This is a genomic window from Tunturiibacter psychrotolerans, from assembly GCF_051013365.1.
Taxonomy (GTDB): domain Bacteria; phylum Acidobacteriota; class Terriglobia; order Terriglobales; family Acidobacteriaceae; genus Edaphobacter; species Edaphobacter psychrotolerans_A.
Genome location: NZ_CP132941.1, coordinates 807401 through 922743, shown reverse-complemented (window position 1 = coordinate 922743; position 115343 = coordinate 807401). Strand labels below are relative to the sequence as shown.

Here is a 115343-nt window from a genome sequence, read left to right as displayed (position 1 = left end):
CGGCTTCAAAGGCGAGGGCAAGATCCTGGATGTGTTTTTCCGGCGCCGTGCCAGTGCTGATGAGGGTGAGATGGGAGGCGACCCAGGCGAGATAGAGGGGCGTGAGCGCTCCGAGAAGGTGACCGCGGTTGATGGTGCGCAGGCGGTAGGCGAGGACGAAGTCGTAGACGATGCGAGCCCAGAGGTTGTCGGGCATGCGGAAGTTCTCGGGCTGCATGACGGAGAGCTTTTTGAGGCCGAGGAGCGAGTTGGGCGGCAGGACGAGGGACCAGATCTCGTGGAGGTTGGAGTAGGCGAGGCGGAAGGCTTCGAGCATGGGTGCGGTGTCGGGCGGCTCGGAGACTGTGACGGTTTGGGGAAGGCTGGGTGCTGGCTGGGTGCCGCGGGCGCGCTGCCAGAAGGAGGCTTTGGCGTCGATGTCGGAGAAGAAGGAGCCGGTGATGAGGGCGAGCAGGCTGTTGAGATCTCGGGTGCTGGGTTGCGGGATGGTGCGTGGGGTGATCTCCACCTCGGCGATGGTGAAGTTGGCGGATCCGGCTTCGGCGAGAGGCCAGAGGAAGGAGTCATCCTGCGAGGTGGCGGTGAAACGCTGTGCCGTGGCGGCGAGACGTCCGGCCATGCGGAGGGAGAGGCCGAGGTCGATGGCAAGAGGAAAGCGGGGGCGCGTGCCGAAGAGGGCGCGGGTGACGGGGTAGAGGATTGCGGAGTTGACGAGGCCTTCGCGGGGGCCAAGATCGTAGTGGGCGACGGAGAGGTCGGAGGTGAGGGCGGATTTCGCGAGGGCACGGATGGCTTCGGGGTGAAGGGACTGACACTCGGCGCCGAGGAGGAGGCAGGTGGCGGCCTTGTTTTCCTGCGCGAGTTTGTAGGTGTTGAGGTAGTCGGCGGCGGTGAGGACCCAGGGGGTGGCGGAGACTGCAGTCGGTGTGTAGGGGATGAGGCGGAGAGGACTGCCGGAGGAGAGCTGAGGGGCGGCGTCCGGTGTGGCGACCAGGACGGTGTCGTTGGGAAACGCGAGGGCGAGGTTGGCGAGCGTGGCATCGAAGGCTTCCTGCGGGAGGGAGCCCAGGCTGATGAGCAGGCTGCTGGTCGCGTTTGGCGCGTTCACTGCGTTCGAACTAGGGTCGATATTTGTCTGGGCGGAGGCCATCGTGCGATCTGGACTTTCTCGGTTCGGTTAGCGGCGGCTCAGATTCAGGCTTCTCTGGTTTCGGGATGCTCAGTGCAGATGCGTGCTGCCGTGAGTGTACTGCCGATTTTCAGGGGATGCGAGCGGACGGGACCTGACTTCAGGAAAATCGGGTGGCTTCGTTGTCAAACGGCGATATTTTTGTGGCATGTTTTCTGCGTGTCCCTAAGTTCGTGGTTTTGCGCATCCTATATCTCAACTGCTCCATAGACAGATGCGTTATGTGGCGTATGTGGTTGCTGGCGTTGTAAATACCTGTGGAAGCCGGAGGCGTTTGTGGCAGAGCCGAAGAAGAAAGAGACTGGGCCGTTGCAGGGTTCTTTACATGGATCCAAGATTGAAGACTACTGCATGATTGGGGACTGCGAGACGGCTGCACTGGTGTCGAAAGAGGGATCGATCGACTGGCTGTGCTGGCCCACGTTTTCCTCGGCTGCGTGTTTCGCAGCGCTGCTGGGCACGCGGGATCATGGTTTTTGGAAGATTGCGCCGAAGGGCAAGGTGAAGGCGATCCGCCGGAAGTATGTGGGGCATACGTTGATTGTGGAGACGACGTTTGAGACACGAGAGGGAGAGGTCTGCCTGATTGACTTTATGCCGCCGCGTGAGAAGCACTCGCACGTCGTGAGGATGGTGCGTGGCATTCGCGGGCGGGTGGCGATGCAGATGGATCTTGCGATTCGGTTTGATTATGGACGGACGACTCCGTGGGTTACGGGCACCGACGATGGGATCCGCGCGATCGCGGGTATGGACATGATTACGTTGAGGACGAAGGCGAAGTTGCGTGGAGAAGGGATGACCACGCGAAGTGACTTTACGGTGCGTAAAGGCCAGACGATGACCTTTACGCTGACGGGTTCGTCGTCTCTTGAGAAGGCTCCGCCTGAGCTCTCGGTAGAAAAGGCGTATGCGGAGACGGAGAGGTTCTGGACTAAGTGGAGCAAGAGGAACGCGTATACGGGACCCTATGTGGAGGCGGTGGAACGTTCTCTGATCACGCTGAAGGCGATGACGTATAAGCCGTCGGGAGGAATTGTGGCGGCGGTGACGACGTCGCTGCCGGAGAAGATTGGCGGGCCGCGGAACTGGGACTATCGCTATTGCTGGCTGCGGGATACTGCTTTTACTTTGCTGATTCTGATGCAGGCCAACTATATGGAAGAGGCGGTGGAGTGGCGCAAGTGGTTGCTGCGCGCGATTGCAGGGGCTCCCGATCAGGTGCAGACGATCTATGGAATTTGCGGTGAGCGGCAGTTGGTGGAGTGGGAAGCAGATTGGCTGCCAGGTTATGAAGGTTCGAGACCGGTTCGGATCGGGAACGCTGCGGTGGATCAGTTTCAACTGGATGTGTTTGGCGAGGTGTCGTCGGCGCTGTCGCGAATTCCGCAGGCCGAGGACGAGATTCGTGTTTCGGCGAGTTCGATGCAGGCTTCGTTGACCGATCATCTGTGCAAGATGTGGGAGTATCCGGATGAAGGGATATGGGAGACGCGCGGTGGGGCGCAGCATTTTACCCACTCGAAGGTGATGGCGTGGGTGGCGCTCGACCGGGCGATTCGGCACCATGAGCAGTTTGACGGGAAGGGAGATGTGAAGCGATGGAGAAAGAATCGCGAGATGTTGCACAGGGAGATTTGCAGGAAGGGATTCGATAAAAAGCTGAATAGTTTTGTTCAGTCGTATGGGTCGAAGCAACTGGATGCTTCGTGCCTGCGGATTGGACTGGTGGGATTTTTGCCGATGGACGATCCGCGGATTATTGGTACGGTGGAGGCGATCGAGAAGCGGCTGATGAAGAATGGCTTCGTCGAACGCTACGATACGAAGAAGAGTAAGGACGGGCTGCCTGGGACTGAGGGAGCGTTTCTGGCGTGCAGCTTCTGGCTGGTTACGAATCTGTGGTTGATTGGCCGGAAGGAAGATGCGAAGGCGATGTTTGAGCGGCTGCTTGCGCTGCGCAATGATGTTGGTTTGTTGTCGGAGGAGTACGATCCAATTGGACGGCGAATGGTGGGGAATTTTCCTCAGGCGTTATCGCATATTGCATTGATTCACTCGGCGTTTGCGATGTCGGGTTTGTGGACGCCGATGGGGAACGCGAAGGCTGAGGCTGGGCGGCGGCGTAAGACTTAGGCGAACCAACCGTGAGGTACGTACGCGCTCGCGCTTCTATCGTGACTCAGGTCAACATTTGCGAGCGTTTTGCTGACGCCCCGAATGCAACCTACGAGAGTCTTCGCGTCTCTAAGAATAGACCTGGACTTTTTATGTTGGTATCGATGTAAGACCTCCTGCCTTGTTTCCTGAACGCTATTTCTGAACGGTTGATGAATGCTACGAATTCCAGGTTCTACTTATAGACTGCAACTTCATAAAGACTTTACCTTCGACGATGCGGTGCGGATCGCCGACTATTTGCATGAGCTCGGCATCTCGCATGTTTATTGCTCTCCGTATCTGCAGGCAGCGCCGGGAAGCATGCATGGTTATGACGTGGTCAACCATCAGAAGGTGAACGAGGAGTTGGGTGGTGCGGAGGCGCACAACCGGTTTTGCAAAAAGCTGGGGGAAGCCGGCCTGGGGCAGGTGCTGGACATCGTGCCGAACCATATGTCGCTGGGCAAGGAGAACCAGTTCTGGTGGGATGTGCTCGAGAATGGGACGTCGAGCCGGTATGCTTCGTTCTTCGATATCGATTGGCAGCCGCAGGAGGAGCGCCTACGGGATAAGGTGCTGGTGCCGATCCTTGGGGATCAGTATGGGCGGGTGTTGCAGGCGGGCGGGATCAAGGTGGTGCGGCGCGGCGTCAAGTTTCAGGTGGAGTGTTCGGAGCAGTCGCTGCCGGTGTCGCCTCCGTCGCTGCCGGTGATTTTGGGTAAGGCGGCGGAGTATGCGAAGTCGGATACGATGAGTTTTCTGGCGGCTTCGTTTGGTCGCTTGCCGGCGCCAGAGTATGTGGATCGGCGGACGATTCTGGCACGTAATCGCGATAAAGTTGTGCTCTTCGATCTGCTGCAGCGGCTGTGCGCGGAGGAGCCGGAGATTTTAGGGGCGATGGACCGGTCAATGGCGGAGTTGAATGAGAATCTGGATGCGCTGGATGATTTCTTGAATCAGCAGAATTATCGCTTGGCGTATTGGAAGACTGCGGATCAACAGTTGAGCTATCGCCGGTTCTTTGATGTGAATACGTTGATTGGGCTGCGCGTGGAGCGGGAGTATGTGTTTGAAGAGACGCATGCGCTGCTGCTGGATTGGTTGAAGCGCGGGGTTCTGGATGGGTTGCGGGTGGATCATCCGGATGGGTTGCGTGATCCGATGGAGTACTTCAAACGACTGCGGGAGCGCGCTCCGGATGCGTGGGTGATTGGGGAAAAAATTCTTGAGCCGGGCGAGTTTCTGCGTGAGAGCTGGCCGATTCAGGGGACCAGCGGGTACGACTTTCTGAATGTTGCAGCAGGCGTGCTGGTGGCGCCTGAGGGCTTGATGGAGTTGACCTCGATCTACAGCGGTTTTACGGAGCAGCCTACGGACTTTCACGAGATTGCCCATGAGAAGAAGATCAGTGTGTCGCAGGAGGCGCTGGGCAGCGATGTGAATCGGTTGACGTCGATCTTTGTGGAGATATGCGAGGCGAATCGCGACCGACGCGACTACACGAGAGCGGAGGTGAGGCGCGCGATTCGTGAGTTGGCAGCGTGCTTTTCGATCTATCGGACGTATGTGGTGCCGGAGCGCGAGGAGATTACCGGGGAAGATCGCGAGTACATTTCGCAGGCGACAGAGTGCGCGAAGGAGAATCGCCAGGATATCGATGCAGGGCTCTTTGATTTTTTGCGCGATGTGCTGACGATGGCGTTTAAGGGGAAGCTGGAGAGTGAGTTTCTGATGCGCTTTCAGCAGTTCACCGGGCCGGTGATGGCGAAGGGTGTGGAGGATACGGCGTTTTACTGCTTCAACCGGCTGACGGGGATGAATGAGGTGGGCAGCGATCCGGGGCGCAATGGGTTGAGCATTGAGGAGTTTCATTCGTACTGCAGGAAGATGCAGGAGACGCATCCTCTGACGATGACGACGCTGTCGACGCACGATACCAAGCGCAGCGATGATGTGAGGGCGCGGTTGGCGGTGCTGTCGGAGATTCCGGGAAAGTTTGGTGAGGCGATACGGCGCTGGTCGCGAATGAATAATGCATTTCGGGCAAGAAAGCCCTCGGTGGAACCGCTACCGGATCGCAATACGGAGTACTTCTATTACCAGACTTTGATTGGCGCATGGCCGCTGCCGATGGATCGTGCGAAGGCCTACATGACGAAGGCGATGCGTGAGGCGAAGCAGCAGACGACGTGGGTGGCGAACAATAAGGAGTTTGAAGACGCGCTGAATCTGTTTATTGAATTTACGTATAGCTATGCGCCGTTTCAGCGGGAGCTGCAGCAGTTTGTTGAGAAGATTCTGGAGGCGGGGCGTGTGAATTCGCTGGCGCAGACACTGCTGAAATACACTGCGCCGGGTGTACCGGATCTTTACCAGGGGACGGAGTTGTGGGATCTGAGCCTGGTCGATCCCGACAACAGGCGGCCTGTGGACTATGCGCTTCGGCAGCGGTTGCTGGAGGAGTTGAAGCTGATGACTGGGGACGATGCGCCGGCGAAGGTGTTGGCCAAGGCCGATGAAGGGTTGCCGAAGATGTGGACGATTCATAAGGCGCTTCAACTGAGACGAGAGAGGCCGGCATCGTTTGGTGCGGAGGCAGACTACGTTCCGTTGATGGTGGATGGAGCGAAGCACGATCACGTGATTGCGTATCTGAGAGGTGAGGATGTTGTGACGGTGGTGCCGCGGCTGACGCTGAAGTTGGGTGGAGCGTGGAAGGATACATCGGTAACGCTTCCGGAAGGGCGATGGAGAAATCGTATGACGGGAGCGAACATTGAAGGTGGTGAGGTCGCGGTGAAGGATTTGCTCAAGGATTTTCCGGTGGCGCTTCTGGCGCGCGAGGACGTGGGGGAGAAGGCTGATGCAAGAGTTTAAAGTTTGGGCGCCGAGTGCTCAGAAGATTGGTGTGAAGATTGGCGATGCGACGTATCCGATGAGCGGGCCGGATGAGCATGGATGGTGGACGGCTTCAGTGGAGCAGGCGGGACCGGGAACGGACTATGGATTCGTGTTGGGGGATGATCCGAAGGCGTGGCCCGATCCGAGGTCGGAGTGGCAGCCTGATGGAGTGCACGGACTGTCGCGTTTGTATGACCAGACGACGTTTGCGTGGAGCGATCGCGGCTGGGATGCGATGGCGCTTGCGCGCGCTGTGATTTATGAACTGCACGTTGGAACGTTTACACCGCAGGGGACGTTCGATTCGGCGATTGAGCGGCTGGAGTATCTGGTCGAGCTTGGCATCACGCATGTGGAACTGATGCCGGTGGCTGCGTTTCCAGGTGGCTACGGATGGGGATATGACGGGGCCTCGTTGTTTGCGGTGACAGAACAGTATGGCGGGTCGGATGGATTGAAGCGGCTGGTGGATGCTTGCCATGTGCGTGGGCTCGCTGTGCTGCTGGACGTGGTTTATAACCACTTTGGACCTGTGGGGAACTACTCCGGCAAATACGGGCCGTACATCACGGAGAGGCATCACACTCCGTGGGGCGGCGCCATCAACTTTGAAGGCGAAGGAAGCGATGAGGTGCGGCGGTTCTTCTGCGACAACGCGTTGATGTGGATGAGGGACTATCACATCGATGGTCTGCGGCTGGATGCGGTGCATGAGTATATCGACCGGTCGGCGGTGCATTTTATGGAGCAGCTGTCTTCCGAGGTGAAGACGTTGTCGAAGGAGTTGGGAAGGCGGCTGGTGCTGATCGCCGAAAGCGATCTGAATGATCCCAGAGTTGTTATGCCTGCGAAAGACGGCGGCTATGGCATGGATGCGCAGTGGAGCGACGATTTTCATCATGCGCTGTTTACGGTGCTTTCGTCGGAGGGAGAAGGGAAGGGGTACTACTCGGATTTCGGCACGTTCGAGAAGCTCGCGAAGGCGTTGACGAAGAACTTTGCGCAGGATGGCAGCTATTCGAAGTATCGAAGACGCTCGCATGGGCGGCCGGCCGATGATCTGTCGCCGCATCATTTTCTTGGGTACATTCAGAATCACGACCAGGTAGGAAATCGAGCGGTTGGCGACAGGGTGGATCAGACTGTGGGGATAGACCTTGCGAAGGTGGCGGCCGCGCTTGTGTTTACGGCGCCGTTTATCCCGATGATCTTTCAGGGGGAGGAGTTCGCGGCTTCGACACCGTTTCTATACTTCGCGGACCATGAAGATCCGGAGATGGCGAAGGCGGTAAAAAATGGCAGGCGGAGCGAGTTTGCTGCGTTTGGGTGGGACCCGGAGGAGATTCCTGATCCGGAAGATGTTGAGACGTTTCGGCGTTCGAAGCTGAAATGGGATGAGATTTACGAGGGACGCCATGAAGAGATGCTGGACTGGTATCGCAGGCTGATTGAATTGCGGCGTGGGTCTGTGTCGTTGAACGATGGATCGCCGGGGCACGTGAAGGTCAGGTTCGATGAGCGGGGGCGGTTGCTTGTGATGGAGCGCGGGGCGATGGCGGTGATGTGCAACTTTGGGTCGCAGTTGGCGGAGCTTGCTCATCCACGTGATCTTCCTTTGCTGTTTGCTTCGCGGCCAGGAGTCGAGATCATAGAGGGCTCGGTCATTTTGCCTGCGGAGAGTGTGGCGATTTTATCGGGGGAGCAAAGCCGTCTGGGCTCTTAGCTTTTTTGATGAGTTCGGCGGCGCGAGGGTAACCCGTCGGGCCCATTTTGATTCTCTCGGAACTTAAGCAGTGGGCGCAGGAGTGTAAAGCGTTTAGCATGGGGCGGTGGGGTTGAATCGGTTTGCTCGAGATTCATCCTTCTTCAAGGCAAAGCTTCTCGTTCCCAGGGAAACTTTTGCGTTGCTGGCTCGTCTTCCTTAGTGAATGGCGACTTGGATGAGTAAATTCCAAGCGACCGACGAGAACGTGACGTATTCCGCTAGAGGAAGTGAGCATGTTTAAGATCACTCAGTTTTTTGGGGCGGCGGTATTGGGTGCCGTGATTTCCCCGATGGTGGCATTGTTTGCCTGTTGCGGTGTCTCGGTGGCGCAGACTTCAACGGCTTCCGCACCTGCCGCTGCACGTCAGATCGGCACCGTGAAGGCGGTGGCGGGAGGTAGTCTGACTCTGACGACCGATGCGGGGCAGGAGGTTGTTGTCAGCGTGGCGGATGGCGCGCGGGTTCTGCAACTGGCTCCGGGGGGTACCGATTTAAAGACGGCACGGGCGATTGGTCTGGCGGATATCGCGGTAGGGGATCGTGTGCTGGTGAGTGGTAAGGCGGGTGATGGCGCGGGGTTTACGGCGTCGCGCGTGATTCTGATGAAGTCTTCGGATATTGCGCAGAAGCACGAAGCGGAGCAGGGAGACTGGCAGAAGCGCGGGACTGGCGGCATCGTGAACTCAGTGGATGCTGGCAGCGGCGCGATTACGGTGTCGGTCGGCGCGAAGAAGCTGGTTGTGAATACGTCGAGTACGACGAAATTTCGGCGATATGCGGGCGACTCGGTGAAGTTTGAAGATGCGAAGCCGGGAACGCTGGCGCAGATACAGGTGGGAGATCAACTGCGGGTGAGGGGCGCGAAGTCTGACGATGGATCGTCGATTCAGGCCGAGGAGATTGTCAGTGGGTCGTTTAAAAATGTGGCGGGGCTGATCTCGTCGATTGACGCGGCCAAGGGGACGGTGACGCTGAAGGATCTGGCTACGAAGAAGACGGTGACGGTTGTGATTACTGATAACTCGAATCTGAAGGCGCTGCCGCCGCAGGCTGCGGCGAGATTTGCGGCGCGGGCGAAGGGCGGGGCCTCGGGCGCGGGTGGCGAGTCACACGCTGCGGGCCAGCCCGGTGGTTCGTCTGCGGAAGGAACAGGTGGTTCAGGTCAGTCTGCTCGTGCGGATCTGTCTCAACTGGTGAGCCGGCTGCCGAACCAGACGGTTGCCGATCTGAAGACGGGAGATGCGGTGATGATCGTCGCGTCGCAGCCGGATTCGACCAGCAGCATGATTACCTGTGTGACGCTGCTGTCTGGAGTGGAGCCAATTCTTGCAGCGACGCCCAGTGGGGGGCCAGCGTTGACGCTGTCTCCGTGGAGCCTTGGTGGAGGTGACTCCGGCGCGCAGTAGCCGGAGTCCGTGGTGGAACAATAAAAGTTTGAGGAGCAGTAATGTCATTTCGTGCGGTTCTGAAGGTCGTTGTGTTTTTTCTCATCGCGTTGTTCCCGGTGATTGCGCGGGCGCAGCAGGTGGGCGCTACGGTGCATGGAACGGTGGCGGATCCCGAAAGTGCTGTGATTCCTGGGGCGACGGTGACACTTACTCCTGCCTCCGGGAAGGCGTTGATTACACAGTCGCAAAGCGATGGAACTTATACGCTGCATGGGGTTGCTGCGGGGACCTACTCGGTGACTGTGACGATGAAGGGGTTTGCGTCGTTCGTGAAGCTGGGGGTCAAGGTCGCGGCGGGACAGAATCTGGCACTGGATGCGAAGATGGCGATCGAGGAGGAGAAGCAGGAGGTCAACGTCAACTCGCAGGGTGCGCAGGTGAGCGTAGATTCTGACAGCAATGCGAGCAGTACGGTGATTAAGGGGAAGGATCTGGATGCGCTGTCGGACGATCCAGATGAGCTGTCTTCGGAGCTGACTGCGCTGGCGGGGCCTGCTGCGGGGCCGAATGGAGGTCAGATTTATGTGGATGGTTTTACCGGCGGACAGTTGCCGCCGAAGTCTTCCATTCGCGAGATTCGCATCAATCAAAATCCATTTTCGGCGCAGTATGACAAGCTGGGCTATGGGCGAGTTGAGGTTTTTACGAAGCCGGGTACGGATAAGTATCACGGCAACCTGAGTGTGCAGGGCGGGGATAATGTGTTCAATACGTCGAACCCGTTTTTGGGGGCCTCGAATACACAGCCGCCGTATTACACGACCTTCATTCTGGGGAGCGTGAGCGGGCCGATCAATCGGTTCGCGTCGTTTACGGTGGGTGGATCGCATCGGACGATTCAGGACAACAATATCGTCAATCCGAGCGGCTTTTATGCGGCTTCGGCAGATTCGACGACGCCTTGCGCGCCTGGAGTTTCGACGATCTCGTCCTGCTCGTATTTTTCTTCTTATCCGGAGGCGGCGCGTGCGGTGTCGCATCCGCAGACGCGGAGTGATGTGGCTCCGCGTGTTGATCTTGCGCTGGGAGATAAGAACACGTTGACGGTGCGCTACCAGTATTACGTCAATGGACAAAACAATAACGGCATCGGGAACACGAATCTGCCGACGTCCGGTTACAACACGGAGGCGACAGAGAATACGGTTCAGATCAGCGATACGCAGATCCTGAGCCCGCGCGTGATCAATGAGACGCGATTCGAATATCAACGGGACTACTCGACGCAGGATCCATTGAGCACCGATCCGACGCTATCTGTGCAGGGAATCTTTACGTCTGGTGGATCGAGCCTGGGGACGCAGCAGAGTACCAGCACCCATCTTGAGTTTCAGAACTACAGTTCGATTGCGACAACGAAAAACTTCATTCGGTTTGGCGGACGGGTGAGGACGACGGATGAATCTCTGTCGTCGAATGCTGGATCGAACGGGACGTTTACTTACTCGTACCTTCTTGATCCCTGTACGGATCCGAATCCGAGCATCAAGAGGCCGAGCAATTGCGCTGCCGGTGTGACGACGCCGTGCGCTGCGGTGAACGCGAGCATCTCGTCATACCAGTGCGGGTTGCCAGGGCAGTATGCGGTGACGGCGATCAACAAGTTAGAGGTGGATGGTCGCGTGACCGATGTTGGGTTGTATGCGGAGGATGACTGGAAGCCGAAGGGAAACCTCACGATTACTTATGGTCTTCGTCTGGAGGCGCAGAATGTTATAAGTAGCGCGCGTGACTTTGCGCCGCGTCTGTCGTTTGCCTATGGGATTCCACGGGGCGGCGGCAAGTCGCCCACGACGGTGCTGCGAGGTGGATTCGGAATCTTTTACGATCGGTTTACGCTGGCGAACTATCTGACGACGTTGCAGGAGAATGGCTTCAATCAGATCACCTCGACGGTTCTTAATCCGGGGAGTGTTTGCACGCCGGATAGTCCGAGCAGCTGCGGGAGTCCGACGTCGAACAAGATTACGACTTACGGACTCGGCGATGGGATACGCAGCTCGTACACGATGCAGGAGGCGGTTGGGTTCGATCAGCAGCTTGGGCGTGCGGCCACGATGTCGGTGAACTACCTTTATGCGCGGGGCGATCATCAGTATCTGAGCAGGAACTTCATTGTTGCCAATGGCTTTGATCAACAGTTTCAATCTGGTGGGGTCTATAAGGAAAATCAACTGCTGATTAATGGGAGTGCGCGGTTGAAGAAGCTCACGTTGTTTGGGTTTTATTCGTTGAACCTCGCGGATGCCAATACGTCGGGAGCGTCTTTCTTTCCGACCAGCAACACGGACACGAAGGTGGACTACGGGAGAGCGTCGTTTGCGCATGCAAGCTTCGCGGTTGTCGGCGGCAGCTGGCAGCTTCCTTATGGGTTCTCCGCGAGCCCGTTCGTGATTGCGCAGTCGGGGACGCCTTATAACCTCACGACCGGGCAAGACCCTTTCAATACGTCGATCTATAACCAACGGCCTTTCTTTGAGAATGGGGATAGCGGGAACTGCAGACTTGCGTCTGATTTCAGCTCTACGCAGACTGGCAGTCTGACGCCGGTGCCGATCAACTACTGCGATGGACCTACCAACTTCACGTTCAATCTTCGTGCTTCGCGTGTATTTGGATTTGGAGAGCGGTCTGGAGGGGCTGCGAGCTCTACGCAGGGGAGCGGCTCGGGGCGTAACAACGGCCCGGGCGGCGGGGGCCCCGGCGCTGGAGGTCTTCGGGCTGGAGGGCCGGGCGGTGTTCGGGGGGGATTTGGTCCTCAGGGAGCCAGCTCAGGACATAAGTATACTTTCACGCTCGGAGCGCAGGCATTCAACCTGTTCAACGTCGTTCCTTTTGGAACGCCTACGAGCGTTTTGAGTTCGCCACGATTTGGACAGTTCACCACGCTGGCGGCGGGACCGTTCAGCTCTGCAACTGCTGTGCGCCGGATTACACTGCAGGCTTCGTTCAACTTCTAACGTCCTGCAGAGACGTCCTGCCGGACGGGCCCACTGCGCGTTGGGGCGGTCACTTCGTGACTTATATACCTTGGTAATGAGGGAAGGGCGCTGGTCCTCGCGTTGGTCGGTGGGAGGACCAGTGCTTTTGGCTTGCTACGGTTTGAAGTTCTTCTTCAGCGTCTGCCAGCAGGTGTAGTACTCGTGTTGGCGAGCGGCGGTGTCCATCGCGAACTTTGTGGGGCGGCAGACGAAGCGGGTTTCGAACATGAAGGCGAGTGTTCCTTCGAGTTTGACTGGCTTGAGTTCGGCTTTGCTGGCGCGGTCGAAGGTTTCTGCGTCGGGGCCGTGGCCGCTCATGCAGTTGTGCAGGCTGGCTCCGCCGGGAACGAAGCCCTCGGCCTTGGCGTCGTACTCACCTTTGACGAGCCCCATGAACTCGTTCATGAAGTTGCGATGGAACCAGGGTGGACGGAAGGTGTGCTCGGCGACGAGCCAGCGTGGGGGGAAGATGGCGAAGTCGACGTTGGCGGTGCCGGGGATCTCGCTCGGTGAGGTGAGAACGGTGTAAATGGAAGGGTCGGGGTGGTCGAAGCTGACGGAGTTGATGCAGTTGAAGCGCGCGAGGTCGTACTTGCAGGGTGCGTAGTTGCCGTGCCAGGCGACGACGTCGAGCGGGGAGTGATCGAAGTCGGTGGCCCAGAGATTGCCCTGGAACTTTGCGACGACCTGGAAGGTTCCGTTGTCGCGATCGTCGTAGGCGGCGTGGGGTGTGTGGAAGTCGCGACTGTTGGCGAGGCCGTTGGCGCCGATTGCACCGAGTTCGGGAAGGCGAAATTGTGCGCCGTAGTTTTCGAGGAGATAGCCACGGGCCTGTTGGTCGAGGAGCTCGACGCGGAACTTGATGCCGCGGGGGACGATGGCGATTTCGCCGGGATTGATGTCAAGGATACCGAGTTCGGTGTGGAGCGTGAGGCGGCCGAGTTGAGGGACGAAGAGGAGCTCGCCGTCGGCGGAGTAGAAGAAGCGGTCGGTCATGCTTTTGGTCGCGGCGTAGATGTGGATGGCGACGCCGGAGTGCATGGTGAGGTCGCCGTTGCCGGCAAGGGTGGTGAGGCCGTCGATGAAGTCGATTGGGGTGGTGGGGAGGGGGAGGGGATCCCAGCGTAGTTGGCTTGGGGTCGTCTCGACTTCGTTGAAGGGGGTGGAGCGGACCATGGCGTTTGCGATGCGCTCGTAGGGTTTGTGCATGACGGAGGGGCGGATGCGGTAGGTCCAGGTGCGGCGATTGAGCAGGCGAGGCGCGGTGAAGGGGCTGCCGCTGAGTTGCTCCGTGTAAAGGCCGAGTGGGGCTTTTTGTGGGCTGTTCTGACCGACTGGGAGGGCACCGGGATGTGCCTCGGTGGCGAACTCATTGCCGAAGCCGCTGAAGTACTTGAGTTGGGGCATGATGATCCTCTTGGTAGAAAATATCTCGGGTCGATGTTTAGTTCGCGACGAGCGAAGAAGGCTTCTTGACGACACAGAAGCTTAGCCGAAAACAGGCGTCTCGTGTTGAGAGAGCTACCGGGTGAGGGAGGGGTCGGCGGTGTCGACCAGGTAGGGTTTGCTGACGGGTTCGTTGGTGGCGGTCGCTGCGGAGATGACGACAGTTTTTGCGTTGAGGAACTCGCGCATGCCTGCGGCGGAGAGCTCGCGGCCATAGCCGGAGCGTTTGATGCCGCCGAAGGGGAGGCGTGGGTCGCTGGCGACGATTGCGTTAAGGAAGACGCCGCCGCACTGCAGCTCGGAGATGAAGCGCTGTTGTTCGGCGGGCTCGCGTGTCCAGACAGAGGCGCTGAGGCCGAAGGGTGTGTCGTTGGCGATCTCGATGGCTTCGTTGACGTCCTTCGCGCGGAAGAGCATGGCGACGGGGCCGAAGAGCTCCTCTCGATAGACGGCAGAGGTGCGTGGAACGTCGGTGAGGACGGTGGGTTCGAAGTAATTTCCGGTGCCGAGCATGCGTTGGCCTCCGGTGAGGATGCGTGCGCCGGCCTGTGTGGCAGCGTTCACCTGGGCTTCGAGAAGTTCGAGGGCGTGGACGGTCGCGAGAGGACCGATGTCGGTGTCGTCCTTCATGGGATCGCCGACGCGCATGGCTTCCATGCCTGCGACGAAGCGGGACTCGAAGACGTCGTAGATCTCGTCGGCGACGATGAAGCGTTTGGCTGCGATGCAGGATTGTCCGCTGTTGACGCACCGGGCGCGGACGGCGATTTCGACGGCTATGTCGAGATCGGCAGAGGGCATGACGATGAAGGGATCGCTGCCGCCGAGTTCGAGGACAGATTTTTTGATGAGCCAGCCGGCCTGAGCGCCGATGGCTCGACCGGCGGTCTCGCTGCCTGTGACGGTGACGGCGGCGATGCGCTCGTCACCGAGGACTATTTCGACCTGATGAATTTCGAGAAGGAGGCTCTGGAAGGCTCCGCGTGGGAAGCCCGCTCGACGCACGAGGGATTCGATGGCTAGAGCACACTGAGGGACATTTCCGGCATGTTTGAGGAGAGCGACGTTGCCGGCCATCAATGCGGGAGCGAGGAAGCGGAAGACCTGCCAGAAGGGGAAGTTCCACGGCATGACGGCCAGGACGACGCCAATTGGATCCCAACGCACGTAGCTGTAGTTGTCGTCGGTGGGGATGGACTCGGGCGCGAGGATGCGGGCGGCGTGCTCGGCGTAGTAGCGGCAGACGCCGGCGCATTTGAGGATTTCGAAGTGCGCGGCCTCGATGGGCTTGCCCATCTCCTGGGTGATAAGTGTGGAGAGTTCGTCGACCTCGTGTTCGAGAAGGAACGCGAGTTTGCGCATCCACAGCGAGCGATGCTCGAGCGGCACCTGGGAGTAGGTGGGAAACGATTCGGCGGCGAGAGCGATCTTCTGGCGCGCGGTTTCGTCGGTGAGGGGGTCGAAGCTGCGTAACAGCTTTCCTGTGGCGGGATTGATCGATTCGATGGCCATGCCGATTGCAGAGTTACTCCGACGCTAGTTTAGCAAGGGCGGAGGCAAGTACCTGTACCCCGAGAGTGGTATCCGATGGGGAGGCGTATTCGTCCGGTTTGTGGCTTACGCCGTTGCGGCACGGGATGAAGATCATGCCGATGGGTGCGATGCGGGACATGAAGAGGGAGTCGTGATAGGCGCGGCTTACCATTTTTTTGTAAGGGATTTTTTGGTCGGCGCAGGTCTCTTCGAGGACTTTGACGATGTGGTGCGAGGATTGTGCTGGGGCGTCGGCGTTGACTAGCTCTTCGGTGATTGTGACTTTGCGGCGCTGGCGCAGCTCTTCGCAGTCTCGGCGAACAGCTTGCATGACGGATTCGCGGCGGGTGGGATCGGTGTCGCGGATGTCGAGTTGCAGGACGACGTGGCTGGGGACGCTGTTGACCGCGCCGGGATGGACATCGCAAGTGCCGATGGTGGCGACGGTGTCGATCGCGCCGGTGGCGAGCGCATTTTTTTCGACAGAGAGGATGAGTTCGGCGGCGGCACAGAGAGCGTCTTTGCGGTCGGGCATCAGGAGCGCTCCGGCGTGACCGCCGAAGCCAGTGATGGTGAAGCGATAGCCAGCGGGTGCTGCGATGCTGGTGACGATGCCGATAGGGATGCCTTCGCGTTCGAGGAGAGGGCCCTGTTCGATGTGGAGTTCGAGCCAGGCGTGGTAGTGGTTCGATGGGAGTTGCACTGAGGCGAGTGAGCCGGAGAATCCTGCGGCGGTTCGGACAGCGGCTAGTGTCGCTTCATCTTTGTCCTGCATGGCGTCGGCTCGGCTGGGGTCGAGGGTTCCGGAGATGAGTCGGCTGCCGAGACAGCCAATGCCGAAGCGGGTGGGCTCCTCGGAGGTGAACATGACGAGCTCGATGGAGCGACGGGGACGTAGGCCGCTGCGTTTGAGCGCTCGCATGGCTTCGAGGCCGCCGAGAACTCCGACGGTGCCGTCGTACATGCCGGCGTGAGGGATGGCATCGGTGTGTGATCCGGTGGCGACGGCGGGTAAGCTGGGTTCAGTGCCTGTCCAGCGGATGAAGACGTTGCCTACTGCGTCGTCGCGGACGTCGAAGCCTTCGGCGGTGGCTAATTTTTTTAGCCAGGCGCGGGCGCGGAGGTCGTCGGCGGAGAAGACGATGCGGGTGACGGCGGTGCCGTTGCTGACGGGCTCGGCGTCGGTGAAGGTGGCGAGGGTTTGGAGTTCGCTTAGGAGCCGCGTCTGATCTATTTGGATCTGGTGTGTCAAAACTTTTCGCCTCGGGTTGCGTGGAGTTCGTTGCGAATCTGCCGCGGAGTTCAGGCCAGTGGGTGACGGTTCCAATCTTTATAAATGAGATATTTCGCGGGACGCTTTCCGATGGCGCCGAACCACTGCGGACAGTAGGGTCCCATCCAGATGAAGTCGCCTGCGGTGACCGGGTACCAGCTGTCGCCGAGGCGGTAGATGCCGCCGCCTTCGAGCATCAGCAGGCCGTGCTCCATGATGTGGACCTCGACCATGCTGAGCGCTGCGCCGGGTCGGTAGGTCATCGTGTTGACGGCGAAGTCGAAGGATGGCGAGCCGGGAAGCAGGCTGCGAACCTGAAGGTCGGGGTCGTCGTTGAGCGGGACCGAGAGTGTTTTGTCTTCGTGGCCTATGAAGGTTTCTGGTGCGGGCGCAGAGGAGGTTGTTTCGTAGGGCTTTTCGATGACGACGAGTCGGGTGGGCTGCCGTGCGGTGAGGGTGTGTGCGGCGTCTTCTGGGATGTAAGCAAATCCGCCGGGAATCAGCGTTTGGAAGCTGGTGTCGGTTGCCAGATCGGCTGCGCCTTCGAGCGCATAGATGAAACGCTGGTTGGAGGTTGGTCCGAGCTTGCCGCCGGGCTCGAGCTCTGCGGTGTACTGGGTGAAGGCTGCGCCGCCTGCGGGTGAGATGTGAACGACGGCGGTGGCGCGCTCCATGCCTGGCAGCACGGTGCGGACGAAGGTGTCCGGCGTGTGGAGAAGATGATCGCGCTGATTGGTGCTGCGAGTGTGTCCCAGTTTATGCATGGTCGTCCTTGGTTTTATCATCACTCAACTGTGCGAGGAACTCCATGGCGGTTGCGAGGGCGGCGTCTACGTCCTGTGGAAGGACGGCTTCGTCGGGATGGTGGCTGAGGCCTCCGGGGCTGCGGAGAAAGAGCATGGCGGAGGGAATGGAGGGTGCGAGAATCATCGCGTCGTGGCCGGCGCCACTGGTCATTCTGCGGTTGGAAAAGCCAAGTTTTGAGGCAGCGTTGTGCAGTCGGGTTGTCAGATGCGGATCGAGCGGGACAGCGGGCTGATCCATCTCGATATGAGTTGTGACTTTCACCCCGCGTACGCCGGCGAATGAGCTTGCACTCTCGACCAGGGCAGACGCGGCAGTGTGGCGCGCCTCGTCCTGAGCGTGGCGCACGTCGAGCGACGTCTTCACTCTTCCGGCGATTACATTTCCAGCGCCAGGTGAAGCTTCCAGCTTGCCGACGGTTGCGACGAGGCCCTCGTGGGAGACCGCGTATTCTTCGACGGCGACGATCCATCTGGCGGCTGCGGCCATCGCGTCGTGTCGCAGATGCATGGGCGTAGTTCCAGCGTGGTTGGCTTGGCCGTCAAAGATGAACTGCACTCGGGTCTGTCCGACAAGGGCTTCGACTACTCCTAGTGGGGCATCTTCGCTCTCGAGTACGGGGCCTTGTTCGATATGAAACTCGAGGTATGCGAAGGCGTCTTCGCATAAAACTGCGGCGGGAAGACGCTCAGGATCGAGGCCGTAGTGCGTGATTGCGTTGGTGAGGCTGACACCATCTTGATCTTTACGTCGCAGTGTTTCTTCGTCCAGTTTTCCTACAACTGCGAGGCTGCCGAGGAATGGCTTGCTGAAGCGGACGCCTTCTTCTTCTGAAAAGCCGATGACTTCGATCGAGAACGGAAGTCGGTGTCCTTGCAACTCCTCGACAACGGCGATACCAAGGACGACGCCGAGGATACCGTCGAAGGCTCCTGCGTTAGGGACTGTGTCCAGATGCGATCCGATGATGATGCGTGGTGCATCGGAATGGGGCGATTGCAATAGTCCACGGATGTTGCCGATTGCATCAACTCGAACCGTCATGCCGGCTGCCTCCATCCACTGGCGAAGCAACGTATGGACAGAGTGCATTGGAGGGGTTAGGAAACGGCGTGTGATCTCGCCTGGGACTTCGGTGCAAGTTGCGATCTCCCGGCAGCGGGAGATGATCCGGGTTGCGCGATCTATATTTGTTACTGACATAGATACTTATTTTTATAGTTCAGGATCTGCGGCGGACGCGCGCTTCGATGTATCCGTGAGGTTCGTCGGTAGGGACGAAGATCTCGTTGGGATTGTCCTGGCCGAAGCGTGAGAGGTCGACGAGGAGGCAGTGTTTGTTGGGCATGGTGATTTCGATCTCGTCGATTTCGGGTACGTCTTCTAGCGCGCTTGCGGCCATCGCGTAGAGGGTTTGCTGCACGGACTTGCTGTCGTGATTGGCGAAGGTGCGGAGCATTGTCTCTCGAATTTTTGTGCGGACGGTTTCGAAGTCGAGGTCAGTGGAGGTGTATTGCCACTCGGCGCGGACTGCGGTTCCGAAGAGGCGATCTTTGGTCTCGGGCAGAGTGGTGAGCGAATCCTTGATGTAGCCTTCGAAGCTGGAGTGAGCGGTCTTGAGCAGGACGAGATTGTCGAGGCCAGAGAGGATGTGAAAGCTTTCGCCCTGGGCGCGGTCTACGCTGGTTGTTTGAAGTTCATTACTGCCGCGCATGAAGGCGCTGGGATGGGGTTTGGCGTCGACCGTCAGGTGTTTCCACATGGTGGTTTCGATGCGGACCGAAGCGGATGAGGCCTGCGGATTGCGCCCTAACAGGAAGTCAGTGAGCTCTTTGGCGTAGTCCTCCATCGAGGTTGCTTTGGAGGCACGGGCAAGGGAGTAGACGGTGTTCTTCATCGTGTCAGTCGGCAGGATTTTGCTGTTGTCGCCGTCGAGATGGGCAGAGTCGAAGTCGCCCTTGAGCAGCACCTGAACGGTCCACTCGCGCAAGTCGTGGCCATTAGGATGACGGGTCACCTTCATCAGGCGGACGCGGGATTTTCCGTAACGATTTTCGGCCAGCTCGATCATCGGGTCAGCTTCCTCGGTAGGTGGTGTAGCCGTTCGCAGTCAGGAGTAGAGGGATGTGATAGTGCTGCTCGCCTTCGGATACGGTGAAGACAATTTCTACGTACGGATAAAGCCCCTCCAGCTGATGTTGTTTGTAGTAGGCAAGGGTTTCAAAGCGGACTCGATAGATACCTGGTCGCAGGACGTCGGTTTCGGGTAGAAGATGTTTGCAGCGACCGTCTGCGTCGGTGGTCGCTTCGTTGAGTGTGGACCACTCTTCGTTCGTTATGCGAGCGAGCGTGATTGGAACGCCCGCGGCTGGCCTGCCCAGCGATGTGTCGAGAATGTGCGTGGAGATGCCCATGATTACTCTGACTCCAGCCAGCGGTGAAGGCGAAGCTGTGTGATCTCGCGTTGTTGTTCGGCTGCTTCACGAAGTTCGGTTGCATTGTCGTTTTGCATGCGCGCCTCCAGGATGGTGAGGATCTCTGCTGAAGTTTTTCCTGAAGCGCACACAATGAAGATTCGGCCGAATCGTTCTTCGTAGTGGCGGTTTGCGTCTTCGAGAGCTAGTTTAGCGGCTTCATCTTGCGTGAGCGCTGCGCGCTGCTCCTGTGCCGACCAAAGCAAAGACTGTCCGGTTGCGTGAGCCTGAGCTTGATTTTGGCCGATGCGAGGATGGCTGTCGAAAGCTTCTCGCCAGGCCTCTTCAGGGAGATTAAGCCAGATGGACGAGGATTTTGCGATCAGCGACTCTTCGTCTTCGATCGGACGCGCGGAGGCGAGCGCAGTCGCCCATGCCTGCGAGCCGCAGCAGGGAAGAGCTTCGCGGGCAGCGGTGGCGAGATCGAGTGAGTTCCATCGGGCCAGGACTTTGTTCATGCGTGTCTGCCTACTATAACTTGACTTCTCGGCCTGAGGGTGTCGGAGCAAAGATGCCGTCACGGTATACCGGTTCTCCGCGCAGGTAGGTGGCTTTAACAGCGCCGCGCAGAGTTGCGTCCATGTACGGTGAGACGGGGTGACGGTAGTGAAGTTTGCCGGGAGTGACGGTGAACTCTGTTTCTGTGTCGAAGATGATGAAGTTTGCGTCGCGGCCTGATTGGAGAGAGCCTGCTCGGTGGGCGAGACCGGCGAGTGCGGCTGGTGCGCTGCTCATCCAGCGGGTGATGTCTTCAAGCGTGTCGCCGCGATGAGAGGAGTCAGTGTGGATGATGGAGAGTGCGAGAGAGAGGCTGGGGATGCCGCCCCAGGCTTGATCGAAGCGGCCAGTCTCGATGCGCTTCATCTCGGGCGGGCAGGGGGAGTGGTCGGTGACGATCATATCGATGATGCCCTCGTGCAGGCCGCGCCAGAGGCCTCGCTGATTTTCTTTGCTGCGGATTGGTGGGGCGCACTTCAATAGAGTTGCGCCGTCGGGGATCTCTTCGGCGGCGAAGTGCAGGTAGTGAGGGCAGGTCTCGACGGTGACGGGAAGGCCTTCGTGGCGTGCAGCTTTTAGTTCGGAGAGAGCGAGCGCGGTGGAGAGGTGAACGATGTGCAGGCGAAAGCTGTACTGGCGGCAGAGACGAATCATGAGGCGGATGGCCTGGAGTTCGGCTTCGTCAGGGCGAGACGCGAGGTAGGTCTCGTATCGTCGCCAGTCTGCGTTGGCTAGTGACTGGGTCGCCGCGTCGATAGGGTCGGCGAGTTCGGCATGGACAAGTAGGGGAAGGCCAGACTGTGCGATGGATGGTAGGGCGGCTTCCAACTGCTGTTGGTCGATCATGGTGAAGCCATCACAGCCTGGGTAGATGAGAAAACATTTGAAGCCGAGAACACCGGCGTCGGCCAGTGGAAGGATGTGTTGCTGATTATCTGCGACAGCTCCTCCCCATGCGGCCCAATCGATGAAACACTCGCCCTTTGCGGCTTCGCGTTTCTGCTCGAGCGCGGCGACCGTTGTGGTTTCAGGAAGACAGTTGAGCGGCATGTCGATCAGGGTGGTGTAGCCGCCGGCCGCGGCAGCGCGAGTTGCGGTGTTGAACCCCTCCCATTCGGTGCGGCCGGGCTGATTGATGTGGACGTGTGTGTCGACGAGTCCTGGAAGCAGGGCGTCGTTGCCGCAGTCGTGAACAATGGCGTCCGAGGGGACCTCTGAGTTGCGACAGATGGCGCGTATCGCTCCACCTTCTACGAGGAGCGCGCCCGGTTGCGTGCCCTGAGGAGTGACGATGCGTTTTGAGAGAAAGGCATGTGCCATAATTTGATATTCCGTCACTTCCGCCGCATAAATTGTGACCTAAGGATACCGAGCCGAATGCAGGGCAACCCAATCTTCATGCAGAAAGCGATTGCGCTGGCGACGGAGAATGTCCGGTCCGGTCGCGGAGGGCCGTTCGGCGCGGTGATTGTGCGGGGCGGTGAGATTATTGCGACTGGCGCAAATCTCGTTACCGCGACCAATGATCCGACGGCGCATGGCGAGATTGTAGCAATCCGAAACGCGTGTGCGGCGCTTGAGAGCTTTCAGCTCATAGGTTGCCATATCTACACCAGCTGCGAGCCTTGTCCAATGTGCCTTGCCGCAATCTACTGGGCGCGATGTGAGGCGATCTTTTATGGCAGTTGCGCAGCCGATGCTGCAGCGGCCGGATTTGACGACGCTTTTCTTTATGAAGAGATGAAGCTGCCGCTCGACCAGCGCAAGATTCCGGCGGTGAGACTGCTGCCTGAGGAGGCGATTTCGAGCTTTGAGGCCTGGCGTGAGCACGCCGGCAGAATCGATTACTAAGACATGGCGATAAAGCAAACGAAGAGAACTGCGGTCAAAAAAAATAAAGCGGATTCTGTTGTGAGGGTTGCGCTGCTGGGATTCGGCACGGTCGGAGGGGCGGTGGCGCGGGTGCTTGCCGCGTCGAGGATTCAGGGCGTCGAGCTGACGCATATCTTCAACCGCAATGTGGATCGGAAGCGTAGCTCGGCAGCCGCGAAGGCCGTACCGGCTTCGGTGGTGTGGACCGATAGCATCGATGTGATTCTGCGGTCGAATGTTGATGTTGTTGTTGAATTGATGGGCGGCCTGAATCCGGTGGAAGGGTGGTTGCGCAAAGCTCTCGCTGCGGGTAAGTCGGTGGTTACGGCGAATAAGCAGCTTATCGCTTACCGAGGGACCGGCCTGGCGAAGCTCGCAGAGAAGCACAACGTTCATCTGCTGCATGGAGCGGCGGTTGCGGGTGGTGTGCCGGTAATTCCTGGGATGTTGCAGGGGTTGTGTGGCGATCAGGTGACGCGGCTTAGCGGCATCGTCAATGGCACGTGCAACTACATTCTTAGCCGCATGGAAGCTGGAGCGGATTACGCGACCGTTTTGGCCGATGCACAGCAGCTTGGCTACGCGGAGGTTGATCCGGCGGCCGATGTGGATGGGTATGATGCGCGGGCGAAGCTTTGCATCTTGTCGCGCATTGCGATGCACGCTGAACTGGACCCTGATGCGGTGGCGATGCAGACGATTTCGGCGATTGAGGCGATCGATTTTTCCTATGCGAAGGAGTTGAACTGCACGATTCGCCAGGTCTCGCGCGCGGAGCTGGATGGGAAGCTCGTGCATGCGCGGGTAGCGCCGATGCTGGTGCCGCTGGCTTCGCCTATGGCGTGGTCGCATGGGACGCAGAATATGGTTGTCGTGAGTGGGAGATTCGGCGGAGATGTTGTTTTCTCGGGGCATGGTGCTGGCGGGGAGCCAACGGCGGTCGCGGTGGTGTCCGATCTGTTGGCCGTGGCTCAGGGATGTAAGAGCGTGGAGCTGCCATTGCGAAGGCGCGAGGTGACAGGTGATTTTTTTGCACCGCACTATCTGCGATTTGTCGTTGATGACAAGCCGGGAATTGTCTCTGCGATCTCCGGTGCGCTTTCGAAAGTTGGCGCGAATATTGATTCGCTGCTGCAACGGCGCGGGTATCCGAAGCATCGTTTGCCGTTCGTGGTGACGACTGAGCCGTGCCTGAGCTCGACCATTGAGCGTGCATTGGCTTCAGTAGCTCGTATGGATTGCATGTTGGAGAAGCCGTTGTGCCTGCAGATGCTTGAGGTGGAAGACAAGGCGGAATAAAAAAGCGGCGCAGGGTGAGTGCGCCGCTTCTTCGCGTTGCTGGTTTGAGTTAGTACTTCGGCAGGGAAGGATCGATCTTGTCGGCCCAGGCGAGGATGCCGCCGGTGAGATTCGATACGTTTGTGAAGCCGGCTTGTTTGAGAGCCAGCGCGGCTTTTTGGCTGCGAGCGCCGGACTTGCAATGGACGACGATCTCACGGTCCTTTTTGTCGGCCAGCTCAGCGGTGCGAAGAGCAATCTCTCCGACTGGGATGAGTGGCGCGCCGAGATTTACGATCTTGTACTCGTGCGGCTCGCGAACGTCGAGGACGAAGACGTCTTCCTTGGCGTCGAGTTTGCGTTTGAGTTCCTGGACCGAGATCTGTGGGATGCCGTCGACGACAGGAAGATCGCTGACAGCTTTGTCGCGGGCGACTTCGAGTGGGCCGACTTCGCTTGGCGGGGTGATGCCGCAGAACTGGTCGTAGTCGATGAGTTCGGTCACGGTCGGGTTGGGGCCGCAGACGGGGCACTCGGGATTTTTACGGAGCTTCAGGGTACGAAAGCTCATGCCGAGAGCGTCGACCAGGAGCAACCGGCCGATGAGGGGTTCGCCGATTCCGAGGATCAGCTTGATGGTCTCGGTCGCCTGAATAACTCCGACGAGGCCGGGGAGGATGCCGAGCACGCCGCCTTCGGCGCAGGAGGGAACCAGGCCCGGCGGTGGCGGTTCGGGGTAGAGGCAGCGGTAGCAGGGGCCTTCTTTTGTTCCGAAGACGCTGGCCTGGCCTTCGAAGCGGAAGATCGAGCCATAGGCGTTGGGTTTGTTCAGCAGTACGCAGGCGTCGTTGACGAGGTAGCGGGTCTGAAAGTTGTCGGTACCGTCCGCGATGACGTCGTAGTCTTTCAGAATCTCGAGCGCGTTGGCGCTGGTGAGCATGGTGTTGTGTTTGATGACTTTGACCGTGGGATTCAGGCCTTTGAGCATGATCTCGGCGGAGTCGACCTTGAGCTTGCCGACGGTCGCGGTGGAGTGGATGATCTGGCGTTGCAGGTTGCTTGCGTCGACGGTGTCGAAGTCGACGAGGCCGATGGTGCCGACGCCTGCGGCTGCGAGATAAAGCGCCAGGGGCGCGCCCAGGCCGCCGGTACCGACACAGAGCACCTTCGCGGCTTTTAGCTTCTGCTGGCCTTCCATTCCTACTTCGGGGAGGATCAGGTGCCGGGAGTAGCGGGCGATCTCGTCATTGGAGAGCTTGGGGAGTTCTACGGTCTCTTCGATTGCTGTTGGCATTTTCTTTTCCTCTGCCTCACTTGGAAGGCGTCAAAATCTTCACTTTATAAAACCGCCTTTGACGGTTACAAATAGGAAAATTTTAGAGTCGACAGTTCGTTCCGCCGGCGATGGAGGGAATGATAGTGAGCTCGTCAGAATCATTTGCAGCGGTCTCTTCCTTATTGGGAAGATAGCGGATGTCGTCGTCGTTCAGATAGACGTTCACGAATGAACGGAGCTTGCCTTCGGGGGTAAACAGGTGCGGCTTGAGTTCGGGGTATTGGACGGTGAGCTGCTGAAACACGCCGCTGACGGTGGTTCCCGTGACGCTGACGGTCTCAAGTCCGCCGGTGTAGGCGCGCAGCGGGGTGGGGATGTGAATGTTCATGCCTGACCTTTCTGGGTTTGCGTCGCCGCTTCGGCGACGTTAGGGGCGATATCGATTTGGATTGGTTCGTCCTCGAATGTTTTATCTTCTTCCGTTGTGCCTCTTAGCAGGAAGGAGTTCGTCAGCGCAGCCTTGCCCTGTTCGACGCTGGTGATGATGTAGGAGCAGCCCAGCCAGTGGGCTTCGGCGAAGTCGGTCTTCGACCACTGGGCCGGATGGTCCGGATGAGAGTGGTAGAAGCCGACGATGTCCAGGCCGAGACCGCGTGCCTGCCGCTGGATCTTGACGAGCTCCTGCGGGGCGATGTTGTAGCGGTTGTGGGCGGAGTCGGTGCGGGTGTTGCCGGCGCGAACGATCTGCTGGACGTGATTGACCGCAGCGGTGTCGTTTCCCTCGCCGGCGATGTTCTTGCCGAGCAGGACGCCGCAGCACTCGTTCGGGTAGGTCTCTTCGCCGTGCGTGCGCAGGGCCTCGTAGTCAGCGTAATGGATGCGAAGCATCTGAGTTACTCCTCCTGCCAGAAGCGTTCGCTCATGTATTTTTCTGCCGAATCGCAAAGGATGGTGACGATGACTGCCTCGCGGCCGGCGCGGACCTCTTCTTCGCCGATCTGGAGAGAGGCTGCGACGGCTGCTGCGGCGGAGATTCCAACGAGCAGGCCCTGGTTGCGGGCTAGATTTTTTACCATGCTGTACGCGGTCTCGGTCGGCATGTCGATGTTGGCGTCGGCGAGGGATGGATCGTAGATGCGTGGAACGATAGCTGTTGCCATGTGCTTGAGGCCTTCGAGGCCGTTGAAGGGCGAGTCCGGCTGCATGGAGATGCATCGGATCGATGGTTTCAATTCCTTCAGGCGGCGCGTTGTGCCCATGAAAGTACCGCTGGTGCCGAGGCCTGCGACGAAATGCGTGATCTGGCCTTCGGTCTGCTCCCAGATTTCGTTTGCGGTGGTGCGGTAGTGTGCCTTCCAGTTCTCGTCATTGGAGTACTGGTCGGCGTAAAAATATTTATCTGGCTCTGCCGCGGCGAGTTCGCGAGCTTTACGGATAGCTCCGTCGGAGCCATTGGCAGGGTCGGTCCACAGGACTTCTGCTCCGTATGCGGCGAGATAGCGCTTGCGCTCGGGGGAGACATTCGATGGCATGCAGAGAGTGACCTTGAAGCCCAGAGCTGCGCCCAGCATGGCGTAGGCGATGCCGGTGTTGCCGCTGGTTGCATCCAGCAGGCCACGGCTGCCGGTAAGGAGACCTCTGCGCTGCGCATCGGCGACGATGGCCGAGGCTGCCCGGTCTTTGACTGAGCCACCGGGGTTGGCCCATTCGGCTTTGCCGAGTATCTGGATTCCGGGCAGATGGGTGCTGAGGCGTTCAAGCCGCACCAACGGCGTGTTGCCGACGCGCTCGAGGATGCTTGTTCCAAACGGTTTGAGGGTGGTAATCATGCGGCTTCCATCTTCAGATCTTCATGTCGTCATTTGATTCATTTGAATCGTTCGCGCCGTGCCGATTGAAGGACTTCGGCGAATGTGCGACAGTTAATCGAGTCTAACGTATTGCACTATGGCGAAAAAGATCCCAGTACGAAGCTTCAATGATGTTCTCAGCCTTCTCGGGGGCCAGAGATTCGATGTTGCCCCTGCTCAGGAGGGTGCAAAGCGAACGCCAAATGCTATGCAGGTAAGGAAATACGGGTGTGCGGCGGAGATTGCTGCAGCACCGGATGGCACTGTCGAGATATTGGCCCGACCGGGCTGGCTGCTGAATGGCGAGATCGCGCGTGTGCTTGACCGGGGCTACCAGAAGTTTCTCCGGACGAGCAAGCTCGAGATTCCGGCTTCGGCTGATCACCTGCGCGCTATTCATGAGTTCACCGAAGAGTTGAACGAAGCGGCCGGAAAGACGATCCTGTACAACCAGGCGTTAGGAACGACCAGCAACGTTTATCACTACGATCGGGTCGAAGGGCGGGACTGATTCCGGCCGGGAATAGGCCGCGGCAGGAAAACGGCTTAGCGCCGCCGATTCTGCTCGCGCTGTAACTCGCGATAGGCTTCGCTCTTGCCGATGCCGCGTTCGCGAGCGACACGTTTCAGGGCGTCCATCTCGCTGATGCCTTCTGACTTCATCATGGTGGCTACCTCGCCGGCGAGAGTAATTTGCTTGCCTTCGGTTTCGACCGGGGTGGCCGTGAGCATCAACACAATCTCTCCGCGGACGCTGGCGCGAGCTGCCAACTGCGACCGAACGCCGGCGACCGATCCTCTCAAGAATTCTTCGTGGATTTTTGTCAGCTCTCGCGCAATGACGATGTGCTGCTCTGGACCGAAGACGGCCCCGACGTCTGCAAGTGTGTCGAGAATGCGGTGCGGGGCTTCGTAGAAGATGTGCGTCCCGTTGTCTCGTGCAAGTTCTTCGAGCGCTGTCTTACGCTGGCCCGCTTTGGCGGGAAGGAAGCCGTGAAAGGTGAATCGCTCGGTCGTGAGGCCGCTTGCGATTAATCCGCTGATTGCGGCGTTTGCACCAGGAATGGGGAAGACATCTACTGCGGCAGCGAGTGCGGCAGCGACGATCTGGCCGCCGGGATCGGCTATGCCGGGGGTTCCCGCGTCGCTGACTACGGCGATGCGTGCGCCATTTTTTAACTCTGCTATCAGTTCTTCGGTGCGCGAGCCTTCGTTGTGCATGTGATAGCTCACGGTGGGTGTGCGGATCTCAAAGTGGTTGAGCAGTTTCTGTGTCTGGCGAGTGTCTTCGCAGGCGATGCGGTCTGCCTGACGCAGCACTCGCAGCGCACGCAGGGTGATGTCTTCGAGGTTGCCGATGGGCGTGGCTACGAGGTAGAGTCCGGGTGCCAGGGGCCGGTCGTCTTTGTCTTGGTTCGCGGACATTACTCTGTCTGCCGCAGTTTGCGGCGCTGGTTCAGCATCCCCATCGAAAGCGCAAGATTTTGAGGGGTGATGATGCCGACGATGCGGTCGCCTTCGAGGACTGGAACCATCTGTGCGCCCTGACCGGCCATGATGCGACGCAGCGTCTTCACCAGCGAATCGTCTGGCTGAGCGGTCTGGAATGAGCGAGTCATTACGCCTTGCACGTAGCCGTTACCATCGGTTTGCAGCGCATCGACGATGCTCTGCCGCGAGACCGCGCCGACGAGGTTCGATCCGCGCACCACGGGGAAGACGTCCTGCAGGGTGTGGACCGAGCGCTGAAGCGCGTCTTCAAGGGTGTCCGAGGCGGAGAGCATGCTGAACTGTGTCAGCATCACGTCACGCATCCGAACGGCGTCCACATCAGTTTGCAGCAGGAGGCCCTGGTCTTCCATATGCGCGCCAATCATCAGGAAGGCGCCGATCATGACGAGCCACATATTGGGTACCAGCAGGCCCGCGACGATCAGTGCGATGGCGATGAACTGACCGAGTCCTGCTGCGGCTCGGGTGCTCTTCATGACGCCTTTGGTCTTGGCAAATTCGCCGCGAAAGACACGTCCTCCATCGAGCGGGGAGGCGGGCAAAAGGTTGACGACGCCGAGCAGGATGTTCATCCACACCGCAGCTCGTAGTAGATGGAGGGGGGACGTCCAGGGGCGTTCGAAGAGGCTGACCTCGGGCGCAATCGTCAGGGTTATTGCAGCGAGGAGCAGGCCGAATCCGATATTTACTGTGGGCCCGATCACGGCCATGCGCTTCTGCATCTCGGGCGTCGAGGCTTTCTCTGTGGCTTCGGTGCTTGCGTAACTCATCAGGCCACCGACGGGCAGTAGAAGAACGCTGCGGAGTTCGAGCCCGAACCACGCTGCACCGATGGCGCGAGCTACTTCGCGAACGACCACTGCGAGCAGCAGCAGCAGCCAGAGCGCAAATCCTCGGCCTCCTGTTGAGCCGGTCATCGAGGCATAGCTGATCGACAACCCAAGGATGAGGAGGAAGAAGGTGTGGATGCGGACATCCACGCCGAGAAATCTGCCGATCGGAAAAGACCACCCACGCATGTCTTCCATTGTATGCGCAGCGGTTTAGCATTCTGAGTTTCGACGGCTTACCATGGTAAAGATGCGCGTCATTGCAGGTACTTACCGGTCTCGCCAACTCGCCGCCCCGCGTGGTCTACAAACTCGTCCTACCAGTGATCGCCTGCGCGAGACTCTTTTTAATATTCTTGCGCCGCGCACCGTGGGTTGCCACTTTGTTGATCTATATGCCGGGACAGGAGCCGTTGGAATTGAAGCGATCAGTCGTGGAGCGGAGCATGTTTGGTTTGCGGAAAATGCTGAGCCCGCGCTGGCTTCGTTGCGGCAAAACCTCGCAACGTTGAAGATCAGCCGCGGTTTCACACTGGAGGACCGGGGTGTCGGTGCGATGTTGCAGCGTCTTAGCAAACTGACGCAGCCGATTGATGTCGTTTATCTTGATCCGCCGTACGAGGCCGAGGACGAATACTCGGGGACGCTCAATTTTTTTGGAAGTGTGCGGGGCCGTACCATCTTGAGCGCAGATTCCCTGGTCATCGCCGAACACAGCAGCAAGGCTAAGCTGGCGGAGCGATACGGCGTGCTCGAACATACTCGGCTTTTGAAACAGGGCGATGCTGCGCTTAGCTTTTTTGTCCCTGCGGCGGCTGAGAAAACCCGCCCCCCTGATGATGGCCGGTAAGCAGATCGACTTCGAAGGCGACCTCGCGATCGGTCAATAGATTCCAGCCCATGCCGTGCAACGTGTTGCCGTCGATGCCGGTGATGCGCACGCCCTCCCAACTGAGGCGCGCTGTCTCCCACGCTGGGCCGCTTGGACCCCAGGCGACGATTGAGTGAAAGCCGACGAAGAGCAGGAGTCTTTGCGGCACGAGCGGGCGCACTTCGACTACCGGCTTCATAGCGACATGAGTGCAATGGTCGGGCTGTGTCGTATCGATCACATAGGCGTAGCCGCCGGCCACTGCGCAGATCTCTCGCGGATCGGGGCAGGCAAAGACCCCGGTTGGCATGGTGGGGTTTGTGAATCCGAGGGCGCATGTCGCGAGAAATGTCCCTCCGCTGGCGGGATGAACCATCAACTGCAATGCGCCTCGAGCGAGGGCATCTTCTTCGCCTGCGATCTGCTGCGGGTAGATAAATTGCTGTGCAGGAGCTATCAGCGGAGGCGTTTTCAGTATTTCGACGCTCCAGCTGTGAGGAAATTGTTCGGTGTCGTCTATCGGGCGATCGAGCATCATCGAACTGCGTCCAGCGCCTGCGCTATATCTTCGATCAGGTCCTCGATGTCTTCGCAGCCGGCGCTCATGCGTATGAAGCCGTCGGGTACTGAATCTCCACCCCACTTCGCTCGACGTTCTGCTGTTGTCGTCACACCGCCGAAGCTGGTCGCATCGGTTAGCAACAGTGACGTGGAGAGAAAGGTTTCCGCGGCGGCTTTATCTCGCAGGACAAAGCTCAACACTGGTCCGAAGTAGCGCATCTGTTGCTTTGCGACCTCGTGGCCTGGGTGCGATCGCAGGCCGGGGTACAACACGCTGGATACTTCTTTCCTTGTCGCGAGAAATTCGGCGATGCGTTGGGCGTTCTCGCAGGAGCGCTCGAGGCGCAGCGGGAGTGTCGCGATCGAACGCAGCGCGAGCCATGCTTCCATCGGGCCCAGGGCAGCGCCGGTGAGGGTGCGCCACTGGTCGATCTTTGCCCGTAGCTCCGGGTCGCGCACTGCGACGTGACCCAACAGAAGATCGCTGTGGCCGGTCATCGATTTCGAATCTGAGGCGACGGAAAAATCTGCACCGAGCGCTAAAGGAAGCTGCCCCAACGGCGTTGGCGTGGTGTTGTCTACTGCAACCAGAGCGCCTGCACGGTGCGCTGCTTCGCTCAACAGGGCGATGTCGCAGATCTCCATGCCGGGATTGCTCGGCGACTCGATCCACAGCAGTCGCGCGCCCTCCAGCAACTCGGCCTGTGCGTTTCCAGCGGTGGGCGACATACGCAGCGTAACGCCTATGGGAGCGAAGTGCTCCTGCAGCAGATTGCGAGCCGTGTAGTAGGCGTTCGAGGGGAGAACGACCACATCGCCCGGTCGCAGCACGGTCCCAAACACCGCAGCACACGCGGCCATGCCGGAGGCGAAGACAAGCGCGCTTGCCGCGTAGCTTTCGCCTGAAGCGAACTGCCCGGACTCCATCTGGCTAATGGCGTTCTCAAGGGCGGTCCATGTTGGATTGTGCGAGCGCGCGTAGGTGTAGGGAGTGTCCGATGAATCGCCCGGCGTATGGTACGGCGCGGCGAAGACCGGTCCCGTAGTAAGCGGCTCGCCGGGGACGGTACGGCTCAGCGTGGAACGAATGATTTTGGTGGCGTCGCGCATAGCTTCGAGGTCGAGAGTGGGTCGGACCGATTGATGGTAGCAGGCTCAGCGTGCTTTCTTTTTCGCGTGCCGGGAAGGTTTAGCGAAGTGCTCCCACCCGCTTGGTTTCAACTCTGCAGGGCCGTTGCCCGGTGCGAGCAGCGTCATGAGAGGTTGACCGGGGCGACGAGGTTTGAGGGTTCCAATTCGCGTAAGTGGCACGCCTGCAAGCGAGGTTGGCATTCGGGCCGAGGAGGGTGCGGTGAAGAGTAACTCGTAGTCCTCGCCACCGTGCAAGGCCGCATGCAGGGCGGATTTTGCACCGAGCCTGGCGGCGAGCGGATGGATGGGCAGCGCCTCCTGCTCGATCTCCGCGTTCACTCCTGAGGCGCGGCAGAGGTGAGCCAGGTCGGTCGAAAGGCCGTCGCTGATATCGATGCATGCGGTGGCGACGCCTCGCCGCAGAAGCGCCTCGCCGACGTCCAGACGTGGTTCGGGAAACAGGTGCGGATGGTCTTCGGTGGTTTTCACGCTGGCGATACGTTTTCTTCGGCCAAGCATCCCGGCTAACTCTGCCGCGGCACCGCCTAGTTGGCCGGTTACGTAGAGAGCATCTCCGGCAAAGGCACCTGAGCGTCGCAGCGCCTTACCCTTTGGCGCATATCCGATGAGAACGATGTCAGCCAGGATGAGGGCATTCTTGCCGCCGGGCGACTCCGAGGTGTCTCCGCCGGCGAGAGGCACGCTGTGCAACTCAGCCAGCGCGCGGAGGCCGCTGAAGAATTTCGCTATCCACATCTGTCCTGGGGCTTTAGCGAGCATCGAGGAGGGAAGCGCAAGGGAGAGGAAGGCAGCAAGTGGGGTCGCGCCCATTGCGGCAAGGTCGCTCAGGCCACGCGCGAGGCAGCGATGGCCTACCGACTCGGGCGGGTGGGAGTCGCGGCGAAAGTGTCGACCCTCGAGCGTAAAGTCCGTGGTGACAAGTACTTCACATCCGGCGGGAGGGCGAAGGATAGCGCAATCGTCACCGATGCCGAGCTTCACCGCGCTGCTGTTCATACTGAAGTCGCGCTGGATGTGCTCAATGAGGCCTAGTTCGCTGGAGGGTAGGGAGGGTTTTTTCATGCTGATGGCAGCATAACCGGAAAGCGCAAATGTGACTCTTTTGTGGGAGTTACAGGCTGGAGATCTCGACTATGCTCGTTTGCACAGCGGGTAACGGGTTTGGTACCCTCTAAGAGGACGCTCAAGAGAGACGAGCAATCAGGAATGGCGATTCGAGAAGTCGATTCGCTCAGCTTGATTCCTTCGATTGCAAACTCTCCGAGCCGCGGTTTCGCTTCGCGGTCAAATCTGGGCCAGGGATTTTGATTGAAGCTGAAAAAACGTTACTACATCATGCTCGTCAGCCGTGACGAAGAAGGCAACCTCAATAAGGTTCCGGTCCCCCTACACTACGCGTATATGTTTGTGGCAGCCGCGGTTATCGGCATGTTTACGATTACCGGCCTGGCTGGTTCTTATTCACGGATGCTGATCAAAACCGCGCGGTTCAATCAGCTGCGGCAAGACCACAACTTGCTCCAGAAGGACTATGCGCACCTTGAGAAGGCTGCGCATGAGAAGGACATTCAGGCAGCTTCGCTGGGCTCTCTGGCGAGCGAGGTCTCCGTTCTTTACGGTCTGACGGCGAGCAAACTGGCATCTCCCATGGGCAGGCTCACCGACAACCATCACGCCAAATCTTCGGGAGTAGCCGAAGCGATCGCTACAACCCCGCTAGCTGGGACCTCCGACTCGCCGGATAACTCGGAGGAGGCTTACTACAAGTCCATCGACGCCTTCTACTCGCTTCGCCGGTCCGCGATGAGCGGTATGGCCACTCGGGCGATCTCCAGTCTCAATGGCCCGGGGTATCTCTCCACCGACCTGCTGGGAGCTGACACCTTGGAAGTTGCGTCGTATGTTCCGACGCTCTGGCCGATCATGGGGCCCATCACCAGCAGCTTTGGCCAGCGTGAAGATCCAATTCTGGGTAACGGCGAGGGCGAGTTCCATACCGGCATCGACATCAGCGCACCGAATGGAGTGCCCATCCGTGCAACAGGCGACGGCATCGTTCAGCTCGCAGAGATGTCCAACGGCTACGGCCGAGAGGTCGTGATCGACCATGGGCATGGAGTCGAGACGGTCTACGGACACATGTCCGGCTTTGCGTGCATTGCAGGGCAGACGGTGGTCCGCGGTCAGGTTATCGGTTATGTAGGCCACAGTGGACGCACGACCGGCTCACATCTGCACTACGAGGTCCGTATCAGGAATACGCCGGTCAATCCCCATAAATATCTGCGGACGACTCTGGCGGACCTGGGCACCGAGATAGCCAAAGGCCAGTAGTTTCAAGCGAATCCAGACGGCAGACCTGATGCAAGCTATCGGGTCTGCCGTTTTTTGTGTCTGCTGTCTTTGTGTCCAGCAGCGCGGCAGATTTGGAGGGCAGTCCAGAGTCCAATCCCTTATTGGGAAAGTCGTTTCTTCTACTCGGCTATGCACCATTTGGGTAATACCCACTCCCCCCTCGCCGCCGATATAGTCACTGAATTGAAGATTGAAGTGCTGCAATGAATCGCGCCAGTCAGCCTTGGGATCAAAGAAGCGAATCCAATCTGGCTCCACGAAAGAGCGAGACCTACATGATTCAAACCTCGGCTGCTTTTCGACGTAACACGCAGGGCCTCGATGGTTCCATCTCACTGTCGGAGATTATTTCGGCACTCTCCTATGCGCTGGACCTTACTGAAGGCGCGGTGCATGGGCACGCTCTGCGCAGCTGCCTGTTGGGCATGCGTATCGCCGAAGAGGCGAAGCTGCCGTCGGAACAGACTAGTAGCCTCTACTTTGCGCTCCTCCTGAAAGACATCGGTTGCAGCCGCAGTTCTAGCCGCATAAGCCAAGCGATCGGGGCAGAAGACCGGGCTGCAGAGGCGGCTTTGGATTCGAGAGATTGGCCGAGGCACTATACGACGAGTCTTTCCGCCCTGAAGCAGCTTTGGAACAATGTTCTTCCCGAATCTGGACGCGTGGCGAGAGTCGCGAGGTTCGTCAGGGACGGAGTGACGCGTCACCAGAACATCTCTGTCATGAGCAGTCTTCCTGACGACCGGGGAGCTGGCATTCTCGGTAAACTCGGCCTCGATCAAATTGCGGCCGACGCCGTGCGCAGTGTCGAAGAACGCTGGGATGGAAGCGGTTATCCGGACAGTCTGAAAGGTGAGCAGATTCCGCTGCTGGCCCGCATCTGCGCCGTGGCACAACACCTTGACTTTACCTCTGCAACCAGTGGGATGCAGAGTGCGATTGATACGCTCGATCAGCGCAGCGGTACCTGGTTTGATCCGGAGTTCGTCCGCATCGCGCGTTCGTTGCACCGTCGCGGAACTCTCTGGAACAACTGCTCCCCTGCTGACGCCGAACAGGATACGAGACAGGCTGTTCTCGATCTGGACTCCGGGAGACGGCACCAACTGGATTCGAGCCAGATCGATCGGATCTGCGAAGCCTTCGCCGATGTGGTTGATGCCAAGTCTCACTTTACTTTTAGTCACTCGCAGGGTGTGGCGGACGCCGCCTTCGGCATTGCACAGGCAATGGGACTCTCCAGAGATCGCGCGAAACTGGTTCGCAGAGCCGCCCTGCTGCACGACATCGGCAAGCTGGGTGTAGCGAATACGATCCTCGACAAGAAGAGCCAGTTGAGTCCGGAGGAGTGGAAGACAGTCTACGAGCATCCACGCATAACGCGACGCATCCTGGAGAGGATTGCACCTTTTCGCGAGATGGCTGTCATTGCGGGAGAACACCATGAGAAGCTGGACGGCTCGGGATATCCTGACCATCTGAAGGCGTCTGATCTATCGGTTGAGTCGCGCATCGTTGCCGTTGCGGATGTATTCGCGGCGCTCTCGGAGGATCGTCCGTATCGCGCCGGCATCGAGCTTGATGAGACGCTGGCGATCATGTCGAAACTGATCCCAACGCAGCTCGATGAAAGCTGCTTCGAGGCGCTGGTCTCTGTGGTCGCGGGTCAGCGAGAGGCCATCTCTGCGCCAACGGTGCTAATTGCGGGCTCGCCGATGGGCTACCCGTTCAAAAATGCCGCCTTCAAAAATGCAGCTTTTGAGAGTGCTCTCTGACACAACAGCTCAGAGGAGCCCTACAAACAAAAGAACGGCCGAGGATCTCGGCCGTTCTCGTTTTAAGTTTCTCGTTAAGACGAGCTACTTGCCCGTGTAGCTGACGTGCCAGATCGTCTTTGAACCGTCGTCGGTGACAAAGAGCGAACCATCTTTCGCGACGGTCACGCCAACGGGCCGGCCCCAGACCTTGCCATCAGAAGTGACGAAGCCAGTGAGGAAGTCTTCGTACTCGCCGGTTGCATGGCCGTCGTGCATCGGGATGCGGATGACCTCATAGCCGGAGCGGTGGGCGCGGTTCCAGGAGCCGTGTTCGGCTGCGAAACCATCGCCATCGTAGGTGGACGGGAACTGCTTGCCGGTGTAGAAGGCAAGCTCAAGTGAGGCAAAGTGCGACTGAAGGAGGACGTCCGGTGTGATGACTTTGTCCTTCAGCTCCGGGTGTGTACCCACCAGGCGCGGGTCCTGGTGGCCGCCCATGTAGTACCAGGGCCAGCCGTAGAATCCGTCTTCCTTCACGCTGGTGATGTAGTCGGGGACGAGGTTGTCGCCGAGGCGGTCACGCTCGTTAGTGGAGCACCAGAGCTGGCCGGTGGTCGGGTTGATCGCTTCGCCGACACAGTTACGAATGCCGCTCGCATAGATCTTCACGAACTTCCCTTCAGGGGAAAACTCAAGAACATCGGCACGGTGAAACTCGCCGGGATGGGTATCGGGATCGTCGGCGTTTGAGGCTGAACCGACGGAGATGAACATTCGTTTGCCGTCCTGCGAGAAGGCGACGTCGCGCGTCCAGTGGCCCCCGCCGCGAAGCTGGGCGTAGCCCGGCAGCACCGGCACGATCGTCTCAGGTGCGGCACTGGCCCTCATGTCGCCTTCCTTGTAGGCGAAGCGGACGACGCTGGTCGTGTTCGCGACATAGACCCACTTGGGATGCTCGCCGAGCGGATAAAAGGCGATGCCGAAGGGGTGATCGAGCCCAGTTGCGAAGACCTCAGTCGTTGTCGCCTTGCCGTCAGATCCGACGCCTCGCAGCACCTTCACCTGGCCAGCCTTGCTGTCTGCGAGAAAGAGATCGCCGTTGGGTGCGGTGCGGATCAGGCGCGGCTCCGTGAAGCCCTGCGCGTACATCTCGACTTTGAAGCCTGCGGGCGCGACGGGCCATGCGCCCTCGGGCCGTGGGACGACGCTGGGTCCATTGTCGACCGACTCGTCCTGCTTCGGCTCGGGTAGGTCGGCAAGGGTGATCTTGCGGCGGACGCCGGGGTGCTCCTGCGTGTAGTCGGCGAAGGCTGCCTGCCCGGTGATGACTGCACCAGATTGCGCGAACGCAGAGGATGGCAGTATCGACAACATGGAGGCAAGAGCCAGGACTCGAAGAACGGGAGGAGTAGAGCTATGCATGAGACGATTCTCCTTGGAGCGTAAAAGTGGTTAGATGCTGCTGCCCGACCATTCGAAGTTGACCGTTGATGACCTCGAGCTCAACCGCTTCGAGGTTTTCTATGAAGTTGACGAAATGAAAGCGCCGAAAGTTTGAGATCAGCTGCTGATCGGTTGAGGTGGGGAACAGCAGGAGGATGCGAACGGCTTGCATAAAGAAACCGTGTGTGAAGACGACGATACATCCGTCTGATTTCAATTGAGTGAGCCGCTTGATCACTTCGCGGACGCGGGCCAGGAAGACGCTGAACGATTCAGCGCCGGGCCCATCGAGGTGAGCGGGATCGTTTCGCTCCCAATACTTTTCAATGTGCGGCAACTGCTGTTCTTCGCTGGTGCCTTTGAGCCGCTCAGGTTCCAGATAGTTGAACTCGTAGACGGGCCACTCCTCGATCGGCACTTCAGGATAGCGCTGACGGAGTGGGACTGAGGTCTGCTGTGCGCGGGTGTAGGGCGAGATGATGAACAAGGTAGGTTCGCAGGAGAAGCCGTCGGCGAAAGCCTTTGCCTGCGCGTGGCCAAGTTCAGTTAACGGGTTTGTAATGTGGTCTGGCGGTATGCCACCTGCGTTCGCAACGCTCTGGCCGTGGCGAACGAGCAGGATCCTGGTTGGTTGTTGCAAGGTATCGTCGCTCATTATGGCTGAGAATCTGGGGTGTTTGCTGCTAGTTGCTTGACGAGTTCAAGCGGGATGTTGGCGGTTAGAACAGCACGATCTTTGTGCTGTTCGATCTTCGTCGAGTCGGTCAGTTCGCGAAACGCCGCATCGGTGACGGGATGCGGCTGCATCTGTGCCTGAGCCTGCTGCACGGTCTTTAAAAGAGTGAGCAACGTGGTGAGAGTTTCTGTTGCGTGGGCTGCATCGGCATCGTTGGGAGTGATCTGTTCGATACGCAGATGAATCGTGCCGAGGTAGCGCAAGCTGGCGACGAAGGTCGTGTCCTCGGGCATAGGCAATTGCAAGCCGAAGACGCTGACGAAGCCACGATCAGAGAACGGAAGACCAATGTGGCCGAGAGCCCAGACACTCGAGAAAGCGGGCACATCACGGTAACGTGCCGATAGCAGAGACGAGCCTGAAAACGGCGAAGCTGCAGCACGATGCCGGTCGAGGATGGAGTGAATCTGCTCGGCTGTCGGCATGTTCGAGGCGGCGATGGTGTCATAACCGAGCTGCGCGATTCGCAGGGGGCGCACCGCTTTTTCGTCGCCGACGCGGATAGTGAAGATATCGTGGCCCGCGTAGTTCTCCTTCGCCGTGGCTATCGTTGCGAGATAGCGAGCAAGGCGCTCTCCGTCGAAGCGGCCCTCGAAAACTTCTGAGTAGCCAACGGGGCCGTTCGGTCCGTTGGGATCGTCCATGCGATGCAGAGCAAAGGCAGCGGAGTCCAGGTCGCGTTCGGGCACGATGCCGGTCGCGTCGATGAACTGCTGGTATTCGGGACTGCGATTTATTGGCGAGCGATCGAAGTGGGTCGCGGCGCGCAGCGGTTTTAGGTTGGCGTAGACGATCGCGTCGGACTCCGGCAGAAGCCTCGCAACTTCAGGCGGGGCGGCTTTGCGCAGCACCAGCGCGACCACCAGCGCAGCCATCAACGCCAGCATCAGCAGCAGAGAGTAACGGGTGCGCTTATGCATTCGTAGGTACATCAGGGACATGGCCCGTTGGGCAAAGTGTCAGCATAGTCAATACGATTCACGAACGGCAGCGGCTCAAGTAATAAGCATAGCCCATCTTCCTGCTTGGTTTGGGATGCACGAAAGGCGCTCCGCAAACGCTCGATGTTGAGCAAGCGGGTGACGATGCTATTCGACGATGGCGAAGGTGTAGATCTTTCCGCCGTTGGTGACGTTGCCGGTGCCTGGTGGGAGAATGCCGAATTCGCCGCCTGCAATCTTGTCTTCGACCGTGAATTCGTAGGTGCGTGGGGCGGTTCGCTTGGGTGTGAAGGGGACCTCATCCCGGTCCGCACCGCCGCTCGAGTGAAAGACTCCGCCGGTTAGGATGCGAAACTCACGGTTGCTGGAGTTGAGGCGGAAGCGTACGAAGGTGTACTCGGTCGCCGCGACGCCCTCCGGTGTGTAGAGCAAGATTTCGATTGGGCGTTTCAGCGCGAGCGCCGATTCGCGGCCGTTCACGCGGCCATTGCGATCCTGCTTGATGATTCCGTGAGTGGCGGTCGACTTAATGAATCCGCCGGATTTGATGTGGACGATCTCCGGATCGATTGCGATCCACTTTCCGGTGTGATCCTTGTAGTAGACGCCGATCTCGTTGACGTCGGACAGAACGACAGGCTTCTCCGTCTCGGGTAGGTTGGTGATCTGGCGGCGACTTCTGTTCATCATCGCGGCGATGACGCGGTCGGAGAGCCCTGCCGCCTTCAATGCGACGAGGGCGTCGGCGTCGGTTAGGTACTTGCCGGGTTGGGTGTCGATGGTCTGAATGATCAGGTCGTCGCCGAGCCCCGCTTTGACCATTTTGACCACCGAATCGTTGTTCATGACGGCGGTCTTTGGCGGTGAAGCAGACTGCGGGCCTTCAATCAACTGCGGGACATCGCCGGTACTCTGCGCCACGACCGGAAAACTGCTGAAGAGGAGAAAAAGTAGAAGCAGTAAGCGCATGAAGTTAGTCCGACCGGGTCCCAGGATTCAAACGAATAGAAACAGAAATGCTCGCATAGCCTAGCATGGCATCGCACTTTGGACGGACTCTCGGACGGCCTCGTGAGCGGAAGAAATCCGCAGCTCCAGCACCATTGCTCCGAGGTTCCTGCTATGCTAAAGTTACGTCTGCGGCGCACTCTGCGCGGGCACTGCTGCGCGTCGAGCGGCTGAGCTTACAGAGGGCAAATTGCTGTTTTGGGCTGGCGTAGCTCAGCTGGTAGAGCATCTGATTTGTAATCAGAGGGTCGGGGGTTCAAGTCCCTTCGCCAGCTCCAGTTTCCAGGCAGCAGGAAAAGAAAGATGGTTTTGGTTGTACTGCTTGCCGTTCTGGCTCTGCAGGCCTCCTGGTCCTTCCTTCAAGGGTAACTCCCCGCCCGATTCGCGGTTTAGAATCGTAGTGTGGGCTTGAACGATTGAGTTGTGGGCTGCGCGCTGGAGTTCAAGCAGGATGTGCACAGGTGGCCGAGTGGTTAATGGCAGCAGACTGTAAATCTGCCACTCTTCGAGTTACGGAGGTTCGAATCCTCCCCTGTGCACCATAATTTTGTACTGTTGTTGTGAAGGTTGCTGTAACTGGTGAGTGTTGTGGATCTGAGTCCGGCAAGCAGCGGAAGAATGTGGATCGCGCTGTCTGTGCTGGGGCTGTTGGCGATAGCTGTCTGGCAGACGATGGAGCCAGGCAAGTATCAGCAGCTAACTTGGATCCTGTTAGGTTTTTTTGCCTTTCGTGTCATACTCGGACGGATGCGTTCGCGGTAAGATTGAAAGGTTGGTTTTTACATGCTGGCGTAGCTCAGTGGTAGAGCACTCCCTTGGTAAGGGAGAGGTCGAGAGTTCAAGCCTCTCCGTCAGCTCCAGATTTTGAAGCAAAGGGCTCGGTCCCTGCAGGTAAGCGGGAGTAACTCAGTGGTAGAGTCACAGCCTTCCAAGCTGTTGGTCGCGGGTCCGATTCCCGTCTCCCGCTCCAAAGATTTGTAGACGCGGTCCGGTAGTAGCGATCGCAGGAGAGTGTGTTGAGCAGTCTGTATCAGCAACCTGTACTAACAGTTTCCGATCCCGAAACCTTCAACGCGGTGAAGGCAGCAGTCGAGGCCTCCTTTTCTTCCGGCCGCGTTGCGGAGTTCCTGAAGTCGCTGGAGCGCTCGAAGCTGCGGATTCGCGACTTCGAGACGGTTCTTGGCAAGGGAAATCTCGGAGCCGCAACAGAGGCGGAGTACCGCAAACTGGACAACTCCGATCAGGGCCAGATTCGCGAACTGTATCTCGCAAGCCTGGAACGTGTTGCCCCTGAGCTGCGAGAGAAGTTCTTCAAGTTGTACGCGTACTACTGAGATCCAACCTCTCCAATCAAGTTTAGTTTTGCGCTTTTAGTTTTCGTTTGAAGTATTCACCTGAACCCCGGTGCACGCGCCGGCCAACACGAGGAGACGAGCAGTCATGGGCAAGGAAAAGTTTGACCGGTCAAAGCCGCACGTAAACATCGGGACGATCGGGCACATCGATCATGGCAAGACGACGCTGACGGCGGCGATTACGAAGGTGTTGAGCAAGCACAACCCGAACAACAAGTTCCGTTCGTTTGACACGATTGACAACGCACCGGAAGAGCGCGAGCGCGGTATCACGATTGCGACCTCGCACGTCGAGTACGAGACCCCGAACCGTCACTATGCGCACGTTGACTGCCCGGGTCACGCGGACTACATCAAGAACATGATCACCGGAGCGGCGCAGATGGACGGCGCGATCCTGGTGGTTGCAGCGACCGACGGCCCGATGCCTCAGACCAAGGAGCACGTTCTGCTCGCGCGTCAGGTTGGCGTTCCCTACATCGTCGTGTTCCTGAACAAGTGCGATGCGGTTGAGGACGAAGAGCTGATCGAGCTGGTTGAGCTTGAGGTTCGCGAGCTGCTGTCGAAGTACGACTACCCTGGCGACGACACCCCGATCATTCGCGGCTCGGCACTGGGCGCGCTCAACGGCGAAGCCAAGTGGGAAGCCAAGATCGACGAGCTGATGGAAGCAGTCGACAAGTATGTTCCGCAGCCTGAGCGTGCGGTGGACCTGCCGTTCCTGATGCCCATTGAAGATATCTTCTCGATCTCTGGTCGTGGAACCGTGGTCACGGGTCGTATCGAGCGTGGCAAGATCAAGGTTGGCGAGGACTGCGAGATTGTAGGCTTCCGCGAGACCCGCAAGACGGTCTGCACCGGCGTTGAGATGTTCAAGAAGCAGCTGGACGAGGGTCTGGCGGGCGATAACGCGGGGCTTCTGCTGCGCGGTATTGCGAAGGAAGATGTGGAGCGCGGGATGGTTTTGGCCAAGCCCGGTTCGATCAAGCCCCACACCGACTTCAAGGGCGAGGTTTACGTGTTGTCGAAGGAAGAGGGCGGACGTCATACTCCGTTCTTCAACGGCTACCGTCCCCAGTTCTACTTCCGTACGACGGACGTGACGGGTTCGGCGAAGCTTCCTGCGGGCACCGAGATGTGCATGCCCGGCGACAACATCCAGCTGGAGATCACGCTGCATACGCCAGTCGCGATGGAGAAGGGTCTGCGCTTCGCTATCCGCGAAGGCGGACGCACCGTCGGCGCCGGCACCATCAGCGAGATCATCAAGTAAAAGGATTTCAAACGACTGGCGGCAGGGAGGATTCTGCCGCCAATCTTTTTTGATTTATTGTCACATTGTCCTACTCGGCGGTCGTTGTTCTGACAGTTCGGAGCTACGGCTTTCCTGAAACACTGTTTTAAGAGATAATTTATGAGGACGAGCGTGGCCTGACCGCTTTTCTTTCCGTCTTACAATCAGGATTTGGTTGCAGGGGCCATTGCCCTGTGTCGCGGCGTGTCACTACGCTGCTTGCCAGCCGAAGTGGCTGGCCACGTTAGAAGGAGATTTACTATGCGCGAGATCATTACTCTGCAGTGCCCGGAGTGCAAGAACAGGAACTACTCAACCACGAAGAACAAGAAGACGACCACTGGCCGTCTGGAGTTCTCGAAGTTCTGCAATACCTGCCGCAAGCACACGGACCACAAAGAAACCAAGTAAGCTCCAGCCGGATTTGGGGTGAGACGAACGGTCTCACTCCGCACCACGGGGGAGTAAGCTCAACGGTTAAACTGTCGGTCTCCAAAACCGAACTTCTCGGTTCGAATCCGAGCTCCCCCGCCAGTTTGCCCGGTCCCTCAAGTCCGGGAATAGACAACGGAACGCACTACGAAGATTGAGGCAGTACTATGGCCAAGACAATAGCGGTAACCGAACAGCCCAGCACCGGATTGCAGCAGTTGAAGTCGCAGCCAGCACGTCTCGGCGAGTTCCTCAAGGACGTTCGCAGCGAGATGCGCAAGGTGATCTCTCCTTCGCGCGCCGAGGTGCAGTCGACCACAATCGTTGTCCTCGTCACCGTCTTCATCTTCGCCGCGTACTTCTGGCTGGTGGACAACATCATCGGACGGGCGATCGAAGCATTGCTGCATCGCCTGACCCAGCACTAAAACATTTCGCATTCCGAATAAGAGCGGTAGAGAGAAGTACACGATGCGTGAAGAAGGCATAACGATGGCGGCAGAAGAGCAAAATCCGGTAGAGCAGCCTCAGGGGGATTCCACTGAGCAGCTCGCGCCCCCGGTCAATGAGAACTTCAAGTGGTACATCATTCACGCTTACTCGGGCTTCGAGCGCAAAGTGCGCGAGTCCCTCGAGAGCCGTATCACTGCCTTCGGCCTGCAGAACCGCATCGGTCGCATCATGATCCCGACCGAACCGGTGACCGAGCTGCGAAACGGCAAGAAGTACACCATCGAGCGCGTCTTTTTGCCTGGCTACGTTCTCGTCGAGATGGATCTCGATAACGATCTGTGGCACGTCATCAAGAACACGCCGCGCGTCACAGGATTTTTGGGAACCGGCGACAACCCGGTCGCGCTCTCAGAGCAGGAAGTCAGCTCCATCCTCTTCCGCACCGAGACCGCAGGCAACAAGCCGACCATGAAGGTCAAGTTCGACAAGGGCGAGCAGGTTCGCATCAACGAGGGTCCTTTCGCCAACTTCACCGGCGCAGTCGACGACATCAACGAGGACAAGCAGACCCTCAAGGTCATGGTCAGTATCTTCGGTCGTTCCACCCCGGTCGAGATCGAGTTTTCCAAGGTCGACAAGATCGTCGACGAGTAGTTCGAGAGTTTTGAAATAACATTAAGCAGCAGGCGTTCCGATACATCGACGCCCGCCGCTGGAAGAGTAAAGAGGATTTACCCGAATGGCACCGAAGAAGATCACTGGATACGTCAAGCTTCAGATCATGGCCGGCAAGGCCACCCCTGCACCTCCGGTCGGCCCCGCGCTCGGCCAGGCTCAGGTCAACATCATGGAGTTCTGCAAGCAGTTCAACGAACGCACCAAGGCTCCTGACATGGCCGGACTCACCATCCCCGTTGTCATCAGCGTCTATGCAGACCGCACCTTCAGCTTCATCACCAAGACGCCTCCGGCTCCGGTGCTCCTGCTCAAGGCCGCCGGCATCGAGAAGGGCTCTGGCACTCCGAACAAGGAGAAGAAGGGCAAAGTAACCGAGAAGCAGATTCTCGCAATCGCCACGCAGAAGATGCCGGACATGAACGCGACCACGGTTGAGGCTGCAGCGAAGACCATCCGCGGCACTGCCCGGTCGATGGGCATCGACGTCGTAGCCTAAGCTCTCGTTATCAACTGTTCTCCGCTTCTTACGAGCGAGGACGCTTAGGAACCATCACCGACTTTGTCTGTCGGCCATGGCATCCAGGCGTCCTCTTTCGTCGTTAATCCCGCTTCTGTTTTCAAAACGAGGGCCAGAGGCGACATGGTCTCGGTGGTCTTCGAGTCATAGGTTGTGGATATAAAGCGACATCAAACTTGGGCTTCAGATTTGAAAGCTTTGTCCTACGCCGCCTGCGACTTTGTCTTATCGGCCTTGCGGGCCGGATCCTCCACCAGGTTCGCATCCCTCACCCCTTCTATGCTCTAGGCAAACAATCTTTGCTGTCTGACAACGGTTCCCACATTCTGCGCCGGTCTTTTGCCTCCGCCATCTTCGTTCCGAGTCAGCAGAGCATCGCTCGAGCGCTTACCCAGACCGTACCGCCGACACGCACCATCGACCATCTTTATCAGTCGCTCGCGATACTCTTTTCCGGCAAAGTCTGCGGTCGCAAAACGTTTCGCGTAGTCGGTTTGAAGGGCGGGGAAGTGCTCACGAACGAAGCTCAGGTAAGTAGGACGTGAGCACGGCTTGAGGAAGAGCGGGTGCGCTGCGAAGAAACTTGCACCCACCGCGGCGGCTCGGCGAGCCAGGCCGTCCAATGCCTCCTCGGTATCCGTAATCCCCGGCAGAAGGGGAGAGCCGAATACCCCTGCCACAATCCCCGCCTCTCGCAGACGCTTCACCGCCTGAAAGCGTAGATCTGGTCGAGGAGCCCTGGGCTCCAGCAAGCGCGCGAGCTTTGCATCGGGCGTCGTAATCGTCACATGCACCACCAAGGTGTTGCGGCGTGCGATCTCGACCAGCAGATCTGTATCGCGTTCAATCAGGCGCGACTTGGTCACGATCCCGAGCCGGTATCCATCCTTCCGCGCGAACACTTCCAGGAGGCTGCGCGTGATCCTCGCCCGCCGTTCGATCGGCTGATAGGGATCTGTCGCGGTGCCGAGAGCGACTTCATCTCTCCGATCGATCTTCTTCAACTCCTGCTCGAGCAGCCAGGCGGCGTTTTGCTTCAGGAAGATCATTCGCTCGAAGGTGAGCGGATCGCGGAAGTCTGCGGCGGGGGCTGTCCCGCCCGTCATCGATTCCCCGAGAGTCGGCGCCATGAACTCATGGGTATACCGCGCGTAGCAGTACTTACACCCGAACTCGCATCCCCGATAAGGGTTGATGCTGTAGGCAAGTGACAACTGTCTTTTCGAGATCGATCGGTTCAGTATGCTACGTACCTCAAGCGTTTTGAATTCAATTAGATGGCCATCATCGGCGTGCTCTGCTGCGGCGGCCATGCGAGCGATTCCTACTGGCGTTTGAGGAAGAATCGGGAAGAGTGGAGTGTCAGTTGATTTCGCCATTTGTTCGCCTTATGATGTCGAGAGTAGGCGCGCATTTCTAATCCGTCAAGGGCCAATTTAGTAGACTTCCCCGTTACCCCGATGAGCGATGAAGACCTGATGCGCTTCTGTGCTGCGAACGACATCACGCGTGTAAGAACGCGAGGTGGATGGGGAGATTCTTGTCATGTCGCCCGCAGGGAACGGCACCGGCAGAAGGAACGCGGCCATTATCAGCGCACTCGACACCTGGGCTCAGAGAGACGGACGCGGCTATGTTTTTGACTCCAGTACCGGTTTCAGCCGGCCGGATGGTTCAATGCGTAGCCCAGACGCCGCATGGATCGAGTCTTCGTGATGGGATGCGCTCAGCAGCGTGGATCTGAATCGGTTTTCGCCCACCTGCCGGGATTTCCTGATCGAGCTGCGCTCGCAGTCTGACGACCTTGCGAGGCTTGAGGAAAAGATGAAGATGTGGCTGCTAAATCGCGCGAAGTTGGCCTCGCTAGTCGACCCGGACAACGAGATCGTTACCGTCCCGATGGGGCGCCTGAGATTCATCATCACCCAGCTGTAGTTCAGGGGAGCGAGCTCATCGCTGGATTCTCGCTGTCTATGGCGAGAATCTGGGCTGAACAGGCAGAATCTTCCCCATATCGTTGACGTATTGCCGAATTCACGGCATACTTATAAGAGTGTCTCAACATCCAGTTGAGGCCAGTCGAGAACCACGCCCGGAGAGAACAGCTCCAGAGGGGTGGGAGACGAGGGAAAATGGCAAGGAAGCTCTCTAAGAATCTAGTAAAGGCGCGTGCGCTCGTTGAGCCCCGTCCTTATCTGTTGGCGGACGCAGTTCCGCTCCTGCAAAAAGCAAAGTATGCGAAGTTCGACGAGACCGTCGACCTGACCATGCGTCTTGGCGTTGATCCCCGCCACGCGGACCAGATGGTTCGCGGCACTGTGGTCCTCCCGCACGGCCTTGGCAAGTCCAAGATCGTTGCCGTGATCACCTCGGGCGATCGCATCAAGGAGGCAGAGGCCGCTGGCGCTGAGTTCTTCGGTGGCGAGGAGCTGGTTGAGAAGATTCAGAAAGAAGGCTGGACCGCCTTCGATGCTCTGATCGCGACTCCCGACATGATGCGTTCGGTCGGACGTCTCGGTAAGGTGCTCGGCCCCAAAGGTCTGATGCCGAATCCGAAGACGGGTACGGTCACCACGGACGTTGCCGCAGCCGTCAAAGAGATCAAGGCCGGTAAGATCGAGTTCCGCACCGACAAGACGGCACTGGTGCACGTTCCGGTCGGCAAGCTCTCGTTCGATCCGCAAAAGCTGGTCGACAACGCGATGACGGTCATCACGAGCGTTGTGAAAGCCAAGCCGTCAGCAGCCAAGGGCAAATACATTAAGGGTGTCACGCTGAGCTCGTCGATGGGCCCCGGTATTCAGCTCGACTACGCCGCTGCTGAGGCAGCCGGCAAGGCCTAATTTTAGTCAGCACTAAACCCCCTCTGGCCGCGGAAGCGAGGAGCGGGGAAGCGAAAGCGAAGAGGATTCAGTCATGGCATTGTCCAGAGCATCAAAGACGGAGAAGGTGAAGCAGCTCGCGACCGAGCTCGAGCACTCGACCTCCGCTATCATTGGCACCTTCAAAGGCCTCACCGCTGCGAAGGACTTCGAGCTGCGCAAGACGGTTCGCGCTGCTGGTGGAAACTATCACGTTGTGAAGAACAAGCTGGCTGCACGCGCCAGTGAAGGCACCAAGATCGAGTCGGCGCTCCAGGGGCTCAAGGGTGTGTCGGCTGTTGCTTACACCTCGGGCGACCCCGTTGCTCTCGCGAAGGCCCTTTCGACCTGGGTCAAGGACAACGCGGAGTTCACCTTCAAGCTGGGCATCGTTGACGGCAAGGTGATCGACGTCCGCGAAATCGGCGATCTCGCCACCATGCCAGGCAAGGAAGAGCTCTTCTCGAAGCTCCTCTTTCTCGTTCAGTCGCCTGCGCAGCGTTTGGCTACTGTGATCAACGCCACTGGCCGCGATCTCGCTGTTGTCATCAACCAGGGCGTCGAAAAAGGCAAGTTCGCCGGCGCAGCCGCTCCGGCAGCTGCAGTCGAAGCACCGAAGGCAGAAGCCGCGGTTGCCGAGGCGCCAGCCGCTGAAGCTCCAGTTGCAGAAGCACCCGCCGCTGAAGGTCAGCTCATTGCCGAGACTCACGTTGTTGAAGCTGCGGCCACCGAGCAGCCTGAGAACTCCACCGCATCGCAGGGTGGGGAAGCCGCGACCACGGACCCGGTCGAAGGCTAAACCAAGTTTCGCCTGGTCTTCCCGGGGGCGCTGGTCTGGGCGCAACGGAAACCCTCGAAGGCATAGGCAGCCAAAGCGCAGTTGGGCTTTGGTAGAGCAATAAGCACCACAAAGTTCAGTTCTAATTGGAGAAATAACATGGCAGACATCCAGCAGTTGGAAGATTCAATCGTTAGCCTCAGCCTCCTCGAGGCTTCGGCTCTGGTCAAGAAGCTCGAAGAGCGTCTCGGCGTTTCGGCAGCAGCAGCAGTTGCAGCCCCGGCAGCAGGCGGCGGCGCAGTGGCAGCGGCTCCGGCTGAAGAGAAGACCGAGTTCACCGTCATTCTGAAGGATGCCGGCGCGAATAAGATCAACACCATCAAGGCTGTACGCGAAGTCACCGCTCTTGGGCTGAAGGAAGCCAAGGATCTGGTTGACGCCGCTCCCAAGCCCTTGAAGGAGAACATTTCGAAGGATGATGCAGCTGCCATCGCGAAGAAGTTCGAAGGCGTTGCAACCGTAGAAATCAAGTAATTGAACAGTTAGCTTGCACGTTAGGGCGGAACGCGATATTCTTGAGGTTAGAGAAAATTCGTTCCGCCTCGGCGTGCTCCTTGGCGGACTGCGGTATCCAGTACAAAACTTCGGTTGTCTCCGGATCATCCTGTCTTCACACAGGCTAAGGAACCGGCCACTATACGCTTCGAGCGGCGGATGCGCATAGTGCAATAAGAAACATGCGAGCGGCACAACTTTGGGGTAGGCGAACCTCAATGGCGGCAGGCATTAATACCACCTATAGAGAAACAGTGCACAAGTCGACCTTTGCGCTCATGGGGCATGCTGTCCCTGCGAGCGCTTTGCCGTGTTTACGAGCGTCCCCGTCCCACAAGGGGCAAGTAGCATTCTGCACGCGTTCTTTATAGCAGCTTCGAACGCCCGCAGGTAGTAAAAGTTTTAAGTTTTATCCGAGCCGCGGACCATTACGGCAAGACATTTTGCGCACGGGGCTCGCTGCCATCGAGGACAGCAAGAACCGAAGAAGTTAAAAACTGCGCGATCAGAAGCAAACCCGGAGGGCCTGACCGAAGCCCTCCCCTAACGAGTGAAGCCAGCAATACGATGCCGGCAGACGCACTCGGGAGGCCTCGACGGTCAGTTTTCAGGAGAGAGCATGTCTGGCGAGTCCAACAACAGCGAAATGCGCGCGATCCGAAGCCGTCTTGATTTTTCCAAGATCCCCACATCCATCCAGATTCCCAACCTCATTGAAGTTCAGCGCCGCAGCTACGAGCGCTTCCTGCAGATGGACAAGCTCCCGCAGGAACGCGAAGACAACGGCCTGCAGTCCGTCTTCACCTCCGTCTTCCCCATCACCGACTTCCGCAACGTCTCCGAGCTCGAGTTCGTTGACTTCTCGATCGGCAACTGGGAGTGCAAGTGCGGCTACCTCAAGGGTCTCAACCACCTGCGCACGGCCTGCACCAACTGCGGCCACATGGTCATCACCGACCCCTTTCATCCGGGCGACGTTCTCTGTAACTTCTGCGGAACCTACAACAAGAACACCCCTGACTTCTGCACCAAGTGCGGCGACCCCGTCGGCCTGCAGCTGAAGTACGACCAGGCAGAGTGCGAAGAGCGTGGCATGACCTACTCGGCTCCTCTCAAGGTCACCATCCGTCTGAAGATCTACGACAAGGACCCCGAGACCGGCGTCAAGAGCCTGCGTGACATGAAGGAGCAGGAAGTGTTCTTCGGCGACATTCCGCTCATGTCGCAGAACGGCACCTTCATCGTCAACGGAACTGAGCGCGTCATCGTCTCGCAGCTTCACCGCTCGCCCGGCGTCTTCTTCGAGACCGCGAACAACCGCACCTACTTCCTCGGCAAGATCATTCCGTACCGCGGCAGCTGGGTCGAGTTCGAATACGACCAGAAGAACACTCTCTACGTCCGCATCGACCGCAAGCGCAAGTTCCTCGGCACCATCTTCCTGCGCGCGCTCGGCCTGCGTACCGACGAGGAGATCCTCAAGACGTTCTACACCGTCGACACCATCAACGTCGCCGACGGCAAGCTGCACTGGAAGGTCGTTCCTGAAGGCCAGCTCAGCAACCTCCAGGGCACGCGTCCGGCCCATGCCATCACCGTCAAGGGTGAAGAGATCGCTCCTGCCACACGCAAGATCTCCGCTCACACCGTGAAGGGTCTACGCACTCACAAGATCGAATCGGTCGAAGTTGAGACCAGCGAGTTCGATGGCGCGATGACTGCCTCCGATGTCGTCGATCTCACCACCGGCGAGCTTCTCTACGAAGCCAACCAGGAGCTGACCGCCGACAAGCTGCACAAGATCATCCAGTCGGGCGTCACCAGCATCGAGGTCTTCTTCCCCGAGCGCGACGACGTGGGCAACATCATCACCAACACCCTTCGCCGCGACTCCGTGCGCAAGCCTGAGGAAGCTCTCATCGAGATCTACCGCAAGCTGCGTCCCGGCGACCCACCGACGCTCGACACCGCAACTGCGCTCTTCGAAGGCATGTTCTTCGATCCGCGTAAGTACGATTTCTCTCGCGTCGGCCGCTTGAAGTTCAACATCAAGCTGTACGAGAACCAGGATCCCTCTGGCCTCGACAACCGCACGCTCACGCCTGAGGACTTCTACGGCACGATCCGCTACCTCCTCAAGCTGCGCAAGAACATTGGCGTAGTCGACGACATCGATCACCTTGGCAACCGCCGCGTTCGCGCCGTCGGTGAGCTGATGGAGAACCAGTTCCGCATCGGCCTCGTCCGTATGGAGCGCGCCATCAAGGAAAAGATGTCGGTCTACCAGGAGATGTCGACCGCGATGCCGCACGACCTTATCAACGCCAAGCCAGTGATGGCCGCGATTCGTGAGTTCTTCGGCTCCTCGCAGCTCTCGCAGTTCATGGACCAGACCAACCCCCTGTCGGAGATCACGCACAAGCGTCGCCTCTCCGCCCTTGGGCCCGGTGGTCTGTCGCGTGAGCGCGCTGGCTTCGAAGTCCGCGACGTGCACCCCACTCACTACGGCCGCATCTGCCCGATTGAGACGCCGGAAGGCCCGAACATCGGTCTTATCTCGTCGCTCTCCTGCTTTGCGCGCATCAACGAGTACGGCTTCATCGAGTCGCCGTATCGCCGCGTGAAGGATGGCCGTGCGCTCGACTACGTCTCCGTCTCGAATGCCGGCGAGTCTGGTCTGCGTCAGGGTGACTACCTCGAGATCGAAGAGGCCCGTGCCAAGAATGCAGAGTTGAAGAAGGCTGGCAAGCGCACCATGGACCTTGCTCCCTTTAGCTTTTACCTTTCGGCCTGGGAAGAAGATCGTCACACGATCGCGCAGGCGAACATCGAGCTCGATGAGAAGTTGAACATCGTGCAGGATGTCGTCGACGCCCGTCGTCAGGGCAACTTCGTCCTAGTAAACAAGTCCGAAGTGGACTATGTCGACGTCTCGCCGAAGCAGCTGGTGTCTGTAGCGGCATCTCTAGTCCCGTTCCTTGAGCACGACGACGCCAACCGCGCGCTGATGGGCGCCAACATGCAACGGCAGTCGGTTCCTCTGCTTGTTGCTGAGGCTCCGTTCGTCGGTACCGGTATGGAAGGCGTCACCGCCCGTGACTCCGGCGCCGTCATTCTGGCCAAGCGTAACGGCATCATCGACTCGGTCGACTCCGAACGCATCATCGTGCGCGTAGAAGGCGAGCATCACCCCACGCAGCTCTCGCGTGAGGTTGGTTCGGACATCTATCAGCTCACGAAGTTCAAGCGCTCCAACCAGAACACCTGCATCAACCAGAAGCCGATCGTTCGCAAGGGTGATCGTGTGGTCAAGGGTCAGGTTATCGCCGACGGTCCTTGCACCGAGCAGGGCGAACTCGGCCTCGGCCGTAACGTTCTGGTCGCCTTCATGCCGTGGCGTGGTTACAACTTCGAGGACGCGATCCTCATCTCGGAGAAGCTGGTCCGCGAGGACTACTACACCTCGATCCACATCGAGGAGTTCGAGATCGAAGCCCGCGACACGAAGCTTGGGCCGGAAGAGATCACGCGCGATATCCCCAACGTCAGCGAGCACGCACTCCGCGATCTCGACGACTCGGGCATCATCCGCATCGGCGCAAAGATCGGTCACAACGACATCCTCGTCGGCAAGGTAACGCCGAAGGGTGAAACGCAACTGACGCCGGAAGAGAAGCTCCTCCGCGCCATCTTCGGCGAAAAGGCCGGTGATGTTCGCGACGCTTCGCTTACGTGCCCTCCGGGTATCGAAGGCACCGTCGTCGACGTCCGCATCTTCTCCCGCAAGGGTCAGGAGAAGGACGAACGCGCCAAGCAGATCGAGCAGGAGATGATCGAGAAGCTCGAGCGCAACCTCGCCGACGAGATTCGTATTCTCACCGACGAGCGCCTCAAGCGTCTCGAAGCCATCCTCGGTGCGAAGGAAGTTCTCGCCGACCTGCACGACGAGCGCACCAACAAGAAGCTGCTCAACAAGGGCGATATCCTCGACCGCGACACCATCGAGCTCATCAGCACTCGTAACCTCAAGCGCATCCGCTACGCCGACAAGGACCCCCGCGTCAACGAGCAGATCGATGAGATCGAGGAGATGACCTCACGCCAGATCGACGTTCTCCGCAAGATCACCAACGAGAAGATCGGCAAGATGCAGAAGGGCGACGAACTCTCGCCCGGTGTCATCAAGATGGTCAAGGTCTACATCGCCATGAAGCGCAAGCTCTCTGTCGGTGACAAGATGGCCGGCCGCCACGGTAACAAAGGTGTTATCGCACGAATCCTCCCTGAGGAAGACATGCCGTACCTGCCCGATGGAACCCCGGTGGAGATTGTCCTCAACCCGCTCGGTGTGCCTTCGCGTATGAACGTCGGTCAGATCCTCGAGACGCACCTTGGCTGGGCTGCGCACGAGCTTGGCAAGCAGGTCGCCGAACTCGCTGCAACCATGCAGTCGGCCAACGAAGTCCGCGAGCTCTTCAAGGCGCGCTTCGCCGGTACCGCCGCACTCAACCAGCTTCTTGACCTCGACGACGAGCAGACCCTGCGCGTTGCCGCCGGCATGAAGCGTGGTATCTGGTTCGGCACGGCAGTCTTCGACGGCGCACGCGAGACCGAGATCAAGGCGCTCCTCAAGGCCGCTGGTCTTCCCAGCTCGGGCAAGTCGCAGCTCTACGATGGCATGCTCGGCGAACCATTCGAGCAGCCTGCCACCGTCGGCTACATCTACATGCTCAAGCTGTCGCACCTTGTCGATGACAAGATCCACGCTCGTTCCATCGGACCGTACTCGCTCATCACCCAGCAGCCGCTGGGCGGTAAGGCGCAGTTCGGCGGACAGCGCTTCGGTGAGATGGAGGTCTGGGCCCTTGAAGCTTACGGCGCTGCCTACATCCTGCAGGAGCTCCTCACCGCCAAGTCCGACGACGTCTTCGGCCGTACCAAGATCTACGAAGCCATCGTCAAGGGCGAAGCTGCCATCGAGCCGGGTGTACCTGAGTCGTTCAACGTTCTTATCCGCGAACTGCAGTCTCTCTGCCTCGACGTCGAACTGATCAAACAGGCCGACCAGAAGAAGCAGCCGCTGCCAGCCATCGCCGCAGCAGATTAGTCGATACCGCTCCACCCCAGGCACGGTCCTTCTGAATGAGGCTCACGCTCAACATTCACGAAGGGCCGGCCAAAGGGGAGAGCAACAAATTGAAGCAGGCGACGGACCTAACCACCCACCGCCCAGCAGAAGTAAAGCAGCAGTAACCAGCAGCAAGGCGCAAAAAACGCCAGACACTGCATACGGAGACGTCAAATATGTTTCGCTCCAGCCCATTTGAACTGACCGGACCCATCGCCGACTTCGACGCCATCAAGATCCAGCTCGCCAGCCCCGAGAAGATCCGCAGCTGGTCGCACGGCGAGGTCACCAAGCCAGAAACCATCAACTACCGCACCTTCAAGCCCGAGCGCGACGGCCTCTTCTGCGCACGCATCTTCGGACCCATCACTGACTGGGAGTGCCTCTGCGGCAAGTACAAGCGCATGAAGCATCGCGGCGTCATCTGCGACAAGTGCGGCGTGGAAGTCACTCTCTCGAAGGTTCGCCGCGAACGCCTCGGTCACATCGAGCTTGCCAGCCCCTGCTCGCACGTCTGGTTCTTCAAGGGCTTGCCCTCGCGTATCGGTCACCTGCTCGACATCAGCCTGCGTGAGCTCGAGGCCGTTCTCTACTTCGAGTCCTACGTCGTCGTCGATCCAGGCGACGCCCCGGTGAAGGAGCGCGAAGTCATCAAGGACGAGACTCGCTTCCGCGAACTCGATCAGCAGTACCGCCCCTCCGGCTTCAAGGCCATGATGGGCGCCGAGGCCATCAAGGAACTCCTCAAGCGCGTCGAGATCGCCGAGCTCTCCATCGAGCTGCGCGAGCGTATGAAGACCGAAACCTCGCTGCAGAAGAAGCTGAAGTACTCCAAGCGTCTCAAGATCGTCGAGGCTTTTCGCAAGTCCGACAACCTGCCCCAGTGGATGATTCTCGACGTGATCCCCGTGATCCCGCCAGAGCTTCGTCCCCTCGTTCCGCTCGACGGCGGCCGCTTCGCCACATCCGACCTGAACGACCTGTATCGCCGCGTGATCAACCGTAACAACCGCCTCAAGAAGCTGATGGACCTGCACGCTCCTGAGGTCATCGTCCGCAACGAGAAGCGCATGCTGCAGGAGGCTGTCGATGCTCTGTTCGACAACGGCCGCCGTGGCCGCGTCCTTCGCGGCGCGAACAACCGTCCGCTGAAGTCGCTCTCCGACACCCTCAAGGGCAAGCAGGGCCGCTTCCGTCAGAACCTCCTCGGCAAGCGCGTCGACTACTCCGGCCGTTCGGTCATCGTCGTTGGTCCCGAGTTGAAGCTGCACCAGTGCGGTCTTCCCAAGAAGATGGCGCTCGAGCTCTTCAAGCCCTTCATCTATCACCGCCTCGAGCAGACCGGCCACTGCACCACCATCAAGCAGGCCAAAGAGATGGTCGAAATGCAGGAGCCCATCGTCTGGGACATCCTCGAAGAGGTCATCAAGGATCACCCGGTTCTTCTGAACCGCGCTCCGACGCTTCACCGTCTCGGCATCCAGGCCTTCGAGCCCGTGCTCGTTGAAGGTAAGGCGATCAAGATCCATCCGCTCGTCTGCACCGCCTTCAACGCGGACTTCGACGGCGACCAGATGGCCGTTCACATCCCGCTCTCGCCTGAGGCCCAGATCGAAGCCAGCGTACTCATGCTCGCTTCGCACAACATCCTCTCGCCCGCCAGCGGCCAGCCCATCACCGTCCCGACGCAGGACCTCGTCCTCGGCCTCTACTACCTCACCAAGGCGAAGGTTAATGCCAAAGGTGAAGGCCGCGTCTTCGCCAACATCGAAGAGGTCTTCATGGCCCTCGAAGCGAAGCAGGTCGAGACTCTCACCCCGATCCGTCTGCGCTACACCGGCCCTGTCCTCGACATGACCACCGCGTACGACGATCAGGACCTCACTCACACCGAGCCGGTCGAGTTCAACAAGCAGTACATCAACACGACCGTCGGCCGCGCCATCCTCAACGATGCGCTCCCCGAGGGCATGCCGTACGTCAACGGCCTGCTCAAGAAGAAGGGTATCGGCCAGCTCATCAACTACTGCTACCTGAACCTCGGCCTCGAAGTCACCGTCAAGACGCTCGACCGCGTCAAGGATCTCGGCTTCACCTATGCCACGCGCTCCGGCCTCTCGGTCGGGCTCGACGACATGGTCATCCCCGACTCCAAGTACACCGTCGTGGGCGATGCCGAAAAGCAGGTTCTCGCCATGCAGCAACAGTACCTCGACGGAGCCATCACCAACGGTGAGCGCTCCAACAAGGTCATCCAGATGTGGTCGGGAGTCACCGAGCGCGTCGCCGACGAGATGTTCAACAACATGAAGCGTGCCGACAAGGAAGGAGCCATGAATCCGATCTACATCATGGCCGACTCCGGTGCTCGTGGATCCAAACAGCAGATCCGCCAGCTCTCAGGCATGCGTGGTTTGATGGCCAAGCCCTCCGGCGAAATCATCGAAACCCCCATCACGGCGAACTTCCGCGAAGGTCTCACCGTGCTGCAATACTTCATCTCGACGCACGGCGCACGTAAGGGCCTCGCCGATACCGCACTCAAGACCGCCGACTCGGGTTATCTCACCCGCCGTCTGGTCGACGTTGCGCAGGATGTCATCATCTCGCACAACGACTGCGGCACCGTCGAAGGAATCTACGTCACCCCCATCATCGAAGCCGGCGAGACCATCGAGCCCCTTCGCGACCGCATCATCGGCCGCGTCTCGCTCGAGAAGCTCAAGGACTTCGAGGGCAAGACCATCGTCGACATCAACCAGGAGATCGACGAAGATCTCGCCAACGCCATTCAGGCCGCAGGTATCGAGCGCGTCAAGATTCGCTCGGTGCTCACCTGCGAATCCAAGCGTGGCGTCTGCATCCTCTGCTACGGCCGTAACCTCGGCTCCGGCAAGATGGTGGAGATGGGCGAAGCCGTCGGCGTCATCGCGGCGCAGTCCATCGGCGAGCCCGGTACTCAGCTCACCATGCGTACCTTCCACATCGGCGGTACGGCGAGCCGTGTATCCGACGCTTCTCACCTTGAAGCGAAGAATGCAGGTACGGTCCGCTTCATCAACCTCGTCACCGTTCGCAGCAAGGACGGCGGCCTGGTCGCCTTCAACCGCAACGGCTCTCTTGCCATCGTCGATGACAAGGGCCGCGAGAAGGAGCGTTACGCCGTCGTCTACGGCGCCAAGCTCAAGGTCGAAGAAGGCACACAGGTACAGCAGGGCACGCGTCTCGGCGAGTGGGATCCCTACACCTTCTCCCTCCTCACCGAGATCGCTGGAACCGTCCAGTTCAAGGACCTCCAGGAAGGCGTCACCCTCAACGAAGAAGTCGACGAAGTCACCGGCCTCAGCCGTCTCGTCGTTGCCGACTCCTCCGATGAGAAGCGTCAGCCCGCCATCATCATCAAGTCCGCTCAGGGCAACAAGCGTTACCTCATGCCTTCACGCGCTCACCTCATGGTGGCCGACGGCGACGAGATCTTCCCCGGCGATATCCTTGCCAAGATCCCACGCGAAACAACGCGTACCAAGGACATCACCGGTGGTCTCCCACGCGTCGTCGAACTCTTCGAGGCCCGCAAGCCACGCGACCCGGCAATCATCAGCAAGATCGATGGTGTCGTTCGCTTCGGTGAAGTCTCCAAGGGTCAGCGTAAGGTCTACGTCACAGCGGACAACGGTCAGGAAGAGGAGTACAGCGTTCCCCGCGGTACGTACGTCAACGTGCAGGAAGGCGAACGCCTCCGTGCCGGTGATGCACTCATCGACGGTCCTCGCAACCCGCACGACATTCTGGAAGTTCTCGGCGAGCGCGCACTGCAGCAGTACCTCGTCAACGAAATCCAGGAAGTCTACCGGCTCCAGGGCGTTACCATCTCCGACAAGCACATCGAAACCATCGTTCGTCAGATGCTTCGCTGGGTCAAGATCGAAGAAGTCGGTGACACCAGCTTCCTCGTCGATCAGCAGACCGACCGCTTCCGCTTCAACGCCGAGAACCAGCGCGTGTTGATGTCCGGCGGCAAGCCTGCCATCGGCCGTTCGCTCCTGCTCGGCATCACCAAGGCGTCGCTCTCGACCGACAGCTTCATCTCGGCCGCCAGCTTCCAGGAGACCACTCGCGTACTCACTGAAGCCAGCATCAACGGCTCCATCGACACGCTCCGTGGCCTCAAGGAAAACGTCATCGTAGGCCGCCTCATCCCCGCCGGAACCGGCATGGAGTACTACCGCAACGTCCAGCTCTCCCCAGAGCTCGAAGAAGCGGCAGCCCAGGTCCAGCAGGAAGTGGCATCCGCCATCGAAGCCGAAGAGCGCGAACTAGAGCAGATGCGCATGGAAGGCGAACAAGAAGAACTAGCCGCCGAGTAAGTACTTCGTACCGTCCTCGACGCTTCGCGTGAAACCTTAAACTACGGCAACAAAGACGGGCGGACTCGAAAGAGTCCGCCCGTCTTTCATGCTCTAGCAGAGTTCCAATGCTGACTGATTAAACATGATGGGGACGGAATGGGCGCTGCTATTCTGTTGTCACCTTAAACCTATGGCCACACTCACATACGAAAAGTCGCTCTACTTCGAAAAGTCGGTCGAAATCAGTGCAGAGAGCATGGCAGTTTTCTTAGAAGCATTAGCAAAGCTAAATCTAAATCTTGAGTTGGTGAATGGGACGTTCGAGTTGGGGGACGGAGTGTCCCACAATTTCCATGGGATGGACGACCTTAACTCTTTGCCTCACGAAATGTATAGCAAATGTACGCAGCTAACACTTTGGGTCGATTCAGATGTGATCGAGTCATGTACGACTTTTTAAAAGAGCAGAAGCAGTTGGAGAGAAATATCTTCTACCTTCTTCGTTTTCGTACGTTCGAGTGAGATCCAAGGAAGAGATCCATCAAATTTTGTTTAGGGGGGTCATCGATCTATTTGCCAAACGTTTTGCGGTAAGCGGATCGCCCCGAGAGGGCATGTTCATCGCTCGAGGTAACGACAATATCACTGGACACGAAAGCCAATCGACACCCCGACAGCTCTCAGCATCTGCATCACCGATACATCTTTCATTGTTGCAATGGTTGAGGAAACATTGGAAGATTAGCAGCGCTGTCACAGTGGCAACGCTCTTAATGACGTACCTTAGTGTCCGGAATGGCACTCGACAAGCGAACGTAGGGGAATCACAACTCGAGTTAGAACGACAGGCTCAATTTACAGTTCAGAAACTGACGAATCGAGAAAATCAGAACGATCTGAGGTTAAAAGACTGGCGTCTTACGAACCTAGGCAGAGGTACCGCAACTAACGTTTCGGTCTTCTGTGGTTCACTGACTGAGCATGGCCCAAAGGGCGATTTGGGGACCATCGGCCCAAACGTTCCACGAGATATTCACTTTTCGATTGATATTGATGAACACAATTTGAACCACCAAGAAGATACTCTTTGCAATTACTCGTTTTACATAACCTATAACGACGGTATTGGACCGCACATCGTTACATTTGACAGTGCTGGAAATGCGAAAGCCGCGAACTAGCCGCGTCATCCTTGGGCCCAATTTGAACTGCTGGGTGGCGCACCTTTAGTTTCATCATTTCAACCAATCACAAATGATCGGGTGCTCTATCCTTCGCGCACTTTGCCGGGTGCCCCATTCATGCGGTCTCATCGCATGAGTGGGCATTCGCGCTACGCGCGAACCGTCTTAAACATTCGTTTGGACAGGTACAGCGATCGACTACCGATACAACTTCAGAGCTTGTGGGAGCGTTTGTGGAGATGATATACGAGGCCTGCATCCAAGAACGCGGAACCAACACCTTGATTTGAAGCACCCGCGACCGCTCCTAATTCGACGGCCCGAAGATCGAAGGAGTCACTCAGGCGAATATCAAGACCGCCTGCGAACTCCACGCCACCGCTGGTAAATCGAGTGAGGTGTTGGGACAAGCCTTGAGTTGCAGGCCCGGTAATCTCGTTAATATTGAAGGTCGACGTAACGACTCCGCCCCCAAGCTGGAAATAAGGCCGAAGCACGACGCGTTCCGGCACGAACCCGATTCGAAGAGCAGCAGCCGCCAAGGCTCCTCCACGAGAGCCAACACCGAAGGAGCCGCGGACATCCACTCCCGCGGTCAGGCGACTCTGTATTGGGAAGTTGTAGAATACTCCGCCGACGAACCCAGCCGTGTCACTCTTCGCTGCGGAGGTGTTGTTATTTTCGAAGTCGTAATTGACGAGCGCGACCGATCCGTAGATTGATGTTTGCGCAATGGCATTCTGTTTCGGAACCAGGAGAAGCAGCAAAGAGAGCAATGTAGTGAAGCGAAAGAGGGTCACCAGGTTCCTTATTTCGGGGTATTGGGTTCAACATGACTCGCTAGTTGCAAGTGGAGTCTATCCATCAATCTCAATAGTCGAAATGACCTGATCGTGGGAGGGCGAGTAGCCCACACTTAGTCTTACTGTTTCGCCTCCATCCTTCGTGCCCTTTGCGAAGGGTGGGATGTAAATCGTCCGAACCAGAGCGTCTAGAATGGTCCCGCGCTTTCCCAAAACGGGAAAGCCCAAAAATAAATCTAAAAAAGTGGCGTATTTTTCGTAGCCGATTTGACGTCGTTTTCTGACCATCTTTCACCAGCATTCCACCACGATTCCACCATCAAAAAACCACGTTCTGCACCACGTTTTTCGCGAAACCCCCCGCAAAACACGAACTCCACCACGCCAGAAAAAAAAGGAAAAACTTACTCGCCCAACAGCGGAGAGTCGGGTGGCCCATACATAGGTTTTCGCATGAGGGGACACTCGCGCGAAGCGAGAATCGGTTATGAAGCTCTACGCGCACCTCGCATGCGACTGCGGCCGATTTGAAAAAGACCGACGAGGCCGGTACCAAGCAGAATAAAGCTTGAGGGCTCAGGTGTGGTCGCATCTCCCGTCACCACGTAGTCGAGCGAGTTGACTCCATTGACCACCGCAAAGGGATCTCCGCCGCCGAGATTATCGCGAACGCCGCTACCCCCGTCGCAGCTCATTGTCGTAAAGGTAGGCACCGCCCCGGTTCCGGCGACTAGGGGAATATTCTGGCAGGTCCCGTCGATTTCGAAAACGTACTGGAAATTTGGTTCAAAGTTGGTGAACGCTAGCGAGCCGCCAAAGAAATCTACTGTGTCGAAGCTGGGCCCCCCATCTGGAAAGTCGGGCGCCTGTATGAGTGGGTACAGAAAATCACCGTAGTAATACGGTTGGAGATAGAAGAACACCTGGTTGGGATCGAACGAGAAAGTGGTCGAGCCCGTGTCGTCGCCGTTGTGGTAGTTGTAGTTGATCGTGACCGTCACAAGAGGATCGGCCTGGGCCGCCACGCAACCGCCAAAGAGCACTAGACACAGAAGACAAAGGTATCGACGCATGAACGCCTCCTCAATCCCTCGAGAGGACAAATGTTAGACCAACCCCGCTCCCTGTGCAAGTGGAAAGAATTTGCATGTTTCTGATAAATAGCTGGTTACAGCCTCGCAATGCCATGTAGCAGAGACATCTACGAACGGGATAGCTCCCATGCGTTGGCACGGGTCTTGCGCGTATCCGGTGAGGGGGGCTTCTGCCCTGGCGCGGACCATCTTTCACTTCTATACTGGCGGCTCACTCCCAGGAGCCATCATGTTCAAAACCATTGGCCTCATCATTGTTCTGGCTGTCGCTGCAGTTCTTCTTCTCGCGTCCACCAAGCCGAGCACCTTCCGAGTCGAGCGCTCCACCACCATCGCCGCTCCGCCCGAGAAGATCGCCGCCCTCATCAACGACTTTCACCAATGGAACACCTGGTCGCCCTGGGCGCACCTCGATCCCATTATGAAGACCACTTACTCAGGCCCACCCAGTGGCGTCGGCTCCGTCTACGAATGGGAAGGGAACAGCAAAGTAGGCAAGGGCCGCATGGAGATTCTCGCCACCGAACCCACAAAGACCACCATCGAACTCGACTTCCTCAAACCCTTTGAGAGCCAAAATACCGCCGATTTCGTGCTTGAACCGCAAGGCTCCGGCACGCGCGTCAATTGGATCATGAACGGCCCGATTAGATTCTTTCCAGGCAAAGTGATGAGCGTCTTCACCTCCATGGACAAGGTGATCGGCCCCGACTTCGACAAAGGCTTAGCTAACCTGAAATCCGCTGCCGAACACTAGGGTGAATGCCCCGAAGCTTAATGCCGCGCTTCACCTGTCAGCTGAAGCTCCAACTTCCCGCTCTTGGACATAGGTTCTCGCACCGCTTACGTCTCGCACTTCGTTCTTCTGTCCCGTTGAGCGCAACTGATTTGGCACAGCAAGCGAGATGCGGAGGCCAGGCGATGCATTCATGGCACTGATGACCCCATGATGCGATTCAATCGCTCGTCTCGCAATGCACAGCCCCAGACCCAGGTTGGTTTGTGACGCCGAGCGGGCAGGCTCCACCTGAAAGAACGGATCAAAGATTCGATCGAGTAGATCCTTCGGCACGCCTGGTCCGAAGTCGCGCACCGAGATAGTGGACCACTCTGCGCTTTGCTTGAGAACAACTTCGATCGTCGCGCCGTGTGGCGAATAGCGGACGGCGTTCCGTAGAACATTGTCGATGGCTCGTTTCAGATCCTCTGGGCGACCGAGAATAAGCTCTGGCGCCGAGCCGGTGCACGCAATCGAGCACTGCTTTGCCGTCGACTCCAACCTGCAATCGTGAACCGATTCGGCAACCATCGTCTCCAGATCCATCAGCGTGTTCTGCCTGTCGTCCTCGCCTCCGCCCAGCGGACTGATGCTAAGCGCAGTCAACTCCGAGACGAGGAAGCCGAGACGATCCAGATCCCGCTTCACCTCGTCCAGGGCCTCTTGTTGATCTTCCGCAGTCCGGGCCAACTTCGTGGAAAAGCTCAGTCTGGCTAGTGGAGCGCGTAGTTCGTGAGAGAGGTCCTGCAACAGCTGCCGCTCCCTTTTGAACGCACCCTCAATGCGATCCGCCATCGAGTCATACGAGCGAGCCAAGATACCGATCTCGTCCTTGCGTGTTGCTCGTATCCGCACTCCCATATTGCCGACGCCGAAACTCCCGACAATCGCCGCCGTCCGACGTAAGGGAAGTACGATATAGCCGGTGCAAAGCGCACCCAGGCTAAGCACGATGCCTATGATGAGCAGATAGAACGAAACGAAGGATACAGGTCTCGATTGGATTGGCTTGGTGGCAATGAACCAGTAGGCTCCGTCGTCGGATTGCTGTTCGATATCAAAGACGCCATGATGTTCGCCACGCGCATGTGTCAGCGGCGCGGGCGGAAGTAAGTCGAAGTGGCTGACGCCATTTTCAACATCTCTTCCAGAGCGATCGAGCAGAAGGTGTGTGCCCCCGAAGTCGGCATCAAGCCGGGCAAGATACGTCCGCAAAGCGGGAAGCCCGCCGTTTTCGAGCGCCGAACGCGCGTCCTGCAACTCGATGCGGTCCATGGTATGAAAGACAGGCTCGATGCTGACCCGGTCCATCTTGTCGAAGAAGCCGTGTGCAAGCAGTAAACAAATAACCAGAACGAAGAGGCAGCCAATGCTAACCGCAGTGGAGAGCGAGCGCATCATCGTACGTACTCTTCGGTGGTAGCGGGTCGCATGGCTGCGGGATCTCCGGTGGCCAGCAGGTATCCAACTCCGCGCACCGTCTGAATTCCTGCTCCGGCCCGTCCAAGCTTGGCGCGTAAGTGGCTGATGTGTACGTCCAGGCTTCGATCGAAGAAACTGGGTTTGCGCTCCTGTATCGCTATCGTCAGGGCATCGCGCTTCACCACGCGGCCGCCAGCCCGGCTCAACATAAGGAGCAGGTCGAACTCAACGGTTGTGAGGTCGACCTCTACATTGGCGCTCAGCACCTGGCGGCTTGATTCAGAGATGCGGATGGCTCCAAAGCTCTGCCAGCCAGCCTCTTGTTTAGGAGTCTGGGAACGTCGAAGGACAGCGCGAATTCTGGCAACGAGCTCTTCGGGCTCGAAGGGCTTGCAGAGGTAATCATCCGCTCCTTTGTCGAAGCCATTGAGCCGATCGGCTGACAGGCTTCTGGAGGTCAGCATGATCGTGGGAATGCTGCTGGTGCGGCGCGTTTGACGCAGGACCTCGAACCCATCGAGAAGCGGGAGGGTGACATCAAGCAACATCAGGTCGTAGGCACCCGATAGCGCCTGTGCCACGCCATCCCGCCCATCGACGCTACAGGTCAGTTGGTATCCGGCGCGGTTGAGATAGAGCCGCATCAAACGGCAGAGCTCAACGTCATCGTCAACAAGAAGTAAAGACGGCCGCGACTCAGAGGATGAGGACGAGCCTACGGCTGAGCTCATCATGCGCGAATCCCCCGCGCCGCCGCGGCTTCGTCCTCTCTGAATCGACTTGTCATAACGTCACTACTGAGCAGAGTTCGTGTTGGAGCTCTGCTTAGAATCTGAATCTACAATTGTGATGCTTGTCGACTGTACTTTCAAGCCTCGAAGCACAGACTTATCTCCCTCGTGATCGACGGAGAGAGCAAGCGGACCAGCCGGGGCCGCTGCGGTGGTCATCGGCACCGAGAAGTTAGTTTTATTTCCAGTGATGAGCAACTCATTCGAGCCGTCCGCCCACTTGACCGAGTAGTCGCCCGGAACCAGCAGGTGGCTACCCACATAGACCTTGTCATACAGCGTGATGCTGGTGGAGTGCTTTCCAGCGGCATACGAGACGCTCGCGAATGAACCCATGGCCAGGATTGTGATCAATAGCTTTTTCATGTTTCCCCCTCTTTGCTCCAGCTAGCTGGCAGCTAAGTTGATTGAAGCATCGGTGGTCGCCCGCGAATCATAAGAAGTCTTAATTTGGGTCCAGGGCGATCGGCCCCGACTTCGACAAAGGCTTGACAACGAACATCAAACCAACAATCCTTCTATCGCAGTCAAGGAGCCAATATGAGCGACAGCCCCAAAAATCCAGGCCTTGATGGACGTGCCCGCGACAAAGACGGGCAGACCGATCACAAGCATCCCACCACGAAGATCAAACACCTGCGTGAACACTACGGAAAACACTTCGCCCCTGATTGGGACGGCGAGCGCACCCTCGGCGAACTCCTCAAGGAGTCCAAGTTCGAATCCCTCTCGCAGTACGTCAAGCATCACGGACACCATCCCGTGAGCTGAAGCTTTCTAAAGCGAGACCGAAACCGGAGCCGCAGTCGATGTTCGAATCCGCATCGGCTGCCGCTTCCAATACGTCAGCGAACGCCACACCCACTCCATCGGCCCAAACTCAAAGTACCGCAGCCAGATCGAACTGAACGCCATGTTGAAGATCCACATTCCCAGTACGGCATAGTAGATCTTGTAGTACTCCACATAGCCATACCAGTGCCACGATCCCCACACGAAGATCGTCTTCATCGTGAGACTTGTCAGCAAATAATTCGACAGCGCCATCTGTCCCACTGCGGCAACCCGCGCCAGCAGCCACCGAAATACTCCTGCCTTGATCAGAATCAAGAGCAGCGCAGCATTCCCCAGCGCGCCCGCAATTCTTCCAATGTCATAGGGAGCCTGCATCCAGATATACGTGTTGAACATATCGAAGTGGCCCGCCCACGCCTTCCAGGCCCCAATGCCAGGAACCAGCCAGCCGATCGGGAGCCCAATTACCGCGACCCACGCATATGTCTTCATACTCAGCCGGCCCGGCAGAAATCCATTTTTGAACAGTGCCATGCCCAGCAGCATCAACCCCACCCAGTCGCCAAACCCGAAGTAAGCCCCTTTCAGTTCGCCCAGCAAAACGTTCTGAGCTACATGCCCTTGCGCCGACCAGTAGCCCTTCTGCATGGGTGCGATGTCTTCAAACTTTTTCTTGTCCGGTGCACGCCAACGTTCTTGGGTATTCTTCCACTTCTTCAGATCGCTGATCTCATCCTCTGTCAGTGTCTGGTGTTGCGCCAGCTTTGCATTTGCCTTTTCTGCGGCCTTCTTCGCGCTATAAGCGCTGCCGTACTGACCGCCCATCATCAGGATCGAGTTGAGAAACAGAATGACTCCCGCAGTCCACATCAGTCGCTTCACGCGAACATTGCGGAACGGAAACAGAAACAGCAGCGCCGCCACGCCATAGTAGAAGAGTATGTCGCCGTCCCAGATCAGGTATCCGTGCAACATCCCGATCAGCACCAGCCACATATTGCGCCGCGTGAAGATGTCCGCCGCTTTGATACCCGCCCCGCGCGACAGCGCTCGCTCCGTCAGCAGAATTACGCCCGCCCCGAACAGCATGGAAAACAGCGCTCGCATCTTGCCCTCGGCAAAGATCCAGCGCAGAAACCACATTGTCGTATTGATCTTCCAGTGCGGCCCACTGAACACCGGCTTCACCGTGCTCAGCGGATACATGTAGTTCGCATATCCATACGCAAAATCGGTGATGTTCATCACCAGGATGCCCATCAGGGAGAATCCCCGCAACACATCCATGCTGCTGATTCGCTCACCACGAGCGACGGGCCTCGTTGCGCTTAGCTCCTCATGCGGCGGTCCAGCTAGTTCTTCTGGAGCCCCCGGCGTCACCATCCCCTCATCGACACCACCCAACCCAGCAACACTCGCCATCACTCCTCCAGGAGCACTCTCAAGTCTCTAGGCCTAGTCTCGCGCGCGACAACTCATTCACCTTATATTCCCCCGCAGTATCCCATCCGGTCTGCCGCCAATCAAGCGAAATCGCCTGATACTGCGCATCATTCATGGGTTTTAAGCAAGGTCGTTCTCGAGAAACCTCTTGCCAAGCCTCGGCCGCTGAATCAATCTCTAGCCTGCACATACGTTTGTCGCGCATCTTGGGTTCCCACAATTTCACTCCATCGATTTATGCGTTTCAACTAGAGCACATCATCAAAAAGTGGCTTTCTGTCGCCATCCGCTTGCAGAACCCACCAGAAATCGCGCTAGACGCATCAGAAACAAATCGCACTCTCGTGCATTCTGCATCCAACCAGCCATGGCATCCTCCCCAGTCCCGCCACCCGACAAAAGACCAGCCTTCTGCAGTCCAGTCCTGCTCATCGTCATCACCTGCATCATCATCGCTTCGATTGCGCTCTTCATCGTCCTCCGCCCGAATCCCAGCGGAAAAGGCCAACAGAGCCCCACTGCGACTCCCGCAGCCTCGCGATGACAACCAGTTCGAACCGAAAAAAAAAGACAGACTCGAGTGAGCCTGTCTTTTCTATTTCAACCCAACATTTAAATACTCTTGAGGGAAGGGCTGTCGCTAAAACGACAAACTACCGAGAGGCCTTCAAAATCACTGCCAGATTCACCGGAACTGCAGTGGGCTGGTCATCCAGAGTGCCCGGAGTGAAGCGATACTGGCTGACTGCGTTCAGAACATTGCGGTCCATCACGGGGTTTACCGATTGAACGATCTTCAGATCGGTCGGCTTGCCGCTCGGGTCGACCGTCATCGAAACAACTGCGGTTCTTTCAAACGAGGTCGCTGGAGCAAAGTCAGAGTCTGATTCAACTCCGACGGTATAGATCAACTTAGGAGCATTGACTCCGGTGGAGACGCGGATAGAAGACGTTGTGCCAGCGGTATCTGAACCGGTCAACGCTGGGGCAACCAGCTCAGAGCGCAGGGTGTTGGCGGCAGTGGTCTGGGTTTTTGCAGGCGAATTTGCCTGAGCGTGAAGCAACATGGGGGACAGGGCGAGGGTGGCCACAATGATTCGACGCATATTATCAATTCCTAGGGCAAGTGTTCCCATCACCACAATAAACCTAGACGAATACGAATGTCAATGAAAATGTAATAACAATAATTTACCTTTTAGAATGAATAAATTACTCCGAGATCATTCGCTTCAACTTCGAAAAATCAAGACACCGCCATCATTACTAATTCGCTTTTTGTTCTCTTTCAGTTCAGGCAAAGCGAACCATTCAAACCCTTTCAGCAGCATCATTGGAATCGTCGCCGCGACCGAGATAGAGGAATGCAAACTTTGCCTGAAAAAAAGGCTGTCAACCCCCAACGACGTCAAAATCCGCGCCCTGCAAGACTTTTCGCGTGGCGTATGAGTTATGCCCAAACCTGTAAAATTGAATTAGTTCTGAGGACAAAGTCCTAAATCGGGGCGTCTCTGTGACCCCAAGTCGTAACTCCAATGGAATGAATATTTTGCGTTTAAACCTTTTGCTATGAATACTTTAGAGAGGGGCTAAACTGTAAGTAGCTGATAAGGAAATACTTGACAGCACAACCCCGGGGGGGCACCCCCATCCGGTTGTCCGGCATCCTCACCGGCCAGCCTCTGTCAATGTGGCCCAAAAGTGATCCAACGCTGCTAACATCCAATTCAATGAAAGTTCTGGTCATAGACATAGGGGGCACCAACATCAAGGTTGCCTCGACCGACATGCGTGTCCCCGTCAAGATTCCCTCCGGTCCCACCATGACCGCGGAAGAGATGACCAAGGACGTGCTCGCCGCCACCGCGGGCTGGACCTACGACTGTATCTCCATCGGGTACCCAGGTCCGGTCGTCCACCATCGTCCCATCGCCGAGCCCCATAACCTGGGAGCAGGCTGGATCGATTTTCCTTACGAAAAGGCCTTCGGTAAGCCGCTCCGCTTCATCAACGATGCCGCCATGCAAGCTCTGGGCGGATACAAGGGCGGCCGCATGCTCTTCCTCGGTACCGGCACCGGCCTGGGCTCGGCGATGATCTTCGACGGCATCGTCATCCCCCTCGAACTCGCTCATCTGCCCTACAAAAAAGGCCTAACCTACGAACAGTACATCGGTGTCGCTGGCCTCGAACGTCGGGGTGTTAAGCGTTGGAGAAAGTCCGTCCTGGACATCATCACCCGCCTTCAGGCCGGCATGGTCTGCGAGACCGTGCTCCTGGGCGGCGGCAACGCCAAGCTGATGAAGGACCTGCCGAACCACGTGATCCTCGGCGCAAACAGTAACGCAATCGACGGCGGCATCAAGCTCTGGCAGGACGTCGATCCCGAACTGGCAAATCACGTCCCCGCCAAGCAAAGTTCGGCCAAGCGAACACAAAAGACCTGACCAGACGGGAGCATCCACGACGGTTCGGCAAGCGATGAATTCGGTCTCAGCGAGACTGAGTCATCGCCTCGCCAAACGATCTCGCGTTAACGTCAATCGCGGCTTCCGTTACATTCTGAAACAATCCTCACAGGAGAGACACCATGGCGAACAGATACGGTGAAGCCGCTCTCATTGCGGCCCGCATGGAGACATACGGCAAGGCCATCACTCCTGCAGCTCGCTGGGAGCAGGCGACCGCCAAACTCTATCCCTCCAGCCCCTCAGCCCAGCGAAAGGGGGGACCCCGCTTCGCCTTCCTTAGCCTCTGCGAAGCCGGCCTGATCAAAGGCATCCCAGCCGGCCAGTACGCCCCCTCCAACAAAGGCAAGGCCTACACTCTTCGCGCCGTGTCGCTTCTCAACGCCGGAACCCACAAGACGGTCAACGCCCTCTGGGCCGAGGTCACCGACGGCGAAGACATTGCGCACAACAGCCAAATGGATGTCGTACTAGCCCTATGGAAGAATGACCTGATCGTCCGCAGCGCCTGAACCCTCCACCCCGATTCCACCAAACGAAATCTCGGAGTCTTGCAGGATCAACCTCTTGCATCGGCCGAAAGTAGTAGTATTCTTCTCCCATCAATCGAGATGTCTCCGGTCGCCCCGGAAAACAACGTGGAGGAACCGCTTATGATGCATCTGATTTGGACGGCTCTCATCGGTCTGATCGTCGGCGCGCTCGCCAAGCTCATCATGCCAGGCAAAGAGCCCGGCGGCATCTTCATCACCATGCTGATTGGTATAGCCGGCTCCTTCCTTGGAACCTTCCTCGGACGCGCGATTGGACACTACGAGCCTGATCAATCGGCTGGTTTTCTAATGTCTCTGGTGGGAGCCCTTATCCTGCTAGGCATCTATCATCTGATCAGGCGCAGCCGGGTGACTACCTAGCGATGACAGCCAAGATTTCGAACATCTAGCACAGCGATTACCGAACCAACCCAGACACCGGCTCCGACTCTGGAGTGGAAGGATTGTTTGCGTACCGACGGACTACCTCACAGAACTCTGCCTGCGGTACCGGCTTCGCAATAAAATTCCCTTGAGCTTCGTCGCACTTCCTGCGTAACAGAAACCGCATCTGTTCGTCGGTCTCGACGCCTTCTGCCACAACCTTGATGTTGAGTCCGTGAGACATTGCAATAATGGTTCGAACTACCGCTGCAGCGTTTGCATCGGTCCCTGCCTTCTTCACGAAGCTCTGATCGATCTTCAATCGATCGACCTGATATTCCAGCAGATACGAGAAACTGCAGAATCCAGTGCCGAAGTCGTCAATCGAGATGCGGACTCCCAACTCCCGTATTCTCTGCAGCTTGTCCAGAACATGCTCGGAGTTCACCATCAACATATTTTCTGTGATCTCGATCTGCAGTTTGTCAGGGGACAAGCCGCTCTTGGAGAGCGAATGTTCAACCACATGAACTAGATTCTTCTGTTGAAACTGTCGTGGCGATAGGTTGATTGAAACCGTGAGGTCCATATCAAGCTCGTCTCGCAAGGCTTTACCCTCGCAACATGCTGTCATGAAGGCCCATTCCCCGATGGGAACGATCAGCCCCGTTTCTTCTGCCAACGGAATAAATTGCGACGGCGATATGCTCCCCAGTCTCGGGTGAGTCCAGCGCAGTAAAGCTTCCATGCCGGTCACTCTTCCAGTCGTCAACGAGATTTGGGGCTGGTAGTGCATGCTGAGCTCTTTGTTTCCGAGAGCGTGGCGCAACGCATGCTCCATCGTGAGACGTTCCGCCGTCTCTTTCAGCATGCTCTCGCTGAAGATCTGGAACTGGTTTCTCCCATTGTCTTTCGCAGCGTACATCGCTGAATCTGCTCGTTTGAGCAGGTGCTTGGCATCGCTTGCGAAGTCCGGGTAAATGCAGACACCGACACTTGCCGTTACGTGCACCAAGTGCCCTTCGATTGAGATCTCCGGCGCCAACCGGGCTACCAGATTGGCCGCACACTGCTCAACGTCGTCCACGTTGGTGATGTCCGGCATCACCACCACAAACTCGTCTCCACCTACCCGTGCGACAACATCCGTGCTGCGTACGGAGCGGCTCAATCTCTGCGCAGCCTCGATCAAGATCTGGTCTCCCGCATTATGTCCCAAGGAGTCATTGATACGTTTGAAGTTATCCAAATCGATCACAAAGACCGCGACCTTCGTTCCGTAGCGTCGTGCCAGTTCCACTGTCTGTACCGTCTTGTCCTGCAGCAGCGCTCGCCCGGTCAGTCCTGTCAGTTGGTCATGCGTGGCCAGATGAGTGACATACTCCATCATCTGACGGCGATCAGTAATATCGAACGCGATGCTGACAAAGCCGCTCACCTGACCAGCCGGGGTGGTCACTGCTCTTACGGCAAGATTGATTGGAGTTCTCGCTCCATCGCGTCTAATCAGCGTCCACTCTTGCTCGCCCATCTCTCCCGCGGCTGCCCCCGCAGTCAGAACTCCGAACCCATATTCTTCTAGTGACGCTGCGGAGTCGATAGCGACGGACCTGCCCAAAAGTTCTCGCTCATCGTGGAGGATTGTTAGCGAGGCCTTCCCGACTAGTTCCTCGCAGCGATAGCCTGTCAGCTTTTCCGCCTCGCTGTTCATCGCGGTAATCATTCCCTGGGTGTCGGTTGTGACGATGCTGAAGGGGGCGTTCTGAAAAACGGAGTCAGTGAACTCCGCAAGGTGCTCGTATCGCTCCTGGGTCTCCTTGGCTTCGCTAATATCACTAACAGTGACGGCAAGCCCATCACCGAGCTTGACGACCTGGATTTGCAACCAGGACGCCTTGATATTCGCATTGCTTACCGGGAACTCGTCATTCAAAGATTCGCCCGTTTCGACAACCCTGCAAAACCGGCCAAACATCGAACCGGAAGCCTCCATTGGGGTCACCGTGCAGAGCGTCTTCCCGAGGAGTTCGGATCGGGATTGTCCCATTAGTCGTTCGACGTTGGCATTGACGTACAACACGCGGAAGTCCGAAATCCTGCCGGCTTCATCTCGCACAGATTCAAAGAGCCCAAAGGCATCAAGGCTGGACTCAGCCGCTGCCAAAAACTGCGAATGCGCCTGCTCAACCCCTCTCATCTTCCCTACGCGGCTATATTCGCGCCATAGCGCCCACACTGCAATCGCGGTGCCCGATATCATGACGATAATGGTGCTCAACTTCCCAACCGCAGCTCCATGATCGACCCGCCAGAGTTGCGTCACCGTCAGCGTAAGCGCCGCCGCTGAGAGAATTGTCTTCCAAACCCAGGATCGCTGTGAGTCGAGCGCAGAAGCCTTCAAGAAATACCTCGAAATACAAGCCAGAATAGTGCCAGCATGGTGTTTTCCTACCGTCTGCCAGCGTAAACAAACGAAGCAAATCTTTCGCAATAAAATATGCAGCGTCCGTATATCTCCTAAAACGCTAGTTCGACTCCTTTATTCCGTCGATATTCTGCAGCGACGCCAAGTGCAGTCTATTTGTTCCTTGTAGCCCGAGATCAATTATTTCGAGTTCATCTTGCTTGGAAGATCTCCACGGCATATTACTCCTGCGACATCCAGCCATGCATTTCCATCCAGTTTGCGACCAGGGTGGGATAGATGGCTATCTCGGGCATTCCCTTGATCCCTTGCGCCATTCCGGTCCCATGTTGCCCACGCTCGAAGATGTGCAGCTCCACGGGCACGTCTGCCTGTTTGAGTGCGTCGTAGAACGCCGTTGCATTCATCGGATTTACCGTCTGGTCGGCAGTAGTCGAGAAGATGAAGCAGGGAGAGGTATTTTTCGTCACTCGCTTCACCACCGAGATGGAGTCAAGCATCGCCTTCGTTGGATGGTCACCCAGCAACCCTTCCATATTCGTCTTCCTGGGTATCGAGTCGTCCATCGTGTAGCGCCCGTAGGACACAATAGCGAAGTCCGGCCGGTCGCTAACTCTGTCGATTGGATCCTCAGCGCCCGAAGTGCCGTTGTCATTCACTGTCGCCAGATAGCTCGCCAAATGACCACCTGCCGAGAAACCCCAAAGCCCAATCTTGTCTCTCGCTATTCCCAATTCCGACGCGTGGCTGCGAACATAGCGCATTGCCCGTGCACCATCCAACATTGGAGAAGGGAAATGGTATCTTGGGCCGAGTCGATACTCCAACACAAAAGCAGTCACGCCGTGCGCATTCAGCCAGCGCGCCTCCTCGCCCCCCTCCTTTTCGATGGCCAGGTGGACGTAACCGCCTCCTGGGATCACGATGACTGCGGAATGTATGCCGGACCCTGGCGCCGGATACACGTAAATCTTGGGGATATCTCCCTCACCGTCACCCAACGCACCGGGTGCTCCGTTTGGCCATAGCGCCACAGCCTTTGCGAAGCCCTTCGGAGGCTTCGTTACGGTTGCCGTTTCTACGGCGACGGAGTGCGCTGACGTAGCCGCCGTAGCCGAGGTCGAGGCGCACCCTACTCCAAGGCACCCACAGAAACAACCTAGTGATAGCCAAAGAAGTTGTTTCATCGTCCCGTTAAGATACATGCTTCTCATGCGTGGTGGCAGTCCTAAACTTCAAGCCGTTGAATCCGCAGTGGACATCTCGGGTCGATTTATTACGGCAGCTGCAGATTCCACCCTGTTACGTCCCAAATACTTCGCACGATACAACGCGTGATCGGAGGCTGTGAGCAAAGATATCGCCGTGGCGTTCCGGGGTGGTACTCCGGCGGCCACTCCTACGCTGATTGTTTGGATCCCAAGTTGATTTCCCGAATGCGGTACCTTCATGCCAGCAACCGCATGCCGGACGTCTTCGGCAACTTGCACCGCGGTCTCGATAGTTGTGTTCGGAAGGATGATGGCGAACTCTTCGCCTCCAAACCTCGCGGCAATTTCAGCTCTACCCTGTAGCGCGCTCGCAATCACTTTCGCGATGCAGCGCAGACACTCATCTCCACCGACGTGTCCGTAGAGGTCGTTATAGGCTTTGAAAAGATCCACATCGATCAACAGCAGCGCTAACGATTGCTCGTTGCGTGTCGCCCGGTTCCACGCCTCCTCCAATATTTCATCGAAAGCTCGGCGGTTTGCCAATCCCGTCAATGCATCCGCGTTAGCCAACTCGCGATATCGCAGTTCGCTCTTCTGTAGTGATATCTCGAGCGCTTTTCGTTCCTCAAGCAGGGCAGCCACCGGGAAGAACGTGAAAAGGGCTACCGCGAGGAAGATCTGCTCAATCACAATCTTATGGAGCAGATTTGTCCCGGTGATTAGCATTAATGGACCGTGTCCGGTAACTGTGAACCAGATCGAGATCAGAGCAATCACAAATACGGCGAGCACAGTGCCCGGAAAGCCCAATCGGAACGTTACGAGCAACAGCGCGGGAAAGATAAAGAAGATTAGCGGGTCCTTGCTGTGGCTGAACACTAGCGCTGTCGCGGCGGCCGGCACCAAGAGTAGCAACAGTGTCCTCGGCAGTTGCTTACTTTGCAGCATCGTAAAGAACCCCGGTCGCTGCAGAATGAAGACCAATGGCGCAATGATGGCCATACCCAGTACATCCCCGAGATACCAGGTGCGAAACAGCATCCACCAGGGGCCCGTGTCCACGAAGAGCAGAGTCCACGAAGCTCCCAGGGCACTGGTCAGCGCTGTCGCCCCCACCACCGCGATTCCAAGAAAGCCCAGTAACGGAAGGCGTTTGGTTAGCTGCAGAGGACTCCCGAACCACCGCGTCAACAGCACAGACGAAATGATCACTTCCACGGAGTTGGCGACCGCCACGCCGATTGACAGCCGTAGCGGGTCCCCATAAATCACATCGGCCAGCGTATCAGCCAGGAAGCCCGCAATAAAATAAGGAATCCAGGTGTTTTTCGGCCGCGCTACCACTAGGGCAAACAAAAGTCCGTTGGTGAACCAGATCGTCGCGACACCGTCCGATTGTCGCGAAAGCACGATCCCCAGCCAGGAAAACAACAGCAGAACAAAGAATGTCGCAGTCAGGTGTCCCCAGTGAAGAGGCTTGGACTCTGTTTGAGCATTAGGGATCTCAGCGGCAGCACAATCATTCAACCCCACATCGAGCGACGCTTCGCCAACGCTTTTGACTATGTCCATCGCACTCTCGTTCCGCATCTCCCAACAATCTCAGCATACTGCAAGGGGGTTGTCTGACAGCTTCATGCACAGAGCACCCCATACTATCCTTCGCCCTGCTTGTTCAGGAATTGCGGCTGTTGATCCCGAAGATTCGCCGGCGATATGTAGTAGCAGCAGACGTCGATGACACATAATGACCTGCACGTGCAGAACCTGCCTTCTGTTAGCACCTCACTAGAATCCGAAAACCGGGAACCAGAAGACCAGATTGAAACGATGACTCGATAGTAGCAAGCCGGAGATTTCTCGTCAGCAGAACGTCTGGTCAAACCACCGCCGGATTGAAACCCCAACAATCCGGAACCGTCTAAACTCACATGATCACCCGCCAATTGCTCCGGCCCGTTCTAGTGGTCGTTGTCCTGTTCATGGCTAACCTCTGCGTTCCAGGCCACAGCGAACAGCAAAAAACCGCTTCACCTGATGGGTCGACCTCCACTGCGGTACCGACGATCGCCGTCGATGCCCGGCTGGTCAATCTCCCGGTCGTCGTCCGCGACAAGAAAGGAGCACTCATCCAAAATCTTACTAAGGACGACTTTACCCTTCAGGTGGACGGCAAACCTCAGGCCATCCGCTACTTCGATAAAGATACGAACCTCCCGCTTACCTTGGGTCTGATGGTTGACACGAGCCAATCGCAGCGAAGCGTCCTCGACGAAGAGCGTACGGCCAGCAGCACCTTCCTCGATCAGATGCTGACCAATCCGAAGGATCAGGCCTTCGTTATCCAATTTGCGCGCCAAACGGAGTTGCTGCAGGATTTGACCACGTCCCGTCCGCTCCTTCAGAAGGCGCTCAAAGAAATCGACAGCCCCGGTGCGTCCTCGACCGACGATGACACCGACAACCGGAGTCATGCTCGCGGAGGGACGGTTCTCTATGACGCTCTGTTTCTTGCGTCAGACGAACTGATGAGCAAGCAGACCGGACGCAAAGCCCTTGTCATCCTTTCCGATGGCGTCGACCGAAACAGTAAGGAGAATCTTGTCCGCTCTATCGAAGCGGCCCAGCGAGCCGATACCATTATTTACGCCATTTATTTCAAGGGCGAGGAGTCTCATCCACAGAACAATAACCCTCAGCACGGCCGTGGCGGTTATCCTGGGGGTGGTTTTCCTGGAGGTGGATATCCTGGCGGTGGCTACCCAGGTGGCCGTGGGGGATATCCAGGGGGAGGAAATGGTGGCGGTAATGGAGGCAATTATCCGAGCCAGAGTCACGTTGACGGTAAGAAGATCCTTGAACGTATGGCCCAGGAGACTGGCGGACGCCTCTTTGAAGTCAAGAAAAATCAGGATGTTGCGCAGATCTACAATCAGATAGCCGAAGAGCTTCGAGCCCAATACCGCCTCGGCTATACCCCCACCCAGGATGCAGCGTCCAACGGCTACCATCAAGTCGCAGTAGATGTACATCAAAAGGGTCTCGTTATTCAGACCCGTGACGGTTACTACGGCGGAAAGTGACTTCCGTCTCATCTTTCTAAACCTTAGTTTTGCGTCACGCTCCAATATTCGTGCATCATCAGTGAATAGTGCTGCGACGCTTCATCGCACAGCGATATACCACTTCCCACGAAACTCGAACCAGGTTGTCTCATGAATACAAAACTCAACAATATCTTTCGTACGGTCGCGATAATGCTGTTACCGCTCACGGTAATTTCTTTTGCTCCGGCCTCTGCACAGTCCGTCTTCATGGTCAATAGGAACCTCTATTCGGAGACCGCGAACGCCAGCGCTGATATTGCGGCCGCAATGGTTACCGCGCGCCGCGAGCATAAGCGCATTATTCTCGACTTCGGCGCAAACTGGTGCGGCGACTGCCAGGTTCTCGACTACTACTATCGGCAGAGTCCCAATGCAGAGCTTCTCGCGAAACACTTCCTTGTTGTGCATATCGATACCGGGCATGTCGACCACAACGTGGACGTGGCAAAGAAGTATCATGTTCCCATCGCCCATGGCATTCCTTCTCTCGCTGTCATCGACGCCCACGGCAACCTCCTTTACGCCGAACACGAGAAGGAGTTCGAACACACCAGTGTTGAGGCTGTTACTGCCTTCCTCAATCGTTGGAAGGCGTAGACCGCGTCCTTCATCCTCCGGGCTGCTTCCATGAGAAGACTCCTAGGTTTTCCCCGGATCCTACATGGAACAATGCTCCGTGCGATAAGACACGATAGTCTCAACCTCGCCCAGTCCACCGCCTACTCCGCGATCGTCACGCTCTTCCCGGCGCTCATTGTCGCCGCCGCGATGATCAGTATGGTTCCTGATACCGCGCCACTGCGTTACCAGTTTTCCATCTTTTTCGATCGCATCCTCCCCCCAGACGTCAGCCCGCTGCTTCAGAGCTACTTCGTCTCTTCGCCAGAAACTGCCCGTTCGACGCATGCTCTCAGCGTCGCGTTCCTGGTCAGTCTCACAGGAGCCTCAAGTGTTCTCGCCACAATTATGGAGGGGCTCCGCCGCGCCAATGACCTTCCTATCAATTGTTGGACTTTCTGGCAGCGCCGTATCCGCGCTCTGGTGCTGGTTCCACTCTCGCTCATACCTTTTGCTCTGGCCAGCGTTCTCGTGGTCTTCGGTCACTTCATCACGACCTGGCTCGCTGTACACGTTGCTCCTTCTGCTCGCGCTCCGGTCTACATCTTCGCCCTTCTCATCCGTTGGAGCGTCGCCCTCACAGGCAGCATTGGCATCACCGCACTGATCTATCACATGGGAACGCCTATGCAGCAGTCTTGGAAGCGCACCCTCCCCGGCGCTTTCTTCTCGACAGCCATGTGGTTCCTCGCGACTGTCATCTTTGGCTGGTATGTCACGCGCTTCGCCAACTACTCCCAGGTCTATGGATCACTCGGCGCCGGCATAGCGCTGCTGTTTTGGCTTTACATCATCTCGCTCTGCGTTCTTTGCGGAGCCGAGTTCAATGCAGAGTTCCACTCTCGCTTTTTCCACCCTCATTCCCAGCCTCCCACTCCAAATACCCTTGCACCCGGTTAGAATTGCGAGGGAAGTCAAACCTACTGGTCATACCATTCGAACTTTGGGATGGTGAGAAAGTTTCCGCAAGCAGCCCATGAAGAAATCTTTGAACTCCATGCCCGACGTTGCCCCCTTTGTAGCTATGGAACGAGGTCGCCGCGCCAAGATTGTGGCCACGCTCGGTCCAGCTTCAAACACCCCTGAGGTTTTCCGCGCGCTCGTTCGCGCGGGTCTCGACGTCGCTCGCCTCAATTTTTCCCATGGCAGCCACGAGCAAAAGGCCGAACTCATCCGCATGGTCCGCACTATCTCTAAAGAGGAGCGCAAGCCCATCTGCATCCTAGCCGACCTGCAGGGTCCCAAGATCCGCACGGGGAAGCTCAAGGGACACAAGCCCGTCCAACTGGTCGCGGGCAAGCGCCTGACCATCACCCCACGCGAAATTGAAGGCAACGCTGCACTCGTCGGTACGACTTTTAAGACTCTCGCTGAAAACCTCGAGCGAGGTTCGCGCATCCTGCTATCCGACGGCCTTATTGAACTCCACGTGGACTCCGTCAAGGGCGTTGATGTTATTTGCGAGATCGTCAACGGGGGCATGCTGGGCGAAAATAAGGGAATTAACCTTCCTGGCATCGCGGTCAACGTTCCGTCCCTCACGGAAAAGGACGAAGAGGACCTCATCTTTGCCATCGCTCAGGGAGTAGATACGGTCGCTGTCTCTTTCGTTCGGACTGCGGATGACGTCCGTCATGTAAAGAATCGCCTGGCCGCTCTCAAGTCCGACGCGTGGGTCGTCGCCAAGCTTGAAAAGCCACAGGCCATCGAGCACCTGGACAGCATCCTCGAAGTTACAGATGCCATTATGGTCGCTCGCGGCGACTTGGGTGTGGAGGTTCCGCCAGAGAAGGTTCCAGCTCTCCAGAAGCACATCATTCGCCGCGCCGCGGAGTTCCGCAAGCCTGTTATCACTGCGACGCAGATGCTAGAGTCGATGATCGACAACCCGCGCCCCACCCGCGCTGAGGCGTCGGACGTCGCTAACGCCATCTACGACGGCACCGACTCCGTTATGCTTTCCGCCGAGAGCGCAGCTGGTAAATACCCCGTAGAAGCCGTCGCCATGATGGCAAAAATTATCACCGAAACCGAGCATCAGATCCGCCTCGATCCTCGTCCTGCCCTTGGCCATCACCCCAGTGTCCGCCTCTCTATCGCGGAGACCATTTGCGAGTGTATGTCCCACGCGGCGGACGACCTCGACGTGGCCGCTATCGCTATCTTTACCGAAAGCGGTATGACCGCTCGGCTTCTCTCCAAGTATCACCCCGAACCGCCCATCTTCGCGCTCTCGCCCTTTGAGAAGGTCATCAATCGCTGCATGCTGCTGTGGGGCACTTATCCCATCCTGTGCGCTCGCTTTCGCGATACAGACAAGCTCGTCAACATGGCTGAACAGATCCTCGAAACGCAAGGCCATGTTCACCAGCGCCAGATCGTCGGCATTGTCGCCGGGACCCGAACCAAATCTGGTGCGACGAACTTCATGCGCCTCCATATGGTCGGCGACCGCGATACTGAAACCCGCAAAGCCAGCTCGATAGTGAAGAAGAAAATCAAATGATGGAATAGAACGCCACAAGACTCGACTCTATTGGAGAAATAAAAAGCCGCTTCGATATTCCGAAGCGGCTTTTTTATCTAACCAGAGATCCAGCAAATCATGCAAAACGCAACTTAAGGCGAATGGCGCCAGCGATACCAAAGATGCCCGTACCAAACAGGGCAAGGGTGCTCGGCTCAGGAACTGGAGAATTTTTCGCGATGCCAATGGTGGAGGCCTCGGGAAGGACGAGTCCTTTCGGGGCACCTATCACCGCGAATTCAGATCCCCAGGAATCGTTCAGGTCAATATCGTCTCCGTCGGCGAGGGCAAAAGACACGCCGTTGCCGTCAAAAAACTTAGTGGGCAAGAATGGCGGAGCGATGCCAGGAAAGATCAACTTATTGTCGTTACCGTTGAACTTGTTCAGTCCAATAAGCGATGAAATGTTCGAGGATCCTGCCCAATCTCTGACAGTCCCTGTGACGCCTGTTACGTCGTAAACGTCTGTAGCGCCTTCCTCTGTTGCGGTAAATGTACCGGAGCCGGAGAAGAGGATACCCGAAAAACTGAAATCGAAGGTGTCGGCGTGACCGACGGAAGAAATGGCGAGAGTAACCAAGGCAAGAATGCAAAGTCCCAGTGTTCTTTGTTTCATGAGGCTCCTAAGAGTTGCAGGACGAGTACTTGCAGTGAGTCAGTGCATTCTGATGGCCAATTCGCAGATTAGGGAAACGCCACTCATCACGGCTTTTCTAATGCAATGGCGAACTTGTGGCATTGAGATGCGCAAATAAATGCATGTCAAAGTGGTATTAATTTGCCCAATCAAGCCTCGAGCGAGAATCTATTTCCCACAAAACAAACAAAGGGTCGCTCTGGACTTCCCGACAGCTTCTGCCTCTCGGCAATCCAGCAGTTTCTTGGATCCTCGTACAATCGATCTCATGGGCCGCATCCGTATTCTCTCTGACCTAGTGGCGAATCAGATCGCCGCCGGTGAAGTCGTCGAACGCCCGGCATCCGTCGTAAAGGAACTCCTCGAAAACTCGCTGGACGCTCAAGCAACCCGCATCCGCATTGAGGTCGAGGGTGGCGGCCGAAAACTCATTCGAATAGCCGACAACGGTCACGGTATGGTGCGGGATGATGCCCTCCTTGCTTTTGAGCGCCACGCCACTTCTAAGCTTCGCAATGCGGACGATCTCCTCTCCATCGCAACTCTTGGTTTTCGTGGTGAAGCTCTGCCTTCGATTGCCAGTGTGTCCCGCTTACAGCTGGAAACTCGCGTCGCGGATGAGGCCTCGGGTACGCTCGTTGAAATTGCCGGCGGCAATATCCTTCGCGTCGAAGATGCTGGCCTTCCAGTCGGCACCACCATTACTCTTCGCGACCTCTTCTTCAATACTCCCGCTCGGCGTAAGTTCCTCAAGTCCGAACAGACTGAGCTATCGCACATCGCTGCGCTCGTCACGCATTATGCCCTCGTCCATCCCACAAAACACTTTGAGCTTCACTCCTCCACGCAGGCTCTCCTTGTCGCCCCCGCTGTTGGCAACAGCGCAGACCGACTCTTCCAGATCTTCGGCAAAGAGACCAGCAACTACATGCTGCCCACCACAGCCGAACTTGATTTCACTCGCGTTGGTCTGCCTGAGCCCCCTCCCTGGAAGCGCGAAGAGGACTACGTTGCACCCGACCCTGGTTTTCTTCGCCTCACTGGCTTCATCTCCAAACCCGAGTTGCAGAAGCTCAACCGCAACTCCATCTACGTCTTCGTCAATCAGCGCCTGATCCGCGACAGGCTCATCCTCCATGCACTCTCGGAGGCCTACCGCAACATCCTCCCTCCTACTTCATATCCCGTGGTTCTCCTCTATCTCGAGATGCCGCCACAAGAGGTTGACGTCAACGTTCATCCGGCCAAGACGGAAGTGCGCTTCCGCCAGCCAAGCTTCGTCCATGATTTTGTCCGCGACAGCATTCGTACCACGCTCACTCAGGCGCGTCCGGCTGCCAGCTTCATTACCGCACTTCAGAATGGCCCGCATGGTGTGTCAAGCTCGCTCCTCCTGGACGTTAGCCCGCTTCCGGGCCCTCCGGACGGCGGGGACGCCATCCCCCAGCCGGTCTTCGGTGCAACCTTCCGGCCAACGACATTTGGAGACGGTCGCGTGGAGTCTTTGGGTGGTGAAGGGGAAGGAACTGACTATTTCTCAAATGGTTCTGAAACCGCCCAATGGGATATTCCAAAGTCCCCTGAGCCCGTAAAGTCCCCCATCTTCGAACTTGCCGCTCCGATCGCCCCCCCCTCCCCGGGTCGCTTTGCCTTTTCCGGACACTGTATCCCTGTCGGTCACGATTTCGCGGACGCTGAATCCAGTTACGAATCAGCGGCACCACAGCAAGCCGATACACTCACTGCTCTCTCGACTCTCAAGCCCCTGGGCCAGTTTCGAGACTCCTTTATCCTTGCCACCAACGAAGAGGGCCTGTGGATCATCGACCAGCATGTGGCTCATGAGCGCGTTTTGTTCGAAAAAGTCCTGCACGATCGCGATACCGAACAGATCCAACGTCAGCGGCTCCTCATGCCGCTCCTCGTCGACTTGCTGCCAGCGCAGATGATTACCTTTGCGGAAATTGCCGATGAGTTGGAACGTAATGGTTTTGAAGCAGAACCCTTTGGTCCCCGCACTCTCGCGGTCAAAGCCGCGCCAGTAGGTCTCCAAGGTCGCGAACTCGAACACCTGCTCGAAGAGATTCTGGCGATCCCTGACCGGAATCGGCAGACTGAAAACTCAGAAGCCCGCCGTCGCCGCATTGCCGCTTCGATTGCCTGCCACGCCGCCATCAAGATCAATCAGCCGCTTGAACTCTCAAAGATCGAATGGCTGCTCGATGCCCTGGGAAAAACCGAACACCCCACAGCTTGTCCCCACGGCAGACCCATTGCGTTGCGCTATTCCCACAAGGACATACAAAAGGCATTTCAACGCATTTGAGCAATTGCAACTTTGTGAATTTTCAAGGAATATCCCGCTCGTCGGCAACCTGCTCTCTGTGTTTTTGCAACCAAACTAAGACCAAATACCGCGTTCTTATGGAGGATCCCTTGCGTAACTCAGCCGATAACTCCTGTGTACGACTCCGAGCGGGATATGCTCTCTGTCTGGTATCCACACTTTTTGTTGTCTTCACGGGTTGCAAATCAAGCTCCAGCGGTAGTGAAGGTCAGAGCGTAGAACTGAATGGGGCAGGAAGCACGTTCGTCTACCCTGTAATGTCCCGATGGACATCCTCGTTCTCCAACGCGCATTCCAATGTTCGCATCAACTATCAGTCAATAGGCTCTGGTGGCGGCGTTCAACAGGTTAAGAACGGCACAGTCGATTTCGGAGCTTCAGATGCCGCGCTCAACGACGATCAACTCAATGGCATGAAGCCTATGATTCAGATTCCCGAGTCGGCTGGTCCCGTCTGCATCACCTACTCGCTCCCCGGTCTCGACAAGCCTATGCAACTCTCGTCGGAAGCCATTGCCGGCATCTTTCTCGGTAAGATCACTTCCTGGCACGATCCACTTCTGGTCAAAGATAATCCTGGCGTGAATCTCCCTAACACGAAGATCCTTGTGTCTCACCGTACAGACGGCAGTGGCACGACTAACGCCTTTACTACCTATCTCGCTGCCGTCAGCCCGGAGTGGCAGCAGAAGGTTGGTGTCGGTAACTCAGTCGATTGGCCCGTCGGTATCGGCGGCAAGGGTAGCGAGGGCGTCACAGCGCAGGTCCGTCAGACTCCTGGTGCCATTGGGTACGTTGAGCTCACTTTTGCCCAGCAAAATAAGCTCCCCGTAGCTGCCGTGAAGAATCTTTCCGGCAAATATGTTCTGCCTGACACCGCTAGTACTACGGCTGCTATTGCCGCGTTCACCGATCAACTCTCAAAAGACCCACGGACGCCGATCGTCAACGCCCCGGCTTCAGCTCCTGACGCTTATCCCATCTCCACTCTCACGTTTCTCATCATCCCGAAGGATGGCCCCGACGTGGCCAAGCGTACCGCCCTTAGAAACTTCGTCCAGTACGTCATCACGGATGGTCAGGCCGCTGCAGCGACACTCAACTATGCGCCGCTTCCCGAGGGGGTAAAGAGCTACGATCGGCAACAGCTCCAGCAGATGACTGCGGCCGGCCAGCCTCTTCCTTAGCTGATCGCACTCTGGCCGTCTTCTCCGCGTGAAAAATGAAGTCGCGGAGGGGCGGCTTTGTCTTTTGGAGCGTAGAAACCGCAGATCCTGTTACCTGTTCGAGGGCAGACCTCTCGCTTTGCGGTATCCTTATAAAGACATACAAAGCATTTCAGCGCATCTCGCCGCTCGTCGCTTGAATCCGAACATTAGTGTCATCCTTAGCCCAGGCTAAGGATATGTTGTCGCTCGAGCATCGCTCCGCGCAGCAGGAAGGCAACACCTTGAGTAATCTAAGCACCCCCACGGCTGACCAGCTCGCCGCCGCTCGTCTCGCGCATTGGCACCACAACGCCGATCCCATTCTGACAATCAATATGCTCCGCGATTGGCTCAACACTTCAGGTCTGGTCTTCTTTACACCTCGCGCAGCGCAGCTTCCCGCCCCGGCGCCATCCTTCGTGGAAGCCATCCTAGGAACTCCGAACGCTGCTCCGACCCTGGCGGATACTGACCAGTCTCGAAGCCTCCTGTCGCGGCTCATTCTCGATGGCGGAGCGATTCCTCTCAATCTTCTCGGTTCGCCCACCGGCACCGGCAGTGAGATCCCGGACTTTATCGTGTCCCCGCTCGCTTTTCCCTATATCTTCACTCTCCGCGGCGACAAGGCCTGGAAACAGCCTCCCGCAACAAGCGGAGCCAGCAAGGTCTCCCCGCTCGCCCTGAACACATACAATCTCCTTGCCGAGCGCGCCAAAGACCACGCCACCGGTATGAGTTCCTATGACCTCACGACGCAGCTCGGTAAGGAGGTCACAGAGACAGCGGTACTCCGCTCACTGACCGAGCTATGGCAGCACCTCCGAGTTATTCCGGTTCCGCAACCTGACGGTGCCCCCACCCTGTGGGAGCTCGTTACGACCCGTTTCACCAAGCAGATCAAAGCGGGAGCTAATGCCGGACAACCTACTGCGCTTTCAGCCCTCATCTCGCTGTACCTCGGACAGGCTATCGTAGCGTCTGAAGAAGACATAGAAACCTTCCTTTCCCCGGTCGCAGCTCGCTCGCGTATTCGCGATGTCATCCATCCGCTCATCTCTGCCCGCCAGCTCGAAACCATTGCCGTCGAAGGCCGCACAGTCCTTCATGTTACTGGCGAGCTTCCTGCATTCCTCGCTGTTGCCGTACCTCCCAGCACTGATACCGACTCTCTCGTCGCTAGTGAAGGCGAGAGTAGCGAAACAGGCGAGACGTCTGGTCGTATCACTAAATTCATCCCCAAACCTCGCAAAGTCGGCACGGGGTTTATAAGCAAACCGAGTCGCGACTCTGGAGCCGCAACGCCACGCGAGCGTCGTCCTTTTACCCGCGAATCGAATCGACCTGACCGACCGAGCTTCACCAAGCCCTGGGAAGAAGAGAAGGCCGATCGATTGGCCGCGAAACCGTCCTCGCAGTCAGAAGATGGTGACGATAGCGCGACGGCGAGAACACCGCGCACCGCCGAGCGCAAACCCAGTTTTGAAAGAGCAGCGAAACGACCTTCTTTTGGCTCCAAGCCGGCGTTCGGATCGAAGCCGACATTTGGCGACAAATCCCGCTACGCAGGTAACCGGCCATCTTTCGGCAAGGACACATCCTCCATCGGTAATGATCGCCCGGCGTTCCGCCGCACCGAAGGCTCCAGTGAGAGTCGTCCTCCGCGACGCGAATTCACCCCCCGACCGTACAGCGATGCCCCGGCGGCTGGCAGCGACCGCCCCCGCAAAACGTTCTCCAAGCCAAGCACCACCGGCCGCGATCGTGAAGGCTTCGCCGGCAAACCGAGCTTCGGCCGCGACAACAGCGACAGACGTCCTTCTCGCCGAGAGTTCGCTCCCAGGCCGGAGGGCGACTCTGCGGACAGCCGTCCTGCACGCCGCACCTTCGGAGAAAGGTCAGGCAAACCCGGCTTCAGTAGCCCGCGTAAGGCGGGAAGCTTCTCCGCCCGCCCACAGCGGAGTCTCGACGGCGGGGACCGCACCAACGGTTTCGCGCCACGCAAATCCTTTGTCCGTCGCGACGAAGCGGCGGGACCATCTCGCTTTGTCAGTAAGCCCAGCCCCTCCCGCGACCGTAAGGGTAGTGGGGACCGAAGCGAAAGTGCAGCAAGTCGCCCCAGTGGACCACCTTACCGAAAGTTCGACGCCCCGCGCAGCCCTCGCCCCTCCCCGTCCGACCGCCCGGCGCGTCGCGAAGCTTCCGGCGACTACTCCCCGAGGACCAGTGGCGGTTATGCAGGCAAATCCGCTGGGGGACTGGGTGCCAAAAAGCCCTACGGTAAATCCAGCGGAGGCTATGCTGGAAAATCCACAAGTGGCAGTTTCGCTGGCAAAAAAGCCTACGGAAAGTCTGCTGCTGGAACGGATAAACCCGCGAGCACTTTCGACAAATTCAAGGGTAATAAGAAGCCCTTCGGCAATCGACCTCCCGCACGCAAGTTCAAACGTGAGGAAGGGGAATAGGCCGGATGACTCAGCCGCACGAAGAATCTGGCTCTACATCACAGCCTGAAACAAAAAAACGCGGACGTCCCATAATTGCCATTGACGGGCCTGCAGGTGCCGGAAAGAGCACCCTTGCTGCTCACCTGGCCCGTCGCTTCGGCTTCCTTAATCTCGAGACCGGAGCCATGTACCGCGCTCTTGCCCTAAAAGCGATCGAAAACGACTACGACTTTGATGACGAAGCTCCTCTGATGGCTCTCGCCGCCCAAACCCGCATCACCCTCGAACCTCAAGTAGACGGTAATCGGGTCCTCCTGGACGGGATGGACGTCTCCCGTCGCATCCGCGAGACCGACGTCACCTCCGCCGCTTCCAAGGTATCTGTCCATCCGCACCTTCGCGCTTGGATGGTCCAGCAGCAGCGCACTCTGGGCGAGGCCGGCGGAGTCGTTATGGAGGGTCGCGACATCGGCACCGCCGTCTTCCCAGATGCAGAAGTCAAGATCTTTCTCGACGCTGCTCCCGAGGTTCGCGGCAGCCGCCGCTACCGCCAAGCTGCTCCGCGCTCGCATGTCGAACCGACGCGGGAGCAGAATTCGGCGCGCCAATCACCAGATCCAATGACCGCAGAACAGCAGAGACTGGCCGAAGAAATCATTCTCCGCGAACTGAAAGATCGCGACTATCGCGATCGCAACCGGGCCGAGTCGCCCCTCAGACCGGCCGCCGATGCCGTTGTCCTCGACTCAACTGCGATGACTCTCGACGAGGTCCTTGGACGGGCCGAAGAGATCGTCCGCTCACACCTCAAAGCGTGAACCTGCGTGATATCTAACATCCTCGGAGTACGTTTGTCGAATCCAGCAAGGCTTGAAATCCTCGTTTCTGCCAAATTTTTCACACTTACTGCACCATAAATAGTGCAACTATAACTATTTAGGAGAATAATTAAAAAAAACTTGCCAGTTGTGCTAACCTTCACACATCGTTTGAAACAGATTGGATTTCTGCAAAGCTCGTACTGTACGAACCCCGATTTGGATCTGGCGGCAAATTCAATAGCAATAAGGAAATAGCGAACATGGAACAGGGAACAGTTAAGTGGTTTAACGATGCCAAGGGGTTTGGCTTTATCAGCCGTCAGAACGGCGAGGATGTATTCGTACACTACTCGGCGATCAATTCGAACGGTTTCAAGAGCCTTCAAGAGGGCCAGGCTGTACAGTTCAACGTGGTAAAGGGACCCAAGGGTTGGCAGGCGTCTGACGTTCAGCCTCTCTAATCTTTAGCACTACGACTACAGCAATAACCAAGTTTTGCGGAAGGGATGGCGGTTGCTATCCCTTTGCGCGTTTCTAAAGCCGCTGCTCAGCCAGCATTGATGACAGTGTCATTTTGTTGGCGGAGTCTGTGGGACCGTGCTTTCTACCGGAAGAATGGTCGAAGTCGCCTTGAACTTTCGATAGTCCGACTCTACCCCCTGCACGCTCCCATGCAAGTTGAAGAACAGAAGTGTTCTGGCTTCCCCTTGCCCCTCAACCATCGCTGGCAGCCAGACTTCGTTGTTAACCTTGCGCTGCTCCATGGAAAAACTCGTACCTTTTTGAATGTTCGCTACAAGACCGCCGCCGATCTTGAAGCTATTTAGAAAGTGTCCTTGGGCCTTTACCAGTGTCCGGTCCTGTTCATCGACCCACGCAGTGCCCACCATGTCTCGAATAACCTCCTCGAAGCGGGTTTTAGTTTTTGCATTCGGATTGCCCGCAAAGTCAACGGCGATCGTGTCTCTCCCGTTCCATTGCAGGCGTCGCGCATTTGTGAAACGACCTAACTCCAATAGTCGCGAGACGGTAACTTCCTCCTCGCCGTGCGGTCCAGTCTCTTTTCCCTTCTCGTCCGCTTTCCTGCGTTTCTCCTTGACCTTGACTATCTCTTTATCTATCCGCTCGTTTTCCTTCCTTTGTTCCTCGGCGCTTAACTCTTTTCCGTTCTTCTTCATCAAACGATGCACGGGAACTCCTTCCACCCAGAAGACGTCATATTCCTCCGTCTCAGTCTTCTTGACCCCTCCGTGCCCATCGAGCTCTTTCAGCGTCCACGACGATCGGTATAAATAGTCCTTCTCAATTGTCTCCGCTGCCCTCTGGTTCGTCTCCACTGCATGCATCAGCTCCTCGATATCAGGTAGTGGACGGTTGTCGATCTTCCCTGGATCGGCCATCGTCACGTCGGTGGGAGTTACACTCTTTGCAGGCGTCTGAATCGATTCGTGCGCAGCGGAGGGAGCTTGATCGGCGCAAGCAAGACCGAACCCCATCGACAAACTCATCCGACTCAAAGCGAAGGCCAAAACCAAAGTTTTGTGAGATACAAACTTCATGCCTAAAACTATAGTTGTGAATCGTAACTTGGTGCAGCGCAACCTCAGTTAAGTGTCTGATCATGATAAACTTCGCGTAAGTCAAGCCCAGAGGTGTTCGTGGTTAACCAGCATTCGTGGCGAAGCCGCCTGTACTCCTCGTATGTCACGAGCGGCCAGGCAAAAGTCGATCCCTCCCAAAAACAAACTATGTTTGCGGACCGAAGGCGATACATAGAGCCAGTCATTCATCGCCATTTTGCGCTTGATAAAGATACGCCCATTCTTGATCTGGGCTGCGGACACGGGGCTTTCGTACATGTTCTGCGTCTGAATGGGTTTACTTCGGTCACCGGCGTCGATGTTTCGGAAGAGCAGGTCGCTCTAGCGCATCAACTTGGGATCGACGGTATAACTCAGGGTGAACTTCTCGGCTATCTACAGCGCACAGAAAGCGAGTCGGTGGGGGTCACACTCCTTTGGGATATCGTTGAACACCTCACGCGCGACGAAGCATTTGTGGTTCTCGATGAGGTCTTTCGAGTGCTCCGCCCCGGGGGGAAATGTCTCATCCATGTCCCGAATGCCGAAGGCATCTTCGGAATGCGGGTTCGTTATGGAGATCTTACCCACGAGCAAAGCTTCACTCCCACTTCTGCAAAACAGTTATTGAACACAATCGGTTTCTCGAAAATTACGGCTCATGAGGATAAGCCTGTTCCGCATGGATTCATGAGTATAGGAAGACGGCTGGTCTGGGAGGCCGGAACCTTTCCCTATAGGCTTTTACTCGCCGCAGAAACGAGCGATACCCATTTCGTTCTTTCTCAGAACATGCTTGTTGTTGCGCATAAACGTTAATATTCCCGGGTCAAACGCAGAACCGGAGCGAGGTATCTGGGGGATGGCTCTGGATTGAAAAACGTCGAATGGATCGGCGGGACTTCTTAGTAACTGATCAAGATGGAGGAGTTTACAAAAACTGCGCCGACACGACGCAGGCACAAAGAGACTCGATCTGCCTTGAGTCAATTGCGATTTTAGAAAATAAGTTTTACTTCTCTAATGATTTTGAGGGGTGCAACTTTATGGTCATCCGTGCCCGACTAGCGGGCGAGTAACGTGCGCCCTTTCGCCGAAAGGTCTAGCATAGAAGTGTACGCGAAATGGCTCGCGACTAGACCTGAAGTGAGGAAGAAATGGCTACAAAGGCAGGGACTCTGATAGCAACAACACCCGCAATTGAGCAACACGAACGCGAAACTGTCTTTGACATCTTTCGGCGTTGGGGATACTTGCAGGCTTCGCTCGACCCTCTAGGTCAATATTTTCCCCCGGAGCCGTTTCCTACACCCGCACCTGAGGGCGAAGTCGCCAAAGAGGCGCGTGGGTACTACTGCGGAACAATCGCCGCAGAGTTTATGCATATACCGAGCCCTGAACAACGGCAGTGGCTGCAAGAGCGCATCGAGCAGGTTCCACAGACTCCCGATCAGGCACTCATTCTCACGCAGCTCATTCGTGCCGACATGTTCGAACAGGTCATTCAATCGCGATACCTTGGTACAAAGCGATTCTCCCTGGAAGGGATCACTGCACTGATTCCATTCCTCGACCGGATTCTAGCGGTGAGCGCTGGATCCGGCATTACGAAGGTCATGATTGCGATGAGCCATCGCGGTCGGCTAAACGTGATGACCAACACCATCGGTCGTTCTCCGTCGGAGATTTTCACCAAGTTTGAAGATGTCGATCCACGCAGCACTATGGGCGGTGGCGATGTGAAGTATCACGTGGGTGCGACAGGTGAATACCATTCGCCCGAGGGGAAGGTTATCTCGCTGCACCTCGCCTCGAACCCGAGCCATCTCGAAGCAGTCGATCCCGTGGTGCTCGGACGCACTCGCGCCAAGCAGGAGCGCATTGGGAAAGACGGAAACAATCAGGTGCTGCCATTGCTCATTCATGGCGACGCGGCCTTCGCCGGACAGGGTATTCTCGCCGAGACACTGAACATGGCAACGCTGCACGGTTACAATGTCGGCGGGACGATCCACGTCATCGTCAACAACCTCCTTGGATTCACTGCAATCCCTGAAGAGTCAAACTCCTCGCGATTCGCTACCGACATTGCAAAACGTCTTCCCATTCCCATCTTCCACGTCAACTCGGAAGATCCGGACGCAGTCGTGAGAGTTGCCGCAATCGCTGCCGAATATCGCGCCCGCTTCCGTTCCGACATCGTTGTCGATCTCGTTGGCTACCGCAAACACGGACACAGCGAAGTCGACGATCCAACCGTTACCCAGCCCCGTCGCTACGCAATTATCAAGGACCGTCCAGCGCTCTACCAGCTATATGCAAAGCAAATAGGTGTCGATCCCGCCGCCGAGGTGCAGAAGATTCAGCAAGAACTCCTCGATGATCAGAAAACAGCATCGGAGGCTGATCACAAACCGCAGCTAGCCCAGCTTCCCGATTATTGGGCCCCCTACAAAGGGGGTGAACTCGACCCCCAGGATGATGTGCCGACTGGTCTCTCCGCGGATCGAATCAAAGCACTCGTGACTTCGCTGACGGTATACCCAAAAGACTTTCATATTCATCCCAAGGTGCAGAAGCTCTTCGAACAGCGTCAGGAGATGGGTGCGGGCTCGCGACTCTTCGACTACGGTATGGCCGAACTCGTAGCCTTCGCTTCGCTATTGGAAGCGGGTGTTCCGGTACGCCTCAGCGGACAGGATTCGCAGCGAGGAACGTTTAATCAACGCCACGCAGTGATGGTCGATACAGAGACCGAGGTTCGCTACACCCCGCTCGCCCATCTCAGCGAGAAGCAGGGTAAGTTCGAGATCTACAACTCACTTCTCTCCGAGGCCGCCGTCCTGGGCTTCGAATATGGATTCTCTCGCGATTTCCCCGAGGCTCTCGTCCTTTGGGAGGCACAGTTCGGCGACTTCGCCAACGGTGCGCAGATCATTATGGATCAGTTCATCGCGGCCAGCGAAGCGAAGTGGGGTCTGCTCTCCGGCCTCGTCTTATTGCTACCGCATGGATATGAAGGCCAAGGCCCCGAACACTCCAGCGCGCGTATTGAACGTTACCTGCAACTCGCCGCGAATGACAACATCCAGATCTGTCAGCCATCGAACGCAGCGCAGTACTTCCATCTCCTTCGCAGGCAGGCGCTGCGGCCATGGCGAAAGCCGCTCGTTGTCTTTACTCCTAAGAGCATGCTTCGTCATCCAGACGCATCTTCCACGCTCGCGGACTTTGCCATCGAAAGATTCCAGAACGTCCTTCCGGACAACGATGTGAAAGCTCCGCGTCGACTGCTGGTCTGCAGCGGAAAGATTGGTCACAATCTCAGAGTCGAGCGCGAGAAGCGCAAGGACTTCAGCGTTGGCATCATCTTCCTGGAGCAGATGTACCCTTGGCCTGAAGAGGAGCTTCAGGCTGCTCTCGACCAACATCCCGACGCGCAAGAGATCATTTGGGTACAGGAAGAGCCCGCCAATATGGGAGCTTTTTCTTATGTGATGCCGTTGTTACGTCGGATTTCTGGTGACCGTGCCGTACTCAGTGTCAAGCGAAGCGCCAGCGCAACGCCGGCGACCGGTTCCGCAAAGGCTCATGCAATCGAAGAGAAGACCTTGATTGATCTTGCGCTTGGCTCTGCCGTCTAGCTCGATCGTTTAGGAGCCCGGGCATGGTCTCCGTTTCCGGCCGTGCCCGTCGTGGCTTGTACGAACGGCTATCTCACCTGTTTGGGTATGCAGCGAGAGACCTGTTATATCGAGTACTAGGGCGTCGTTTAGGTGGACCCTTGGGAGTCCGCGGAAGCGCCGGGTACTTGATCCGCGACTTCCCTGGCGTAGATCTGGTAGGTCGTCTTCGGTGGCTCGTCGTGCTCGTGCAGCGCACGCACGCGGGCACGGATTGTCTCGTCAGCAGCTGTAATACGTTCGCGGGAACGCAGGTAATCAAGCCACGACTCCATCAAGAAGGTCTCGTTGAGGTGCTTAGGATCGATGGCGTCACGGTAGATGCCCCAACGGATCGCACCGTCGCGGAGTCGAACACCTCGAAGCTGATGGATTGCAGAGGTGAACTCCGCGTAATTTTCGAGCGGCACGCGATATTCGATCGAGATGCGGACGGGGCCGTCAGTAGGCTCGGTGTCGATTGCAAGCTGGGGCGCCGGGTGCTTCCATTGATACGGCGTGTGGTCAGGAAGCGGGCCTTGCAGGATGTGGAATCTGCGCGCGAATGGAAAGGTGATCAGCAATCCGCATGCCGCCGTAGTCAACGCGATAGGCGTTGATGTGTGTTCTGCAATGTAACCCCAGAGAATAGCTCCGAGTGCCATGCCTCCCTGAAAGGTTGTCATGTAGGTGCCCAGGGCGCGAGCCTGAACCCATGCGGGAACGGAAAGCTGTACCGACACGTTGATTGTGGACATGGTGCTGGTCCATGCGGCGCCCGAGAGGATCAGAGTGGGGATGATGATCAGAGGGCTGCGGACGAATGCGAGTACCAACAGCACAACTACGTTGTAGAGCGTCGATGTGGCTAGAATCTGGTCTGCCGAGAATTGCTGGCGAATGCGATGAAGCGTTGTAGCAGCGACCACGGCTCCGAGGCCGAGCGAGCCGTTCAGAATGCCGTAACCGAGCGGGCCTTGTTTCAAATCACGCTTTGCGACGACTGCAAGGAGCGACCAGATCGCAGAGATGAAGAAGGTGTAGGTGAATGCGCGCACCAGCGAGGACTGAAGATCCGGCGCGTAGCGTACGTAACGCAGCCCTGAGCGAATCGAGCCAGCGATGCGTTCGGATGGCAATGCCGATTTGAACAACGGGATACGTTTCCAGTTCACCAGCACCCAAATGACTCCGGCGAACGAGAGTGCGTTGAGGGCGAAGACCGAGCCCGCGCCTGTGTGCACCCGCTGGAAGCCTGCTACCATCAGTCCGCCGAGTGCGGGACCGACGGCGCGGGCGAGGTTGTTGCTGGCGGCGTTGAGCGACACAGTGTCCGGGATCAGCTCGCGAGGCACGAGTTCCGGGACGATTGCCTGCCACGCGGGATTGTTCATCGCCGAGCCGATGTTAAGCAGGAAGGTGAAGGCCAACAGACCCCAAGGCGAGATGTAGCCGATGAAGGTGAGGATCGCGAGGATTCCCACCGACACGAGCATCCAGGTCTGCCAGAAGATGAGCAGCTTGCGGCGGTCGAAGATGTCTGCGGTTGCACCGGCGAGCAGTCCGAGCAGCAGCACCGGCAGGCTTGCTGCGGTCTGCATCAAGGCGACCAGTAGCGGCGAGGCGGTCAGCGAGGTCATCAACCATGTGCCTGCGGTGTCCTGCATCCAGGTTCCGACCGAGGAGATCGTGCTGGCGATCCAGCGATCGCGGAACAGAGGGATCGTCAGGGGAGTGAAACCGCTGCTCGACTTTTCCCCAGTGTGATCTACCGGGCCGATGTTTGGGGATTCGAGGGGCATCGTTGCGTTTTAGTTTACGGTGCTCTCGGGCAGCGTGAGCGTTTCGAAGAACGTGGTGCCAAAGATGACAAGTGGGTTAAAAAGGAAACCCACGCAGCGCGGTGGGGGCTGTTGCGTGGGTATTCCAGTAAAGCAACGAAGTGGGTGGACTTCGTTATGACTGACTCAACCCGAAGGGAGTCTTGCCACTCATTAAACATAAAGGCAAAGGAGATAGTAGTCAATAGGCATTTGAGGGGAGTGCGTGGTTGTGGCGCGCGTGTTTGACCATTTCGACCAGAACGGAACGAGTCTCTCCGGGGTTGGTGGCTTCGCGTGGGAAGGCGATGCGGGCACCCTTGATTCCAGCGGGTGTTACGGCTCGGACGTGGAAGCCTAAGCGGTCGACCGAGGTCATGGTGGCGGACTCGGCTTCGAGCTTTGCGTGAGTCCTGGTGAGAAGGATGAGCGCGTCGCTATGGTCGGCGTTCATGTGGTCCAGAATGCCCTGTGCGGCCTCGGCAAGGGGGTCAGGAGAGGCTGAGGCGTAGTCGGGGGCAGTGACCCAGCCCATGACTCCGAAGCCGCCGACGTAGTAGACGTCTACGGGATCGAGGCGGAAGAAGGCAAAGTCGTTGAAGTCGACCCAGTAGTGGCTGTTGGGATGGGCCTTGAGGTAGAGCTCACGTGCTTCTGGTTTCTCTTCGTCTGCGATCTGGTGGACGTTTCCGACCAAGGTAACGCGGGCCGCGCCGAGGACGTCGCCGTCTGCGGCCGGCTGGGTGACGAAGAGGCTGGCGCGTGGGTCTGCCTTGAGGTTCTGGGTGTGCATGGCCATGGTGCTGATGAGGAAGAGGGTGCGGCCGGCGGGGTCGAGTGCGTAGGGCATTAGGGAGCCGAAGGGGAAGCCTGGCTGCTTGCGGGAGAGGGTGGAGAGGGTTGCGACGCTGGCCAGGTGCAGCAGAGTGCGGGCGCGCTCCGCGTGGGTGGGCTCGGGGATGGGCGGCTGCGGATTGGGGTTGAACGGTGCTGCGTGCTGGTTCGACATTCGTGTGCTCGATTCCGGTTTCTGGGTGCCATGCCCTTGGGGTCCCCCCCCTATTGCCCGCGTCTAAGTTGTTTGTAATGAACTATTTACGGGTGATCGATTGTTGCAAAATCGTCATAACAAATGGGTTACGGCTAAATTCGTCCAGTCAAAGGGGTTAGGGGTACGGTTAAGCCATAGAAGCTCCGGTTTCGCCCGGAGCTTCTTCTCTGGTTCTAGTTTACAGGATCGAGGGAAACTCATGCGCAACGCGTTTGTGCAGGATTGGCGCGGGTTTTGGGCGGTTGGGGGCTTGACAGGGTTTTTGGTGGGCGCTCTACGGCGATTCTGCTCAGAATTTACATCTAGGACGCTGATGAACGAAAAGCAGAAAAGCAAATACAGGGATCCTTCCCCATTCGACTGCGCTCTGGGTCAGGATGACGACGTTACCGCTTCGCTCAAGATGACGACTTACGGTGGTTGTGACGGGCTTTTAGCGGGGGTGGGTGAAGCCGCAGTCTTTCCATAGCTTTTCCCAGCCCCAGATTTGCTCGGCTGCTTTGGGTGGGAGAGGGTAGCCGAGCTGGTGGGCTAGCATGCTGACCTGGCCTCGGTGATGTGCGTCGTGGGTGAGCATGTAGGCGAGCATGGCGGGGCCTGCGGGCCAGGGTTTGGCCCAGCCGTCTCGGTGGAAGGTTTCGATCCGGCTGGGTGATTGCAACAGTGCGCCCGCGAGCATCTCGGAGCAGCGGGCGGCGCTTTCTAGGAGAGCGGTTTGGGTTTGTTTTTGCGTGGCTGTGGTGCGGTTGAGAGTGGCGGGGAGCTTGAGGTGCGGGGCGGAGAGTCGTAGCCACTTGCGGCGAATGTTGTGGACGTGGGTGTAGATGGCGGCGATGGTGCGGCCTTTGCTGCCGGGGAGTTGGGCGCGCCATGCTGCTGGGTCGAGGTGTTCGAGGATGAGTTGATTCATCCGCTCGTTTACGGCGTAGCTTTCCACCAATACTTTGCAGAGGTCGGTGTTGGGGTCGGCCTTTGGTTGGGGCATGAGATCACTTGCGGGTGCGTCGCCTGGTATGTGTAGTTTGATGATGCGCATATGCGGGTTGAACAAAATAAAAGAGGTTCGCAGACCGTTGTTTCGGCTCGGACTACTTCCGAATTGGCGACGATACATTCACAATTCCTCACTGCGCGCCGCTTCTGGGTCGCTCTGGGCGAAACAGGTCTAGAATGTGATACATGAATGTCGGAGTCTGGCGAATGATCGCAATGGCAGCGGTACTGGCGCTGCCGACCCACTCTCAGCGGCGGCCGTTAGGCCACCTAGCCATCTTTAAAAGCGCTGCCGGTGGTTTCAGTTTTTCGTATCCCCGCGATTTTCAAATCTGCACAGCGGGGAATATGCGGCCATGCAACCGGTCCTATGCCCCCGCATGTGAGGAAGACGCGATCGCTTGCGCTGTCTATCCTGTCGGACGGTTTGAAGGCACGAATTTCGAGGCGGCCTCCTTTCAGGTGCGACAAGTTGAGGCCGAGCGGGAAGCGAACTATCACGAACCGGCAGACGAAGCGATGAGGGCCGACGTGTGCGTGACTCCGTTTCCGAGGGAGGGGGAACCAGACTTCATGATCTCAGCCCAAAATCCGCAGGAGAACATTGACGGAGTTTTGTTTGTGCATGGAATCACCGCCGGTACCGGAATGAGCCATTGGCAATCAATTAATCTATACCGCGCCTTTCACAGCAAGGAGTGTTATGAGCTAAGGCTCACTCAGTCCGGGGTAGACGCAGGTGTCTTTGATCCGCCAATGAAGACGCTCACCCGCGCACAGCAGAATGATGTGGATGAGAGCCTTACTCAGATCCTACAAAGCTTAAGGTTTCTAAGGTAGCCAGTTTTTTTGACTAGGCTAACGAGAAATTATGGAATCGATCGGCGATATTTCCTTTGGGCTAATCACCGGCTAAGCGGAAGTAGTACCGAAATGCCTGAAAAGTCACGTTGTCGGTAGTTCGCGCTGTTGTGCTGAAGGATTTGCCGCCCCTGTGTCGTTGACTGTTAGAGGCGGCAGATTAGGAGTTCGCGCTCGTAGATCATCTCGGGGGGGAGATGATCGTGGAGGGCTAGGAATAGCTCTTCGTGGCCCATGACCTCTTGTTTCCATTGGGCGCGGTCTACTGTCTGGAGGATGTCGAAGGTGGCTTTCATCTGTTCGCGGGGAATGTCGAGGCCCTTCCAGTTCATGTCGTCGAAGTGAGGGGTCCAGCCGATGGGAGTTTCTTTGCCCTGTGCACGGCCGCGGACTCGGTCGATGATCCACTTGAGGACACGCATGTTTTCGCTGTAGCCGGGCCAGAGGAAGCTGCCGTCTGGGGCTTTGCGGAACCAGTTGACGTGGAAGACGCGGGGCGTGGCGGAGAGGTTGCGCTGCATCTTGAGCCAGTGACGGAAGTAGTCGCCCATGTGGTAGCCGCAGAAGGGAAGCATGGCCATGGGGTCGCGGCGGACTTTGCCGATGGCGCCGCCGGCTGCTGCGGTGGTTTCCGAGCCCATGGTGGCGCCGATGTAGACGCCGGCAGACCAGTTGAAGGCCTGATAGACGAGGGGCATGGTGGTGGGACGGCGGCCTCCGAAGATGAAGGCGGAGATGGGGACGCCGTTGGGGTTCTCCCAGTCGGGGTCGATGGTGGGGCACTGGGCGGCGGGGGCGGTGAAGCGTCCGTTGGGATGGGCGGCGGGTTGGCCGGTTTCTTTGGAGATTGCGGGAGTCCAGCGGTTGCCGCGCCAGTCGATGAGTTCGGCGGGTGGGGTGTCGGTCATGCCCTCCCACCAGACGCCGCCCTCGGGGGTGAGGGCTACGTTGGTGAAGATGGTGTTTTTGGCGAGGGTGGCCATGGCGTTGGGGTTGGTTTTGGCGCTGGTGCCGGGGGCTACACCGAAGAAACCGTACTCGGGATTGATGGCGCGGAGCTGGCCGGTGGCGTCGGGCTTGATCCAGGCGATGTCGTCGCCGACGGTCCAGACCTTCCAGCCTTCGAAGCCGGCAGGGGGGATCATCATGGCGAAGTTGGTTTTGCCGCAGGCCGAGGGGAAGGCGGCGGCGACGTAGGTTTTTTCGGTGGTGCCGTCGGGGCGTTGGGGGGATTCGACGCCGACGATGAGCATGTGCTCGGCCATCCAGCCTTCGTCGCGGGCGATGTTGGAGGCGATGCGGAGGGCGAAGCACTTTTTGCCGAGGAGCGCGTTGCCGCCGTAGCCGCTGCCGTAGGACCAGATCTCACGGGTTTCGGGGAAGTGGACGATGTATTTTTCGTCGTTGCAGGGCCAGGGTACGTCCTGCTGGCCGGGCGCGAGGGGCGCGCCGACGGTGTGCATGCATGGGACGACGCGCTTTTCGTCCTTGTCGATTTCGGCGAAGACTGGGGCACCGATGCGGGCCATGATGCGCATGTTGACGACGGCGTAGGCGGAGTCGGTGAGCTGGACACCGATCTGCGACATGGGCGAGCCGATGGGACCCATGGAATAGGGAAGGACGTACATGGTGCGGCCGCGCATGGCTCCCTTGAAGAGGGCTTTGAGTTTTTTGCGCATGACGAAGGGATCTTCCCAGTTGTTGGTGGGGCCGGCGGTGTCCTTGGAGAGGGAGCAGATGAAGGTGCGGTCTTCGACGCGGGCGACGTCGTTGGGGGCGGAGCGGGCGAGGAAGCAGCCGGGCCAGAGTTTCTCGTTGAGTTTGGTGAAGGTGCCGGCGTGGACGAGCTGGCTGCAGAGGAAGTCGTACTCGGCCTGCGAGCCGTCGATCCAGTGGATGCGGTCGGGCTGGCAGAGGTCGGCCATCTTTTCGACCCAGCGGATGAGGTGTTTGTTGGTGGTGGGTGGGGTTGCGATTGCTGTTTCGACGGCTACGGTCTTCATAGGTTGGGGCAAATTCCTTCGGGTATAAGTCTTCGCCTTGGCGGAGGGGCTGTCAACCCTGAGGGTTGATGCGAGCCGCGTAGATGGGATTTCGAAGCGACTCACGCCTGGGAGTTTTCTGCCAATCTATTCATTTTTATGAGGATTGTTGCTTGCTGGCGAAGGTGGGATGAGTTTGATGCACACTCTGATTGCGAGCGCTGATAGACTTAAAGTTCTGCGCCGTGACTTCGCGCAACCAGTTCTCTTGAAGCGGCAGACCGCGACGAGCAAAAAAGGAAGAACAAGACAAAGTGGACCAGCAGACCAAGCAAGCTCTTAAGCATGACCAGTTCGTCGATACCACACAGCATGGCCTGGAGTGGGCCAGCGAAAACCGCCGTTCGTTGATCGTGACCAGCGCCGTTGTGCTTGCGGCGATTCTGGTGGTGGTGGCCGGGGCGCTGATTTATAACAGCCGCGCGAATCAGGCTTCCGTGGCCTTTGGCGCAGCGATGCAGGCTTACCAGACGCCGTTGGCCTCACCGGGGCAGCAGGTGCCTCCGGGTGTGAAGACGTATGCTTCGGCGACGGAGCGCGCCAAGGCCGCGAATGATCTGTTCAACGGTGTGGCGGACAAGTACGGGATGACTCCGGATGGGCGCGTTGCTCGTTACTTCGCTGGGCTGACGTATATGGAAGAGGGACAGAACGGTCCGGCCGAGAGCACGCTGAAGCAGGTGGCGAGCGGGTGGAATGGTGACCTTGCGGCACTCGCGAAGATTTCGCTGGCTCAGCTTTATAGGCAGACGGGACGGGATTCGCAGGCTGTGGATCTTTATAACGAACTGACTGCAAAGCCAACGACGACCGTGCCTGCGGGGCTGGCGCAACTGCAGCTTGCGGAGTTGTATGAGGCCCAAGGTAAGCCTGAGTTGGCGAAGAAGATTTACGCGCAGCTGAAAGATAAGGATGCCAAGGGTCCGGCGGGGACGCTGGCTGCACAGAAGCTGAATCCGGCGCCGACTGGCCCTGGTGGTCCTGGGGGCCAGTAGTCGTTTTTCGTTGGAGTGGGTGTGAATGATTTCGGGATGCGGGGTTTTCAGCCCTTGCATCCCGAATCTGTTTGGTGGGAAGTCAGCCGTGGTCTTCGTCGTGAAAGAAGGGAGTGGGGTCGCCTCCGGCTTTCACCACTATTGCGGCGTCGGTTCGCATTCTCGTCAGAATGCTCCATTGGTCGTTTACTTTTGGGGGCGCAACCCAGACGGGGAGTGATACACGGAGGTACTCGGAGAGAGCGAAGGCCTGGGGTTCATAGAGAGCGCGGAGGGTGTTGAGGCGCTTCGCTGCAGCGGGGTCGCCACAGAGCCGAACCTGATTTTCTCCCAAGGCTTCGCACAGATGGTAAAAGTCGTTGGATGGGAGGCGGTCGATGGTGGCTTGATGCTGTTTTGGTTTTAGTTTCATGAGGCCGAAGACCTCGCTGATGTCGGTAAGCGCATGGCGAGACATGACGAAGGTGAGCTGGGCCTGACGCGAGTGGGCGCCCTCGATGACCGAGATCAGCAGCGCGCAGGTGTCGAGGATTGAGACGAGTGCAGTGAGCCAACCTTGGGTGTCATGCTGCGAGCGGTAGAAGCAAAGAATGGGATAGGAGATATGCGATTCGAGAATCTCCGCCGACCAGCGTTCCCACTCTTCGAGCAGCGCGATGATTGCCTCCTCGCTGCCCGTGAAGGAGTGGCGTCGGATGAGTTCGGCGGCATTGGGTGGAGAGCCGGCTCGTGAATCGAGTAAAGCGACGCTGATCTCGCGGTGCGAAAATGCCTGATACAAAACGGGAAGATAGCCGATGACGAGAGCCACGAATCCCAGGCCCACGCCTGATTCGACGATGATGAAGGCTCGAGCGAGGGAGCTGTGGGGAACGACGTCGCCGAGGCCGAGTGTGAAGAGCGTGGTTCCGCTGACGTAGAGGTCGGTGCCGAGCTGTGCCAAGGCACTGTTGGTATGGCTGGTCATAACGTCCCCAAAAGGGGAACGCATGGAAAAGTAGAACATTCCAAAGCCGGAGATGAGAAGAACTGCCCAACAGAGAAGGAGCAAGAGGAGGGAGAGCGGGCCGTAGATGCTGTAGATCTGGTCGCGTATTTTTTTGTTGGAGGCGCGCTCGGCCATGAAGACCCAAGGCGCCCAGGTGGCGATGAAGAAGATGCGGGTGATTCGAAATCGACCTGTCGGACGCCTGGGAAGGATGATGGTCTGGAAGGCGTCGAGTGCGACGCCCCAGCAGAAGAACAAACCGGCGATGAATGCGACGATGCGCAAAGGGGATCCTTAGTTAAATTCAGGGTTCTGAGGTAAACCTTACCAGAGCTGAAGTTGCGACTTCCCTATGGGTGGAGTTGCAGTGGACCTTGTGCAAAATTTGCTCGGTGCAAGCTCGTTTATGACTTTGCATGACGTGTCGAGTCTAAAACGTCAGACAAGAATCATTAAATTTTGATTCGACAAATATGTATTTTGAGGCCTAGTCTGGTCTCACCAGATCAGTGTTGACGCGCACAACCCGAACGACCCGCACGGGAGGGCAACCATGAACATGAAGCGAGTTCTGGTGGTTGATGATGATCGTCTTGTGGCTGACACGCTCACTCTCATCTTTGAGAAGAGTGGTTTCAAAGCGAAGGCAGCTTATTCGGCGGATCAGGGCTTAGAGTGTTCGCGTGAATTTGTGCCGAACCTGCTGCTGTGCGATGTGACGATGCCGGGACGCGATGGACTTTCGCTGGTGAGTGATGTGACGCGTGAGTTGCCGGCCTGCCAGATTCTTGTTTTGACGGGGTTTTATTCCAACCTTAAAAACGTGCGGGAGCAGACGCGTAAGTTGTCGCGGCCTGTAGGCATTCTTACCAAACCGTGCCAGCCGTCGGAGCTTTTGCGTGAGGCTGCGGCGCTGTTGGCCACTGCTTAGAGAAGTGGTGCCGCATGCCTGACCTGGGCCGTACTCTCATCTTTATCGGTTTGCTGCTGGTTGTGGTCGGTGGAATCGTTCTCGGGCTGAATCGACTGAATCTGCCGGTTGGCCGGCTTCCTGGCGACCTCAATTGGCGTGGACGTGGATGGTCGGTGTCGTTTCCAATTGCCACTTCGATTGTGATTAGCGTGGTGCTTAGCTTGATTCTATGGGCTGTGGGAAGACTGCGCCGTTGATCGTCTAGTGTGCCGTGCTGCGGTGCTAGACTCAGGCAAGAATGTCCGAAAGAGAAGACAATCCGCCGACACTGGCCAGCCTGCGGGCACGGCGAGGGAAGATCCGGACGGGAAGGCGGCCAACAATCCTGAAAACGTCGCCTGGGGCGCTCTTTCAAGCGGGGCTTTTTTCTGTTTCTGAAAAGGACGTCGCGATGCCGGTCGCTACTGCGGCGGAAGATGTTATTCGCGACGAAGTGGGCGAGACCGCGGCGGGACCTGCGCCAAGAAAAGATGTGGGCAGGAACGACCCGATGACGGAGCGCCGGATCTGGAGTGTTCGTGCACTGGTCATCAATGTTCGTCAGCAGATTGAGACGACCTACTCGGATCTATGGGTCGAAGGTGAGATTTCGAACTGCCGGCCAGGGCCTTCCGGTCATATCTACTTCACGTTGAAAGATGGCGAGGCGCAGCTGCCGGTTGTGCTGTTTCGGCGACAGGCTGTCTTGCTGCGCTTCAGGCCCGCGGACGGCCTTGCGGTCCTGGTGCGGGGGCGCATCTCGGTGTATGAGAGCAGAGGGCAGCTCCAGCTGATCGCGGAGACGATGGAGCCTCGTGGGGCTGGCGCGTTGCAGATCGCGTTCGAACAACTGAAGGCGCGGCTGCTCTCGGAAGGGCTGTTCGATGCGGCTCGTAAACGCCAGTTGCCGTCGTTCCCGAAGTGCATTGGGATTGTTACTTCACCGACCGGAGCTGTGATCCGCGACATCGTCAATGTTGTTCGTCGTCGTCATGCGCGGCTTAATCTGCTGGTGTATCCGGCGACGATGCAGGGGGTGTCGAGCCCGGGATTTGTGGCTGCAGGAGTGCGGTGGTTCAATGCGAATCCTTCGCTGGCGGATGTGATTGTGATTGCGAGAGGCGGCGGGTCGATGGAAGATCTTGCCGGTTTCAATGATGAGGCGCTGGCGCGCACGATTGCGGATTCTGCAATTCCTGTGGTCTCGGCGATTGGGCACGAGACTGATTTCACGATTGCCGATTTCGTCGCGGACCTTCGCGCGCCGACGCCGTCGGCTGCCGCTGAGTTGGTGACTGCGGCACAGCATCGCATTGAAGAGCGAGTGAATGCGCTGGATGCGAGAGTGCAGCGGGCTGGAAGATTTCATCTGATGCATGCGAGACAGCGCTACGCGCGGCTTTCTGCAGAAGCGGTACTGAACCGGTTGCGAGACGCTGTTAATCGCAGGGACCAGAGGCTTGATGAGCTACGGCTTCGTCTTGATGCGGCGGTGCAGCGCAGCGTTCGTGTGCCGGGGCAGCGGTTGAATCTGGCGAGGGAGCGTCTTCGCCGGCAAGACCCTACCGTTCGTATTGCGGCTACGCATCATCGGTTGCAGGCTTCGACGCAGCGGCTGGAGCGTGCCGCAGATGAGAGTGTTGCGAGCCGGCGTACGCGTCTCGAGAAGACGTTGGCGCGGCTGAACGCGCTGTCGCCGCTGGCGGTTTTGTCTCGGGGTTATGCGCTGGTTTATCTGCAGGAAGGTGGCGCGGGCAGCACGTTGCTGCGTTCTTCCGCAGATGCGGTTGCCGGACAGACAATATTGGCGCGGCTTGCGCAGGGAACGATTGAAGCAGAGATAACGCACGCTCATTTGGACGACGTAAAAACAATGGAGACCAGTAAGTGATGAAGAAGCTCTTTGGAACCGATGGCATTCGCGCTGTCGCCGGGCAGGCGCCGTTGGATTCGACCACCGTGTACGCCATTGGACTTGCACTCGCACAGATCCTCGGAGCGAAGACGCCGAGGCCGCGTGTTTTGCTTGGCATGGATACTCGCGAATCGAGCGAATGGATTGCTGCGACGCTGACGGCTGGGCTTGATGCGGGCGGAGCTTCTGTCGAAAACGCTGGTGTGATTACGACTCCGGCGGTTGCGTTCCTGACGCACACTCATGGTTTTGCTACGGGTATTGTTATCTCTGCCTCGCATAATCCGTGGCAGGACAATGGGATTAAGTTGTTTGGGCCTGATGGCTATAAGCTTCCGGATGCTGTTGAACTCGCGATCGAAGAGGAGATCTTTCGCAAACTCGCGAGCGCGACGACGGTGTCTCGACAAACGGTCGCGCCTACCGTGAACGATGCCGATCGTGCGGAGTATGTCCGCTTTCTGCTTGCGGCTGTTCCGGGTCTTTCGCTTGATGGGAAGCGCATCGTGATTGACTGTGCCAATGGAGCTGCTTCTTCGGTGGCGCCCCAGCTGTTTTCCGACCTGGGCGGCGAGGTTTTGATTACTCATGCCAGTCCCGATGGACGCAATATCAACGAGGCTTGCGGGGCATTGCATCCGGAGATGGTTGCAGCGGAGGTGAAGACGCGTGGGGCTTCAATGGGGATCACGTTTGATGGCGATGCCGATCGCGCGTTGTTTGCCGATGAGCTTGGCCGCGTGGTCAATGGAGATGCGGTGTTGCTGCTTGCGGCGCGAGATCTGCAGAGCCGGGGGCTTTTGACGAACTCGACCGTGGTTGCGACGACGATGTCGAACATGGGGCTGGAGGCGGCGCTGAAGCGGAGCGGGATTGGGATGCTTCGTGCGGCGGTGGGGGACAAGTATGTTCTCGAGCAGATGATTGCGACGGGTGCGGCGCTGGGTGGGGAACAATCTGGCCATATTATCTTCAGTGGCCGCAGCACGACGGGGGATGGTCTGTTGACCGCGTTGCTGTTGCTGGATGTCGTGCACAGGAGCGGGAAGTCTTTGGCTGAACTGATTGCGGATCTTAAGGTTTTTCCGCAGGTGATTCTGAATGTGAAGGTGCGAGAGAAAAAGCCGTTGGAGGGGATTCCGACTGTGGCTGCTGCGATTCGTGCTGCCGAGGTAGAGCTTGCGGATTCGGGGCGAGTGGTAATTCGTTACAGCGGCACGGAGGCGCTGGCTCGGGTGATGATCGAAGCGGAATCAGAGCCGCTGATGCGGCACCACGCGGATACGATCGCAGCCGCTATTCGGACTGAAATCGGGATTTGAAGAAGCTGCATCTAACCGGCGTTGAGAGCAGCGTGAAGAAGGACTGGACGCTGATCTACTTCGTGAAATTGTAACTTTTTTCTGTTGGGTCCTCTCCTAAGGACGAGGAGATCGGCGTAGAGTAATTTTCCGGAATATCTATTTGCGCTACCGTCATCTACTGCTCAGAGGTACGCGACGAGGCGAGCCTGACCTGTAGGTTTTCAAAGGCAGTTTCTGGCGGATTTCATTAAAATTGCGGGAATGTTTGAGGTTTTTTGGGCTTCAACCTTCGATACGAGACTTGTAACAGAGATGGATAGTAGTCTTGTCTGGCGGGTACAAAGAGAGATGCGAGGAGTAAGCAGATGACGACGAAATTGACGCCGCTCAGCGAGCGGTCGGCATGGAAGGCGCTGGGAGCACACCACGAGCAGATTCAAGGTACGACGCTTAAGCAGTTATTTGCGGATGATCCGGCGCGTGGGGAGCGGTTCACGCTTGAGGCTGCGGGGATCTTTCTCGACTACTCGAAGAATCGGATTACAAACGAGACGCTGAAGCTGCTGGTTCAGCTGGCGGAGGAGTCGGGGTTGAAGGCGCGGATCGACGCGATGTTCAGCGGAGAGAAGATCAATATCACCGAGAACCGGGCCGTGCTGCATGTGGCTCTGCGTGCGCCGAAGGGTGAGAAGATCGTCGTCGATGGCGAGGACGTTGTGCCGGCGGTGCATGCTGTGCTGGACAAGATGGCGGCCTTTGCGGATCGCGTTCGGAGCGGGGCGTGGAAGGGACATACCGGCAAGCGGATCAAGAACGTGATCAACATTGGTATTGGCGGGTCCGATCTTGGGCCGGTGATGGCGTACGAGGCTTTGAAGCACTATAGCCAGCGAGATATCACGTTCCGCTTTGTCTCGAATGTCGATGGTACGGACTTTGCGGAGGCGGTTCAGGATCTGAAGGCAGATGAGACGCTGTTTCTTGTCGCTTCGAAGACGTTCACGACGCTGGAGACGATGACAAATGCTCACACGGCTCGCGACTGGTCGCTGGCGGGGTTGGGCGGCGACGAGAAGGCCGTTGCGAAGCACTTTGTCGCAATTTCTACCAATGAGAAGGAAGTTACGAAGTTCGGTATCGATACGGCGAATATGTTCGAGTTCTGGGACTGGGTCGGTGGGCGGTATTCCATGGATTCGGCGATCGGGCTGTCGACGATGCTGGCGATTGGTCCGGATAATTTTCGTGCCATGCTGGCTGGCTTTCATGAGATGGACGAACACTTCAGGACGGCTCCGTTTGCTAGCAACCTGCCGGTTCTGCTGGGTCTGCTGACGGTCTGGTATACCGATTTCTTCGATGCGCAGACGGTTGCGGTTCTGCCGTATGAGCAGTACCTGAAGCGGTTTCCAGCGTATCTGCAACAGTTGACGATGGAGAGCAACGGCAAGCATGTAACTCTTGATGGAACACATGTTGCAACGGAGACGGGACCCATCTACTGGGGCGAGCCGGGAACGAATGGGCAGCACTCGTTTTATCAGCTGATCCACCAGGGGACGCGGCTGATTCCCTGCGATTTCATTGGGTTTTACAAGACACTCAATCCGCTGGGGAAACATCATGACACGCTGATGGCGAATGTGTTTGCGCAGGCTGAGGCGCTGGCGTTCGGCAAGACGGCAGAGCAGGTAAAGGCAGAAGGGACGCCGGACTGGCTGGTTCCACATCGAGTGTTTGAGGGAAATCGTCCGTCGAATACGATTCTTGCGGATCATCTGACTCCGGAGATATTGGGCAAGTTGATTGCTCTGTACGAGCACGCGGTGTTTACGCAGGGTACGATCTGGAGTATCGACTCGTTTGATCAATGGGGCGTTGAACTCGGTAAGGTGCTGGCGCAAAAGATTATTGGGGAGCTCGAAGCCAAGACAGAACCTGCGCTTTCGCACGATACTTCTACGACGAACCTGATTCGGCGATACAGGAAGAACAAATAGGCCCAGCGGCTGCGGATGTGAAAAGACTCTGCGCCGACTTGGATGTCCAGTGAACTATTAACTATTGAAAGGGAGCGATCGATGCAACTTGGAATGATAGGTCTGGGTAGGATGGGTGCCAACATGGTGAAGCGGTTGGCTAAGAATGGGCATGAATGCGTCGTATTCGACAGATCGCAGCAGGTGGTCAACGACCTTGCGAAGGAGAAGGGGGTTACCGGAGGATCCTCGATTGGGGACTTCGTGAATAAGCTCTCGAAGCCGCGTGCGATCTGGTTAATGATTCCTGCTGGAGTGGTGGATCAGACGATCGCCGAACTGGTTCCTCATCTTGAGAAGGACGACATTCTGATCGATGGCGGGAACTCGTACTATATCGACGATATTCGGCGGTCGAAGGAGCTTGAGCCTAAGGGGATTCGCTATGTGGATGTGGGCACGAGCGGCGGAGTATGGGGTCTGGAGCGGGGATACTGCATGATGATCGGCGGACCGAAGTCGGTTGTCGAGCATCTGGATCCGATCTTCAAGACGATTGCTCCTGGGATTGGGGATATTGCTAAGACTCCGGGGCGCGAGAAGGCTGGCGGGACCGCGGAGGAGGGCTATCTGCACTGCGGGGAGACCGGCGGCGGTCACTTCGTGAAGATGGTGCATAACGGAATTGAGTATGGAATGATGGCGGCTTATGCCGAGGGCCTGGGCGTGCTGAAGGCAGCCAATATTGGCAAGCATACGGCTGAGATCGATGCGGAGACGACGCCGCTGCGTGATCCGGAGCATTATCTTTACGACTTCAATCTGCCGGATGTTGCCGAGGTCTGGCGGCGCGGGAGCGTGATTGCGTCGTGGCTGCTGGATCTGACTGCGTCTGCGTTGATTGGCGATCCGGAGCTGACGAAGTTTGGCGGCCGGGTTTCGGATTCGGGCGAAGGACGCTGGACGATCAAGGCTGCGATCGACGAAGGTGTTCCGACTCCTGTGCTGACCACGGCACTCTATACGCGGTTCAGTTCGCGAGGCGAGGCTGACTTCTCGAACAAGCTTTTATCCGCGATGCGTTTTGCCTTTGGCGGACATCTTGAGAAGCCACACGATAAATAACTTTGGAATCGAAGGAGAGTACACGTGAGCCAATCTCATTCCGATGCGCTGGTTTTCTTTGGCGCGACCGGCGATCTTGCTTATAAGAAGATTTTTCCTGCGCTACAGTCGATGGTTAAACGCGGCACGCTGAATGTTCCGATCATTGGTGTGGCGAAGGCTGGTTGGAATCTTGATCAGTTCAAGGCGCGTGCTCAGGATAGTCTCGAAAAGCACGGCGGGCTCGATCCTGCAGCGTGGGAGAAGCTGAAGTCGCTGTTGCAGTATGTCGATGGCGATTATGTGGACCCTGCTACGTTCGTCGCGGTGCGGAAGGCGCTCGGTTCTTCGGAGCGGCCGGCACATTACCTGGCGATTCCTCCTTCGCTGTTTGAGGAGGTTGTCGAGCAGTTGGTGAAGTCGGGTTCGGCCAAAGGCGCGCGGATGATTGTGGAGAAGCCGTTCGGGCATGATCTGGCTTCGGCGCAGGAGTTGAACCGGATTCTGTTGTCCGCGTTTCCAGAGTCGTCAATCTTTCGCATCGATCATTACCTTGCGAAGGGGCCGGTTCATAACATGGTGTCTTTTCGCTTTTCGAATACGTTCCTGGAGCCGATCTGGAATCGTGACTATGTTGAGACAGTTCAGATCACGATGGCGGAGGACTTTGGGGTTCAGGGTCGTGGGGCTTTTTACGACCAAACGGGCGCGATTCGCGATGTGATTCAGAACCATATCTTCCAGGTGATGTGTAATCTCGCGATGGAGTGTCCGGCGCGAGGCGATGCTGAGTCGATGCGTGATGAGAAGGTGAAAGTGCTCAAGGCCATTCCACCGATTGAGGCGAAGAATCTGGTTCGTGGCCAGTTCCGTGGCTATCTGGATGAGAAGGGCGTTGCACCTAACTCTAAGGTGGAGACGTTTGCTTGTCTGAAGCTTGAGATTAACTCGTGGCGGTGGGATGGCGTTCCTTTTTACATTCGTGCGGGGAAGAATCTTCCGGTGACGTGCATGGAGGTGATGGCGCGGTTTCGCAAACCACCGCACACGAACATCACTGAGCCGCATACGGCGCAGAACTACATGCGCTTCCGGATCAGTCCCGAGATGACGGTGGCGATGTCGGTCTCGATTGCGAATGAGCTTGAGGGTTCGGGTCGCGAGTCAGTGGAACTGATTGCCAGCCGCCACCCGAGTCCAGAGGAGATGGAGGCGTATGAGCGGGTGTTGACGGATGCGATTGCCGGTGACGCTACTTTGTTTGCGCGACAGGATTACGTTGAAGAGGCCTGGCGGATTGTGGATCCTGTTCTGAAGGAAGACACGCCGGTGTATGTGTACGAGCCTCAGACGTGGGGTCCGGAGGAGGCAGGTGATCATCTTGTTCCGTGCTGCGGATGGGATAAGCCGCTTGCTCAGGAGCCGGACGACTTCAGGGTTGTCGCAAGATAGAGTCAGAGTCTCTGCATAGAGAGAGCCTCGGCGTGGCCGGGGCTTTTTCAGGCTCGGGTGACGGTGATTCCGAGTTTTTCGTAGGGGCGCAGCAGGGCCTTTTCCGCAGAGCGTTCTGTGATGATGCCGCTGATCTCTGAAAGAGGGACGACGACGTAGGGGGAGGCTGCGTTGAGCTTTTCGGAGGAGGCAAGGACGATGGTTTCGGCTGCGGCGCGGCTGAGGGCTCGCTTGATCGCGGCTTCTTCGTAGTCTCCTGTGGTGAGGCCGGTCTTTGGATGGATGCCGGTTACTCCCATGAAGAAGGTGTCTGCGTGGATTTGCGCGATTGTGTCGATTGCGGTCGCGCCCATGGCGACGACTGAGTGCCGGAAGAGGCGTCCTCCAATGAGGATGACTTCAATGTTCTGGTGGTCGATTAGCTCGATGGCGATGGTTGGGCTGTGGGTGACGATGGTGGCTTTGAGGTCGAGTGGGATGTGCCGGGCGACTTGTCTGGCGGTGGTGCCGCCGTCGAGGATTACGACCTGGCCTGGTTGAATCATCTTTGCTGCTGCGCAGCCGATGGCTACTTTGCCTTCGGGAGTGATTCGTTCGCGGCGGGCGAAGTCTGCGACGGCAGGTGAGGCGGGGAGGGCTCCGCCGTGAACGCGTTGCAGGAGGCCTTCGTGGGCCATCTCGCGGAGATCTCGGCGGATGGTGTCTTCGGAGACGCCCATGGATTGGCTTACTTCTTTTGCGATGACCTGGCCCTGGCGCTTGAGGATGGAGAGGATCTGCTGTTTTCGGTGGGTGGTTAGCATTTTTCCTATTCACGAGAATACTTGACTTTGCACGAAACTGCACGATATGGTTCGGGCATGATGAATTTCGTGCAGACTCCCTCTATGAAAGATCGCGTGCGGATCAAGAAGGTTGAGACGCTGTCGGATGATTGGTACGTGTTGAAGAAGACGACGTTTGATCTGCAGAGGAGCGATGGAACCTGGCAGCAGCAGAGCAGGGAGACTTATGACCGTGGCAACGGCGCTACGATTCTGCTGTATAACCTCGAGCGGCGCACGGTTGTGCTGACGCGGCAGTTTCGCTTTCCGGCTTTTATGAATGGGCATTCGGGCTTGTTGATCGAGACGGCGGCGGGGCTTCTGGATAAGGCCAGTCCGGAGGAGCGGATCAAGGCGGAGGTCGAGGAAGAGACTGGGTATCGCGTTGAGCATGTTCGGAAGATCTTTGAGGCTTTTATGAGTCCGGGCTCGGTGACGGAGAAGCTCTATTTTTTTCTGGCGGAGTACGACAGTGGGAGCAGGGTAGCGGCTGGGGGCGGCAACTTCGTTGAGGGTGAAGATATTGAGGTTTTGGAGCTTTCGATCGAGGACGCTATGGCGGCGATTGAGCGGGGGGATATTGCAGATGGCAAGACGATCATGTTGCTGCAGGATGCCTTTATCCATGTGTTTAGCGAGGCAGGGAGGGCGATTCCGACGGTTTGCTGAGGGCTGTGACAGATTTCGGTGCGGAGGACTACAATTTCGAGCGCGGTGTAGGTAACGATCTCGAGGGAGTGGATTCTATGGCTACGATGACTGCGGTTCAGCCGGGGACTTTTGGGTTTCCTGTGTCGATCAAGAAACGGTATGAGAACTACATTGGCGGGGAGTGGGTGGCGCCTCTGTCGGGACAGTACTTTGAGAATGTGACGCCAGTGACGGGGCAGGTGCTGTGCGAGATTGCGCGCTCTAATGCTGCGGATGTGGATCGTGCGCTCGATGCGGCGCATGCGGCGAAGAAGGCTTGGGGCAAGACCTCGACGACGGAACGTGGCCGGATGCTGGAGAAGATTGCGCAGCGGATTGAAGACAATCTCGAGATGCTGGCGACGGTGGAGACGTGGGATAACGGCAAGCCGATTCGCGAGACGATGGCGGCAGATATGCCTCTCGCGGTCGATCACTTCCGTTATTTTGCGGGCGTGATCAGGGCGCAGGAGGGATCGATCTCTGAGATCGACAAAGACACGATTGCGTACCACTACCATGAGCCGCTGGGTGTGATTGGGCTGATTATTCCGTGGAACTTTCCAATCTTGATGGCGACGTGGAAGTTGGCGCCGGCGCTGGCGGCAGGGAACTGCGTGGTGTTGAAACCGGCAGAGCAGACGCCGATGTCGATTTTGGTTTTGATGGAGTTGATTCAGGATATTCTGCCGCCGGGCGTGGTGAATATAGTCAATGGTTTTGGGCTGGAGGCGGGCAAGCCGCTAGCTTCGAGCAAACGCATCAACAAGATTGCGTTTACGGGGGAGACGACGACGGGGCGACTGATTATGCAGTATGCCTCGCAGAATATTATTCCGGTGACGCTGGAGTTGGGCGGAAAGAGCCCGAATATCTTCTTCAAAGATGTCGCGAGCGCAGATGATGCGTTCTTTGATAAGGCGCTTGAGGGCTTTACGATGTTTGCGCTGAATCAGGGCGAGGTTTGTACTTGTCCGTCACGCGCACTGATCCAGGACACGCTCTACGACCAGTTCATGGAGCGGGCGCTGAAGCGGGTGGGAGCGATCAAGCAGGGCAATCCGCTGGACAAGACGACGATGATTGGAGCGCAGGCTTCGAGCGAGCAGATGGAGAAGATTTTGTCTTACTTCGACATCGGCAAGCAGGAGGGCGCGGAGGTGCTGGCGGGCGGGAAGCGCGCTGCGCAGACGGGCGATCTGGCGGAGGGTTTCTATATTGAACCGACCGTTTTTAAAGGCAACAACAAGATGCGCATCTTCCAGGAGGAGATCTTCGGGCCCGTGGTTTCGGTGACGACCTTTCATGATGAAGACGAGGCGTTGGCGTTGGCGAACGATACGTTGTACGGGCTGGGCGCGGGTGTCTGGACAAGGGATATGAACCGGGCGTATCACTTCGGCAGGGCCATTGAGGCTGGACGGGTGTGGACGAACTGCTATCACCTGTATCCGGCCCATGCTGCGTTTGGAGGGTATAAGCAGTCGGGTGTGGGACGAGAGAATCATAAGATGATGCTCGAACACTACCAGCAGACGAAGAATCAACTGGTGAGTTATAGCCCGAATGCTATGGGATTTTTCTAGACGACAGCAGCAGGTCCCCTTCGGGGATGACAACTAGAAAGCAAGGACCACAACCAGAAACCAGCATGACAACTTCAAGACGGGCACGACAACTCGAAAGGCAAGAGCGGGTCTGGCGATGACAGTAGAAGTACCGGAACAGGTTGTGACGACGCCTGCTGCTGTGGAGTTGATGGGCAGGTTGTCGAGCAAACATGGGGAGCTGATGTTTCATCAGTCGGGAGGTTGCTGTGACGGCAGCTCCCCCATGTGCTATCCGCGGGGGGAGTTTTTGGTGGGGGATGGCGATGTGTTGCTGGCGACTCTAGGGGAGACTCCGTTCTATATGAGCGGGAGTCAGTTTGAATATTGGAAGCATACGCAGTTGATCCTGGATGTGGTGCCTGGGCGCGGGGGAATGTTTTCGCTGGAGAATGGGGAAGGGGTGCGATTCCTGATCCGGTCGAGGGTATTCACGGATGCGGAGATCGTGGCTCTGCGAACGGCGGGAAGGATCTGATAAAAGGAAGCCTGTCCGATGTTCTAAGCTGGTTTTTTTGCTGCGAGACACTTTGCCATGATGGCGGAGTGAAGGCGCTCGCGTAGCCCGGGCGAGACTTCGTAGATCTCGTTGCCCTTGTAGACCTCGATGGTCTGGTGAGTGGTGTTGAGGACGACGCGGCAGTGCTGGCAACCAGCGGTGTGCTCGCTGATCTCTTCACGAAGCTCAAGGGTGAGTTGGTCGTCGAAGTAGTCGGAAAGATGGCTCAATAGGTCCGTGCAGTTCATGCTGGCTGGCCCTCCTGCTTCTGCCGGAAGTATCTGCTGAGGCGCTCGCGCAGTTGAAGGCGCGCACGCAACAATCTTGATTTGACCGCGGGTACGCTCAAGCCGAGTGCCTCCGCAGTCTCTTCCGTGGAGAGATTTTCAACGTCGCGAAGAGTGAAGACGGTGCGAAAGCCTGGAGGAAGACCCTGGATGGTCTTACGTAGGATCTCGGCGAGCTCGGCCTGGTTGTATTGTTGCTCGGGGTTTGGCCTCCACTCGGCGAAGTCACGAGGGATGGAGCCTTCGTCGGTCTGGACGTCTTCGTCCATGGAGACGGTCTTGCTGGTTTTGCGCTTGCGCAACCGCATGAGGCTCTCATTGACCGCGATGCGGACGAGCCAGGTTGAGAACTTAGAGTTTCCCTGGAACTGGTCCAGCTTCTCGTAGGCCTTGAGGAATGCATCCTGCGTAATGTCTTCAGCGTCTTCACGGTTTTGAGTAATATGCTGCGCGACCCGGAAGATCTGGCGCTCGTACTGACGGACCAGTTGCTCAAATGCTGCGGTATCCCCTTCTTTTGCGCGCGCTACGAGCGCTACGTCGGGGTGTACCTCTTCCGTGGCTGGGGATTGGATGGCGGGCATGAGTGAAAAGGTGCGGAAACAACGCTGAAATCGCCTCGTTACCGGAGCGCGAAGATCAGTATCTACAACATAGTAAATGTCGGTGGGTCAGAGAGCAAAGGTTGTCGCTGAAGGTAAGCCTTTGCGGGGGCTGGCTTCGTAGCGGTTTAAAGCGGTTACCGGAGAACACGACCTGGGAGGTTTGTGTTCTCCGGCGTTGACGGACGTTGATGGAGCAGGGGTTAGCTGCGGGCAAACTTGCGGCGGAGTGCTCCGGCGGCTCCGACGAGACCTGTGCCGAAGAGGATGAAGGAGCTTGGCTCAGGGGTCGCGGCTGCGGTGACGTTGGTGAAGACGAAGTTGTCGTCGTTGTAGTCGAGGTCGGATCCCGAGAGCGGTTTGAGGCCGGTGACCCCAAGATCTTCCATGCCGATGTAGGTGCCTGCGGGGATTCCGTTGACGCCACCGGAGTAAGGCGTGGAGTAGGCGTGGTTGTAGCCATCGTCGTTATAGTTGGCGGGTGAGGCAACGCCGAAGTAGTCAACGGAGCTGAAGTATTGTCCAGTGGTGACGTCGTCCAGGATGAAGATGAGCGTGTCGCCGGCTGTGACCGAGAGTGAGACGGACGAGCCAACGGCGGAGCTGTGGTTGTCGAGGGAGGGCGCGGTCATTGCGCCGGAGGTCTTGTCCCAGAGGATGATCTTGTCGTCGTTGCTCGCGTCTGAGGAGTAGAAGTAGGCGGTGACGTCTCCGGTTGCTGTAGCGGTAAATGAGTGGTCGGGGGCGAACTGACCGACGTTTGCATAAGGAATTGA

Annotated in this window: 98 protein-coding genes and 5 tRNA genes (2 of these 103 running past the window's edge); 58 read left to right on the top strand and 45 right to left on the bottom strand. The window is 57.6% G+C overall.

Annotation, left to right across the window (positions count from 1 at the left end; translation table 11 throughout):
• Nucleotides 1-1150: the 5' portion of a hypothetical protein gene (locus RBB76_RS03655; RefSeq protein ID WP_429628757.1), read on the bottom strand. The gene continues 53 nt to the left of window position 1, outside the view; only the first 1150 of its 1203 coding nucleotides appear in the window; it begins with the start codon at nt 1148-1150; its stop codon lies off the left edge, out of view.
• A 390-nt stretch (nt 1151-1540) separates the two neighbouring features.
• Between RBB76_RS03655 and RBB76_RS03650 the strand changes: the two genes are divergently transcribed.
• From RBB76_RS03650 to RBB76_RS03630, 5 genes are all read left to right on the top strand, one after another.
• Entirely contained in the window at nt 1541-3325 is a 1785-nt protein-coding gene (locus tag RBB76_RS03650; RefSeq protein WP_429628914.1) for a glycoside hydrolase family 15 protein, read from the top strand.
• Between the two features lie 198 nt (nt 3326-3523).
• Nucleotides 3524-6226: a malto-oligosyltrehalose synthase gene (gene treY, locus RBB76_RS03645; RefSeq protein ID WP_429628758.1), complete on the top strand. Its 2703-nt coding sequence runs from the start codon at nt 3524-3526 to the stop codon at nt 6224-6226.
• Nucleotides 6213-7973, top strand: coding sequence for a malto-oligosyltrehalose trehalohydrolase (gene treZ, locus RBB76_RS03640; protein WP_429628760.1), 1761 nt, complete (start codon nt 6213-6215; stop codon nt 7971-7973). The genes treY and treZ overlap by 14 nt, the downstream gene beginning before the upstream one ends.
• A 275-nt stretch (nt 7974-8248) precedes the next feature.
• Entirely contained in the window at nt 8249-9421 is a 1173-nt protein-coding gene (locus RBB76_RS03635; RefSeq protein WP_429628761.1) for a DUF5666 domain-containing protein, read from the top strand.
• Between the two features lie 41 nt (nt 9422-9462).
• The gene (locus tag RBB76_RS03630) at nt 9463-12423 is read left to right on the top strand and encodes a carboxypeptidase regulatory-like domain-containing protein (RefSeq protein WP_429628762.1); all 2961 of its coding nucleotides are present in this window, start codon (nt 9463-9465) and stop codon (nt 12421-12423) included.
• A 135-nt stretch (nt 12424-12558) separates the two neighbouring features.
• Here RBB76_RS03630 and hmgA read toward each other — a convergent pair whose 3' ends face one another.
• From hmgA to allB, 9 genes are all read right to left on the bottom strand, one after another.
• The gene (gene hmgA, locus RBB76_RS03625) at nt 12559-13851 is read right to left on the bottom strand and encodes a homogentisate 1,2-dioxygenase (protein ID WP_429628763.1); all 1293 of its coding nucleotides are present in this window, start codon (nt 13849-13851) and stop codon (nt 12559-12561) included.
• Between the two features lie 114 nt (nt 13852-13965).
• On the bottom strand, nt 13966-15402 hold the full coding sequence (locus RBB76_RS03620; protein WP_429628765.1) for an NAD-dependent succinate-semialdehyde dehydrogenase: 1437 nt from the start codon (nt 15400-15402) through the stop codon (nt 13966-13968).
• A gap of 13 nt (nt 15403-15415) precedes the next feature.
• Nucleotides 15416-16675 (bottom strand): M20 family metallo-hydrolase, encoded by a 1260-nt coding sequence (locus tag RBB76_RS03615; protein ID WP_429628766.1) that lies wholly within the window; start codon nt 16673-16675, stop codon nt 15416-15418.
• Between the two features lie 50 nt (nt 16676-16725).
• The gene (gene allE, locus RBB76_RS03610) at nt 16726-17460 is read right to left on the bottom strand and encodes a (S)-ureidoglycine aminohydrolase (RefSeq protein WP_429628767.1); all 735 of its coding nucleotides are present in this window, start codon (nt 17458-17460) and stop codon (nt 16726-16728) included.
• Nucleotides 17453-18703 carry an allantoate amidohydrolase gene (locus RBB76_RS03605; protein ID WP_429628768.1) on the bottom strand — a complete coding sequence of 417 codons (1251 nt, stop codon included), beginning with the start codon at nt 18701-18703 and terminating at the stop codon, nt 17453-17455. The genes allE and RBB76_RS03605 overlap by 8 nt, the downstream gene beginning before the upstream one ends.
• Before the next feature lie 19 nt (nt 18704-18722).
• On the bottom strand, nt 18723-19571 hold the full coding sequence (gene pucL / locus RBB76_RS03600) for a factor-independent urate hydroxylase (protein ID WP_429628769.1): 849 nt from the start codon (nt 19569-19571) through the stop codon (nt 18723-18725).
• 4 nt (nt 19572-19575) lie between these two features.
• Nucleotides 19576-19914, bottom strand: coding sequence for a hydroxyisourate hydrolase (gene uraH, locus RBB76_RS03595; protein ID WP_429628770.1), 339 nt, complete (start codon nt 19912-19914; stop codon nt 19576-19578).
• A gap of 2 nt (nt 19915-19916) precedes the next feature.
• On the bottom strand, nt 19917-20432 hold the full coding sequence (gene uraD / locus RBB76_RS03590) for a 2-oxo-4-hydroxy-4-carboxy-5-ureidoimidazoline decarboxylase (RefSeq protein WP_429628771.1): 516 nt from the start codon (nt 20430-20432) through the stop codon (nt 19917-19919).
• Nucleotides 20433-20445: 13 nt separating this feature from the next.
• Nucleotides 20446-21792 carry an allantoinase AllB gene (gene allB, locus RBB76_RS03585; RefSeq protein ID WP_429628773.1) on the bottom strand — a complete coding sequence of 449 codons (1347 nt, stop codon included), beginning with the start codon at nt 21790-21792 and terminating at the stop codon, nt 20446-20448.
• Nucleotides 21793-21849: 57 nt separating this feature from the next.
• On the opposite strand from allB, the gene RBB76_RS03580 reads away from it, so the two are divergent.
• Both RBB76_RS03580 and RBB76_RS03575 read left to right on the top strand, forming a co-directional pair.
• Nucleotides 21850-22323 (top strand): nucleoside deaminase, encoded by a 474-nt coding sequence (locus tag RBB76_RS03580; protein WP_429628774.1) that lies wholly within the window; start codon nt 21850-21852, stop codon nt 22321-22323.
• A gap of 3 nt (nt 22324-22326) precedes the next feature.
• On the top strand, nt 22327-23643 hold the full coding sequence (locus tag RBB76_RS03575) for a homoserine dehydrogenase (RefSeq protein WP_429628775.1): 1317 nt from the start codon (nt 22327-22329) through the stop codon (nt 23641-23643).
• Between the two features lie 49 nt (nt 23644-23692).
• Here RBB76_RS03575 and moeB read toward each other — a convergent pair whose 3' ends face one another.
• The 4 genes from moeB to RBB76_RS03555 all read right to left on the bottom strand — a co-directional run bounded on the left by moeB (nt 23693) and on the right by RBB76_RS03555 (nt 26727).
• Nucleotides 23693-24916, bottom strand: a complete 1224-nt coding sequence (gene moeB / locus RBB76_RS03570; RefSeq protein WP_429628777.1) for a molybdopterin-synthase adenylyltransferase MoeB — start codon at nt 24914-24916, stop codon at nt 23693-23695.
• 82 nt (nt 24917-24998) lie between these two features.
• On the bottom strand, nt 24999-25286 hold the full coding sequence (locus tag RBB76_RS03565; protein WP_429628778.1) for a MoaD/ThiS family protein: 288 nt from the start codon (nt 25284-25286) through the stop codon (nt 24999-25001).
• Nucleotides 25283-25786, bottom strand: a complete 504-nt coding sequence (locus RBB76_RS03560; protein ID WP_429628779.1) for a Mov34/MPN/PAD-1 family protein — start codon at nt 25784-25786, stop codon at nt 25283-25285. The genes RBB76_RS03565 and RBB76_RS03560 overlap by 4 nt, the downstream gene beginning before the upstream one ends.
• 5 nt (nt 25787-25791) lie before the next feature.
• Nucleotides 25792-26727 carry a PLP-dependent cysteine synthase family protein gene (locus RBB76_RS03555; protein WP_429628781.1) on the bottom strand — a complete coding sequence of 312 codons (936 nt, stop codon included), beginning with the start codon at nt 26725-26727 and terminating at the stop codon, nt 25792-25794.
• 118 nt (nt 26728-26845) lie between these two features.
• Here RBB76_RS03555 and RBB76_RS03550 point away from each other — a divergent pair, with 118 nt between their 5' ends.
• Nucleotides 26846-27259, top strand: coding sequence for a hypothetical protein (locus RBB76_RS03550; protein ID WP_429628783.1), 414 nt, complete (start codon nt 26846-26848; stop codon nt 27257-27259).
• A 35-nt stretch (nt 27260-27294) separates the two neighbouring features.
• Here the strand turns inward: RBB76_RS03550 and rsmI are convergent, their stop codons facing one another.
• Both rsmI and RBB76_RS03540 read right to left on the bottom strand, forming a co-directional pair.
• On the bottom strand, nt 27295-28173 hold the full coding sequence (gene rsmI / locus RBB76_RS03545; RefSeq protein ID WP_429628785.1) for a 16S rRNA (cytidine(1402)-2'-O)-methyltransferase: 879 nt from the start codon (nt 28171-28173) through the stop codon (nt 27295-27297).
• On the bottom strand, nt 28173-29279 hold the full coding sequence (locus RBB76_RS03540; protein ID WP_429628786.1) for a CBS domain-containing protein: 1107 nt from the start codon (nt 29277-29279) through the stop codon (nt 28173-28175). Before RBB76_RS03540 ends, rsmI begins: the two co-directional genes overlap by 1 nt.
• A gap of 52 nt (nt 29280-29331) precedes the next feature.
• Between RBB76_RS03540 and rsmD the strand changes: the two genes are divergently transcribed.
• Nucleotides 29332-29940: a 16S rRNA (guanine(966)-N(2))-methyltransferase RsmD gene (gene rsmD, locus RBB76_RS03535; protein WP_429628788.1), complete on the top strand. Its 609-nt coding sequence runs from the start codon at nt 29332-29334 to the stop codon at nt 29938-29940.
• On the opposite strand, the gene RBB76_RS03530 is transcribed toward rsmD, so the two are convergent.
• The 3 genes from RBB76_RS03530 to thiL are packed head-to-tail and all read right to left on the bottom strand — an operon-like array spanning nt 29882 to nt 32736.
• Entirely contained in the window at nt 29882-30499 is a 618-nt protein-coding gene (locus tag RBB76_RS03530) for a hypothetical protein (RefSeq protein WP_429628790.1), read from the bottom strand. The genes rsmD and RBB76_RS03530 overlap by 59 nt on opposite strands.
• Nucleotides 30496-31632 (bottom strand): cystathionine gamma-lyase, encoded by a 1137-nt coding sequence (locus RBB76_RS03525; RefSeq protein ID WP_429628792.1) that lies wholly within the window; start codon nt 31630-31632, stop codon nt 30496-30498. Before RBB76_RS03525 ends, RBB76_RS03530 begins: the two co-directional genes overlap by 4 nt.
• Before the next feature lie 45 nt (nt 31633-31677).
• Nucleotides 31678-32736, bottom strand: a complete 1059-nt coding sequence (gene thiL, locus RBB76_RS03520) for a thiamine-phosphate kinase (RefSeq protein ID WP_429628794.1) — start codon at nt 32734-32736, stop codon at nt 31678-31680.
• A gap of 252 nt (nt 32737-32988) precedes the next feature.
• On the opposite strand from thiL, the gene RBB76_RS03515 reads away from it, so the two are divergent.
• The gene (locus RBB76_RS03515; RefSeq protein WP_429628915.1) at nt 32989-34008 is read left to right on the top strand and encodes a M23 family metallopeptidase; all 1020 of its coding nucleotides are present in this window, start codon (nt 32989-32991) and stop codon (nt 34006-34008) included.
• A 224-nt stretch (nt 34009-34232) separates the two neighbouring features.
• Nucleotides 34233-35804, top strand: a complete 1572-nt coding sequence (locus RBB76_RS03510) for an HD-GYP domain-containing protein (protein ID WP_429628796.1) — start codon at nt 34233-34235, stop codon at nt 35802-35804.
• 84 nt (nt 35805-35888) lie between these two features.
• Here RBB76_RS03510 and RBB76_RS03505 read toward each other — a convergent pair whose 3' ends face one another.
• From RBB76_RS03505 to RBB76_RS03490, 4 genes are all read right to left on the bottom strand, one after another.
• Complete coding sequence (locus RBB76_RS03505; protein ID WP_429628799.1) at nt 35889-37208, bottom strand: PQQ-dependent sugar dehydrogenase; 1320 nt, start codon at nt 37206-37208, stop codon at nt 35889-35891.
• On the bottom strand, nt 37201-37884 hold the full coding sequence (locus RBB76_RS03500; RefSeq protein ID WP_429628801.1) for a histidine phosphatase family protein: 684 nt from the start codon (nt 37882-37884) through the stop codon (nt 37201-37203). The genes RBB76_RS03505 and RBB76_RS03500 overlap by 8 nt, the downstream gene beginning before the upstream one ends.
• The gene (locus RBB76_RS03495) at nt 37884-38885 is read right to left on the bottom strand and encodes a hypothetical protein (protein WP_429628803.1); all 1002 of its coding nucleotides are present in this window, start codon (nt 38883-38885) and stop codon (nt 37884-37886) included. The genes RBB76_RS03500 and RBB76_RS03495 overlap by 1 nt, the downstream gene beginning before the upstream one ends.
• 168 nt (nt 38886-39053) lie before the next feature.
• Nucleotides 39054-39875, bottom strand: a complete 822-nt coding sequence (locus RBB76_RS03490; protein WP_429628805.1) for a hypothetical protein — start codon at nt 39873-39875, stop codon at nt 39054-39056.
• A 241-nt stretch (nt 39876-40116) separates the two neighbouring features.
• Here RBB76_RS03490 and RBB76_RS03485 point away from each other — a divergent pair.
• From RBB76_RS03485 to rplK, 11 genes are all read left to right on the top strand, one after another.
• Nucleotides 40117-40192: transfer RNA gene (locus RBB76_RS03485), tRNA-Thr, on the top strand.
• Between the two features lie 177 nt (nt 40193-40369).
• Nucleotides 40370-40456, top strand: a tRNA-Tyr gene (locus RBB76_RS03480).
• A gap of 243 nt (nt 40457-40699) precedes the next feature.
• A tRNA-Thr gene (locus tag RBB76_RS03475) sits at nt 40700-40774 on the top strand.
• 35 nt (nt 40775-40809) lie between these two features.
• Nucleotides 40810-40884: transfer RNA gene (locus RBB76_RS03470), tRNA-Gly, on the top strand.
• A gap of 46 nt (nt 40885-40930) precedes the next feature.
• A complete protein-coding gene (locus RBB76_RS03465) occupies nt 40931-41248 on the top strand; it encodes a hypothetical protein (protein ID WP_429628806.1) in 318 nt (105 codons plus the stop codon).
• Nucleotides 41249-41354: 106 nt separating this feature from the next.
• Nucleotides 41355-42542, top strand: coding sequence for an elongation factor Tu (tuf, locus tag RBB76_RS03460; RefSeq protein WP_429628807.1), 1188 nt, complete (start codon nt 41355-41357; stop codon nt 42540-42542).
• Nucleotides 42543-42824: 282 nt separating this feature from the next.
• On the top strand, nt 42825-42974 hold the full coding sequence (gene rpmG, locus RBB76_RS03455; protein WP_013579310.1) for a 50S ribosomal protein L33: 150 nt from the start codon (nt 42825-42827) through the stop codon (nt 42972-42974).
• 47 nt (nt 42975-43021) lie between these two features.
• Nucleotides 43022-43097: transfer RNA gene (locus RBB76_RS03450), tRNA-Trp, on the top strand.
• Between the two features lie 65 nt (nt 43098-43162).
• On the top strand, nt 43163-43423 hold the full coding sequence (gene secE / locus RBB76_RS03445) for a preprotein translocase subunit SecE (protein ID WP_179585117.1): 261 nt from the start codon (nt 43163-43165) through the stop codon (nt 43421-43423).
• A 43-nt stretch (nt 43424-43466) separates the two neighbouring features.
• Nucleotides 43467-44102 (top strand): transcription termination/antitermination protein NusG, encoded by a 636-nt coding sequence (gene nusG, locus RBB76_RS03440; protein WP_429628809.1) that lies wholly within the window; start codon nt 43467-43469, stop codon nt 44100-44102.
• Between the two features lie 85 nt (nt 44103-44187).
• Nucleotides 44188-44622 (top strand): 50S ribosomal protein L11, encoded by a 435-nt coding sequence (rplK, locus tag RBB76_RS03435; RefSeq protein WP_429628810.1) that lies wholly within the window; start codon nt 44188-44190, stop codon nt 44620-44622.
• A 305-nt stretch (nt 44623-44927) separates the two neighbouring features.
• Here the strand turns inward: rplK and RBB76_RS03430 are convergent, their stop codons facing one another.
• The gene (locus RBB76_RS03430; RefSeq protein ID WP_429628812.1) at nt 44928-46022 is read right to left on the bottom strand and encodes an SPL family radical SAM protein; all 1095 of its coding nucleotides are present in this window, start codon (nt 46020-46022) and stop codon (nt 44928-44930) included.
• A gap of 145 nt (nt 46023-46167) precedes the next feature.
• Here RBB76_RS03430 and RBB76_RS03425 point away from each other — a divergent pair, with 145 nt between their 5' ends.
• The 7 genes from RBB76_RS03425 (at nt 46168) to rpoC (ending at nt 58332) form a co-directional block, all read left to right on the top strand.
• Nucleotides 46168-46359 carry a Uma2 family endonuclease gene (locus tag RBB76_RS03425; protein WP_429628813.1) on the top strand — a complete coding sequence of 64 codons (192 nt, stop codon included), beginning with the start codon at nt 46168-46170 and terminating at the stop codon, nt 46357-46359.
• An 18-nt stretch (nt 46360-46377) separates the two neighbouring features.
• Complete coding sequence (locus tag RBB76_RS03420) at nt 46378-46578, top strand: hypothetical protein (protein ID WP_429628815.1); 201 nt, start codon at nt 46378-46380, stop codon at nt 46576-46578.
• A 197-nt stretch (nt 46579-46775) separates the two neighbouring features.
• Nucleotides 46776-47486: a 50S ribosomal protein L1 gene (rplA, locus tag RBB76_RS03415; RefSeq protein ID WP_353063393.1), complete on the top strand. Its 711-nt coding sequence runs from the start codon at nt 46776-46778 to the stop codon at nt 47484-47486.
• Between the two features lie 73 nt (nt 47487-47559).
• Nucleotides 47560-48303, top strand: a complete 744-nt coding sequence (gene rplJ / locus RBB76_RS03410; RefSeq protein WP_429628817.1) for a 50S ribosomal protein L10 — start codon at nt 47560-47562, stop codon at nt 48301-48303.
• 138 nt (nt 48304-48441) lie between these two features.
• The gene (gene rplL / locus RBB76_RS03405) at nt 48442-48816 is read left to right on the top strand and encodes a 50S ribosomal protein L7/L12 (RefSeq protein WP_429628818.1); all 375 of its coding nucleotides are present in this window, start codon (nt 48442-48444) and stop codon (nt 48814-48816) included.
• Between the two features lie 640 nt (nt 48817-49456).
• Complete coding sequence (rpoB, locus tag RBB76_RS03400) at nt 49457-53944, top strand: DNA-directed RNA polymerase subunit beta (RefSeq protein ID WP_429628819.1); 4488 nt, start codon at nt 49457-49459, stop codon at nt 53942-53944.
• A gap of 197 nt (nt 53945-54141) precedes the next feature.
• On the top strand, nt 54142-58332 hold the full coding sequence (rpoC, locus tag RBB76_RS03395; protein ID WP_429628820.1) for a DNA-directed RNA polymerase subunit beta': 4191 nt from the start codon (nt 54142-54144) through the stop codon (nt 58330-58332).
• A 1378-nt stretch (nt 58333-59710) separates the two neighbouring features.
• On the opposite strand, the gene RBB76_RS03390 is transcribed toward rpoC, so the two are convergent.
• Nucleotides 59711-60298: a hypothetical protein gene (locus RBB76_RS03390; RefSeq protein WP_429628821.1), complete on the bottom strand. Its 588-nt coding sequence runs from the start codon at nt 60296-60298 to the stop codon at nt 59711-59713.
• Nucleotides 60299-60786: 488 nt separating this feature from the next.
• Nucleotides 60787-61374, bottom strand: a complete 588-nt coding sequence (locus RBB76_RS03385; protein ID WP_429628822.1) for a PEP-CTERM sorting domain-containing protein — start codon at nt 61372-61374, stop codon at nt 60787-60789.
• Nucleotides 61375-61624: 250 nt separating this feature from the next.
• Between RBB76_RS03385 and RBB76_RS03380 the strand changes: the two genes are divergently transcribed.
• Complete coding sequence (locus RBB76_RS03380) at nt 61625-62152, top strand: SRPBCC family protein (RefSeq protein ID WP_429628823.1); 528 nt, start codon at nt 61625-61627, stop codon at nt 62150-62152.
• A 30-nt stretch (nt 62153-62182) separates the two neighbouring features.
• Here the strand turns inward: RBB76_RS03380 and RBB76_RS03375 are convergent, their stop codons facing one another.
• From RBB76_RS03375 to RBB76_RS03365, 3 genes are all read right to left on the bottom strand, one after another.
• Nucleotides 62183-63574 carry a sensor histidine kinase gene (locus RBB76_RS03375; protein ID WP_429628824.1) on the bottom strand — a complete coding sequence of 464 codons (1392 nt, stop codon included), beginning with the start codon at nt 63572-63574 and terminating at the stop codon, nt 62183-62185.
• A complete protein-coding gene (locus tag RBB76_RS03370) occupies nt 63571-64326 on the bottom strand; it encodes a response regulator transcription factor (RefSeq protein ID WP_433963556.1) in 756 nt (251 codons plus the stop codon). Before RBB76_RS03370 ends, RBB76_RS03375 begins: the two co-directional genes overlap by 4 nt.
• Before the next feature lie 63 nt (nt 64327-64389).
• Nucleotides 64390-64752 (bottom strand): hypothetical protein, encoded by a 363-nt coding sequence (locus tag RBB76_RS03365; protein WP_429628827.1) that lies wholly within the window; start codon nt 64750-64752, stop codon nt 64390-64392.
• A 174-nt stretch (nt 64753-64926) separates the two neighbouring features.
• On the opposite strand from RBB76_RS03365, the gene RBB76_RS03360 reads away from it, so the two are divergent.
• On the top strand, nt 64927-65157 hold the full coding sequence (locus RBB76_RS03360; protein WP_429628828.1) for a hypothetical protein: 231 nt from the start codon (nt 64927-64929) through the stop codon (nt 65155-65157).
• A gap of 6 nt (nt 65158-65163) precedes the next feature.
• Here RBB76_RS03360 and RBB76_RS03355 read toward each other — a convergent pair whose 3' ends face one another.
• Nucleotides 65164-66603, bottom strand: coding sequence for a DUF418 domain-containing protein (locus tag RBB76_RS03355; RefSeq protein WP_429628829.1), 1440 nt, complete (start codon nt 66601-66603; stop codon nt 65164-65166).
• 388 nt (nt 66604-66991) lie between these two features.
• On the opposite strand from RBB76_RS03355, the gene RBB76_RS03350 reads away from it, so the two are divergent.
• The gene (locus RBB76_RS03350) at nt 66992-67168 is read left to right on the top strand and encodes a hypothetical protein (RefSeq protein WP_433963516.1); all 177 of its coding nucleotides are present in this window, start codon (nt 66992-66994) and stop codon (nt 67166-67168) included.
• 109 nt (nt 67169-67277) lie between these two features.
• Here RBB76_RS03350 and RBB76_RS03345 read toward each other — a convergent pair whose 3' ends face one another.
• A complete protein-coding gene (locus tag RBB76_RS03345; protein WP_429628831.1) occupies nt 67278-67730 on the bottom strand; it encodes a TonB family protein in 453 nt (150 codons plus the stop codon).
• Nucleotides 67731-68243: 513 nt separating this feature from the next.
• Between RBB76_RS03345 and RBB76_RS03340 the strand changes: the two genes are divergently transcribed.
• From RBB76_RS03340 to RBB76_RS03330, 3 genes are all read left to right on the top strand, one after another.
• Nucleotides 68244-69071 carry an ROK family protein gene (locus RBB76_RS03340; protein WP_429628832.1) on the top strand — a complete coding sequence of 276 codons (828 nt, stop codon included), beginning with the start codon at nt 68244-68246 and terminating at the stop codon, nt 69069-69071.
• A gap of 143 nt (nt 69072-69214) precedes the next feature.
• Entirely contained in the window at nt 69215-69604 is a 390-nt protein-coding gene (locus RBB76_RS03335) for a DUF6979 family protein (RefSeq protein ID WP_429628833.1), read from the top strand.
• A 141-nt stretch (nt 69605-69745) separates the two neighbouring features.
• Nucleotides 69746-70006 (top strand): GlsB/YeaQ/YmgE family stress response membrane protein, encoded by a 261-nt coding sequence (locus RBB76_RS03330; protein WP_429628834.1) that lies wholly within the window; start codon nt 69746-69748, stop codon nt 70004-70006.
• 37 nt (nt 70007-70043) lie between these two features.
• Here the strand turns inward: RBB76_RS03330 and RBB76_RS03325 are convergent, their stop codons facing one another.
• The 3 genes from RBB76_RS03325 to RBB76_RS03315 form a co-directional block, all read right to left on the bottom strand.
• Nucleotides 70044-72410 carry an EAL domain-containing protein gene (locus RBB76_RS03325; RefSeq protein ID WP_429628835.1) on the bottom strand — a complete coding sequence of 789 codons (2367 nt, stop codon included), beginning with the start codon at nt 72408-72410 and terminating at the stop codon, nt 70044-70046.
• Between the two features lie 245 nt (nt 72411-72655).
• Nucleotides 72656-73639, bottom strand: a complete 984-nt coding sequence (locus RBB76_RS03320; RefSeq protein WP_429628836.1) for an alpha/beta hydrolase — start codon at nt 73637-73639, stop codon at nt 72656-72658.
• Nucleotides 73640-73669: 30 nt separating this feature from the next.
• Complete coding sequence (locus tag RBB76_RS03315; RefSeq protein WP_429628837.1) at nt 73670-75220, bottom strand: diguanylate cyclase; 1551 nt, start codon at nt 75218-75220, stop codon at nt 73670-73672.
• A gap of 359 nt (nt 75221-75579) precedes the next feature.
• On the opposite strand from RBB76_RS03315, the gene RBB76_RS03310 reads away from it, so the two are divergent.
• The 4 genes from RBB76_RS03310 (at nt 75580) to pyk (ending at nt 79879) form a co-directional block, all read left to right on the top strand.
• Nucleotides 75580-76731, top strand: a complete 1152-nt coding sequence (locus tag RBB76_RS03310; RefSeq protein ID WP_429628838.1) for a VWA domain-containing protein — start codon at nt 75580-75582, stop codon at nt 76729-76731.
• A gap of 132 nt (nt 76732-76863) precedes the next feature.
• Complete coding sequence (locus RBB76_RS03305) at nt 76864-77352, top strand: thioredoxin family protein (protein ID WP_429628839.1); 489 nt, start codon at nt 76864-76866, stop codon at nt 77350-77352.
• 72 nt (nt 77353-77424) lie between these two features.
• Entirely contained in the window at nt 77425-78273 is an 849-nt protein-coding gene (locus RBB76_RS03300) for a YihY/virulence factor BrkB family protein (protein ID WP_429628840.1), read from the top strand.
• Between the two features lie 124 nt (nt 78274-78397).
• Nucleotides 78398-79879 carry a pyruvate kinase gene (pyk, locus tag RBB76_RS03295; protein WP_429628916.1) on the top strand — a complete coding sequence of 494 codons (1482 nt, stop codon included), beginning with the start codon at nt 78398-78400 and terminating at the stop codon, nt 79877-79879.
• A gap of 97 nt (nt 79880-79976) precedes the next feature.
• Here pyk and RBB76_RS03290 read toward each other — a convergent pair whose 3' ends face one another.
• Entirely contained in the window at nt 79977-80516 is a 540-nt protein-coding gene (locus RBB76_RS03290; RefSeq protein ID WP_429628841.1) for a PEP-CTERM sorting domain-containing protein, read from the bottom strand.
• Between the two features lie 289 nt (nt 80517-80805).
• Between RBB76_RS03290 and mutL the strand changes: the two genes are divergently transcribed.
• The 5 genes from mutL (at nt 80806) to RBB76_RS03265 (ending at nt 87818) form a co-directional block, all read left to right on the top strand.
• The gene (gene mutL, locus RBB76_RS03285; RefSeq protein ID WP_429628917.1) at nt 80806-82863 is read left to right on the top strand and encodes a DNA mismatch repair endonuclease MutL; all 2058 of its coding nucleotides are present in this window, start codon (nt 80806-80808) and stop codon (nt 82861-82863) included.
• A 110-nt stretch (nt 82864-82973) separates the two neighbouring features.
• Nucleotides 82974-84071: a phosphate ABC transporter substrate-binding protein PstS gene (gene pstS, locus RBB76_RS03280; RefSeq protein ID WP_429628842.1), complete on the top strand. Its 1098-nt coding sequence runs from the start codon at nt 82974-82976 to the stop codon at nt 84069-84071.
• A gap of 191 nt (nt 84072-84262) precedes the next feature.
• Complete coding sequence (locus RBB76_RS03275) at nt 84263-86554, top strand: hypothetical protein (protein WP_429628843.1); 2292 nt, start codon at nt 84263-84265, stop codon at nt 86552-86554.
• Between the two features lie 5 nt (nt 86555-86559).
• Nucleotides 86560-87354 (top strand): (d)CMP kinase, encoded by a 795-nt coding sequence (gene cmk, locus RBB76_RS03270; protein WP_429628844.1) that lies wholly within the window; start codon nt 86560-86562, stop codon nt 87352-87354.
• A gap of 263 nt (nt 87355-87617) precedes the next feature.
• Nucleotides 87618-87818, top strand: coding sequence for a cold-shock protein (locus RBB76_RS03265; protein WP_013581125.1), 201 nt, complete (start codon nt 87618-87620; stop codon nt 87816-87818).
• Between the two features lie 108 nt (nt 87819-87926).
• Here RBB76_RS03265 and RBB76_RS03260 read toward each other — a convergent pair whose 3' ends face one another.
• On the bottom strand, nt 87927-88757 hold the full coding sequence (locus RBB76_RS03260; protein ID WP_429628845.1) for a hypothetical protein: 831 nt from the start codon (nt 88755-88757) through the stop codon (nt 87927-87929).
• Nucleotides 88758-89009: 252 nt separating this feature from the next.
• Between RBB76_RS03260 and RBB76_RS03255 the strand changes: the two genes are divergently transcribed.
• Nucleotides 89010-89756: a class I SAM-dependent methyltransferase gene (locus tag RBB76_RS03255; RefSeq protein WP_429628846.1), complete on the top strand. Its 747-nt coding sequence runs from the start codon at nt 89010-89012 to the stop codon at nt 89754-89756.
• A 338-nt stretch (nt 89757-90094) separates the two neighbouring features.
• Nucleotides 90095-92581, top strand: a complete 2487-nt coding sequence (locus RBB76_RS03250; RefSeq protein ID WP_429628847.1) for a 2-oxoglutarate dehydrogenase E1 component — start codon at nt 90095-90097, stop codon at nt 92579-92581.
• Between the two features lie 128 nt (nt 92582-92709).
• Here the strand turns inward: RBB76_RS03250 and RBB76_RS03245 are convergent, their stop codons facing one another.
• From RBB76_RS03245 to RBB76_RS03235, 3 genes are all read right to left on the bottom strand, one after another.
• Entirely contained in the window at nt 92710-94401 is a 1692-nt protein-coding gene (locus RBB76_RS03245) for an MFS transporter (protein ID WP_429628848.1), read from the bottom strand.
• Between the two features lie 220 nt (nt 94402-94621).
• Nucleotides 94622-95428 carry a HugZ family protein gene (locus RBB76_RS03240; protein WP_429628849.1) on the bottom strand — a complete coding sequence of 269 codons (807 nt, stop codon included), beginning with the start codon at nt 95426-95428 and terminating at the stop codon, nt 94622-94624.
• Nucleotides 95429-95903: 475 nt separating this feature from the next.
• Nucleotides 95904-96584: a DinB family protein gene (locus RBB76_RS03235; RefSeq protein WP_429628850.1), complete on the bottom strand. Its 681-nt coding sequence runs from the start codon at nt 96582-96584 to the stop codon at nt 95904-95906.
• 86 nt (nt 96585-96670) lie between these two features.
• On the opposite strand from RBB76_RS03235, the gene RBB76_RS03230 reads away from it, so the two are divergent.
• Nucleotides 96671-97303: a hypothetical protein gene (locus tag RBB76_RS03230; RefSeq protein ID WP_429628851.1), complete on the top strand. Its 633-nt coding sequence runs from the start codon at nt 96671-96673 to the stop codon at nt 97301-97303.
• Between the two features lie 167 nt (nt 97304-97470).
• Here the strand turns inward: RBB76_RS03230 and RBB76_RS03225 are convergent, their stop codons facing one another.
• Nucleotides 97471-99330, bottom strand: a complete 1860-nt coding sequence (locus RBB76_RS03225; RefSeq protein ID WP_429628852.1) for a phosphoenolpyruvate carboxykinase (GTP) — start codon at nt 99328-99330, stop codon at nt 97471-97473.
• A 293-nt stretch (nt 99331-99623) separates the two neighbouring features.
• Between RBB76_RS03225 and RBB76_RS03220 the strand changes: the two genes are divergently transcribed.
• Nucleotides 99624-100364 carry a tetratricopeptide repeat protein gene (locus RBB76_RS03220; protein ID WP_429628853.1) on the top strand — a complete coding sequence of 247 codons (741 nt, stop codon included), beginning with the start codon at nt 99624-99626 and terminating at the stop codon, nt 100362-100364.
• 82 nt (nt 100365-100446) lie between these two features.
• On the opposite strand, the gene RBB76_RS03215 is transcribed toward RBB76_RS03220, so the two are convergent.
• On the bottom strand, nt 100447-101637 hold the full coding sequence (locus RBB76_RS03215; RefSeq protein ID WP_429628855.1) for a potassium channel family protein: 1191 nt from the start codon (nt 101635-101637) through the stop codon (nt 100447-100449).
• Between the two features lie 268 nt (nt 101638-101905).
• Here RBB76_RS03215 and RBB76_RS03210 point away from each other — a divergent pair, with 268 nt between their 5' ends.
• From RBB76_RS03210 to zwf, 7 genes are all read left to right on the top strand, one after another.
• Nucleotides 101906-102283, top strand: a complete 378-nt coding sequence (locus RBB76_RS03210; protein WP_429628856.1) for a response regulator — start codon at nt 101906-101908, stop codon at nt 102281-102283.
• Nucleotides 102284-102297: 14 nt separating this feature from the next.
• Entirely contained in the window at nt 102298-102522 is a 225-nt protein-coding gene (locus RBB76_RS03205) for a DUF2905 domain-containing protein (protein ID WP_429628857.1), read from the top strand.
• 194 nt (nt 102523-102716) lie between these two features.
• Entirely contained in the window at nt 102717-104195 is a 1479-nt protein-coding gene (xseA, locus tag RBB76_RS03200) for an exodeoxyribonuclease VII large subunit (RefSeq protein WP_429628858.1), read from the top strand.
• Nucleotides 104195-105541 carry a phosphoglucosamine mutase gene (gene glmM / locus RBB76_RS03195; protein ID WP_429628859.1) on the top strand — a complete coding sequence of 449 codons (1347 nt, stop codon included), beginning with the start codon at nt 104195-104197 and terminating at the stop codon, nt 105539-105541. The genes xseA and glmM overlap by 1 nt, the downstream gene beginning before the upstream one ends.
• Before the next feature lie 347 nt (nt 105542-105888).
• The gene (gene pgi / locus RBB76_RS03190; protein WP_429628860.1) at nt 105889-107523 is read left to right on the top strand and encodes a glucose-6-phosphate isomerase; all 1635 of its coding nucleotides are present in this window, start codon (nt 105889-105891) and stop codon (nt 107521-107523) included.
• A gap of 81 nt (nt 107524-107604) precedes the next feature.
• Nucleotides 107605-108627: a phosphogluconate dehydrogenase (NAD(+)-dependent, decarboxylating) gene (gene gnd, locus RBB76_RS03185; RefSeq protein ID WP_429628862.1), complete on the top strand. Its 1023-nt coding sequence runs from the start codon at nt 107605-107607 to the stop codon at nt 108625-108627.
• Between the two features lie 24 nt (nt 108628-108651).
• Complete coding sequence (gene zwf, locus RBB76_RS03180; protein WP_429628863.1) at nt 108652-110058, top strand: glucose-6-phosphate dehydrogenase; 1407 nt, start codon at nt 108652-108654, stop codon at nt 110056-110058.
• 47 nt (nt 110059-110105) lie between these two features.
• Here zwf and RBB76_RS03175 read toward each other — a convergent pair whose 3' ends face one another.
• Entirely contained in the window at nt 110106-110861 is a 756-nt protein-coding gene (locus tag RBB76_RS03175) for a DeoR/GlpR family DNA-binding transcription regulator (protein ID WP_429628864.1), read from the bottom strand.
• A gap of 57 nt (nt 110862-110918) precedes the next feature.
• Here RBB76_RS03175 and RBB76_RS03170 point away from each other — a divergent pair, with 57 nt between their 5' ends.
• From RBB76_RS03170 to RBB76_RS03160, 3 genes are all read left to right on the top strand, one after another.
• Nucleotides 110919-111551, top strand: coding sequence for an NUDIX domain-containing protein (locus RBB76_RS03170; protein WP_433963515.1), 633 nt, complete (start codon nt 110919-110921; stop codon nt 111549-111551).
• Nucleotides 111552-111628: 77 nt separating this feature from the next.
• Nucleotides 111629-113158, top strand: coding sequence for an aldehyde dehydrogenase (gene adh, locus RBB76_RS03165; RefSeq protein ID WP_429628866.1), 1530 nt, complete (start codon nt 111629-111631; stop codon nt 113156-113158).
• A gap of 118 nt (nt 113159-113276) precedes the next feature.
• A complete protein-coding gene (locus tag RBB76_RS03160) occupies nt 113277-113657 on the top strand; it encodes a DUF779 domain-containing protein (protein ID WP_429628867.1) in 381 nt (126 codons plus the stop codon).
• 23 nt (nt 113658-113680) lie between these two features.
• Here RBB76_RS03160 and RBB76_RS03155 read toward each other — a convergent pair whose 3' ends face one another.
• The 3 genes from RBB76_RS03155 to RBB76_RS03145 form a co-directional block, all read right to left on the bottom strand.
• The gene (locus RBB76_RS03155; protein WP_429628868.1) at nt 113681-113926 is read right to left on the bottom strand and encodes an anti-sigma factor family protein; all 246 of its coding nucleotides are present in this window, start codon (nt 113924-113926) and stop codon (nt 113681-113683) included.
• Nucleotides 113923-114549, bottom strand: coding sequence for an RNA polymerase sigma factor (locus RBB76_RS03150; RefSeq protein ID WP_353063339.1), 627 nt, complete (start codon nt 114547-114549; stop codon nt 113923-113925). Before RBB76_RS03150 ends, RBB76_RS03155 begins: the two co-directional genes overlap by 4 nt.
• Before the next feature lie 221 nt (nt 114550-114770).
• Nucleotides 114771-115343: the 3' portion of a PEP-CTERM sorting domain-containing protein gene (locus RBB76_RS03145; protein WP_429628869.1), read on the bottom strand. The gene runs 66 nt beyond the window's last position; 573 of the gene's 639 nt are visible here — the last part of the coding sequence; the start codon falls outside the window, past its right edge; the stop codon is at nt 114771-114773.

Coding starts and splice junctions, on each gene's coding strand:
- RBB76_RS03650 (WP_429628914.1), top strand. CDS start 1,541: ATGATTGGGGACTGCGAGACGGCTGCACTGGTGTCGAAAGAGGGATCG.
- treY (WP_429628758.1), top strand. CDS start 3,524: ATGCTACGAATTCCAGGTTCTACTTATAGACTGCAACTTCATAAAGAC.
- treZ (WP_429628760.1), top strand. CDS start 6,213: ATGCAAGAGTTTAAAGTTTGGGCGCCGAGTGCTCAGAAGATTGGTGTG.
- RBB76_RS03635 (WP_429628761.1), top strand. CDS start 8,249: ATGTTTAAGATCACTCAGTTTTTTGGGGCGGCGGTATTGGGTGCCGTG.
- RBB76_RS03630 (WP_429628762.1), top strand. CDS start 9,463: ATGTCATTTCGTGCGGTTCTGAAGGTCGTTGTGTTTTTTCTCATCGCG.
- hmgA (WP_429628763.1), bottom strand. CDS start 13,851: ATGCCCCAACTCAAGTACTTCAGCGGCTTCGGCAATGAGTTCGCCACC.
- RBB76_RS03620 (WP_429628765.1), bottom strand. CDS start 15,402: ATGGCCATCGAATCGATCAATCCCGCCACAGGAAAGCTGTTACGCAGC.
- allE (WP_429628767.1), bottom strand. CDS start 17,460: ATGCATAAACTGGGACACACTCGCAGCACCAATCAGCGCGATCATCTT.
- RBB76_RS03605 (WP_429628768.1), bottom strand. CDS start 18,703: ATGTCAGTAACAAATATAGATCGCGCAACCCGGATCATCTCCCGCTGC.
- pucL (WP_429628769.1), bottom strand. CDS start 19,571: ATGATCGAGCTGGCCGAAAATCGTTACGGAAAATCCCGCGTCCGCCTG.
- uraH (WP_429628770.1), bottom strand. CDS start 19,914: ATGGGCATCTCCACGCACATTCTCGACACATCGCTGGGCAGGCCAGCC.
- uraD (WP_429628771.1), bottom strand. CDS start 20,432: ATGAACAAAGTCCTGGCCCGATGGAACTCACTCGATCTCGCCACCGCT.
- allB (WP_429628773.1), bottom strand. CDS start 21,792: ATGGCACATGCCTTTCTCTCAAAACGCATCGTCACTCCTCAGGGCACG.
- RBB76_RS03580 (WP_429628774.1), top strand. CDS start 21,850: ATGCAGGGCAACCCAATCTTCATGCAGAAAGCGATTGCGCTGGCGACG.
- RBB76_RS03575 (WP_429628775.1), top strand. CDS start 22,327: ATGGCGATAAAGCAAACGAAGAGAACTGCGGTCAAAAAAAATAAAGCG.
- moeB (WP_429628777.1), bottom strand. CDS start 24,916: ATGCCAACAGCAATCGAAGAGACCGTAGAACTCCCCAAGCTCTCCAAT.
- RBB76_RS03565 (WP_429628778.1), bottom strand. CDS start 25,286: ATGAACATTCACATCCCCACCCCGCTGCGCGCCTACACCGGCGGACTT.
- RBB76_RS03560 (WP_429628779.1), bottom strand. CDS start 25,786: ATGCTTCGCATCCATTACGCTGACTACGAGGCCCTGCGCACGCACGGC.
- RBB76_RS03555 (WP_429628781.1), bottom strand. CDS start 26,727: ATGATTACCACCCTCAAACCGTTTGGAACAAGCATCCTCGAGCGCGTC.
- RBB76_RS03550 (WP_429628783.1), top strand. CDS start 26,846: ATGGCGAAAAAGATCCCAGTACGAAGCTTCAATGATGTTCTCAGCCTT.
- rsmI (WP_429628785.1), bottom strand. CDS start 28,173: ATGTCCGCGAACCAAGACAAAGACGACCGGCCCCTGGCACCCGGACTC.
- RBB76_RS03540 (WP_429628786.1), bottom strand. CDS start 29,279: ATGCGTGGGTGGTCTTTTCCGATCGGCAGATTTCTCGGCGTGGATGTC.
- rsmD (WP_429628788.1), top strand. CDS start 29,332: ATGGTAAAGATGCGCGTCATTGCAGGTACTTACCGGTCTCGCCAACTC.
- RBB76_RS03530 (WP_429628790.1), bottom strand. CDS start 30,499: ATGATGCTCGATCGCCCGATAGACGACACCGAACAATTTCCTCACAGC.
- RBB76_RS03525 (WP_429628792.1), bottom strand. CDS start 31,632: ATGCGCGACGCCACCAAAATCATTCGTTCCACGCTGAGCCGTACCGTC.
- thiL (WP_429628794.1), bottom strand. CDS start 32,736: ATGAAAAAACCCTCCCTACCCTCCAGCGAACTAGGCCTCATTGAGCAC.
- RBB76_RS03510 (WP_429628796.1), top strand. CDS start 34,233: ATGAATCGCGCCAGTCAGCCTTGGGATCAAAGAAGCGAATCCAATCTG.
- RBB76_RS03505 (WP_429628799.1), bottom strand. CDS start 37,208: ATGCATAGCTCTACTCCTCCCGTTCTTCGAGTCCTGGCTCTTGCCTCC.
- RBB76_RS03500 (WP_429628801.1), bottom strand. CDS start 37,884: ATGAGCGACGATACCTTGCAACAACCAACCAGGATCCTGCTCGTTCGC.
- RBB76_RS03495 (WP_429628803.1), bottom strand. CDS start 38,885: ATGCATAAGCGCACCCGTTACTCTCTGCTGCTGATGCTGGCGTTGATG.
- RBB76_RS03490 (WP_429628805.1), bottom strand. CDS start 39,875: ATGCGCTTACTGCTTCTACTTTTTCTCCTCTTCAGCAGTTTTCCGGTC.
- tuf (WP_429628807.1), top strand. CDS start 41,355: ATGGGCAAGGAAAAGTTTGACCGGTCAAAGCCGCACGTAAACATCGGG.
- rpmG (WP_013579310.1), top strand. CDS start 42,825: ATGCGCGAGATCATTACTCTGCAGTGCCCGGAGTGCAAGAACAGGAAC.
- secE (WP_179585117.1), top strand. CDS start 43,163: ATGGCCAAGACAATAGCGGTAACCGAACAGCCCAGCACCGGATTGCAG.
- nusG (WP_429628809.1), top strand. CDS start 43,467: ATGCGTGAAGAAGGCATAACGATGGCGGCAGAAGAGCAAAATCCGGTA.
- rplK (WP_429628810.1), top strand. CDS start 44,188: ATGGCACCGAAGAAGATCACTGGATACGTCAAGCTTCAGATCATGGCC.
- RBB76_RS03430 (WP_429628812.1), bottom strand. CDS start 46,022: ATGGCGAAATCAACTGACACTCCACTCTTCCCGATTCTTCCTCAAACG.
- rplA (WP_353063393.1), top strand. CDS start 46,776: ATGGCAAGGAAGCTCTCTAAGAATCTAGTAAAGGCGCGTGCGCTCGTT.
- rplJ (WP_429628817.1), top strand. CDS start 47,560: ATGGCATTGTCCAGAGCATCAAAGACGGAGAAGGTGAAGCAGCTCGCG.
- rplL (WP_429628818.1), top strand. CDS start 48,442: ATGGCAGACATCCAGCAGTTGGAAGATTCAATCGTTAGCCTCAGCCTC.
- rpoB (WP_429628819.1), top strand. CDS start 49,457: ATGTCTGGCGAGTCCAACAACAGCGAAATGCGCGCGATCCGAAGCCGT.
- rpoC (WP_429628820.1), top strand. CDS start 54,142: ATGTTTCGCTCCAGCCCATTTGAACTGACCGGACCCATCGCCGACTTC.
- RBB76_RS03385 (WP_429628822.1), bottom strand. CDS start 61,374: ATGCGTCGATACCTTTGTCTTCTGTGTCTAGTGCTCTTTGGCGGTTGC.
- RBB76_RS03380 (WP_429628823.1), top strand. CDS start 61,625: ATGTTCAAAACCATTGGCCTCATCATTGTTCTGGCTGTCGCTGCAGTT.
- RBB76_RS03375 (WP_429628824.1), bottom strand. CDS start 63,574: ATGATGCGCTCGCTCTCCACTGCGGTTAGCATTGGCTGCCTCTTCGTT.
- RBB76_RS03370 (WP_433963556.1), bottom strand. CDS start 64,326: ATGAGCTCAGCCGTAGGCTCGTCCTCATCCTCTGAGTCGCGGCCGTCT.
- RBB76_RS03365 (WP_429628827.1), bottom strand. CDS start 64,752: ATGAAAAAGCTATTGATCACAATCCTGGCCATGGGTTCATTCGCGAGC.
- RBB76_RS03360 (WP_429628828.1), top strand. CDS start 64,927: ATGAGCGACAGCCCCAAAAATCCAGGCCTTGATGGACGTGCCCGCGAC.
- RBB76_RS03355 (WP_429628829.1), bottom strand. CDS start 66,603: ATGGCGAGTGTTGCTGGGTTGGGTGGTGTCGATGAGGGGATGGTGACG.
- RBB76_RS03350 (WP_433963516.1), top strand. CDS start 66,992: ATGGCATCCTCCCCAGTCCCGCCACCCGACAAAAGACCAGCCTTCTGC.
- RBB76_RS03345 (WP_429628831.1), bottom strand. CDS start 67,730: ATGCGTCGAATCATTGTGGCCACCCTCGCCCTGTCCCCCATGTTGCTT.
- RBB76_RS03335 (WP_429628833.1), top strand. CDS start 69,215: ATGGCGAACAGATACGGTGAAGCCGCTCTCATTGCGGCCCGCATGGAG.
- RBB76_RS03330 (WP_429628834.1), top strand. CDS start 69,746: ATGATGCATCTGATTTGGACGGCTCTCATCGGTCTGATCGTCGGCGCG.
- RBB76_RS03320 (WP_429628836.1), bottom strand. CDS start 73,639: ATGTATCTTAACGGGACGATGAAACAACTTCTTTGGCTATCACTAGGT.
- RBB76_RS03315 (WP_429628837.1), bottom strand. CDS start 75,220: ATGGACATAGTCAAAAGCGTTGGCGAAGCGTCGCTCGATGTGGGGTTG.
- RBB76_RS03310 (WP_429628838.1), top strand. CDS start 75,580: ATGATCACCCGCCAATTGCTCCGGCCCGTTCTAGTGGTCGTTGTCCTG.
- RBB76_RS03305 (WP_429628839.1), top strand. CDS start 76,864: ATGAATACAAAACTCAACAATATCTTTCGTACGGTCGCGATAATGCTG.
- RBB76_RS03300 (WP_429628840.1), top strand. CDS start 77,425: ATGCTCCGTGCGATAAGACACGATAGTCTCAACCTCGCCCAGTCCACC.
- pyk (WP_429628916.1), top strand. CDS start 78,398: ATGGAACGAGGTCGCCGCGCCAAGATTGTGGCCACGCTCGGTCCAGCT.
- RBB76_RS03290 (WP_429628841.1), bottom strand. CDS start 80,516: ATGAAACAAAGAACACTGGGACTTTGCATTCTTGCCTTGGTTACTCTC.
- mutL (WP_429628917.1), top strand. CDS start 80,806: ATGGGCCGCATCCGTATTCTCTCTGACCTAGTGGCGAATCAGATCGCC.
- cmk (WP_429628844.1), top strand. CDS start 86,560: ATGACTCAGCCGCACGAAGAATCTGGCTCTACATCACAGCCTGAAACA.
- RBB76_RS03265 (WP_013581125.1), top strand. CDS start 87,618: ATGGAACAGGGAACAGTTAAGTGGTTTAACGATGCCAAGGGGTTTGGC.
- RBB76_RS03260 (WP_429628845.1), bottom strand. CDS start 88,757: ATGGCCGATCCAGGGAAGATCGACAACCGTCCACTACCTGATATCGAG.
- RBB76_RS03250 (WP_429628847.1), top strand. CDS start 90,095: ATGGCTACAAAGGCAGGGACTCTGATAGCAACAACACCCGCAATTGAG.
- RBB76_RS03245 (WP_429628848.1), bottom strand. CDS start 94,401: ATGCCCCTCGAATCCCCAAACATCGGCCCGGTAGATCACACTGGGGAA.
- RBB76_RS03240 (WP_429628849.1), bottom strand. CDS start 95,428: ATGTCGAACCAGCACGCAGCACCGTTCAACCCCAATCCGCAGCCGCCC.
- RBB76_RS03235 (WP_429628850.1), bottom strand. CDS start 96,584: ATGTATCGTCGCCAATTCGGAAGTAGTCCGAGCCGAAACAACGGTCTG.
- RBB76_RS03230 (WP_429628851.1), top strand. CDS start 96,671: ATGATCGCAATGGCAGCGGTACTGGCGCTGCCGACCCACTCTCAGCGG.
- RBB76_RS03225 (WP_429628852.1), bottom strand. CDS start 99,330: ATGAAGACCGTAGCCGTCGAAACAGCAATCGCAACCCCACCCACCACC.
- RBB76_RS03210 (WP_429628856.1), top strand. CDS start 101,906: ATGAACATGAAGCGAGTTCTGGTGGTTGATGATGATCGTCTTGTGGCT.
- RBB76_RS03205 (WP_429628857.1), top strand. CDS start 102,298: ATGCCTGACCTGGGCCGTACTCTCATCTTTATCGGTTTGCTGCTGGTT.
- xseA (WP_429628858.1), top strand. CDS start 102,717: ATGCCGGTCGCTACTGCGGCGGAAGATGTTATTCGCGACGAAGTGGGC.
- glmM (WP_429628859.1), top strand. CDS start 104,195: ATGAAGAAGCTCTTTGGAACCGATGGCATTCGCGCTGTCGCCGGGCAG.
- pgi (WP_429628860.1), top strand. CDS start 105,889: ATGACGACGAAATTGACGCCGCTCAGCGAGCGGTCGGCATGGAAGGCG.
- gnd (WP_429628862.1), top strand. CDS start 107,605: ATGCAACTTGGAATGATAGGTCTGGGTAGGATGGGTGCCAACATGGTG.
- RBB76_RS03175 (WP_429628864.1), bottom strand. CDS start 110,861: ATGCTAACCACCCACCGAAAACAGCAGATCCTCTCCATCCTCAAGCGC.
- RBB76_RS03170 (WP_433963515.1), top strand. CDS start 110,919: ATGATGAATTTCGTGCAGACTCCCTCTATGAAAGATCGCGTGCGGATC.
- adh (WP_429628866.1), top strand. CDS start 111,629: ATGGCTACGATGACTGCGGTTCAGCCGGGGACTTTTGGGTTTCCTGTG.
- RBB76_RS03160 (WP_429628867.1), top strand. CDS start 113,277: ATGACAGTAGAAGTACCGGAACAGGTTGTGACGACGCCTGCTGCTGTG.
- RBB76_RS03155 (WP_429628868.1), bottom strand. CDS start 113,926: ATGAACTGCACGGACCTATTGAGCCATCTTTCCGACTACTTCGACGAC.
- RBB76_RS03150 (WP_353063339.1), bottom strand. CDS start 114,549: ATGCCCGCCATCCAATCCCCAGCCACGGAAGAGGTACACCCCGACGTA.